Origin of the sequence: Candidatus Poriferisodalis sp. (assembly GCF_965204195.1) — a bacterium.
In the GTDB taxonomy this organism is placed as follows: domain Bacteria; phylum Actinomycetota; class Acidimicrobiia; order Acidimicrobiales; family Poriferisodalaceae; genus Poriferisodalis.
This window is the reverse complement of record NZ_OZ241975.1, coordinates 288358-401370: the sequence shown is the minus strand read 5'-3', so window position 1 is coordinate 401370 and position 113013 is coordinate 288358. Positions and strand designations below refer to the sequence as shown.

Annotated in this window: 116 protein-coding genes and 3 tRNA genes (2 of these 119 cut by a window edge); 50 read left to right on the top strand and 69 right to left on the bottom strand. The window is 67.9% G+C overall.

The features are described from left to right. From ACOGI8_RS01795 to ACOGI8_RS01775, 5 genes are all read right to left on the bottom strand, one after another. Window positions 1–328, bottom strand: partial view of a TerC family protein gene (locus tag ACOGI8_RS01795; protein ID WP_419855193.1) — the beginning only. Its footprint begins 509 nt before the window's first position; only the first 328 of its 837 coding nucleotides appear in the window; the start codon lies at window positions 326–328; the stop codon falls past the left edge of the window. A gap of 176 nt (window positions 329–504) precedes the next feature. Further along, window positions 505–1650: a Fic family protein gene (locus ACOGI8_RS01790; RefSeq protein WP_419855192.1), complete on the bottom strand. Its 1146-nt coding sequence runs from the start codon at window positions 1648–1650 to the stop codon at window positions 505–507. Window positions 1651–1992: 342 nt separating this feature from the next. Next, window positions 1993–2361 (bottom strand): type II toxin-antitoxin system VapC family toxin, encoded by a 369-nt coding sequence (locus ACOGI8_RS01785; RefSeq protein ID WP_419855191.1) that lies wholly within the window; start codon window positions 2359–2361, stop codon window positions 1993–1995. Beyond that, window positions 2358–2579, bottom strand: coding sequence for an AbrB/MazE/SpoVT family DNA-binding domain-containing protein (locus ACOGI8_RS01780; RefSeq protein WP_419855190.1), 222 nt, complete (start codon window positions 2577–2579; stop codon window positions 2358–2360). Before ACOGI8_RS01780 ends, ACOGI8_RS01785 begins: the two co-directional genes overlap by 4 nt. Window positions 2580–2656: 77 nt before the next feature. After that, window positions 2657–3487 carry an HDIG domain-containing metalloprotein gene (locus ACOGI8_RS01775; RefSeq protein WP_419855189.1) on the bottom strand — a complete coding sequence of 277 codons (831 nt, stop codon included), beginning with the start codon at window positions 3485–3487 and terminating at the stop codon, window positions 2657–2659. A gap of 155 nt (window positions 3488–3642) precedes the next feature. Between ACOGI8_RS01775 and dnaE the strand changes: the two genes are divergently transcribed. From dnaE to ACOGI8_RS01750, 5 genes are all read left to right on the top strand, one after another. Beyond that, window positions 3643–7203, top strand: coding sequence for a DNA polymerase III subunit alpha (gene dnaE / locus ACOGI8_RS01770; protein WP_419855188.1), 3561 nt, complete (start codon window positions 3643–3645; stop codon window positions 7201–7203). A gap of 168 nt (window positions 7204–7371) precedes the next feature. Then, on the top strand, window positions 7372–7551 hold the full coding sequence (locus tag ACOGI8_RS01765; protein ID WP_323671611.1) for a hypothetical protein: 180 nt from the start codon (window positions 7372–7374) through the stop codon (window positions 7549–7551). Between the two features lie 171 nt (window positions 7552–7722). Continuing rightward, window positions 7723–9759 carry a threonine--tRNA ligase gene (gene thrS, locus ACOGI8_RS01760; RefSeq protein WP_419855187.1) on the top strand — a complete coding sequence of 679 codons (2037 nt, stop codon included), beginning with the start codon at window positions 7723–7725 and terminating at the stop codon, window positions 9757–9759. Further along, on the top strand, window positions 9756–10931 hold the full coding sequence (locus ACOGI8_RS01755) for a zinc-dependent alcohol dehydrogenase (protein WP_419855186.1): 1176 nt from the start codon (window positions 9756–9758) through the stop codon (window positions 10929–10931). The genes thrS and ACOGI8_RS01755 overlap by 4 nt, the downstream gene beginning before the upstream one ends. A 110-nt stretch (window positions 10932–11041) precedes the next feature. Continuing rightward, window positions 11042–11716, top strand: coding sequence for an aquaporin (locus ACOGI8_RS01750; protein ID WP_419855185.1), 675 nt, complete (start codon window positions 11042–11044; stop codon window positions 11714–11716). 95 nt (window positions 11717–11811) lie between these two features. Here ACOGI8_RS01750 and hemB read toward each other — a convergent pair whose 3' ends face one another. Continuing rightward, the gene (gene hemB, locus ACOGI8_RS01745) at window positions 11812–12792 is read right to left on the bottom strand and encodes a porphobilinogen synthase (protein WP_419855184.1); all 981 of its coding nucleotides are present in this window, start codon (window positions 12790–12792) and stop codon (window positions 11812–11814) included. A gap of 9 nt (window positions 12793–12801) precedes the next feature. Continuing rightward, window positions 12802–13284: a hypothetical protein gene (locus tag ACOGI8_RS01740; protein WP_419855183.1), complete on the bottom strand. Its 483-nt coding sequence runs from the start codon at window positions 13282–13284 to the stop codon at window positions 12802–12804. 93 nt (window positions 13285–13377) lie between these two features. On the opposite strand from ACOGI8_RS01740, the gene ACOGI8_RS01735 reads away from it, so the two are divergent. The 4 genes from ACOGI8_RS01735 (at window position 13378) to ACOGI8_RS01720 (ending at window position 16247) form a co-directional block, all read left to right on the top strand. After that, window positions 13378–13836 carry a hypothetical protein gene (locus ACOGI8_RS01735; RefSeq protein ID WP_419855182.1) on the top strand — a complete coding sequence of 153 codons (459 nt, stop codon included), beginning with the start codon at window positions 13378–13380 and terminating at the stop codon, window positions 13834–13836. 6 nt (window positions 13837–13842) lie between these two features. After that, on the top strand, window positions 13843–14703 hold the full coding sequence (locus tag ACOGI8_RS01730) for a DNA-formamidopyrimidine glycosylase family protein (protein ID WP_419855181.1): 861 nt from the start codon (window positions 13843–13845) through the stop codon (window positions 14701–14703). Between the two features lie 91 nt (window positions 14704–14794). Continuing rightward, window positions 14795–15463 carry a nitroreductase family protein gene (locus ACOGI8_RS01725; RefSeq protein WP_419855180.1) on the top strand — a complete coding sequence of 223 codons (669 nt, stop codon included), beginning with the start codon at window positions 14795–14797 and terminating at the stop codon, window positions 15461–15463. A 1-nt stretch (window position 15464) separates the two neighbouring features. Then, a complete protein-coding gene (locus tag ACOGI8_RS01720; RefSeq protein WP_419855179.1) occupies window positions 15465–16247 on the top strand; it encodes an SDR family NAD(P)-dependent oxidoreductase in 783 nt (260 codons plus the stop codon). Window positions 16248–16261: 14 nt separating this feature from the next. Here the strand turns inward: ACOGI8_RS01720 and ACOGI8_RS01715 are convergent, their stop codons facing one another. Continuing rightward, a complete protein-coding gene (locus tag ACOGI8_RS01715; protein WP_419855178.1) occupies window positions 16262–16603 on the bottom strand; it encodes a helix-turn-helix transcriptional regulator in 342 nt (113 codons plus the stop codon). Window positions 16604–16873: 270 nt separating this feature from the next. Here ACOGI8_RS01715 and ACOGI8_RS01710 point away from each other — a divergent pair, with 270 nt between their 5' ends. Continuing rightward, window positions 16874–17635, top strand: a complete 762-nt coding sequence (locus ACOGI8_RS01710) for an SDR family NAD(P)-dependent oxidoreductase (RefSeq protein WP_419855177.1) — start codon at window positions 16874–16876, stop codon at window positions 17633–17635. A gap of 20 nt (window positions 17636–17655) precedes the next feature. Here ACOGI8_RS01710 and ACOGI8_RS01705 read toward each other — a convergent pair whose 3' ends face one another. After that, a complete protein-coding gene (locus ACOGI8_RS01705) occupies window positions 17656–17784 on the bottom strand; it encodes a hypothetical protein (protein ID WP_419855176.1) in 129 nt (42 codons plus the stop codon). A 105-nt stretch (window positions 17785–17889) separates the two neighbouring features. On the opposite strand from ACOGI8_RS01705, the gene ACOGI8_RS01700 reads away from it, so the two are divergent. After that, window positions 17890–19002 (top strand): AAA family ATPase, encoded by a 1113-nt coding sequence (locus ACOGI8_RS01700; RefSeq protein ID WP_419855175.1) that lies wholly within the window; start codon window positions 17890–17892, stop codon window positions 19000–19002. Next, the gene (locus tag ACOGI8_RS01695; RefSeq protein ID WP_419855174.1) at window positions 19003–19674 is read left to right on the top strand and encodes a DUF3226 domain-containing protein; all 672 of its coding nucleotides are present in this window, start codon (window positions 19003–19005) and stop codon (window positions 19672–19674) included. Window positions 19675–19697: 23 nt separating this feature from the next. On the opposite strand, the gene ACOGI8_RS01690 is transcribed toward ACOGI8_RS01695, so the two are convergent. Continuing rightward, entirely contained in the window at window positions 19698–21341 is a 1644-nt protein-coding gene (locus tag ACOGI8_RS01690) for an RNA polymerase sigma factor (protein ID WP_419855173.1), read from the bottom strand. 147 nt (window positions 21342–21488) lie between these two features. After that, window positions 21489–24737 carry a cell wall-binding repeat-containing protein gene (locus ACOGI8_RS01685; RefSeq protein WP_419855172.1) on the bottom strand — a complete coding sequence of 1083 codons (3249 nt, stop codon included), beginning with the start codon at window positions 24735–24737 and terminating at the stop codon, window positions 21489–21491. Between the two features lie 108 nt (window positions 24738–24845). On the opposite strand from ACOGI8_RS01685, the gene ACOGI8_RS01680 reads away from it, so the two are divergent. Continuing rightward, window positions 24846–25085, top strand: coding sequence for a hypothetical protein (locus ACOGI8_RS01680; RefSeq protein ID WP_419855171.1), 240 nt, complete (start codon window positions 24846–24848; stop codon window positions 25083–25085). After that, window positions 25082–25468 carry a type II toxin-antitoxin system VapC family toxin gene (locus tag ACOGI8_RS01675; protein ID WP_419855170.1) on the top strand — a complete coding sequence of 129 codons (387 nt, stop codon included), beginning with the start codon at window positions 25082–25084 and terminating at the stop codon, window positions 25466–25468. Before ACOGI8_RS01680 ends, ACOGI8_RS01675 begins: the two co-directional genes overlap by 4 nt. A gap of 142 nt (window positions 25469–25610) precedes the next feature. Here the strand turns inward: ACOGI8_RS01675 and ACOGI8_RS01670 are convergent, their stop codons facing one another. The 5 genes from ACOGI8_RS01670 to ACOGI8_RS01650 all read right to left on the bottom strand — a co-directional run bounded on the left by ACOGI8_RS01670 (window position 25611) and on the right by ACOGI8_RS01650 (window position 33335). Next, window positions 25611–27284 carry a cell wall-binding repeat-containing protein gene (locus tag ACOGI8_RS01670; protein WP_419855169.1) on the bottom strand — a complete coding sequence of 558 codons (1674 nt, stop codon included), beginning with the start codon at window positions 27282–27284 and terminating at the stop codon, window positions 25611–25613. Between the two features lie 111 nt (window positions 27285–27395). Beyond that, window positions 27396–30065: a cell wall-binding repeat-containing protein gene (locus ACOGI8_RS01665; protein WP_419855168.1), complete on the bottom strand. Its 2670-nt coding sequence runs from the start codon at window positions 30063–30065 to the stop codon at window positions 27396–27398. A gap of 210 nt (window positions 30066–30275) precedes the next feature. Beyond that, on the bottom strand, window positions 30276–32222 hold the full coding sequence (locus ACOGI8_RS01660) for a cell wall-binding repeat-containing protein (RefSeq protein ID WP_419855167.1): 1947 nt from the start codon (window positions 32220–32222) through the stop codon (window positions 30276–30278). A gap of 279 nt (window positions 32223–32501) precedes the next feature. Then, window positions 32502–33065, bottom strand: a complete 564-nt coding sequence (locus tag ACOGI8_RS01655; RefSeq protein WP_419855166.1) for an orotate phosphoribosyltransferase — start codon at window positions 33063–33065, stop codon at window positions 32502–32504. 66 nt (window positions 33066–33131) lie between these two features. After that, a complete protein-coding gene (locus tag ACOGI8_RS01650; RefSeq protein ID WP_419855165.1) occupies window positions 33132–33335 on the bottom strand; it encodes a type II toxin-antitoxin system HicB family antitoxin in 204 nt (67 codons plus the stop codon). A 490-nt stretch (window positions 33336–33825) separates the two neighbouring features. Here ACOGI8_RS01650 and ACOGI8_RS01645 point away from each other — a divergent pair, with 490 nt between their 5' ends. Beyond that, window positions 33826–33963 (top strand): hypothetical protein, encoded by a 138-nt coding sequence (locus ACOGI8_RS01645; protein WP_419855164.1) that lies wholly within the window; start codon window positions 33826–33828, stop codon window positions 33961–33963. A gap of 350 nt (window positions 33964–34313) precedes the next feature. On the opposite strand, the gene ACOGI8_RS01640 is transcribed toward ACOGI8_RS01645, so the two are convergent. Continuing rightward, on the bottom strand, window positions 34314–34538 hold the full coding sequence (locus tag ACOGI8_RS01640) for a hypothetical protein (protein ID WP_419855163.1): 225 nt from the start codon (window positions 34536–34538) through the stop codon (window positions 34314–34316). 37 nt (window positions 34539–34575) lie between these two features. On the opposite strand from ACOGI8_RS01640, the gene ACOGI8_RS01635 reads away from it, so the two are divergent. Both ACOGI8_RS01635 and ACOGI8_RS01630 read left to right on the top strand, forming a co-directional pair. Beyond that, window positions 34576–35217 carry a hypothetical protein gene (locus tag ACOGI8_RS01635; RefSeq protein WP_419855162.1) on the top strand — a complete coding sequence of 214 codons (642 nt, stop codon included), beginning with the start codon at window positions 34576–34578 and terminating at the stop codon, window positions 35215–35217. After that, entirely contained in the window at window positions 35157–35387 is a 231-nt protein-coding gene (locus ACOGI8_RS01630; protein WP_419855161.1) for a nucleotidyl transferase AbiEii/AbiGii toxin family protein, read from the top strand. Before ACOGI8_RS01635 ends, ACOGI8_RS01630 begins: the two co-directional genes overlap by 61 nt. Window positions 35388–35618: 231 nt before the next feature. On the opposite strand, the gene ACOGI8_RS01625 is transcribed toward ACOGI8_RS01630, so the two are convergent. Together ACOGI8_RS01625 and ACOGI8_RS01620 are read right to left on the bottom strand one after the other, a co-directional pair. Continuing rightward, window positions 35619–36050 carry a hypothetical protein gene (locus ACOGI8_RS01625; RefSeq protein WP_419855160.1) on the bottom strand — a complete coding sequence of 144 codons (432 nt, stop codon included), beginning with the start codon at window positions 36048–36050 and terminating at the stop codon, window positions 35619–35621. A gap of 11 nt (window positions 36051–36061) precedes the next feature. Further along, window positions 36062–36244 carry a hypothetical protein gene (locus ACOGI8_RS01620; RefSeq protein ID WP_419855159.1) on the bottom strand — a complete coding sequence of 61 codons (183 nt, stop codon included), beginning with the start codon at window positions 36242–36244 and terminating at the stop codon, window positions 36062–36064. A gap of 59 nt (window positions 36245–36303) precedes the next feature. Between ACOGI8_RS01620 and ACOGI8_RS01615 the strand changes: the two genes are divergently transcribed. Further along, window positions 36304–36468, top strand: coding sequence for a hypothetical protein (locus ACOGI8_RS01615; RefSeq protein WP_419855158.1), 165 nt, complete (start codon window positions 36304–36306; stop codon window positions 36466–36468). Window positions 36469–36581: 113 nt separating this feature from the next. Here the strand turns inward: ACOGI8_RS01615 and ACOGI8_RS01610 are convergent, their stop codons facing one another. From ACOGI8_RS01610 to ACOGI8_RS01590, 5 genes are all read right to left on the bottom strand, one after another. After that, the gene (locus tag ACOGI8_RS01610; RefSeq protein WP_419855157.1) at window positions 36582–37466 is read right to left on the bottom strand and encodes a hypothetical protein; all 885 of its coding nucleotides are present in this window, start codon (window positions 37464–37466) and stop codon (window positions 36582–36584) included. 429 nt (window positions 37467–37895) lie between these two features. After that, window positions 37896–38177 (bottom strand): hypothetical protein, encoded by a 282-nt coding sequence (locus tag ACOGI8_RS01605; RefSeq protein WP_419855156.1) that lies wholly within the window; start codon window positions 38175–38177, stop codon window positions 37896–37898. Then, window positions 38152–38334: a hypothetical protein gene (locus ACOGI8_RS01600; protein ID WP_419855155.1), complete on the bottom strand. Its 183-nt coding sequence runs from the start codon at window positions 38332–38334 to the stop codon at window positions 38152–38154. Before ACOGI8_RS01600 ends, ACOGI8_RS01605 begins: the two co-directional genes overlap by 26 nt. Window positions 38335–38787: 453 nt before the next feature. After that, entirely contained in the window at window positions 38788–41661 is a 2874-nt protein-coding gene (locus ACOGI8_RS01595; RefSeq protein ID WP_419855154.1) for a cell wall-binding repeat-containing protein, read from the bottom strand. Window positions 41662–41961: 300 nt separating this feature from the next. Then, complete coding sequence (locus ACOGI8_RS01590) at window positions 41962–42423, bottom strand: hypothetical protein (RefSeq protein WP_419855153.1); 462 nt, start codon at window positions 42421–42423, stop codon at window positions 41962–41964. Between the two features lie 434 nt (window positions 42424–42857). On the opposite strand from ACOGI8_RS01590, the gene ACOGI8_RS01585 reads away from it, so the two are divergent. From ACOGI8_RS01585 to ACOGI8_RS01575, 3 genes are all read left to right on the top strand, one after another. Continuing rightward, entirely contained in the window at window positions 42858–44411 is a 1554-nt protein-coding gene (locus ACOGI8_RS01585; RefSeq protein WP_419855152.1) for an ImmA/IrrE family metallo-endopeptidase, read from the top strand. Between the two features lie 131 nt (window positions 44412–44542). After that, entirely contained in the window at window positions 44543–44890 is a 348-nt protein-coding gene (locus tag ACOGI8_RS01580) for a TA system antitoxin ParD family protein (protein WP_419855151.1), read from the top strand. A 32-nt stretch (window positions 44891–44922) separates the two neighbouring features. Beyond that, window positions 44923–45495 (top strand): AAA family ATPase, encoded by a 573-nt coding sequence (locus tag ACOGI8_RS01575; RefSeq protein WP_419855150.1) that lies wholly within the window; start codon window positions 44923–44925, stop codon window positions 45493–45495. A 233-nt stretch (window positions 45496–45728) separates the two neighbouring features. Here ACOGI8_RS01575 and ACOGI8_RS01570 read toward each other — a convergent pair whose 3' ends face one another. From ACOGI8_RS01570 to ACOGI8_RS01560, 3 genes are all read right to left on the bottom strand, one after another. After that, window positions 45729–46073, bottom strand: coding sequence for a hypothetical protein (locus tag ACOGI8_RS01570; protein WP_419855149.1), 345 nt, complete (start codon window positions 46071–46073; stop codon window positions 45729–45731). Window positions 46074–46409: 336 nt separating this feature from the next. Then, window positions 46410–46745, bottom strand: a complete 336-nt coding sequence (locus ACOGI8_RS01565) for a hypothetical protein (RefSeq protein ID WP_419855148.1) — start codon at window positions 46743–46745, stop codon at window positions 46410–46412. A 742-nt stretch (window positions 46746–47487) separates the two neighbouring features. Then, window positions 47488–47811 carry a hypothetical protein gene (locus tag ACOGI8_RS01560; RefSeq protein ID WP_419855147.1) on the bottom strand — a complete coding sequence of 108 codons (324 nt, stop codon included), beginning with the start codon at window positions 47809–47811 and terminating at the stop codon, window positions 47488–47490. A gap of 214 nt (window positions 47812–48025) precedes the next feature. Between ACOGI8_RS01560 and ACOGI8_RS01555 the strand changes: the two genes are divergently transcribed. The 6 genes from ACOGI8_RS01555 (at window position 48026) to ACOGI8_RS01530 (ending at window position 54688) form a co-directional block, all read left to right on the top strand. Next, the gene (locus tag ACOGI8_RS01555) at window positions 48026–48385 is read left to right on the top strand and encodes a hypothetical protein (protein ID WP_419855146.1); all 360 of its coding nucleotides are present in this window, start codon (window positions 48026–48028) and stop codon (window positions 48383–48385) included. Beyond that, window positions 48382–49314, top strand: coding sequence for a Swt1 family HEPN domain-containing protein (locus tag ACOGI8_RS01550; protein WP_419855145.1), 933 nt, complete (start codon window positions 48382–48384; stop codon window positions 49312–49314). The genes ACOGI8_RS01555 and ACOGI8_RS01550 overlap by 4 nt, the downstream gene beginning before the upstream one ends. A 143-nt stretch (window positions 49315–49457) precedes the next feature. After that, window positions 49458–50171 (top strand): DUF3800 domain-containing protein, encoded by a 714-nt coding sequence (locus tag ACOGI8_RS01545; RefSeq protein WP_419855144.1) that lies wholly within the window; start codon window positions 49458–49460, stop codon window positions 50169–50171. A 652-nt stretch (window positions 50172–50823) separates the two neighbouring features. After that, complete coding sequence (locus tag ACOGI8_RS01540) at window positions 50824–53733, top strand: cell wall-binding repeat-containing protein (RefSeq protein WP_419855143.1); 2910 nt, start codon at window positions 50824–50826, stop codon at window positions 53731–53733. A gap of 218 nt (window positions 53734–53951) precedes the next feature. Next, complete coding sequence (locus ACOGI8_RS01535; RefSeq protein ID WP_419855142.1) at window positions 53952–54281, top strand: hypothetical protein; 330 nt, start codon at window positions 53952–53954, stop codon at window positions 54279–54281. After that, window positions 54278–54688, top strand: a complete 411-nt coding sequence (locus ACOGI8_RS01530) for a type II toxin-antitoxin system VapC family toxin (RefSeq protein ID WP_419855141.1) — start codon at window positions 54278–54280, stop codon at window positions 54686–54688. Before ACOGI8_RS01535 ends, ACOGI8_RS01530 begins: the two co-directional genes overlap by 4 nt. A 160-nt stretch (window positions 54689–54848) precedes the next feature. On the opposite strand, the gene ACOGI8_RS01525 is transcribed toward ACOGI8_RS01530, so the two are convergent. Further along, the gene (locus ACOGI8_RS01525) at window positions 54849–56102 is read right to left on the bottom strand and encodes a S16 family serine protease (protein ID WP_419855140.1); all 1254 of its coding nucleotides are present in this window, start codon (window positions 56100–56102) and stop codon (window positions 54849–54851) included. A gap of 71 nt (window positions 56103–56173) precedes the next feature. Here ACOGI8_RS01525 and ACOGI8_RS01520 point away from each other — a divergent pair, with 71 nt between their 5' ends. Further along, window positions 56174–56383 (top strand): hypothetical protein, encoded by a 210-nt coding sequence (locus ACOGI8_RS01520; RefSeq protein WP_419855139.1) that lies wholly within the window; start codon window positions 56174–56176, stop codon window positions 56381–56383. Further along, window positions 56380–57072: a hypothetical protein gene (locus ACOGI8_RS01515; protein WP_419855138.1), complete on the top strand. Its 693-nt coding sequence runs from the start codon at window positions 56380–56382 to the stop codon at window positions 57070–57072. Before ACOGI8_RS01520 ends, ACOGI8_RS01515 begins: the two co-directional genes overlap by 4 nt. 1 nt (window position 57073) lies before the next feature. Here ACOGI8_RS01515 and ACOGI8_RS01510 read toward each other — a convergent pair whose 3' ends face one another. The 5 genes from ACOGI8_RS01510 to ACOGI8_RS01490 form a co-directional block, all read right to left on the bottom strand. Next, complete coding sequence (locus ACOGI8_RS01510) at window positions 57074–58267, bottom strand: hypothetical protein (RefSeq protein WP_419855137.1); 1194 nt, start codon at window positions 58265–58267, stop codon at window positions 57074–57076. 147 nt (window positions 58268–58414) lie between these two features. After that, window positions 58415–59374, bottom strand: coding sequence for a rod shape-determining protein (locus tag ACOGI8_RS01505; RefSeq protein WP_419855136.1), 960 nt, complete (start codon window positions 59372–59374; stop codon window positions 58415–58417). A gap of 34 nt (window positions 59375–59408) precedes the next feature. After that, on the bottom strand, window positions 59409–59915 hold the full coding sequence (locus tag ACOGI8_RS01500) for a hypothetical protein (RefSeq protein WP_419855135.1): 507 nt from the start codon (window positions 59913–59915) through the stop codon (window positions 59409–59411). Then, window positions 59912–60385, bottom strand: coding sequence for a molybdenum cofactor biosynthesis protein MoaE (locus tag ACOGI8_RS01495; protein WP_419855134.1), 474 nt, complete (start codon window positions 60383–60385; stop codon window positions 59912–59914). The genes ACOGI8_RS01500 and ACOGI8_RS01495 overlap by 4 nt, the downstream gene beginning before the upstream one ends. Beyond that, the gene (locus ACOGI8_RS01490) at window positions 60385–61332 is read right to left on the bottom strand and encodes an NAD-dependent epimerase/dehydratase family protein (RefSeq protein ID WP_419855133.1); all 948 of its coding nucleotides are present in this window, start codon (window positions 61330–61332) and stop codon (window positions 60385–60387) included. The genes ACOGI8_RS01495 and ACOGI8_RS01490 overlap by 1 nt, the downstream gene beginning before the upstream one ends. A 64-nt stretch (window positions 61333–61396) precedes the next feature. Here ACOGI8_RS01490 and ACOGI8_RS01485 point away from each other — a divergent pair, with 64 nt between their 5' ends. Beyond that, window positions 61397–62542 (top strand): zinc-dependent metalloprotease, encoded by a 1146-nt coding sequence (locus tag ACOGI8_RS01485; RefSeq protein ID WP_419855132.1) that lies wholly within the window; start codon window positions 61397–61399, stop codon window positions 62540–62542. Between the two features lie 52 nt (window positions 62543–62594). Here ACOGI8_RS01485 and ACOGI8_RS01480 read toward each other — a convergent pair whose 3' ends face one another. The 9 genes from ACOGI8_RS01480 to ACOGI8_RS01440 all read right to left on the bottom strand — a co-directional run bounded on the left by ACOGI8_RS01480 (window position 62595) and on the right by ACOGI8_RS01440 (window position 70985). After that, window positions 62595–63872, bottom strand: coding sequence for an MFS transporter (locus ACOGI8_RS01480; RefSeq protein WP_419855131.1), 1278 nt, complete (start codon window positions 63870–63872; stop codon window positions 62595–62597). Continuing rightward, entirely contained in the window at window positions 63872–64576 is a 705-nt protein-coding gene (locus ACOGI8_RS01475; RefSeq protein WP_419855130.1) for a response regulator, read from the bottom strand. Before ACOGI8_RS01475 ends, ACOGI8_RS01480 begins: the two co-directional genes overlap by 1 nt. After that, window positions 64573–65874 carry a sensor histidine kinase gene (locus ACOGI8_RS01470; protein WP_419855129.1) on the bottom strand — a complete coding sequence of 434 codons (1302 nt, stop codon included), beginning with the start codon at window positions 65872–65874 and terminating at the stop codon, window positions 64573–64575. Before ACOGI8_RS01470 ends, ACOGI8_RS01475 begins: the two co-directional genes overlap by 4 nt. Beyond that, window positions 65871–66578, bottom strand: a complete 708-nt coding sequence (phoU, locus tag ACOGI8_RS01465) for a phosphate signaling complex protein PhoU (RefSeq protein ID WP_419855128.1) — start codon at window positions 66576–66578, stop codon at window positions 65871–65873. The genes ACOGI8_RS01470 and phoU overlap by 4 nt, the downstream gene beginning before the upstream one ends. 45 nt (window positions 66579–66623) lie before the next feature. Then, complete coding sequence (pstB, locus tag ACOGI8_RS01460; protein WP_419856348.1) at window positions 66624–67481, bottom strand: phosphate ABC transporter ATP-binding protein PstB; 858 nt, start codon at window positions 67479–67481, stop codon at window positions 66624–66626. Between the two features lie 87 nt (window positions 67482–67568). Then, window positions 67569–68507: a phosphate ABC transporter permease PstA gene (pstA, locus tag ACOGI8_RS01455; protein ID WP_419855127.1), complete on the bottom strand. Its 939-nt coding sequence runs from the start codon at window positions 68505–68507 to the stop codon at window positions 67569–67571. Beyond that, window positions 68507–69439 carry a phosphate ABC transporter permease subunit PstC gene (gene pstC, locus ACOGI8_RS01450; protein ID WP_419855126.1) on the bottom strand — a complete coding sequence of 311 codons (933 nt, stop codon included), beginning with the start codon at window positions 69437–69439 and terminating at the stop codon, window positions 68507–68509. Before pstC ends, pstA begins: the two co-directional genes overlap by 1 nt. A gap of 59 nt (window positions 69440–69498) precedes the next feature. Further along, on the bottom strand, window positions 69499–70617 hold the full coding sequence (locus tag ACOGI8_RS01445) for a substrate-binding domain-containing protein (protein ID WP_419855125.1): 1119 nt from the start codon (window positions 70615–70617) through the stop codon (window positions 69499–69501). Window positions 70618–70706: 89 nt separating this feature from the next. Further along, on the bottom strand, window positions 70707–70985 hold the full coding sequence (locus tag ACOGI8_RS01440; protein ID WP_419855124.1) for a hypothetical protein: 279 nt from the start codon (window positions 70983–70985) through the stop codon (window positions 70707–70709). Between the two features lie 106 nt (window positions 70986–71091). Here ACOGI8_RS01440 and ACOGI8_RS01435 point away from each other — a divergent pair, with 106 nt between their 5' ends. Further along, the gene (locus ACOGI8_RS01435) at window positions 71092–71397 is read left to right on the top strand and encodes a WhiB family transcriptional regulator (protein ID WP_419855123.1); all 306 of its coding nucleotides are present in this window, start codon (window positions 71092–71094) and stop codon (window positions 71395–71397) included. 54 nt (window positions 71398–71451) lie between these two features. On the opposite strand, the gene ACOGI8_RS01430 is transcribed toward ACOGI8_RS01435, so the two are convergent. The 8 genes from ACOGI8_RS01430 to ACOGI8_RS01395 all read right to left on the bottom strand — a co-directional run bounded on the left by ACOGI8_RS01430 (window position 71452) and on the right by ACOGI8_RS01395 (window position 76007). Continuing rightward, on the bottom strand, window positions 71452–71646 hold the full coding sequence (locus ACOGI8_RS01430) for a Sec-independent protein translocase subunit TatA/TatB (protein ID WP_419856347.1): 195 nt from the start codon (window positions 71644–71646) through the stop codon (window positions 71452–71454). Between the two features lie 116 nt (window positions 71647–71762). Further along, window positions 71763–72041 carry a WhiB family transcriptional regulator gene (locus tag ACOGI8_RS01425; protein ID WP_419855122.1) on the bottom strand — a complete coding sequence of 93 codons (279 nt, stop codon included), beginning with the start codon at window positions 72039–72041 and terminating at the stop codon, window positions 71763–71765. 144 nt (window positions 72042–72185) lie between these two features. Beyond that, on the bottom strand, window positions 72186–72605 hold the full coding sequence (locus tag ACOGI8_RS01420) for a TadE/TadG family type IV pilus assembly protein (RefSeq protein WP_419855121.1): 420 nt from the start codon (window positions 72603–72605) through the stop codon (window positions 72186–72188). 2 nt (window positions 72606–72607) lie between these two features. Next, window positions 72608–72868 carry a Flp family type IVb pilin gene (locus ACOGI8_RS01415; RefSeq protein WP_419855120.1) on the bottom strand — a complete coding sequence of 87 codons (261 nt, stop codon included), beginning with the start codon at window positions 72866–72868 and terminating at the stop codon, window positions 72608–72610. Window positions 72869–72911: 43 nt separating this feature from the next. Next, complete coding sequence (locus ACOGI8_RS01410) at window positions 72912–73580, bottom strand: type II secretion system F family protein (RefSeq protein ID WP_419855119.1); 669 nt, start codon at window positions 73578–73580, stop codon at window positions 72912–72914. Then, window positions 73577–74116, bottom strand: coding sequence for a type II secretion system F family protein (locus tag ACOGI8_RS01405; protein ID WP_419855118.1), 540 nt, complete (start codon window positions 74114–74116; stop codon window positions 73577–73579). The genes ACOGI8_RS01410 and ACOGI8_RS01405 overlap by 4 nt, the downstream gene beginning before the upstream one ends. A gap of 140 nt (window positions 74117–74256) precedes the next feature. Further along, window positions 74257–75369 carry a CpaF family protein gene (locus tag ACOGI8_RS01400; RefSeq protein ID WP_419855117.1) on the bottom strand — a complete coding sequence of 371 codons (1113 nt, stop codon included), beginning with the start codon at window positions 75367–75369 and terminating at the stop codon, window positions 74257–74259. Between the two features lie 5 nt (window positions 75370–75374). Further along, window positions 75375–76007: a hypothetical protein gene (locus ACOGI8_RS01395; RefSeq protein ID WP_419855116.1), complete on the bottom strand. Its 633-nt coding sequence runs from the start codon at window positions 76005–76007 to the stop codon at window positions 75375–75377. A 169-nt stretch (window positions 76008–76176) separates the two neighbouring features. Between ACOGI8_RS01395 and ACOGI8_RS01390 the strand changes: the two genes are divergently transcribed. After that, window positions 76177–76272: transfer RNA gene (locus tag ACOGI8_RS01390), tRNA-Sec, on the top strand. A 314-nt stretch (window positions 76273–76586) separates the two neighbouring features. Here the strand turns inward: ACOGI8_RS01390 and ACOGI8_RS01385 are convergent. Then, entirely contained in the window at window positions 76587–77522 is a 936-nt protein-coding gene (locus tag ACOGI8_RS01385) for a sigma-70 family RNA polymerase sigma factor (RefSeq protein ID WP_323672107.1), read from the bottom strand. 134 nt (window positions 77523–77656) lie between these two features. Here ACOGI8_RS01385 and ACOGI8_RS01380 point away from each other — a divergent pair, with 134 nt between their 5' ends. After that, window positions 77657–79393 carry an NAD+ synthase gene (locus tag ACOGI8_RS01380; RefSeq protein ID WP_419855115.1) on the top strand — a complete coding sequence of 579 codons (1737 nt, stop codon included), beginning with the start codon at window positions 77657–77659 and terminating at the stop codon, window positions 79391–79393. Between the two features lie 41 nt (window positions 79394–79434). Here the strand turns inward: ACOGI8_RS01380 and glnII are convergent, their stop codons facing one another. Continuing rightward, the gene (gene glnII, locus ACOGI8_RS01375) at window positions 79435–80448 is read right to left on the bottom strand and encodes a glutamine synthetase GlnII (RefSeq protein WP_419855114.1); all 1014 of its coding nucleotides are present in this window, start codon (window positions 80446–80448) and stop codon (window positions 79435–79437) included. 340 nt (window positions 80449–80788) lie between these two features. Here glnII and ACOGI8_RS01370 point away from each other — a divergent pair, with 340 nt between their 5' ends. Both ACOGI8_RS01370 and ACOGI8_RS01365 read left to right on the top strand, forming a co-directional pair. Next, a complete protein-coding gene (locus tag ACOGI8_RS01370; RefSeq protein ID WP_419855113.1) occupies window positions 80789–82159 on the top strand; it encodes a glutamine synthetase family protein in 1371 nt (456 codons plus the stop codon). Window positions 82160–82169: 10 nt separating this feature from the next. Then, entirely contained in the window at window positions 82170–82865 is a 696-nt protein-coding gene (locus ACOGI8_RS01365; RefSeq protein ID WP_419855112.1) for a winged helix-turn-helix domain-containing protein, read from the top strand. Window positions 82866–83015: 150 nt separating this feature from the next. Here the strand turns inward: ACOGI8_RS01365 and ACOGI8_RS01360 are convergent, their stop codons facing one another. The 5 genes from ACOGI8_RS01360 to erpA form a co-directional block, all read right to left on the bottom strand. Continuing rightward, entirely contained in the window at window positions 83016–83171 is a 156-nt protein-coding gene (locus ACOGI8_RS01360; RefSeq protein ID WP_419855111.1) for a hypothetical protein, read from the bottom strand. Between the two features lie 36 nt (window positions 83172–83207). Then, window positions 83208–83555, bottom strand: coding sequence for a RidA family protein (locus ACOGI8_RS01355; RefSeq protein WP_419855110.1), 348 nt, complete (start codon window positions 83553–83555; stop codon window positions 83208–83210). 33 nt (window positions 83556–83588) lie between these two features. Further along, the gene (locus ACOGI8_RS01350; protein WP_419855109.1) at window positions 83589–84044 is read right to left on the bottom strand and encodes a pyridoxamine 5'-phosphate oxidase family protein; all 456 of its coding nucleotides are present in this window, start codon (window positions 84042–84044) and stop codon (window positions 83589–83591) included. 228 nt (window positions 84045–84272) lie between these two features. Continuing rightward, window positions 84273–85784 (bottom strand): 2Fe-2S iron-sulfur cluster-binding protein, encoded by a 1512-nt coding sequence (locus tag ACOGI8_RS01345; protein WP_419855108.1) that lies wholly within the window; start codon window positions 85782–85784, stop codon window positions 84273–84275. A 134-nt stretch (window positions 85785–85918) separates the two neighbouring features. Beyond that, a complete protein-coding gene (gene erpA, locus ACOGI8_RS01340) occupies window positions 85919–86254 on the bottom strand; it encodes an iron-sulfur cluster insertion protein ErpA (protein WP_419855107.1) in 336 nt (111 codons plus the stop codon). A 174-nt stretch (window positions 86255–86428) separates the two neighbouring features. On the opposite strand from erpA, the gene ACOGI8_RS01335 reads away from it, so the two are divergent. From ACOGI8_RS01335 to selB, 4 genes are all read left to right on the top strand, one after another. Continuing rightward, window positions 86429–87622, top strand: coding sequence for an Mrp/NBP35 family ATP-binding protein (locus tag ACOGI8_RS01335; RefSeq protein ID WP_419855106.1), 1194 nt, complete (start codon window positions 86429–86431; stop codon window positions 87620–87622). Between the two features lie 14 nt (window positions 87623–87636). Then, on the top strand, window positions 87637–88920 hold the full coding sequence (gene selA, locus ACOGI8_RS01330) for an L-seryl-tRNA(Sec) selenium transferase (protein ID WP_419855105.1): 1284 nt from the start codon (window positions 87637–87639) through the stop codon (window positions 88918–88920). Window positions 88921–89048: 128 nt separating this feature from the next. Beyond that, a tRNA-OTHER gene (locus ACOGI8_RS01325) sits at window positions 89049–89120 on the top strand. A gap of 103 nt (window positions 89121–89223) precedes the next feature. Continuing rightward, complete coding sequence (gene selB, locus ACOGI8_RS01320) at window positions 89224–90948, top strand: selenocysteine-specific translation elongation factor (protein ID WP_419855104.1); 1725 nt, start codon at window positions 89224–89226, stop codon at window positions 90946–90948. Between the two features lie 128 nt (window positions 90949–91076). Here selB and ACOGI8_RS01315 read toward each other — a convergent pair whose 3' ends face one another. Both ACOGI8_RS01315 and ACOGI8_RS01310 read right to left on the bottom strand, forming a co-directional pair. Beyond that, window positions 91077–91343: a WhiB family transcriptional regulator gene (locus tag ACOGI8_RS01315; RefSeq protein WP_419855103.1), complete on the bottom strand. Its 267-nt coding sequence runs from the start codon at window positions 91341–91343 to the stop codon at window positions 91077–91079. A 65-nt stretch (window positions 91344–91408) separates the two neighbouring features. Further along, window positions 91409–92914 carry an NfeD family protein gene (locus ACOGI8_RS01310; RefSeq protein ID WP_419855102.1) on the bottom strand — a complete coding sequence of 502 codons (1506 nt, stop codon included), beginning with the start codon at window positions 92912–92914 and terminating at the stop codon, window positions 91409–91411. Between the two features lie 170 nt (window positions 92915–93084). Between ACOGI8_RS01310 and ACOGI8_RS01305 the strand changes: the two genes are divergently transcribed. From ACOGI8_RS01305 to ACOGI8_RS01295, 3 genes are all read left to right on the top strand, one after another. Then, a complete protein-coding gene (locus ACOGI8_RS01305) occupies window positions 93085–93471 on the top strand; it encodes a response regulator (protein ID WP_419855101.1) in 387 nt (128 codons plus the stop codon). Between the two features lie 80 nt (window positions 93472–93551). Beyond that, window positions 93552–93625 (top strand) — tRNA-Pro (locus ACOGI8_RS01300). Window positions 93626–93764: 139 nt separating this feature from the next. Next, window positions 93765–94784 carry an NAD(P)-dependent oxidoreductase gene (locus ACOGI8_RS01295; protein WP_419855100.1) on the top strand — a complete coding sequence of 340 codons (1020 nt, stop codon included), beginning with the start codon at window positions 93765–93767 and terminating at the stop codon, window positions 94782–94784. A gap of 57 nt (window positions 94785–94841) precedes the next feature. Here ACOGI8_RS01295 and ACOGI8_RS01290 read toward each other — a convergent pair whose 3' ends face one another. Together ACOGI8_RS01290 and ACOGI8_RS01285 are read right to left on the bottom strand one after the other, a co-directional pair. Beyond that, a complete protein-coding gene (locus ACOGI8_RS01290; RefSeq protein ID WP_419855099.1) occupies window positions 94842–95861 on the bottom strand; it encodes an aspartate-semialdehyde dehydrogenase in 1020 nt (339 codons plus the stop codon). A gap of 209 nt (window positions 95862–96070) precedes the next feature. Next, window positions 96071–97297 carry an aspartate kinase gene (locus ACOGI8_RS01285; RefSeq protein ID WP_419855098.1) on the bottom strand — a complete coding sequence of 409 codons (1227 nt, stop codon included), beginning with the start codon at window positions 97295–97297 and terminating at the stop codon, window positions 96071–96073. 264 nt (window positions 97298–97561) lie between these two features. Between ACOGI8_RS01285 and ACOGI8_RS01280 the strand changes: the two genes are divergently transcribed. From ACOGI8_RS01280 to ACOGI8_RS01255, 6 genes are all read left to right on the top strand, one after another. Further along, window positions 97562–98482 (top strand): peptidylprolyl isomerase, encoded by a 921-nt coding sequence (locus tag ACOGI8_RS01280; protein WP_419855097.1) that lies wholly within the window; start codon window positions 97562–97564, stop codon window positions 98480–98482. Between the two features lie 56 nt (window positions 98483–98538). After that, window positions 98539–99246, top strand: a complete 708-nt coding sequence (gene aat, locus ACOGI8_RS01275; RefSeq protein ID WP_419855096.1) for a leucyl/phenylalanyl-tRNA--protein transferase — start codon at window positions 98539–98541, stop codon at window positions 99244–99246. Window positions 99247–99259: 13 nt separating this feature from the next. Then, window positions 99260–101227 (top strand): methylmalonyl-CoA mutase family protein, encoded by a 1968-nt coding sequence (locus ACOGI8_RS01270; RefSeq protein WP_419855095.1) that lies wholly within the window; start codon window positions 99260–99262, stop codon window positions 101225–101227. Between the two features lie 68 nt (window positions 101228–101295). Beyond that, window positions 101296–101841 carry a hypothetical protein gene (locus ACOGI8_RS01265; RefSeq protein WP_419855094.1) on the top strand — a complete coding sequence of 182 codons (546 nt, stop codon included), beginning with the start codon at window positions 101296–101298 and terminating at the stop codon, window positions 101839–101841. 6 nt (window positions 101842–101847) lie between these two features. Next, on the top strand, window positions 101848–102819 hold the full coding sequence (locus ACOGI8_RS01260; RefSeq protein WP_419855093.1) for a hypothetical protein: 972 nt from the start codon (window positions 101848–101850) through the stop codon (window positions 102817–102819). Window positions 102820–102845: 26 nt separating this feature from the next. Beyond that, window positions 102846–104258: a DCC1-like thiol-disulfide oxidoreductase family protein gene (locus ACOGI8_RS01255; RefSeq protein ID WP_419855092.1), complete on the top strand. Its 1413-nt coding sequence runs from the start codon at window positions 102846–102848 to the stop codon at window positions 104256–104258. Between the two features lie 150 nt (window positions 104259–104408). Here the strand turns inward: ACOGI8_RS01255 and ACOGI8_RS01250 are convergent, their stop codons facing one another. The 5 genes from ACOGI8_RS01250 to ACOGI8_RS01230 are packed head-to-tail and all read right to left on the bottom strand — an operon-like array spanning window position 104409 to window position 107994. After that, the gene (locus tag ACOGI8_RS01250; protein WP_419855091.1) at window positions 104409–105563 is read right to left on the bottom strand and encodes a CaiB/BaiF CoA transferase family protein; all 1155 of its coding nucleotides are present in this window, start codon (window positions 105561–105563) and stop codon (window positions 104409–104411) included. Window positions 105564–105565: 2 nt separating this feature from the next. Then, window positions 105566–105772 carry a hypothetical protein gene (locus ACOGI8_RS01245; RefSeq protein WP_323670899.1) on the bottom strand — a complete coding sequence of 69 codons (207 nt, stop codon included), beginning with the start codon at window positions 105770–105772 and terminating at the stop codon, window positions 105566–105568. A gap of 14 nt (window positions 105773–105786) precedes the next feature. Then, the gene (locus ACOGI8_RS01240) at window positions 105787–107343 is read right to left on the bottom strand and encodes an acyl-CoA carboxylase subunit beta (protein ID WP_419855090.1); all 1557 of its coding nucleotides are present in this window, start codon (window positions 107341–107343) and stop codon (window positions 105787–105789) included. A gap of 49 nt (window positions 107344–107392) precedes the next feature. Further along, window positions 107393–107722: a type II toxin-antitoxin system PemK/MazF family toxin gene (locus ACOGI8_RS01235; RefSeq protein ID WP_419855089.1), complete on the bottom strand. Its 330-nt coding sequence runs from the start codon at window positions 107720–107722 to the stop codon at window positions 107393–107395. Next, complete coding sequence (locus tag ACOGI8_RS01230) at window positions 107719–107994, bottom strand: DUF2191 domain-containing protein (protein ID WP_419855088.1); 276 nt, start codon at window positions 107992–107994, stop codon at window positions 107719–107721. The genes ACOGI8_RS01235 and ACOGI8_RS01230 overlap by 4 nt, the downstream gene beginning before the upstream one ends. Window positions 107995–108133: 139 nt before the next feature. Between ACOGI8_RS01230 and ACOGI8_RS01225 the strand changes: the two genes are divergently transcribed. Continuing rightward, entirely contained in the window at window positions 108134–108493 is a 360-nt protein-coding gene (locus tag ACOGI8_RS01225; protein WP_419855087.1) for a VOC family protein, read from the top strand. A 33-nt stretch (window positions 108494–108526) separates the two neighbouring features. On the opposite strand, the gene ACOGI8_RS01220 is transcribed toward ACOGI8_RS01225, so the two are convergent. Further along, entirely contained in the window at window positions 108527–109447 is a 921-nt protein-coding gene (locus ACOGI8_RS01220) for a 5'-3' exonuclease (RefSeq protein ID WP_419855086.1), read from the bottom strand. A gap of 158 nt (window positions 109448–109605) precedes the next feature. On the opposite strand from ACOGI8_RS01220, the gene ACOGI8_RS01215 reads away from it, so the two are divergent. Next, the gene (locus tag ACOGI8_RS01215) at window positions 109606–111144 is read left to right on the top strand and encodes an AMP-binding protein (RefSeq protein ID WP_419855085.1); all 1539 of its coding nucleotides are present in this window, start codon (window positions 109606–109608) and stop codon (window positions 111142–111144) included. A 19-nt stretch (window positions 111145–111163) separates the two neighbouring features. Here the strand turns inward: ACOGI8_RS01215 and ACOGI8_RS01210 are convergent, their stop codons facing one another. Beyond that, complete coding sequence (locus ACOGI8_RS01210; RefSeq protein WP_419855084.1) at window positions 111164–112678, bottom strand: trimethylamine methyltransferase family protein; 1515 nt, start codon at window positions 112676–112678, stop codon at window positions 111164–111166. Window positions 112679–112795: 117 nt separating this feature from the next. Next, window positions 112796–113013, bottom strand: the 3' end of a protein-coding gene (locus ACOGI8_RS01205; protein WP_419855083.1) for a TetR/AcrR family transcriptional regulator. 385 nt of this gene lie beyond the right edge of the window; the window shows 218 of its 603 coding nt (coding positions 386–603); its start codon lies off the right edge, out of view; it ends in the stop codon at window positions 112796–112798.

Sequence of the window (113013 nt, the reverse complement as noted above, 5' to 3'; positions counted from 1 at the left end):
CGAGCTTGTGGTGGATCTCGAACGTGGCCTTGCCCAGCAGGAACAGCCCGCCGCCCAGCAGGATCAGGTCGCGCCCCGATAGCTCATGGCCGAACACCGAGAACAGCGGCGTCGTGAGCCGCACGATCCATGAGATGCCCAGCAGCAACAGCACCCGCATCCCCATGGCCAGCGACAGGCCGACCACCCGGGCGCGCTCGGCTTCCTTCCCGCCCAGCCGTCCGGCAAGTATCGAGATGAAGATCACGTTGTCGATGCCGAGCACGATCTCGAGCACCGTCAGCGTGACCAGAGAGATCCAGACCTCAGGATTCGCGACCCATTCCACGAGCGCACACGCTAGAGCGAGCGCCCGACGCGCCCGCAGCTACTCAGGGATCCCGACTCGATGCACCGGTCGACTCTTATCAAGCCATGAACTACTAATTTGACATCAATTGTAAATCAATTGGTATTTCACACATGTGATTCGCCGCAGTCAACTCGACCGGAATCGCGTTGCCGTCAGTCTTCAGACTTGCCAAGGCCACGAATGCGATCGACTAAGTCAGGCACGGGCAGGAATCGGTACGACTTGCCGTCGCGCCGCATGGCCAGGAGGCCGAGCTCGGCGAGTCCGAGCAGATCGGTTCGGGCCGTCTGGTACGTGACGGACTGTTTCCGTTGATGTCCTGCGATCAGAAAATCGGCGTTGGCATCGCGCAGCGCCGTCGCCAGCACGGAACGCTGTCGGTGGTTGACTTCGGCTCTCCCGGCGAGCATCTCTTCGACCTCACGGACTTCTTCTCGCTTGGCTTGCAGATACGTGCGGAGCTCCTTGATTGCACGTTCAATGACGTCGAGTTGGTACAGCACGAAGTGCGTGAGGTCGTTGCTGTCAGTCTCCGTGTACAGGAATGACCGTGCGTATTTGGCTGGCGCTAGGCGCAGGATCGAGGAGACCGTGAGAAATTCGGCGAGCCAGTACTTCGAGCGCAACATCGACCAGTAGAAGAGCGAACGAGCTAGTCGACCGTTTCCATCGACGAAGGGATGGTCGTAGGCGAGCCAGAAGTGCAGAACGATGGCGCGCACGACTGGATGCACAAATCCGTCATCCGACTCGCCGTTGGCGAATGCACACATTGCCTCCATTCGCCCAGGCAATTCGCTTGCGCGAGGCGGAGTATGCAGTCGCTGCTCATCGTGCGAGCCGTCCGGCCATGACACCCAGACGCGAGTCTCGTCCTCTCTCTGGATACGACCTGCGTCTGCGGGATCGTCTATGGCGTCCACGACAAGAACCCGGTGTAATTCGCAGATCGTCTCGGTCGTCAGGGGCAGCTCGTCCCGGGCCAGATCACGCACTCGCGAAATCGCTCGGTAGTTGTTGAGGATCATCTGCTCGCTGCGATCACGGGGCGGACGGTCGGTGAGCAGCATTCGCTTCGCCTCAGAGCGAGTCGAACTGGCTCCCTCGAGTTGACTCGAAGCGATCGCTTCCTCGATGAGCGAGCTGACGATGTACCGGTCTCGATTCCCAGCGGCTACAGAAGGCTCATCTGCCAGTACATCTCCTGCCGCGGCCTGATCTATGCGGTGCAACGACTCCCAGACGGCGTCGACCATGCAGATGCCAAACTCAGTTCCATCGATGCCCGTGAGAGGCATGGGCCGCCAGAGGGCACGTCGGCTCAACCACATACTCAGCCACCAGTCTTCGTGCGTGAGTCCGTCAGGCGGCTTCCTGCGGCGCATCTCGTCCCAGTGGAGGTAACGGCCTTTGGCGTCTGTGGGCCTGCCTTGCTCCACGATCCGGTGAAATCCGTCTGCTCTGCCATCTGCCAGAACCTCTTCCAGCAGTGCGCCTGCAGCGGGAGGTGTCTGTGGGATCTTCACGGCGCGCCTTTCGTCGGGACAAGAAGGGCAGCATCGGCGCAACGCGGATGAGCCAACTACTAATTTGACATCAATTGTAACTCAATTGGTATGTCAGGCGTGTAGTTCGGCGGGCTAGCGGATCTGCACGATGCTCCCAGCGGACCCCCACGCCTTGTCTGCGGTGAGCACCGTCAGACCCAAGCGCTCGCCGAGGGCCAAGCAAAGACGATCCGCGAGCGACAGGCCCTCGCCCCGACGATGCCGATACGCAGCCCACTCGGCATCGGATGCAGTCACCGGCTCGACGCGCAGGTCGTAGCTCAGCAGCAGTGCTCTCGTCAGATCCCAGTCGCCGCCGGCGGAGACGACGCGCTGGGCCACTTCCGACCAGTTGGCGGCGCCGCAGCAGGGTGCGTCGTCCAGCGCCGCCTCCACGGCATCTGCCCCGGGCTCGTCCTGCACGAATGCCAAGAGCGCAGATGCGTCCAGCACAGCGCTCACGCCGCATCTTCCTGTGCAGCTTCGCGTCGGCGCTCCGAGAGCAACCCCTCAACCAGATCCAGCCCGGCCAGATTCCGCCGCACACGTTCCTTCAGCTGACTTCGCGTCAGCAGCACCAGACCGTCGGAGGACTCCACCAGCACCATCGGCGTCCCCTCCGCAAGACCGGCACGTGCACGTACTTCCGACGGCACCACAATGCGTCCGCGGTTGCCCATAACGATAGTGTATGTCCCACTCATAGGGCAATTGTACCAATGAGTTGATTAGTGTGGGAACAAGATTTTCGCGACTCTCACTGCTGGGCGGCCCACCAGGCGTCGAGGCGACGGCGCACCTCGGCGTCGCCGAGTTCGCCCTCGGTTCGGCGCAGCTCCAACAGGAACTTCATGGCGCGGCCCACGTCGGGTCCGGGTGCCAGTCCCAGGTGGGTCATCACCTCGTCGCCGTTCAGCTCGGGGCGCAGTTCCTTTTGGGCCTGCTCGCGGGCTAGCCGGGCGATGCGCACCTCGAAGCGGTCGAGCGCGTCGTGCAGGGCTTCGATCCGCTGCACGTTGCGCGACGTGCAGTCGCTGCGGACCAGGTCGTTCAGGTCGCCCAGCAGCGGGCCGGCGTCGCGGGCGTAGCGGCGCACTGCTGCGTCGGTCCAGCCGGTGTCGTACCCCTTGAAACGGCCCGACAGGTGCACCAGGCGAGCGACCTCCTCGGTGATGTCAGCGCTGTAGCCCATCTCGGGCATGCGACGGCGGGTCATCTTCGCCCCGACGGCCTCGTGGTTGCGGAACGTCACCCCGCTGGGGGTGATCTCACGAGTCAGCGGCTTGCCGATGTCGTGGAACAGGGCGCCGAGGCGCACCCGCAGGCGGGGCGGGCTCTGGGCCACCACAGCGATCGTGTGGGCGAGCACGTCCTTGTGGCGGTGGATCGGGTCCTGCTCCAGCGCCAGCGCGGGCAGCTCGGGAAGGTGCTCGTCGGCCCAGCCGCTGTCGACCAGCTCCCACAGGCCCGGGCGCGGATCGTCGACCACGAGCACGGCATTCAGCTCGTCGCAGGGCAGCACAGCGCCGGCGTCGAGCTCCAGCTCGTCGGCGACGTGTGCTGGCAGCGCGCGCGACGGGTGGGCCATGGCCTCCATGATGCAGCCCCGCGAGCGTCCGTCCAACCCGATTTTCTGGGAGTTTCGCTGCGCGGCCGGGCGAGTCTCGCGGGCATTCATGGCGCAGCCGGCCGACCGATCTATGTTCGACAGACGGGCCGATTCAGACGAAAGCGAGAGGCAGCGTGGCAGCGTCGTTCGTGCACCTGCACACCCACACCGAGTACTCCCTGCTCGACGGCGCGGCGCGCGTCAACGAGGTGGTCGCGGCGGCCGCGGCCGACGGCCAGCCGGCGCTGGGCATCACCGACCACGGCAACATGTACGGCGTCCTCGACTTCTACCGGGCCTGCAAGACGTTCGGCATCAAGCCGATCATCGGCACCGAGGCCTACATGGCGCTCGAGAGCCGCCACGAGCGCCCGAAGCAGAACCGGGCGAAGAACGCCAAGCTCGACGACACCGGCGACGACGGCAAGGGCAGCGGCAAGCTCTACTACCACCTGACGCTGCTCGCCCACAGCGACGCCGGCTACCGCAACCTCCTCAAGCTGGCCAGCCGGGCCTTCCTCGAGGGCTACTACTACAAGCCCCGGATGGACTGGGAGCTGTTCGCCGAGCACTCCGAGGGGCTCACGGCCACCACCGGGTGCCTCGCCAGCGTCGTGCAGCAGGCGCTGCTCAACGACGACTACGAAGAGGCCCGCCGCCGGGCCGGACGCCTGCAGGACATCTTCGGCCGCGACTCGCTGTACATCGAGCTGCAGGACCACGGCATCGGCGCCCAGCGAGACAACAACCCGCATCTGCTGCAGCTCGCCCACGACCTCAACGCGCCGCTGCTCGCCACCAACGACCTGCACTACACGCACCAGCACGATGCCCTCGCGCACGACGCGCTGCTGTGCGTGCAGACCGGGTCATTGCGCAGCGATGCCGACCGCTTCAAGTTCCACGGCGATCATCACTATCTCAAGACGGCCTCCGAGATGCGGGAGCTGTTCAGCGAGTTCCCCGAGGCGTGCGACAACACGCTGGCGATCGCCGATCGGGCCGAGACCAACATCGAATTCGGGCAGGTGCTGCTGCCGCACTTCGAGGTGCCCGCTCCCCACGCCGATGCCGACGCCTACCTGGGGCACCTGGCATTCGAGGGAGCGAAACGGCGCTGGGGCTCGAACGTGTCCGAAGACACTGCTGCTCGCATCGCGTACGAGCTGCGGGTCATCTCCGACATGGGCTTCAGCAGCTACTTCCTGATCACGTGGGACCTCATCCGCCATGCCCGCGAGAGCGGCATCCGGGTGGGGCCGGGCCGGGGCTCGGCGGCGGGGTGCGTGGTGGCCTACTGCCTGGGCATCACCGACCTCGACCCGATCAAGTACGGCCTGCTGTTCGAGCGGTTCTTGAACCCGGCACGCATCTCGATGCCCGACATCGACATCGACTTCGACGACCGCTACCGCGACGAGATGATCCGCTACGCGGCCCGCAAATACGGCCACGACCACGTCGCGCAGATCATCACCTTCTCCACCATCAAGGCACGGGCGGCGGTGCGCGACGCGGCACGTGTGCTGGGCAAGCCGTACGCGCTGGGAGACCGCATCTCCAAAGCCATGCCGCCGCTGATCATGGGCCGCGACACCCCGCTGGTTGCCTGTCTCGAACCCGACGAGAAGCACGCCGACGGGTACGCAGCGGCTGCCGAGCTGCGCACCATGTACGCCACCGACGACGACGTGCGCGAGGTGGTGGACGTGGCCCGCGGCCTCGAGGGCCTCATCCGGCAGGACTCGGTGCATGCCGCCGCGGTGGTGATCAGCCCCGAGCCGCTCACCGAATACCTGCCCATCCAGCGCAAGCCCGAGTCGGGCACCGATCCCGAAGAGGCACCGATCGTCACCCAGTTCGACATGGGCGGCGTGGAAGACCTGGGCCTGCTGAAGATGGACTTCCTGGGGCTGCGGACGCTGTCGATCATCGACGACGCGGTGCGGCTCGTGGAGCGCACCACTGGCGCGGCGCTCGACATCGACGCGGTGCCGCTCGACGACGCCGCCACGTTCAAGCTGCTGTGCGCCGGCGACACGATGGGCGTGTTCCAGCTCGAGTCGACGCCGGTGCGGTCGCTGCTGCAGTCGATGCGCCCCACACAGTTCGAGGACATCTGCGCGCTGGTGGCGCTGTACCGGCCCGGCCCGATGGCCGCCGACATGCACAACAGCTACGCGCACCGCAAGAACGGCCGCCAGCCCGCCACGCCGCCGCATCCCGACCTCGCCGAGCTGCTCGAAGAGACCTACGGGCTGATGATCTACCAGGAGTCGATGATGCGGGTGGCCCAGGAGATCGCCGGCTACTCGATGGCCGAGGCCGACGACCTGCGCAAGGCCTGCGGCAAGAAGAACCGCGAGCAGATCGCCGAGCACCGCACCAAGTTCATCGCCGGCACTGCGGCGAAGGGATACGGCGAGAACCTCGGGGAGCAGCTGTTCGACATCATCGAGCCGTTCGCCGACTACGCGTTCAACAAGAGCCACGCCTTCGCCTACGGGCTGATCGCCTACCAGACGGCCTACCTGAAGGCCAATCACCGCACCGAGTTCCTGGCGGCCGTGCTGACCGGCTCGAAGCGCAACATCGACAAGGCGGGCGTGTACCTAGCCGACTGCCGCCAGTCGGGGATCGACGTGCTGGTGCCCGACATCAACCGCTCCGAGCTCGACTTCACCGCCGACGGGAGCACCATCCCCTTCGGGCTGTCGGCGGTGCGCAACGTGGGCATGAAGGTGGCCGAGCCGATCCTCGCTGAGCGCGACGCCAACGGGCCCTTCGCCGACTTCGAGGACTACTGCATGCGCGTGCCGCGCGAGGTGCTCAACAAGCGGTTCACCGAGTCGCTCATCAAGGCAGGCGCCTTCGAGACGTGCGGGCACAGCCGGGGCGGGCTGCTCCGGGTGTTCGAGCAGATCGTCGAGTTCGCGCTGCGACGGCGTGAGGAGGCAGCCGCCGGGGTGCAGTCGCTGTTCGGCGGCGGCAACGGCAATGGCAGCGGCGGCAGCGACGCCGGCGAGCCGGGGTTCGACGAGCGCATCGAGGTGCCCGACGTCGAGGCCTCCGAGCGCGACACGCTGGCGTGGGAGAAGGAGCTGCTCGGGCTGTACGTGTCCGACCATCCGCTGCGCGGGGGCGAGGCGCAGCTTCGGCGCGCGACCGACTGCCAGATCAGCGGCCTGGGCGACCTGCCGCCCAACCCCGACGGCGGCCAGCAGTGGGTGACGCTGGGCGGCGTGGTGCAGAGCCTGCAGCGCCGCTACACGCGCGGCGGCGACCCGATGGCCCGGTTCATGCTCGAAGACCTGTCCGGCTCGATCGAGGTCACCCTGTTCCCCAAGGGCTTCGCCGCCGCCGGCGCCACGCTGGCGGAAGACGCCGTGGTGCTGGTGCGGGGCCGGCCCGATCGTCGCGGCGAGGGCGAGACGGCGTTCCTGGCCAACGAGGTGGAGGCGCTGGAGCTGCGCAAGGGACCCGTGCCGGTGTCGCTCGACGTGGAGCGGGTCGACATCGACGATCACTGGCTGGAGGCGTTCGAGCGGATGCTGTCGGACTACCCCGGCGATGCGCCGGTGCACATCCGGGTAGGCGACTCGGTGGTGCAGCTTCCGGAGTCGCGCTGGGTGGATGCCCGCACCCTGGCGGGTCCGATGCGGGAGCTGTTGGGCGCGGATGCCGTGCGCACCTAGCCGGCGGCGTGGAGCGGTCTCGCTCAACCGGTGCACAAGCGTCAGGATTCCGTCGGCAATCCCTCAGCCATGACCGAGTCAGACCACTAGTCTTGCCCGTTGGTTGCGCGAGCAGCCGGTCCCCCGAGCCGCGGCATCGGCCGCTGAACAGCTTCTTCAGGAGAACGCATGAGCGACGCCGATACCCGCAAGGTCGACGGAAAGACGCTCGAGGACCCGCACAAGATGATGGTGCCGTTCGCGAAGTTCAAGAGCTTCGAGTTCGCAGACAAGCTCTGGGTGCTCGGCGGGTTGCTCTTCCTGATCATCCTGATCAACATCGTCTTCTCCGGCGGCACCGGGGGCTAGTCGCCAGCTGCATGTCACCCGCTCCACGGACGTCGCCTGCGCTGTTGCCTCGAGCTCAGCCGGCTGCGACCGATGGCCATCGTTGTCGGTGAGCACGAATCACGCCCGCGCAGAACGCCGCATGCTGAAATTCCTTGGACGACGCGGCACCGAGACAGGGAAACTGTCCATATGAGCGGCAACAACGGCGCAAACCCAGGTGACGCGAGCGGCGGGCGTGCCGCGGTCACCGTGGTGCTGCCCGACGGGCAGACCCGGGAGCTGGCTGCAGGTGCGACCGGCGCCGACCTTGCTGCGTCGTTGGGACGGCGGGCGGCCAAGGACGCCTTGATCGCCGTTGCCGACGGCGAGCAGCTCGACCTGAACCGGCCCTTGCCCGACGGCGCTTCGGTGTCGCTGGTGTTCGGGTCGTCGGACGAGGGGCTCGAGGTGCTGCGCCACTCCACCGCCCACGTGCTGGCCCAGGCGGTGCTGCGGCTGTACCCGGGCGCCACGTTCTCGATCGGGCCGCCGATCACCGACGGCTTCTACTACGACTTCGACCTGGGCCTCGACGACATCGGGCGGGCGCGCACCTTCTCCGACGAGGATCTCGAGACCATCGAGGACGAGATGCGCGCCATCGTGGCCGCTCGTCAGCCGTTCATCCGCGCCGAGGTCAGCCGGGCAGCGGCCGATGAGCTGTTCGCCGCGCACCCCTACAAGATCGAAATCCTCGACGGCGAGGCCGACGACCCCGCGTCAGGCCCCGAAGGCGGGGTGATCACCACCTACCGCAACACCGACGAGTTCGTCGACCTGTGCCGCGGCCCCCACGTGCCCGACACCGGGCGGCTGGCTCACTTCAAGCTGATGCGGGTGGCGGGCGCGTACTGGCGGGGCGACGAGAACCGCCAGATGCTCCAGCGCATCTACGGCACCGCGTGGGGCTCGAAGGCCGAGCTGGCTGCGCACCTCGAGCGGCTGGAAGAGGCCGCCAAACGTGACCACCGGCGGCTCGTGACCGAGCTGGACTTGCTGAGCTTCCCTGCGGAGCTGGGCGGCGGGCTGGCCGTGTGGCACCCCAAGGGCGCAGTGATCCGCAAGCTCATGGAGGACTACAGCCGCGATCGCCACGAGGCGGGCGGCTACGAGTTCGTCTACACACCGCACTTGGCCAACGCCAAGCTGTTCGAGACCTCAGGGCACCTCGACTTCTACGCCGAGGGCATGTACCCGCCGATGGAGATGGACAACGGCGTCTACTACCCCAAGCCGATGAACTGCCCGATGCACTGCCTGATCTTCGGCCAGCGCCAGCGCTCGTACCGGGAGCTGCCGCTGCGGCTGTTCGAGCTGGGCACCGTGTACCGCTACGAGCGCTCGGGCACGCTGCACGGGCTGATGCGGATCCGGGGGTTCACCCAAGACGACAGTCACATATATGTGCCGCCTGAGCAGCTCGCCGATGAGATCGAACGACTTCTCGACTTCGTGCTGTCGGTGCTGAACGCATTCGGCTTCGACGACTTCGAGTTCAAGCTGTCCACGCAGGATCCCGACAAGTACGTGGGCGACGACGAGGGCTGGGAACAGGCGACGGCTGCGCTGCGGGATGCCTTGGATCGGCGCGGCCATCACTACCTGGAGGCGGCGGGAGAGGCCGCGTTCTACGGGCCGAAGATCGACATCGACGTGACCGATGCGATCGGGCGCTCGTGGCAGCTGTCCACCATCCAGGTCGACTTCAACCTGCCCGAGCGATTCAACCTGCGCTACACCGGCGCCGACGGCGAGGTGCACCGGCCGATCATGATCCACCGGGCGCTGTTCGGCTCGATCGAGCGGTTCTTCGGGGTGCTGGTGGAGCACTACGCGGGTGCGTTCCCGCCGTGGCTGGCGCCGACGCAGGCGGTGGTGATGGGCGTGCGGGCCGACCATGACTCGTTTGCCGAGTCGGTGGCGGCCCAGCTCGGCGAGGCGGGCTTCCGGGCCGAGACCGTGCCGGCAGACGACCCGCTGGGCGCGCGCATCCGGCGGGCCAAGCTCGACAAGGTGCCCTACGTGCTTGTGGTGGGCGACGACGACGTGGCGGCGGGAACGGTGGGTGTGAACCCCCGCGGCCAGAAGGTACGGCGCGACGTGCCGCTGGCTGAGTTCATCGCCCGACTGGCCGACGAAGTAGACAACAAGACCACTGATGTGGGTTTCGCAAGCGACGTGACGTGAAGGCGCTGGTTTTCGAGCGCAAGGAGCTGCGGTTTGCCGCGGCGATGGCTGCGGGGAAGCTGAAGCCGGGATCGGGTGCGGGTGTCGGCCCGCTGCGGCTGACCGAGATGGATCCGCCGGAGCTGCCCGGCGACGGCTGGCAGTACGTGCGACCCACCCTGTCGGGCATCTGCGGGTCTGACCTGGCGACGGTGGATGGGAAGGTCTCGCGCTACTTCGAGCCGCTGGTGTCGTTCCCGTTCGTGCCGGGCCATGAGGTGGTGGGCCACTCCGACGACGGCACACGGGTGGTTCTCGAGGCGGTGCTCGGTCACGAGGCCCACGGCTATGCCCCGCCGTGGCCCGACGCTGCTCCCGCCGACGGCGACGACTACAGCCACCTGATCGGGGGCCAGATCGAGGCGGGTCTGCAGACCGGTTCGTGTGTGTCCACCGGGGGCGGCTGGTCGGAGATGTTCGCTGCGCACGAGTCCCAGCTGCATTCGCTGGGTTCGCTCGGGCCCGACGACCTGTCCGACGAGGCCGCGGTGATGATCGAACCGACGGCGGCGGGCGTTCACGCTGCGCTGCGGTCGGGCGTGACCGACGGCGGCACCGCGGCCGTGATCGGCGCCGGCACGATGGGCCTGGTGGCGGTGGCTGCGCTGCGCCAGTGCACCGGTGTCGCGGCGATCGTGGTGGGCGCCCGCTACAGCCACCAGCGTCGCCTGGCCCGCGAGCTCGGTGCCGACCTGGCAGTGTCGCCCGACGAGCTGGGCCGGGCCGTGCGCCGGGCCGCAGGCACCCGGGTGATCGGCGAGACGCTCGGCTCGGGCACACACGTAACGATCGACGCCGTGGCCTCGTCGGAATCGCTGACCGACGCCATCGCCCTCACCCGCCCCCGAGGCCGCGTGGTGGTGCTGGGCATGCCCGCCAACGTCGAGCTCAACCTGTCCGCCCTGTGGCACCGCGAGACCGAGCTGGTTGGCGCCTATTGCTATGGCACCGAGCCGAGGCTCGACGGGGGCCACACCTTCGAAGCCGCGATCAAGCTGGTACGCGACTGCAACCTGGAGCGCTTGGTGTCCGAGCTGTACCCGCTGGGGGAGTACCGCAACGCCCTCGAACACGCCGCCAACGCCGGCTCCCGAGGCTCGGTCAAGATCGCCTTCGACCTCCGCGAGAACTGAGCTGCCCGGGCCTCGCACAGGCGCTGCGATGCTCCTCGCATTCGGCCCGCAGTGTCATGAATTCACGGCGTCGTTGACGCTCGTTTACCCATGGGTGGCAGGCTGTCGCGGTGACAGCCCTGCGTGAGACCACGGCGAGCCGTCTGACCTCGGAGTTCGTGGGGACGGGGTTCCTGCTGCTCAGCGTGGTGGGCTCGGGGATCATGGCCGAGCGGCTGAGCCCCGACGATGTGGGGCTGCAGCTGTTGGAAAACTCGATCGCGACGGCTGGTGCGCTGACGTGCCTGATCCTGCTGTTCGGGTCGACGTCGGGGGCGCACTTCAACCCGGCAGTGACGCTGTGGGCGCGCCTCGCCGGCGATCTCGACAACCGCATGGCCGGGCTGTATGTGGTGGTGCAGGTTGCCGGCGGGATTCTGGGTGTCATCGCCGCCAACGTGATCTTCGAGCTCGATGCGGTGTTCTGGTCGACCAAGGACCGCATCAGCGGCGCCGCCTTCCTGTCGGAGATCATTGCCACGTTCGGGCTGGTGATCGTGATCATCGGCGTGGTGCGCGCGGGCAAGACCCAGTTCGTGGCCTTCGCCGTGGCCGCCTACATCGGCGGGGCGTACTTCTTCACGTCGTCCACGAGCTTCGCCAACCCGGCCGTGACCGTCGCCCGCATGTTCTCCGACACGTTCGCCGGCATCGCCCCCGCCAGCGCGCCGCTGTTCATCGTGGCGCAGTTCATCGGGGCGCTCTGCGCCGTCGCCGTCGCGCGAGTCACGCATCCGTCCCGCTGACCCGCTGGCATCTGCGGGCCGGAAAGGCTGCTGCACGCGAGCTTGGGCTCAGTGTCGCGGGTTCAGGGGCCGAAGGCGAGGGCCGGCGAACGCGGCTACTGCAGGGTTTCGGCGAACTCGCGGGCGAGGTACGTGAGCGTCATGTCGGCACCGGCCCGCTTGATGGCCGTGAGGTGCTCGACTGCCGTGGCAGCCCCGTCGATCCAGCCATTCGCAGCCGCTGCCTTGAGCATCGCGTACTCGCCCGACACGTGATAGGCCGCCAGCGGCAGGTCGAAGCGGGCCCGGGCCGCGGCGATGATGTCGAGATACGCCAGCGCCGGCTTCACCATGATGATGTCGGCGCCCTCGGCGATGTCGAGCTCGATCTCGGCCATGGACTCACGAGCGTTGGCGGGATCCTGCTGGTAGCCCTTGCGGTCGCCCCCGCCGGCGATGGTCACGTCGACAGCGTCGCGGAACGGCCCGTACTCAGCCGATGCGTACTTCGCCGAGTAGGCCATGATCGGCACGTGCTCGTAACCGTTGTGGTCGAGCACCTGGCGGATCGCCCCGACCTGGCCGTCCATCATCCCCGAGGGGCCCACCATGTCGACGCCGGCTTCGGCCTGGGCCAGCGCCACCCGCTGGTACAGCTCGAGCGTGGCGTCGTTGTCGACGTAACCGTCGTCGGTCACCACGCCGCAGTGGCCGTGGTCGGTGTACTCGTCGACGCACAGGTCGGCGATGATCGCCATCTCCGAGCCGTGGTCGTCACGCAGGTTGCGCAACGCCACCTGCACGACGCCGTCGGGGTTCCAGGCCTCGGAGCCCACCGCGTCCTTGCGGGCCGGCAGGCCGAACAGGATCACCCCGCTGATGCCGAGGTTGGCCAGCTCGTTGACTTCCTTGCGCAGCGATTCCTGGCTGTGTTGCACGATGCCGGGCAGCGAGACGATCGGCTGCGGCTCGGCGACGTCCTCACGCACGAACAGAGGTGCGATGAGGTCGCTGGGCGTGACGGTTGTCTCCGCAACGAGCCGACGCAGCGCCGGGGTGCGACGCAACCGACGAAGGCGGCGAGCCGGAAAGGTCACCTCGCCATGCTATTGCGCTGCTGCGCCGGAAGAACCGCCCGAGGGAGGTGCGATTGCCGGCTGCTGCGCGACGGCGGGCGAGGCCGTCTCCATGCCCAGCTTCATCTTGACCAGCGCCATATCCGCCTTGACCAGCGCGACATCCGTCTTGACCAGCGCCATGTCCACCACCAGCTGCATGAGCACCTGCTCGAAGCGATCCATGCGATCTTCAAGTCGGTCAAGGCGGTGTTCGAGTCGGTCGACTCGCCGGCCCAGTGAGCGGCAGCACATCAGGCTGGCCGTGAGGTTGAAGCTGAACAGCGTCACGACTGCAGCAAGAATGACGAATGAGTTCGCGTCCATAGGACTTCCTTTCGGAACGGTAACAGGCGGGATTTCCGCCCAGAGACCGGCGAACTGCCAGCGATACGGGTACGCATTGATGCGTTGCGGTGCACCGTAGCGAGCGCCCGCGGGCCGTCGCCACTGAATTTCAGGCCCATCGTGCATCGCCGAGTCGGACGTGTCCCCGGATCGCTCGCAGTGGCTTGTTGGCAGACCGCTGGCGTGACATGCGGTGGCGGGCGGCATAGGTTCGCTGGCGTGGAGATCGGGTCCGAGGGTTGGTGCGCTGCGATGTCCGAGGTGCTGGCGGATGTGAATCTGCCCGAGGTGCGGGCCACGGTGGAGCAGCGGATCGGCGACGGCAACGGGGGGCCTGTCGTGGCCTACCGGCTGGTGATCGACGGCGGTCGGGCGCATCTCGAACCGGTGCTACCCGATGCTGCTGACGCGGCGGGCGGCAAAAGCGAGAGTCTCGACGTCAGTGATGACGGCGTGGTTGTAATGAGCCAGTCCCGGGAGACGGCAGAGGCCGTGCGGCGGGGAGACATGGGTGCACTGGCCGCCTTGCAGGCCGGGCTCATCAAGGTGAGCGGTGATGTGCGGGTGCTGATCGCGGCTTCCGAGGCGTTGGCGCTGGTGAACACGGCGCTGGGGCGAGCGCTCGCCGAGGAGGAAGACAGTGCCTCCGGCGGCGGGCCGGACGACTGCGGGGGCTGACGCTTCGTGCCGGAGATTCCTGAGATCCGGGCGCACGCTGAACGGCTCGAGGCGCTGGCTGCGGGCGAGGTGCTGAAGCGGGTGGAGCCGCTGTCGTTCACTGCGCTCAAGACTGCAAGCCCGTCACCGAATGACGCCGTCGGCTGGCCGCTGCGCAGCGTCAGCCAGCGGGCCAAGTTCCTGCTGCTGCGCTTCGCGCCCGATGCCGGGGATGGGCTGACGTTTGTGGTGCATCTCATGCAGGGCGGGCGGCTGCGGGTGCTTGAACCGGGTGCCAAGCGGCCGCGCCGGCCCCGTGACGGGCTGGCCCGCTTCGAGTTCGAGAGCGGGCTGGGGCTGCTGCTGACCGAACCGGGCACGCAGAAGCGGGCCGGCGTGTGGGTGATCGCCAGCGATCCCGCCGAGGCCGAACCGCTCGCCCGCCTGGGGCCCGAAGCCACCGAGGTGGATGCCGCAGCGATGGCCGAGCTCATGGCGGCGCACTCAGCCCGCCTGCACAACTTCCTGCGCGATCAGCGCGTGATGTCTGGCCTCGGGCGGCGGCTGGCCAACGAGATCTGCCACCGGGCCAAGCTGTCGCCGTTCGCACCCACCGGCCGGATGGACGGCGAAGGCGTCGAGGCCGTGGTGGCCGCCATCGGCGCTGTCGTCGACGAGTCGCTGGCCGCCGAGCGGGAACTCCCCCAGATGAGCCGGTCGGCCGAGCGTCCCTCGGCGGTGCACAGCCGCACCGGCGAGCAGTGCCCGGTCTGCGGCGACGTGGTGCGGGCCGTCGAGTACCGCGACTACTCCGTCAACTACTGCGCCGGCTGCCAGACCAGCGGGCGGGTGCTGGCCGACAACACGACGAGCAAGTTCCTGCGCTGAACGGCCTGGGTGCGTCCCGCGGGCGCCGGTTACTCTGCTGCGGGACATCGGCGCTGACAACCCCGCCGAGCACGACCGAACGGAGCACACGATGAGCGATAACGGGATCAAGCTGGGCCTGTCGGCCGACGAGGTGCTGCAGTCCACCCGGGCGGTGCGCAAGCGGCTCGACTTCGACCGGCCGGTGCCCGAATCGGTGCTGCGCGAGTGCGTCGAGATCGCCGTGCAGGCGCCGACGGGCTCCAACATGCAGGGCTGGCACTTCGTGTTCGTGACCGAGCGCGACAAGATCGAGGCCATCTCGGCGCTCTACAAGCAGGGCTTCGACGCGTACCGCAACAGCCCCATGTACGCGGGCCGGGTGGGTTCGGGCCTGGGCGCCCAGCGAGAGGCGCAGCAGGCCCGGGTGACCTCCTCGGCCGAGTTCCTGTCGGAGAACATGCATCGCAGCCCGGTGCTGTTCCTGCCCTGCATCACCGGCCGCACCGACGATGCCCGCATGATGGTGGGCCAGGCCGGCTCGATCATCCCCGCAGCGTGGAGCTTCATGCTGGCCGCCCGCGAGCGGGGCCTGGGCACCTGCTGGACCACCCTGCACCTCGGCTACGAGCGCGAGGCCGCCGAGATCCTGGGCATCCCCTATGACACGGTGCGCCAGTACGCGCTCAGCCCGGTTGCCTACACCGTGGGCACCGACTTCAAGCTGGCCACCCGCACCGATCTCGACTCGGTGATGAGCTGGAACTCCTGGAGCCGCTGAGATGGCTGGCACCTCGAACGCAGCGCTGTTCGACCTGTCGGGCCGGGTGGCCGTGGTCACCGGCGGGTCGCGTGGGCTGGGCCGCGAGATGGTGCTGGCGTTCGCCCGTGCCGGCGCCGATGTGGTGATCGCCTCGCGCAAGCTCGACAACTGCGAGGCGCTGGCCGCCGAGGTGCGAGACACCACCGGCCAGCAGGCGCTGGCGGTGGAGTGCCACGTGGGCTACTGGGACCAGAACGACGCCCTGTGCGAGCGGGTCTACGACGAGTTCGGCCACTGCGAGGTGCTGGTGAACAACGCCGGGCTGTCGCCGCTGTACCCGTCGCTGTACGAGGTGTCGGAGGGGCTGTTCGACAAGGTGATCGACGTGAACCTCAAGGGGCCGTTCCGGGCCTCGGCGGTGTTCGGCAAGCGCATGTACGGAGCGGGCGGCGGCTCGATCATCAACGTCAGCTCGGTGGCGGCCGTAGCGCCCTCGCCGAATGAGACGGCATATGGGGCGGCCAAGGCGGGCATCCACGCCATCACCCAGTCGTTCGCCCGCGAGTACGCCCCCCGCGTGCGGGTGAACTGCATCATGCCCGGCCCGTTCCTCACCGACATCTCCAAGGCGTGGGACATGGAAGCGTTCAACGAACGGGCCACCAACGAGATCGCACTGGGCCGCGGCGGCGAGGCTGACGAGGTGGTGGGCGCAGCGCTCTACTTCGCCTCAGAAGCGTCGAGCTACACCACCGGCTCGGTGCTCAAGATCGACGGCGGCACCGCCTGGCAAACCGGCTGACCACAGCCGCAGTTTCAGGCTGACGGCTCGAGTTCGGAGCCTCCGGTACTCCAGTTGTCGATATACCGGTTGAGATCGAATCCGCCGCTCTCGCTGCCGACGCCAGCACTGATGTCCATATCGGCATCGGCCGGAACGATGCCGATACCTAGACCCAATGCGATCATCACGCGCAACACCCCGTCCAAAGACACCGTGGGCTTGCCGTTCTCGAAGGTCGACAGCCACGGGCGGCCCACGCCGGCCTGTTCAGCCAAGGTTGTTTGAGACCAGCCACGCTCCTTGCGCGCCGCCGCGATGGCTGCTCCGAGTTGCCGGCTAGTCAGCAACGGGCGAACTGCGTTCGTGGTTTCCACGCAGGAAAGCTCCTTGTTCGTCTTTGTGCGATGACAGGTTAGGAATGTCCTCGTACGAAGACAGATTCGTTCTGCCTTAGGTCAGAGACGCTCGCATTTTGCTTTCCTGCGCTGACCGTTGCCTCATGTCTCGGATCGTCTCAACACGCATGATGCCGGCGAGTGGGTCGGCTGAAGTTGTTGCGGCTACGTTGAGCGCCGCCGCGGCCGTGCGCAGTGCCCGGCGAGCATTGGAGGACTGCTGTGGGGACGACGAAGCGACTGTCGACATTGAGCCGGTCGATCGAGGGCCGGGTGGCGCTGATCACCGGCGCCGGCATGGGCCAGGGACGGGCGACGGCGCACCTGTTCGCCGACGAGGGGGCACACGTTGCGGTCACCGACCTGCGCCAAGCCGATGTGGACGCCGTGGTGGCCGAGATCAACGACGCCGGCGGCTCAGCAGCGGGCTGGACGATGGACGTGGCCAACCGCGACCGGGTCAACCAGGTCACCGACGAGGTGGCCGAGCGCTTCGGCGGCATCGACCACCTCATCAACAACGCCGGCATCTCGCGCTTCTCGCCGATCGACGCCGAGAACTACGAGGACAACTGGGCCATCTCGCTCGAGGTGCTGCTGACGGCGCACACCTACACGGTGCGGGCGGCGCTGCCCTACCTGCGCCAGTCCGACGCGGCCCGCATCGTCAACATCGCCTCCACCGAGGGCTGGGGCGCCACCAAGTTCGGCTCGCCCTACACCGCCGCCAAGCACGGCGTGATCGGGCTCACCAAGTCACTGGCGGTGGAGCTGGGCCGTGAGGGCATCACGGTCAACTGCATCTGCCCCGGGCCAATCCGCACCGCCATGACCGCCGACATCCCCGACGAGCACAAGACGATCTTCGCCAAGCGCCGCACCGCCCTCGGCCGCTACGCCGAGCCCGAGGAAGTGGCCCACGGCACGCTCAACTTCTGCCTGCCCGCCAGCCAGTACATGACCGGCGCCGTGCTCCCCGTAGACGGCGGCCTCCTCATCAAGAACGCCTGAGCCGGCGCCCGGGCAGCGGGCTACTGGGTGAGGGTGATCGACAGCGAGGCGGGCATGCCGTCGGCGTCGAGGGTGAGCGTGCCTGAGAGGTCGCCGCGCTCGGCCAGCGGCAGCGACTCGGTGCCGGTGGCGGTGAAGTAGCCCGTCATCTGGAGGTCATCGGCGATAGGCCGCCATTGCCGGTGCCAGCGGGCGTCACAGGTAGGGTGATGGAGGCGCCAGTACGAACCTTGGAGCCACTTGGAGCAGCCGTCTTGTACACGTCGATGGAGATCAAGGGCTATCGAGGGCTGTCCAGCCTGAGGCTTGACGGCTTGACCCGGATCAATCTGCTGGTCGGTACGAACAACTCGGGCAAAACCTCCATTCTGGAATGCATCGGCCTGCTGCATGCCGCAGGGGACCACCGGATGCTGCGATCAGTTCTTGATGCACGCGGTGAGTGGCTGGTGGATGAAGATCGTGGCCGCATGTACGACGTCCGCCACTTGTTCGCTGGCCATGACACCACTGGCCACGTTTCGTTGTGGGGAGAGCGCGCAGGGTATCGCTTGCGTGGCGCGCAGACAGCGACGGCGGAGCTATTGATCGAGGCCGACAGCACCGACCCCTTAGAACCACCGGAATTCTCGTTCGACGAGTCCGAAGCTCTGTCCGAAGATCACGGCGGTGCTCTTGTGTGGCGTGCAAGCGATACGGACGGAGAGTTCCGGGCTGGCCTGTTCGCGGAAGGACTGCTGCCTCCGCAATCGCTGATGCGAGGGGGACGGCCAATCAACGGCGACGTACCCCCAGTTCAATTCATCGGTACGGGCGGGCTGACGTCCGAGCAAGTAAGCAGGACTTTCGGCGCCGCGGTAATGACCGAAACCGAAGATCGAGCCGTAGAAGCGCTCCAGATCATCGAGCCGCGGGTGGAGCGCATCGCCACGGTTCCATTCGGCCGCTGGATGCCGAGAAGCGACTCACACGGTGGCATTTTTGTGAGGCTTCGCGGTCTCGACGCTCGGGTGCCTCTTGGCAGTCTCGGCGAAGGTATGCGGCGGATGCTGGGACTCGCATTGTCACTGGCCCGGGCGCGCGGCGGCGTCCTCCTCGTCGACGAGATCGACACGGGCCTTCACTACTCGGTCATGCAGAAGATGTGGAAGATGATCGTTGAGCGCTCTCAGGCACTTGACGTGCAGGTGTTTGCCACCACCCACAGCCGTGACTGCTACGAGAGCCTCGGGTCCATCGCCGAGGCCGACGCTCCTGCGCCCGGACGGGTGTCGATTCATCGCATCGAGACGGACCGGGCCCACACCGTGGGCTTCAGCGAGCACCAAGTTGCCATCGTCGGCGAACGCGAGCTTGAGGTCCGATAGTTGAGCATCCGCCGCCGCGATCCGGCGAAGCTGTTGTTGGTCGAGGGACCGACCGAGAAACGGCTTGTCCCGGAACTCATGAGAGCCAACGGCGCAGCATGGGACGATGACGCGGTCGGCGTAGACGTGCCGCTGATCAAGGATCTCGGGGGCGTGCGCAACATCCTCAAGCGCGGTGCCATCTCATCAGAGGCAAGAGCGAGCGGCCTGCAAAGCTTGGGCATCATCGTTGACGCCAACGGAGACGTGTTTCAACGGTGGACTGCGATCAAGAATCGCTGTTCAGACGAGTTGCCAGACCTGCCGCCCATGCCGGACCAGATCCCGAGCAACGGATTGGTGTGCCCCCGGCCCGACGGTTCGAAGTTCGGCGTGTGGATCATGCCCGACAATCAGCATCAAGGCGCATTGGAGCACTTCTTGCTGAACCTCGTGCCAAGCGACGCCGCCGGTCTCCTTGAGTTGGCACGGGAGTCTGTCCAAGCAGCGCGCGCAATCGGCGCTCCCGTCAGAGATCACGATGTCACCAAGTCGACCGCGCACACGTGGCTCGCATGGCAGGAAAACCCAGGGCTGCAGTTGCACATCGCTGTCAAGAATCGGGTTCTCGACGCAAATCACCCCGAGTCCGCGCCGTTCGTCTCGTGGTTTCAACGCCTGTTCAGCAACTGAGCGCTGCGACGGTTGGCAGCGGGCTACTGGGTGAGGGTGATCGACAGCGAGGCGGGCATGCCGTCGGCGTCGAGGAACAGTGTGCCTGAGAGGTTGCCGCGTTCGGCCAGCGGCAGCGACTCGGTTCCCGTGGCGGTGAAGTAGCCCGTCATCTGAAGTGAGCCGTCGTCGTTCGCTGTGCCGCGGGCGGCCAGGCGCATCTCCGCAGATACGCCGTCGTCGCCGGGGGCGAACACCAGCAGGGCACTGAAGCGGCGCTCGTCGACCGCCGGATCGGCAGCTTCGAGCGAGGCCGAGCTGGGCGAGATCACCGCAAGCGACTCGCTCGTGGTGACCGTCTCGGTGGTCTCCTCACCGCCGTCGGCAATGGTCGTCGTGGTCGTGACTGTCAGCGACATCGAACCGGCCACGTCGTAGCGGTCGGCACCCGACGGCGTGAACGTCAGCTGGGCGCCCTGCACGCTGCTGCTGTCGCTCACGGTGGTCTCGGGATCGGGATTGATCACCACCTCGGTCGCGACTCGCGTCTCGACGATCTCGGGCGTGTCCTCGGCCACTGTTTCGGCAACTTGGGCGTCGTCGACCGCGGGCGCGACAACCACGGCAGCAGCGGCCGGCGTCTCGGCCTCGACCGCCTGCGGAGCCGCTTCGGGCTCAGGAGCGGCTGCCACCGCAGCATCCGGCGTCGACACCGCGGACCCTTCTGCGCCAGCCGGATCGGTCACGTCGGCAATACCGGTCACCGGCGCCGCGGTGCTCACCACCACGGGCGCATCAGGTGCGGGCACCTCGACGGCGAACGGCGTCAGCACCTCCATCACCGAGTCGGGCAGCACCCGCTCGGCCGCCTTGTGCACTGGCGAGTCGACGGTCGGCGTGATCACCGCGGTCGCGAGCCCAAACCCGACCGCAGCCTTGGCCATCACCGGCACGCCGACTGTCGCTGCGTTCGCCGTAGCGGCGGCGGCCCGGCTGGCCATCGGCGCAGCCTCAGTCAGCACCGGCATGGCCGAGTTCAGTGCAGCACGGCCGACCCCGGGCGACGACTGGCTCGTCACCGCTGCGGCGGCACGCTCGCCGCGGCGCAGCAGCCCGATCAGGGCCACCGGCGCAGCGGCTGCCAGCTTCAGCGCGGCCCGCACAGCGTTGCGGGCCCGCGACACCCGTGCCCGGGCGTTCTCTTCGGAAACACCGGCCCTGGCAGCAACCTCTTCGTAGCTCAGCTCGTCGACGAAGCGCAGCATGAGCGCTTCGCGGTACTGCTCGGACAGGTTGTCGACGGCGTCGGCCAATTCGGAATCGTCGAGGTCGAGCCCCAGCTCGTCCTCAATAGACGACGGCGGGTTCAGCGCCCGGTCATTCGACGCGTACCGCTCGGTCTTCTCGCCCTCACGCCGCTGCCGGTTGCCCTCGTCGCTGCAGACGTTCGACAGGATGCGGTGCAGCCACGGCCCCACCAGGTAGTTGCCGTTGAAGCGCGGCATGGCACGCAGCGCACGCACCAGCGCCTCCTGCACGGCGTCCTCCGCGGCCTCGGGGCAACCGAGCTTGCGGCGCGCGTGACCGAGCAGCTGCGGCCGGTACTCACGCACCAACTCGGCGAACGCTTCGTCGTCGCCGGCTTGGTACGCAAGAACCAGATCTCGGTCTTCAAGACGCAAGGCCATTGCAGTTACGCATCCAAACAGCGGGAACGCCATCGCTCCCGTCAACGACGATGCTACCGCGACCCCCAAGAGCTATTGCCGTCACATTTTGGCAGTTAGAAAAGTTGCGCTGCCGACCGCATCGACGGCCTCTCTGGCCCGCGACACTCAGTTGTCGCGGGTGATCGACACCGTGTGGGTATCGCCGTCGTCGGCGGTGACCGTGATGGTGTAGCCGTGCAGCGTCACCGACTCGCCGGGCCCCAGCACCGGGAAGCCGTCGACTTGGCCGTTGCCGCTGTCGCCGGCGACCCGCATCGGCAGCTCGCCTGATGGCACCAGCGTGTCGACGGTGTACACAAGCACGCCCTCTTCGATCAGGTTCGGGGACGTGGTTCGAGCGCCGTTCGAAGCGGTGTAGTCGGTTGCCTGGTCGTAGCCGAGCTTGCGGCGGCTTTCGATCACGATCACGTCGCGGGAACTGAGCTGCAAGGCGACCATCGCGATCCCATCGCCTGGTTGTTCGATCGGCGACAGCGTCACCTCGGCCTCAGCGTCGCTGAGGCAGCGAATCTGGGTGTCGTCGAGCCAACCCAGCTGCCATCTGCTCCACGAGAGCATCTCCTGGGGACTCAAATGCGTCTTTGGAAAGGACGACGTGCCGCCGCCGGGGAAGCGCGTCAGCACTTGGCGTCGGGGGTCGTTCTGGGGAGAGAGATACCAAGCCCACATGTTCATCCGGCCCCACTCGACGGCGACCCACTCATGGCCACTCCTGGCAGCGGGACGTTCGTGCACGCTGTCGTCATAGGGGTACAAGTCGAGCAAGCCGAGGTTGTGCACGAGCTCGTGCGCGGCGACGGAGCCCCAGTGTCTGGGTTCACCGGGTTCGTCGTGTCGCCAGAAATTGTTGATGTGCCTGGGCAGCGACACGCCGTCGGCCTCGACGTTCCCGCCTGCTATGCCGCCGCCGAAGTGGGTGCTGGGCAGAATCACAGCCAGGCTGTGGAAGCCGCTGAAGTCGATCTCGTCATCAACGAGTTCCACTACATCGCTCCCGATGTTTTCTCCTGCGAGAAGTCGGCCGTCTGCTCCGTTCTCCCCGAAGTAGTCCGAGTAGCTGTGGGGTGCTCGCAGCCATTCGTGATGGGACACGAACTGCACGTCGACTTTGCCGTAGCTGACTGCCTCCAGGTACTCCTCGGCCCACGGCAGCCCCAGCGCAGCTTCTTCCTCGACGGTGTGAGTGGCCTGGGCGCCGGGGAAGTCCACGAACAGCACCGCAACACGCAGCGTCCCCGTGGCCGACGGTGCCCAGTCGGGCAGCGGAAATCCTGCAGTGACGCCCGATACGCCACGGGGACGGCAGTCGTCCGCGATGCCAGCAGGCTCGCCGCTGGCTCCGGCCACATAGGTGCGGTGCTTGCCGTCGGTGTCGATGGTGTGGAAGGCGATGCGCTGACCGTCGGGCGACCACCGCGGGGCGAGCGTGAGAATGCCCTCGTCGAAGATCACCGCTTCGTCGATGCCGTCGATGTCGGCGATGACGATGGACGTCTGGGCTCCGCCGCCGCGTGTGAAGGCAATGCGTGTGCCGTCCGGCGACCACGACATCCCGCCGTCGAAGTACACCCCGGCGTGCAAGCGCCGTGCATTGCTTCCGTCGGTGTCGGACACCACCAGCAAGCTGTTGGTCTGGTAGGCGAGCTGGCTGCCGTCGGGCGACCACGCGGGGCTGCCCTCCCAGGCGCCTCCCTCGTTGAGCGCCCTGGGCTTGTTGCCGTACGACGTCATCACGACGATGTGCCGGTCAGCGCCGAGCAGGTGGCCATGCTCATCGCGGCCGCTGCCGGTCTCGCGTTCGAACGCCAGCCATTTGCCGTCGGGCGACCAGGTTGGCCACCGATCGATCACGTCGCCTTCGGTGCGCTGGTTGTTGTGGCTGCCGTCGACGTTGACGGTCCAGATGTGCGCCACCCAGTTGCCGTTCTCGTCGTTCTGGCCACGGGAGTAAGCGACGCGGCTTCCGTCGGGCGACCACACGGCGGCGTACGAGTAGAGCCCGTCGTAGTCCACCAGCTTGCGGGCATCGGTGCCGTCGTTGTTGACTGTCCACAGCGAGCCGTCCTGGGTGTAGACGAGGCGGCTGCAGTCGGGCGACCATGCGGGGTCTTCGGCGTTGGTGGAGGGCACGAGCTGTGTCGGCTCGTCGTCGATGGCGCCGCCGCAGATGCCGGCGGGCAGAACACCGGGTGCGGCGCTGGCCTGGTCGTCTTCGGCCTCGTTGTCGTCGTCGCCGGTGTCGGGTTCGGTGCCGGTGAGGTAGGCGTCGATGGCCGCTTGGGACACGGCTGCGTCGCCGCCGAACACCCGCAGGCCCACGGCGTCGTGTGCTTCGCGGGCCACATCGAGATATGCGGCGGTGTCGTCGGGAATCTTATCCGGGTCAGCGAGCACCAGCGGGGCGCACAAGCGGCCCAGCAACGGCGCGGCGCTGAACGAATCGAACGGCACCCGCGCCCGTGCGACGCCGATCGTGTCCTTCGCGAAACACGGCTTGCCGGCCGCGGCGTTGTACCGACCCTCGGCGAGCTCGGCAGCCTGTACTGCGGTGTCATAACGAGTGCTGCCCGCAACCCGCGACACTTCAATGCCGAGATCCTCGACGGATTGCTCGACAGCGTCGCTGAGCGCGGAGGTGCCGCCCATCAGCACGACGTGGGTGATACCAGCGTCGCCCAGGTAGGCGGCCACCTCCGCGTGCAGCTCGCCGGGCGGGCTCAGCAGTACCGGATGGATGCCCCGCGCAGCGAACGGGCCCGCCACCAGCGCATCGGCGAACACCTCACCGCTGGCAATCACCGCCGTGCGGCCCCGATCACCCATGACACCCGGCGTCACCCGTCCCGCAGCCGCCACACCGGTGCCATACAGATCATCGCCCGCCACCCGCTCCGCTGTGATGCCGGCCTCGCCGAGCGCCTCGAGCACCCCCGCTTCGACCCCACGACCGGAACCGTGCGCGCCGCCGCTCGCATCTGGCCCCACCACCAGCGCCTTCGAGATACCCACGCGCTGCAGGAACCCGAGCGCGTCGGCGCGCAGCTCCCCGGGCGGGGTCATCAGCACCGGCGCCCCCAACGCGCCCGCCACCGGCGCGGCCACCACCGCGTCGGTCCACCGCCGGCCCGACACCAGCACCACCCACTCCAGCGAGCCGTCAGCATCAGCAGCCACCGCCTCGGCAACCTGCAGCGAGGTCTCATAGCGGTCCGCGCCGCCATAACGCGTCACCGACACATCCGAACCGTCGCCTGAGCCGTTGTGCTCGGCAGCGCCAGCCGCAGTCGCCGGAAGCACCAGCACAGCGCCGAAGCCCACCAGCACCGACAGCACCACCAACATCAAACGTCGCACCCGCCGCAAGGTAGTAGCTGCCTGTACGCAGCAACCCCAGAGCGGCAAAGCGGACGCGGCTAGAGCCCGCGGAAGTGAGGTGTGACACTTAGTGTTACACTTCTTGAGGTGCCCACCACCCGGCCTCGTCATCCAGTAACTGAGACAGATGAGATCGCCGACGTGCTCGATGCGGCGGCGCAGCGCTGGTCGGGCGTCTCTCGAGCGAAGCTCGTTCAACTCGTGCTGCTGGATTGGGCCAGCGGCGGACGATCGCCGGCTGCTCGCGCCGTTGCCCGAGCGGAGCTGGCTGGGTCGCTGCCCGGCTCGGCAGACCTGTACGACCGCAGCGAGGACTGGCCTGCGTGATCGTCGCCGATGCGAGCTGGGTCGTGGCGCTACGCGATCCGAACGACGATCACCATCTTCCGGCGGCTGCCATCAACCGAGGCATCGACGACGAAGACGTGTGGTTGCACCCCGTCACGCTCGCCGAATGCCTCGTCGCGCCGGCCCGCCTGGGCGTGCTGCAGGATGCGGTGCTCAGGCTGCGCGCTGCATTCGAAGTGCCCGACATCGAACGCGATGCGCCCGTGCGTTGGGCGGCCCTGCGAGCCGAGACCGGACTGCGGCTTCCCGATGCCGTCGTGCTCGACACTGCGCTCACCCACGGAGCACGAGCGATCGTGACCTTCGACGCCAAGCTCGCCGCAGCGGCCAGCGAACACAGCCTCGGGGTCGTGAGCTCCTGACGGCGCCAGAGATGTCCCTGGCAATACCGCCATCAGGCGGTGGCGGTTGCGGTGCCTCTGGCGGGGATGCCTATGTCGTCGTAGGTGGCCATCGGCAAGCAGGGCACGCTTCGCTGACGCATCAACGCCTATGGGTGCGGAGTCACTCGCCGATGTCGCCGGCGAGCAGGGCCTGCACGTTCTCGGCAGTTGCCAACAGGCTCAGCGTTCCCAGCGTGGCTCCCCCTTCGCCCTGCAGGGCCACGCGCAGCAGCGTGCTGACGCCGATGACCTCACGACGATCGTTGAAGACCGGCCCGCCGCTGCTGCCCGGAGCGACCGGCGTGTCAGTCTTGATCCACGTCACGCCGTTGCGTTGTTGGGTGCCCGAGTAGCGGCCGGTCGTGAGCGTCATGGTGTCGCCGCCGATGCGGGGATACCCGAGCGCAGTGAGTATCTCGCCCGCCTGCAGCGGCTCGGTCGCGATGGTCACCGTGGGCAGCGGGTCGATGCCGGGATCAGTGGTGAGCAACGCAAGGTCGTGCGTCTCCGACGACCGCACGATCGACACTGGCAGGTACTTCTCAGGCGCCTGCTCGAAGGTGCCGCCCACATAGGCCCGGATGCGGATGCACGGGATTCCGTCGTCGTGGACTGCGTGCTCGTTCGTCACGATGTGGCGGCCATCGCCCACGACGAACCCGGATCCGGACCGGGCGGTTCCGCCGGCGACGCTCACGCAGCGGATCTGCACGACTGACGGGGCCACCAGATTCCAGCCCAACCCGTCAGACACGCCTGCATCGGCCGAGCCGGAGCCACGCACGATGCCCGTCGCCACAGCCGACAGCGCCGCCGTCGGCACGGACGACCCCGGGCCGACGCCGGTCACGGTTGCCTGGGTGTCGCTGTCGATGGCGAGCCGCCAGTCCTGACCGAACCGGCCCAGCGTCTCGGGCACGGGCTCGTCGGGGGCGGGAGCGAGCAGCAGCGGCTCGCAGGGGCCGCGGACCGCTCCCGCCGCCAGGCCGCCGAACGGCACCGTGCCGCTGGCTACGGCCACGTCGGTGACCGGGTGACAGCCCGACGTGCTGAACGCACGGCGGGCAATCAAGGCGGCCGTCTCGTAGCGGTCGGCGCCGGCAATGCGATCGGTGTCGATGCCGAGCTCGGCGATCTCCTCTTCCACCGCGGCCGAGATGGCCGCCGTGCCGCCGAGGATCGTGACCCTCGAAACCTGCCGGTCTTCGTCGGTCAGGAAGCGGCGGGCCTCGTCACCGAGCTCGTCGGGCGTGGTGAGGATGAGCGGGTTGTCGCTAGTGACGCTCGGGGCGGCCGCCACCGCATCGGCGAAGTTGACGCCGGAGGCCAGATAGACGGTGTCGATCTCGTCGGGGGCGAAGGTGCGTGCGACCCGGCGGGCGGTTGCGTAGCGGTCGTCGCCGGCGAACCGGTCCACCCGGAACCCCATGCCGCGCAGCGTCTCAGCCACGCTCTCGGACACCGCCGCAGGACCGCCCAGGATGATCACCTTGGCCTTGGCGTGCGATGCGCACGGCTCCAAGTACTTCCGGGTGGCTGCCGGCAGGAAGGCCTGCTTGGTCAGCAGCAACGGCCGGTCGAGCGCTGCGCCGGCCAGGGCGTCGGGCCAGTTCTCGCCCGATGCCAGCGCCACGCTGTGCGAGCCGATGTCGCTGTCGCAGCTGCCGCCGGCCACGTTGGCCGCCAGCGCGTACACGCTGGCGCCGCTCACCCGCTGCACCGTGATGCTCGCCGACTGGGCGCCTGCGGGCTGCGGCGCGAACAGCACCGAGCCCGCCAGTGCAACGCTGAACATGGCAACAAACAGCCGCCGCGGGCCGTGGCGGGGCCGCCTTCTCGCAGGGCTCATGCCGACCTCACACTCCACGGCTTGCAGTCGTCGAAACGATACGGGACGCGCTGGCCGCTAGGGGCGAGCGTTGATGTAGGCGTCGACTCTCCACACGATGGTGTCGTCGTCGCTGCCGAAGTCGTTCACGGTGATGGTGGCCATGAACCCGCCGGCTCCGTAGCCGTCGTCGGCCAGGCCTGCCACGGCTGCCCCCGCCAGGATCTCGGAGGGCTCGTCGGGGTGCGTCCCGTACACCGAGCGCATCCACGACCCCGACCGCACCACGCTCATGCCGCGCAGCTCCCACCGGTCCGAGGTGAACTTCGCCTCGCCCTCGGCGATGCCCGACACCGTGCCTGCCGCGGTCTCCACCGACCACCGGGCGTTGAACGTGTGCGGGCGGCCCGCGCCGAACCCCCGGTCGATCTCCAAGGAGACGAACGCCTCGTTGACCTGCCGACGGTGCGGCGACAGGTGTGCGAACACGCTGATGAGATCGCGGTTGCGGAAGGCCAGCCGGGTGTTCTCGCCGGTGAACGGGCTCTCGTCGCTGGGCACGCCGCCCGACACCGGCTCGGCCGCCTCCACCACATCGGTCAGCCAGAATCGCCGGTTGGCGTTGGCCACCAAAGCCACCGACCGTGACGTCCGTCCGTAGGGCCCCACCGCCCGCACGTAGGTCGAATGAGACTCCGACAGCTCCATTGCGAGGCAGCCCGGGCTGGCCGGCTCCGGCTTGCGGCGCTCGCCGTCGACATCGCCCCGGTACCAGCCCAGCGCCGTCAGATCGGCCTCGAGATATGGCGCACGATCTGGTGATGTCTCAGCCACCAGCCATCGTGCATCGGCATAGGTTCCCCGCGGCAGGCACACCCAGTCTCGATCGGCCAACGACGAGGCGCCGCTGATCGCCCCGTCGGCATCGGCCCGGTGGAACACGGTGCCGTCGAAGGGAAGGCGGGTGGCGAACGCTCCCAGGCCCCGCTTGGCGTCGGGTGCCTTCTCGATCCGGTCGGGATCCTCATGATGGGGCGCATACGCCCCCACCAGCGTCGGCACGTCGGGTTCGGCACGAGGCGCCAGGCGCCCGCTCACCAGCGACGAGGCTTGGCCGAGCACCTCGGCGGTGATCACCGCTTCCCCGCCGAACGCCAGCACCATGCCGGGGGCGAAGCACCGCCCCTCGTTGACCGCTGCGGCGTACGCCGCGGCATCGTCGGCTCCCGACCCGTCCGACTCGATGCCGTCCACGGCCTGCGAGCACAGCCGTCCTGGCACGAAGACGTCGCGCAGGAACTCCTCGACCACCTCGGGCAGCTCGGTGGCTCCTGCGGGCACCAGCAGCATGGGCACTGCGGCACGCTTCGGACGGGGCAGCGCAGCCGACAGCGCCGCTGCCGCCGGGCGCCGCGCCACCGTGAACAGGCCCGGCTCGGTCGCGTCGACCGGCCCGGCAAGCCGCTCGACCGCATAGGGAATCTCGTGGGGCGACGGCGCCGAGGCAGCGCCGCAGAACGCACCCGCGCCGAGCGCGTCGGGCCAGCCCAGGGTGCCGCGCTCCCCGTCGCTCAAGGCCGCCAGGCACACCGATGAGCGGGCGAAGTGGTCGCCCGAACGAGTCGGCCACCAGCCGCCGAAGATCTTGGCCATCTCCACGCTGGTCTCGTACCGGTCGGCGCCCGCCACCCGGCGCAGCTCGGCCCTGGCGATCTGTGCGGCCAGCTCGGCCACGTCTGCGGGCACCTGCGACGTGTCGCCTAGCACGATCAGGTTCTCCACGTCGAGCAGGCTGAGCGCCACAGCGGTTTCTTCGGGCAGCTCCTCGCTGCCGTCGTGCAGCACCACTGGCACCTGCCAGAAGCTCGTCCACCAGCCCGCAGCCAGGGCGTCGAGACCCACGGCCAGCACCACCGTGCGGCCCAGCAGCTCGCACCGGCTCGCCCGCGAGCGCCACTCCACCACCGAGTTCGCATAGAACGCCGGCACGGCATTGCCGTCGGCGGCGGAAGAGTCCTTGCACCCGGTGGCGCTGCGAGGTATCGAGCGGGTCCCCAGCGACTGAGCCACCACCGCCGCGGTGCTGTAGCGGGTCTCGCCGCTCACCCGGAAGACCTCGTCGTAGCCGATCGAGACGAGCTCCCGTTCGATCTCGACGGGCACCGCGGCGGCGCCGCCCACGATGATGGCCTGCCGCGCCGCATTGCAGCCGCCCCTGCGCAGGTCTTGCGCTGCCAGCCGGGCGGCGTGGTTCAGCGAATCGGCCCCGTCGCGCACCGAATCGGTCAGCAGGATGGGTGCGGCGTAGGTGTCGACCCGGGCGAAGCCGCCGATGGGGTCGAACAGGGGGTCGCTGGCGGCCACACGGCGCAGGTAGGGCTCGCTCGAGCGGCCGGTGGAGTCCGACAGCGAGGCGGCCGTCACCGCGTCAGCCGGCACGTCCGACGCCACCACGATGATCGAGCGCGGGCAGATGCCCAGCCCCCACCATCCCTCCGCAGAGCCCAGGCTGCGCCCGGCACCCGAGGTGGCATCGGGAGAGTCGAAGGGGTAGCCGCCGGCGCCTCGCAGGGTCAGCGACACGGCCAGCGCGGTCTGGTGCCGGTCGGGCCCCCACATGCGCACGGCGTTGGGCCACGCCTCGAGCTCAGGTATTGCCAGGAACGAGCGCGGCCACTGGCGAGGCGAGATCGGGCCGTCCTCGGGGGCGCTCTGGCCGCCCACGCTCGGCACTGCAAGGACGAGCACGCACAGCACGGCAGCGGCTGCCGCTGCCAACCGTGGCTGTCGCCGCTGCGCTGTGCCACTGTCAGGATGGCTGTGAGTCATGAACGCGTCACGATTGGGTTGCCGTCCGGCTCGCACGCCGATCACCGACCCCCGCTTGCCGACGGGTCGGGCCGCGAAGTCGGCACAGGCAGCAAGGGTAGTGCTGCTTACGGCATTCGGAGCGGCGTCCTACGGCGTCGGTGGCGCTCCGGTCGCGTGACCTCTCAGGCGTTCGAGGAGGCGATCGGCAAGAACCGCGGGGTCGCCGACGGCGATCACTTCGAGCGAATCGCGGTTGAGCGCAGACCCTTCGAGAAAGGCAACCACGGAGGGGGGCACGGAGCCGGGCTGCACGAGCAGGGTCGGGCCTCGCACATACGCAAGAAGCGGCCCGGCAACCAGCGCGTCGGCAAAGCTCGTGCCGACCGCCACGCCGACGCGGCGGTTGCCGAGGCAACGGTTCACAGGCGATGATGCGAACGACACCGCATGCTCGGCAAGCAGCGCCGCCGTGTGGTAGCGATCGGCGCCGCCCACTCGGACGACGCGCAGTTCCATGTCGGCAATGTCCTGGGCGACATCGGCCGAGACGGCGTTCTCGCCGCCGATGACGAGCACGTTGTGGATCCAGTCGTAATGCTTGCCGTTGCGCAGGTAGCTGCGGACCTTCGGCGGCAGAGCATCGGGCTCGGTCAGCAGCAGCGGATGCGTGCCGACCGCCGCCACCGGCGCCGCAGCCAGGGCGTCGGGAAACACCGCGCCCGTTGCCAGCAGCACGGTGCGCTTGTTCCGATTGCAGAACGCCTGCGGGGTGCCAACCTCGCGCGCAATCAACACAGAGGTCTCGTAGCGGTCGGCGCCGCCGAGACGGGTGAGTGTCTGCACCGGCTCGAGCGCCGCCAGCGACCGCTCGACGTCGAGCGACACGGCTTCAACACCGCCCATGATGTACACACGCGATATCGCGTGGCGCCCGATGAAGCCCGCCACCTCCTCTGAGAGCCGGTCGGGATCGGTGAGCAGGATCGGCGCCTGCGCTTTGCCGGCCAGCGACGACGCTGCGAGCCCGTCAGGGAACCGGCTGCTGGTTGCCACGATCACCGTGTCCACATCGCCGCCGGCCGCTCGAACTCGCCTGCCGTGCTCTTCGGCCACCTCGACGGAGGTCGTCGTGGGGTCGGTGCCCGAAACACGCGTGGTGGTCACTCCGCGCACACCGGTCGGGCCGTCGCCTGTCGGCGTTCTCGGCAGATTGTCGCATCCTGGGCACGGGCTGGGCACGGGCGCGTCGAGCGTCAGGCGCGTCTCGATTGGCTGCCAGCGGGGGGTCGCCAGGTTGCCTGCGGCGTCACGGACATTCGCGCCCGCGGGGAGTGTCAAGGATGACCCGAGGACGCCCAGCGCGCCAGTGCCGTCCTCGGCCCGCACGGTGTAGCGGAAGCGCCAGATGTCGGTGCCGTTGCCGGCCGACAGCGCGGCAGAACGCTCGCTGGCCGACCCGCCGGCAGGAAGGATGCCGACGCGCACAGACGTACCGCTCATGTGCTGCTGCGGAACCGAGACCGGCTCGCTCCAGCGCAGTTCCACTTCGACGACATCGCCCGGCCGGTGGATGCCAACCGATGACGCCGCCACCGCACGGACCTCGTCCAGGGTCGGAATCACGCCGTCGATGAGATAGTTCACATGATCGGGCCCGAACGGGCGCAGCGTGACACGGTTGGTTGCGGCGCCGCCCGACGTCGGCGTGAACGTGCCACCCGACAGCTCAAGCGTGCCGGTGCTGAGCGAGACGCCATCGCTGTCGAAGTCGCCCTCGGCGACCCGGTAGCTGAACAGCGCCTGGCGAGAAGCGAACACGTACGGCTGATGCTTGAACGAGACGGTCCGGCTGCCGATGGTGGCGGGCAGGCGCGGTGATCCCTGGACGGTCACGTCGACATCGAAGTGCAGCAAGACGTAGACGACCTCGCCGAGCCTGAACGCGGTGGGCGATCGCGTCGGACCCTGAACAGCGGGCCGCGCCGCGAGGGCATCGGCTTCCTGGGCGCCGACGGGCACCACGAACGCCGCTGAGAGCGCGGCGATTGCCAAGGCAACGGCCGCAGCAGCGGCCGCCAAGCGAACGCGGGTCACCGGCGAGCGAACGCCGGGTCACGTCGGCATGAGCGATCACGGTGAAGTGACGCGTCGACTGCCGGACTGAAGGACAATTGCTCCGCGCATGAGTGCATGGACGCAAGGTAGATCTGAGATCTCGCTTCCAGGCCGCAGAACGCCGCCCAGATTGCACGATTTATCGAATGATTTTGGGGACGACTACCACAGCCGTTCGCGGCATTCGGCAGCAGCCCAACGATCCACGCCGGAACGCTCGTCAGTTCGCTTCATGCCGCGGATCGTCCGACACGCGGATCAAACCGGCTTGATGTCGAGATCGTTGTAAGTGACGACCGCGAAGTACGGCACGCCGTGCTCGGCGAACTGGGGTGCTGCGTGCTCGCCGCGGTCCACCAGCGCCACCGCTGCAGCTACTGTCGCTTCAACTCCACGCACAGCGTCGAACGCTTGCATGATCGATCCGCCCTTGGTCACTACATCGTCCACCAGCAGCACTCGGCTGCGCTTGTCGATACGGGCGCCCTCGATGAGACGCTTCGCTCCGTGCGTCTTGGGCTGCTTGCGGACAGCAAACCAGCCCACGCTGGCACGTATCGCTATCGCGGCTGCGATGTGGTCTGCGCCGAGTGTCAGTCCGCCGACAGCATCGAAGTCGATGCCGTCGATTGCGTCGAGCACCGCTTCGGCGGCGTTGTCAAGCTCGGGACCGGACGCCAAGGCTTGCTTCACGTCGATGTAGTCGTTCGACTCGGCTCCGGATGTGAGCACGACCGGCTCCGGCAGTCGGTCCAGCCCGTCGCGCTCAATCGTGTCTCGAAGGCGGGCAGCCGAAGCGGTGAGCGGTGCGTGCGCCGACATAGTCGCGGCCGAAGGCTACCGCCCATTGGTCGGCTTGTTGGCGATAGTGGGCAAGGTCAGCGCCGTTCACGCACCGTTGTGGCTAGTGCGCTTGTTCGAATGGTCGATCTCGCTCGCGGACGCCGTCTCGAAGAACAGGGTCAGGGCTTCGGCCAGGTTCTCTCTGGCCTCTGCGATGGCGAGCCCTTGGCTCGCGACATCGACTTGCGGGCACAGAGCCACATAGCCGTCGCCTTGCCGCTCCATGATCGCAGTCAAGTGCCTGGTCATCGCACGCCTCCTGTGGCTCATCGGGCAGGACCTCAGCCTAGGAACGCGAACGCAGCGGCCGGGCCGTGCTCCGGCCCCGGCCTTCACATGGGGGCGAAGCTCGCTACGCAGTGCATCGTCGGCCGCCAAATCGGCACGGGCGCCGGGCCAGTCCTCAAAGCAGAAGTGCGCGGCGAATTGCCGTCCCAAGTCAGGCCGCGCGAGTTACCGGGATGCGATGACCAACGGCGTGCGGCTTGAGCTCGACAGCCACTGGTGACAGTGCTCGCATATCCACCCCGTAATGCTCAGGAGGTTGTCGTGGTCTGCGGCCAGGTCGCGCCGGTGGATCGGTTCGTGGTGGGCGATTCGGTTGCGAAGGAAGTTCAGGCCTTGAACCAGGGGAGCGACATCGCGTCGCACTCGGAACGGATCCGACGGCGAAGGGTGCAGTTGTCCGCTTGCCGGGAAACAGGCTGGGCTGCAGATACCAGGGTTGCTTCCATCCCTGTTGAGAGCCGTAGCGGACGAGTTGCTCGTCAAGGGCGTTGCGGAAGACGACTTCGAAGCGCGCCAGATCCTCGTGCAGCGCTGCGCCAACGGCGACATTCCAGTCGTACAGTCTGATCGCGGCCTCAAGGTCTCCTGAGGTTGCCCTCAGGTAGGAGCTGAGGCGTGCGGGTGTGATCATTGCAGCGATGCGTTGCAGTTCTAGCGTTGACATGTGACTCGCCAGGGGTAAGCTCTCGATCGAAGACCCCGGAACCGTCAATGCTTCGGCAAACGGCCGGGGTTACGCCTTTGCGGACAGCAAACACGAGGCCCCTGCCGGAGTCCAACGATTTACGTCCGCCCGGCCCGAAGCCGCTGGCCAATTGGCGGCGCACACGCCAGACGCGAGGAGCCCCGGGACGGGTGCCCCGGGGCTCCTCTCAGTCTGCTTGGCCGGTCAGGCGGGCAGGCCGCCCGAGCGGTTCAAGCCGACTGTGCAGCTAGCTCCTAGGAGGGAGCCTTCACGCTGCTGGACACGGCGATCCGCACCTGCGATTTGCCGTTGAAGTTCTCGTCGACCTTGTCAAACGCATTGTCGGCCCCGGACACCGTGTCAGTGGCCCCGGTGTCGGTATCGGCGGCGATGCCGGTCGCGACCGCAGCCACGGCAGGGATCACCGGGTTGGCGACGCCTTGATGGCCTGCGGCGGTCTCGACGAGATCGCGTGCCATTCGCTTTCTTGGCAGAAATTCGTTATGATTTATTGTCATGAGCGATTCGGTCTCAGCGCAAGTCGCCCGCCGTGTCGAACATCTCCCGGAACGGGCATTCCTGCGCACGAGCGAGTTCGGCGGGCCGCGGGGACCGGTGGACTCGGCGCTGTCACGGCTGACGCGCAACGACGCTCTCGTTCGCATCAGACCGGGCCTGTACTGGAAGGGGACCCCGACGCCGATCGGCATGTCACTGCCTCGCACCAGAGAAATCGGGATTGCGCTCGGCGGCCCCGGTTCGGGCCCGGCGGATGTCGCGGCGGCCAACATGCTCGGGCTCACGACGCAAGTGCCTGCGACGGTCTCGATAGCGGTGCCCGGACGGACGCCCACGGCCTATGCGGGGCTGAGGTTCACTCAGCGCCCGGTTGGGCGGCTCGTGAACTCGCTGACCCCTTGGGAGGTTGCCGTGCTCGAGGTGCTGCGCGCAGGGCCGATGGTGACCGAGTCGGGCATGGACGACCTCGCCTACACGACCGTCCGGCTGGTACGCGACGGCAGGGCGCGAATGAAGGAGATAGCCGCCGCCGCCGCCGGCGAGCCGCACAGGCTGGCGAGGAAGCGCTGGATGGACCTTTGCGCGAGCCACCCCGAACTGGCAAGGGCGGCACCAGCCTGTCCAAGGCGTTCCGGCTGATCGAGCGATTCTCTGAGGACATCGACATCTTCTTCACCTCGTCGGGCCTCACAGACGCCGACATCGACGCGGTGATGGCCGGCATGCCCGCCACTACTACGACATCTGGTGCCTGCTGGGCGACCTTGACACACGCCGCGCGCTCCATGACGACACCGCCGCGTCGGTAGCGCACTCAGTCGCGGCCTTCACCACGATGGCCAACGGGCAGACGACGCCGCGTCCCCAAGACGGGTTCGCGTCATCGAAGGCGTTCGATCCTTCGGCGGTGCCCGAGGCACGCAGAGCCGCTGCCTCTGCGCTCAGGAGGCTTCGGATTCTGGCTTGAGGCCGTCTAGGCCAAACAGCGCGGCTCCCTGATGCTCTTGGCGCTGCAGGGCTACTCAGGCGGAGAGCATGGGTCAGGTGACGATGCGATATGGCACCAGTCCCGTGCCTCTGCCGGTCGTGATCGCCGGCGGCACGCGACGGGCGCTGGAGAACACGAGCTCGGCTTCGTGGAATGCCGCTGCGCCGACATGGTCGGCCACGAACCAGTTCAAGCCGTGCTCGTTCGCGAATGACGCCGCGACGCTGCTGTGCAAACGCGGATCCATCACTTGGAGCACCTCGGGGGCAGGCGCGTGTATCGCGACCCGTTGCGGCCTGCTCATCGGTGCCAAGAGACGCTGTATCTGGCCGACCGGCCCCGGTGCGGCGAACTGCATCGCCAGCACCGCCCGCAGCAGCCGCCAGTGGGCAGACGTGCAAATTGCCAACGGCGCCTCAGTCAAGCTGACAGGCAGTTGGCCCGCAACGGCGCGGGCAGCCAGCACTTCGTCGATGATGTACACGAGAAATGGAATCAGCCAGTTGCCAAGTCAGCGTCTTCAGTGCCTATGCGGTCGAGCGCCGCGTCCAGTTCGCCGGTCTCCACCCACTCCATGAGCATCGCGCTTGCAGGGTCGAGACGGGTCGCCGCAGTGTCGATGCACATGGTCGGCTCGATCGCAGCGGCTGACTGACTGCTGGGCTCCGGGGTGTCCATCGGGCTCGCCTTTCGCTGCCGTCAGCGTACTGCCGACACATGATGCACCGATACAGGCCATGTCCCGTGAAGCGCGAGTTGAGCGTCCTCAGCCATGGGCCGAGGTCCTGCCCAGGCTTCCCGGCGACATCTCAAACCTGCTGCGAACGCTCGGCCCTGCCCTGGACCCCGATGCCGACGGCCTGCGCCCAGGCAGCGGGTACCTGCGCTTGAACACGTCTTGAGGGCGAAGACGCGAGGAGCCCCGGGGCGGGTGCCCCGGGGCTCCTCTCAGTTTGCTTGGCCGGTCAGGCGGGCAGGCCGCCTGAGCGGTTCAGGCCGACTGTGCTGCTAGCTCCTAGGAGGGAGCCTTCACGCTGCTGGACACGGCGATCCGCACCTGCGATTTGCCGTTGAAGTTCTCGTCGACCTTGTCAAACGCATTGTCGGAGCCGGACACCGTGTCAGTGGCCCCGGTGTCGGTATCGGCTGCGTAGCCGGTCGCGACCGCAGTCACGGCAGGGATCACCGGGTTGGCGGCGCCCTGGGCAGTGGCGGCGCCTTGATGGCCTGCGGCGGTCTCGACGAGATCGCGGACCATCGGCAGGTTCTTCACCAGCGCTGTCTCCATCTCGTAGCGCACCTTGCGCACCGGAGCCGTGTCAGTCCCCGCCGTGATGTCGGGCAGCGCCTGGGTGTCGGCGGAGAGGTCGGCGAAAATGCTCAGACCGCCGTCGGCAGCACCGGCGGTCGGCGCCGTGCGGATCCGGGTGATGCCAGCAGTCAGCGTCTCGGACGCATTGGGCCGGGTGCGCACCGCGGCCGCCGTCAAGATGTCGGTCAGCAGCTCGTCGTTGCTGACGGCGTCGACGAAGGCGTTGAAGTTCACCTCGATGGCGAACTGGGTGCGGCCCGTGCCGCTGGCGGTAACCGACTGGTTCCGAACCGACAGCAGGCCCAGCGGGGTCGTGGCGACCCCGGCGGCGCAGTTGGAGAACCCTGCCGAGAATCGCTCGTCGAAGGCGGCGTTCGCCTTCAGCGCGGCGAGCAGATCGCCCAGCGTGGCCGTGGCGGGGCCGTTGTTGAACCGCACCGTGACCCGCTGGCCCTTGGTGTCGACGCGCACGTCGATGTCCAGCGGCTTGGCAGCGCTGTGGGTGCTGGCCCGGTCGAACACCATCGTCCAGCCGTTGCCCGCAGCGCCAGCAGCGTCACCGCCGGGCTTCGCATTGATCGCGATCACATGATCGCGATCAGCGCCGCACGCGGGCTGCTGGCCAGACCATGAACGGCCGCAAGATCATCGACCGGGAGCCCGTCGCACTTCGCGTCCTGTCTGGCATTGATGACCAGCTGTGCCCGGCACTCAACGAACTGGCCGAAGCCCGGCCGGCCATCTGGACGGCGCAGGACAACCGCGCACGCGCTTCGGAGACCTGCGGACGGCTTCTGCCGAGCCTGTCTGCGAGCTCGGACGGGCGCGCCGCCCCATCCGACAGCGCCGTGAGGATCAGGGATCGGCAGGACGGCCCTGAGGCGGCCGCATCAGCCTGCTCCATCCAGCCAGTGATCACATACACGAGCCCCGAGACGGTTTCGGCCGTGCGTCCCGGTGAAACGGTGAGCGCGGCGTCCATCGTGGCCTGGCTGACAGCAGCAGTGCCGCATTCGACTACACGTGTCGGATGTTCACCAAACGCAGGCCGTATTCCTCTACAGGATGCACCACCACGTACGCAATCTCGAGGCCGTAACCGGTACTGGTGCGCACTCGTGATTCAGCAGGCCCCATCGGCTCACCGGGCAGCTCGTCGAGCGGCGAGTCTGAGACCTCCAGCAGCAACCGAAACAGGTCGGTCGTCTCGACATCGGGAAGCAACGGCTCCCACGCGTCGAGCACCTGTCTCAGCGACAGCCAGCGCCAGCTCTCACCTGCTATCGACAGCCCAGCCACGTTCCTCGAAGATCTCTCGCAGTTCGTCCGGGCCGGCGCCCATGTCACCGACGGCTCTGCTTCGGTCGGCACAGCGTTGCGCTTGGCGGGCGACGAACTCCAATGCCTCGGAGTCGTCAGTGTCGATGGGCAGGAGCATGTGAACGGTCTCGGCCACGGGGGTCCTCTTGCTGCGGGGCGCAACCTCATCGCAGGCTGCGCCGATCAACACCACCACTGTAAGCCGGGTTGGCCATGAGCGACTGCGATATGGAGCAGCTTGCCCGTCTCACTTCCGCTTTTGCACGGCTGGCACGCGACACACCGCGCGAGCGTCAGCTCGAGCGGGGCGGAGGGCGACGCAATCGGAGACGGACTCGCAGCGGGTCGACTGGTGGTGGACGAACGTCGCACCTTGGCGCCGCGGCCAGGAACGTCACGGGGCAGGGCGACCAGTGGGCCAGCGTCGCCGGAGTTGAGACCACGGCTCGGGCGGGACGAGACGCATTCGCGGAGCCGGACACAGACGCGAGGAGCCCCGGGGCCGAAACCCCGGGGCTCTTCTCAGTTTGCTTGGCCGGTCAGGCGGGCGGGCCGCCCGAACGGTTCAGGCCGACTGTGCGTCTGACTCCTAGGGAGTCTTGACGCTGCTGGACACGGCGATCCGCACCTGCGATGCGCCGTTGAAGTTCTCGTCGACCTTGTCCTGTGCGCCGGTGTTGTCGGCCCCGGTCGGAGCGTCAGCGGCGTAGCCAGTAGCAACCGCCGCGACGGCATCGAACGCTGCGATCGCCGGAGGACCGACGACCGCGAGGCCGCCGCCGGTGCCTGCTTCGGTCTCGACGAGATCACGTGCCATCGGCAGGTTCTTCACCAGCGCTGTCTCCATCTCGTAGCGCACCTTGCGCGTCGGAGGCGTGGCGGCTACCACCGTCTCGGACAGCGACGGGGAGTCGGCCGAGAGGTCGTCGACGATGCGCAGGCCGTTGTCAGCCTGATCTGTAGTCGGCTCCGTGCGGATCCGGGTGATGCCCGCTGCGAGCGTCTCGGACGCATTGGGCCGGGTGCGCACCGCAGCCGCCGTCAGGACGTCGGTCAGCAGCTCAGCGTTGCTGACGACGTCGACGAAGGCGTTGAAGTTCACCTCGATCGCGAACTGGGTGCGCCCCGTACCGCTAGCGGCAACCGACTGGTTCCGAACCGAAAGCAGGCCCAGCGGGGTCGTGGCGACCCCGTCTTCGCAGTTGGAGAACCCTGCCGAGAATCGCTCGTCGAAGGCGGCGTTCGCCTTCAGCGCGGCGAGCAGATCGCCCAAGGTGGCCGTGGTGGGGCCGTTGTTGAACCGCACCGTGACCCGCTGGCCCTTGGTGTCGACGCGCACGTCGATGTCCAACGGCTTGGCAGGGCTGTAGGTGCTGGCCCGGTCGAACACCATCGTCCAGCCGTTGCCCGCAGCGCCAGCAGCGTCACCGCCGGGCTTCGCACCGATCGCGATCACATGATCGCCAGCAGCGCCGCCCACGAGCGCGGCCGGAACCGTCCAGCTGGCGTGCGCGGAGTGCTTCAGGTTGCTCATCAGCACCGAGCTGATGCGCGGGCTCGCCTGCGCCTTGATCGCCGATCCCGACGTCCCGGCGCTCACGTTCCCCGACGTGTCAGCAACAGCGCCCGGGCTGATCACCAGCCGGTCACCCGGCACCAAGCTTCGCCCGATGCTGACCGTCGCCGTAGCTTCGCCCGCAGCGTGGTCGGAGTCCGCCTCCGCCGCAGCGCCGCCAGGCCCCGGAACGAGCCTCACCTCATTGTCGGCGAGCACAGCGGTGCCGGCAAGGGCCACGTTGTCGGAGAAGCTGAGGTTGAACGAGGTCCTTTGCGTGGACGCCTCCGCGATGCCGACAATCGAGATCGTCGGACGTGAACGGTCCGGCGCCGCAGCCGTCACCGTCGTCGACGTCGGCGCAACGGTGCGCTTGTCGGTCCCGGTGCCGAACGTGGCGCTCGACGCGACGATCGAGATCACGTCGCCGGCGTTGAGCGGCTGGCCGAGCGTGATGTCGACCCGGCGCTTGTCGCACGCGCCTCCCTCTATGCTCGACGCCGCATTGCCGATCACCGCGGGCACGCCGTTGATCTCGATGATGTCCTGCATCTGTGCCAGGTCAGGGGCGACGTCGTCACTGAAGTACAGCGTGAACTTCGGCCCCGTCGAGGAACTCGGCGTCGTGGCATCGACGGCGATCGTCGTGGTCGTGTCGGGCCGCACCGGGTCGTCCTGGTTGATGGTCTTGTCGAGGTTGGTGTCGCTGTTGGCGCCGATCTGCACGGTGAGCGCGCCCGACGAAGCCGCCGCCGTGAGAGCGGCGTCCATCGTGGCCTGGCTGACCGCAGCCATGCCGCCGATGGCGACGATGCCCAGGTTCAGCTTGTTGGCGCCGATGGTCTTGGGCGTGGCGGCGAGGTAGTCGCGCACCGACGCCGGCAGGCTGTCACCGACCACCAGCGGCGGCACCAACAGCCCGCTCTCGAGGCTGGACGACAGCACCGGGGCAGCCACAACGCCGTCAGGGTTGCCGCGCACCAAAGCCACGTGTTCCCTGGACACGAGGCCCAAGTCGTCGTTGCAGCCGTTGTTGGCCATCTTGGCCAGCTCCACCGACACCGCCGAAGCAGAGTCGCCGGTGACCCGGGCCACGGTGTCGACACCGAGCGTGGTCAGCGCCGCCTCGACATCAGCAGACACCGCGCCGGTGCCGCCGATGATCTCGACATGCTCCACATCGTTCTCGGTGATGTACTCCGCCGTCGCGTCAGGCAGCTCGTCAGCAGCCGTCATCAGCACCGGAAGCTGCAGGCGGTACGCAATGGTCTGCACCGCCACGCCGTAGGACAGCATGTCGGAGGAGCCGTTGATGAGCACTGCTGACACCGCGTCGGTGCCGCACCACGACGAATTCGCGTCGATCATCGACGCAGTCGCCGTGGCAGTCGCGTAGCGGTCATCGCCCGCGACGCGCATCACCTTCGGCTTCCCGTCGAGCCCTTCGATGGCGGTCACCACCGAGTCGGCCACAGCAGCAGAGCCGCCCAGCACGTACACCGTGCTCACGCCGTAGTCCTCGATGAAATCAGCGACGCCGCCGTGCAGGCTGCCCGAGGGGGTCAGCAGGATCGGGGCGTCCACATAGCCGGCCAGGCCGGCAACCGAGATGGAGTCGATCAACGTCTCGCCCGACGACACGAACGCATTCGGAACAGCACCAAGGCCGCCCTTGGACTGAGCGAAGTTCTTCGCCAGCCGCAGCGCCGTGTCGTAGCGATCCTGACCAGCGAACTCACGGACCATGTCGGTGGCCGCGTTGTTGTCGTGATCGGTCTTCACCTCGAAAGAAGTGTTAGCGGCTTGGGCCGGGGACCCCGCTACGACCGCGAGCACCGATGCCATCAGCATCGCCGCCAAGATCGCTGCGAGCGAGCGCCTGCCACGCCGCTTCGTTCGAATAGTCAAGGTTCCTTTTCTCCTTGTTCTGTACGACGGGAGATGCTCCCGCTCTGCATTGTCAAACCCCGCGTCGCCGCGGTTTGTGACAGCGCCGACCGGTTGAAGGGCTCACCGCAGCGCATTCGCACCCAGTGGGCCCCACCTGGTGATCCGCATACGCGAGATACGCGGAACAGGACCAGTGTAACGGCCTTCGCCGCCGCGTCATAGGGGAATTTTCGGCCGGCCCAGATCGCGCACTGACGTCGCCCCCAGGGCGCCTGCTCGAACGGAGCAGGGTGCGCGAGCCGCGAACCGCTCAGCGGATCAGGACGCCGCGGTGAGCAGGTCGGTGAGCGGCTGCAACCAGCCCGCCTCGGCCGCCACGATCTCCAACGCCAACACAACAGCGATCCCCACCAGCCACCTGTGACGCTTGCGGGCCTCCTGACGGTCGGCCTCGCGCTCGTCGGCGATCTCCCTGCGCTCGGCCTCGCGCTCCTTGCGGTCGGCCTCGCGCTGGTCGGCGATTTGCTTGCGGTCGGCCTCGCGCTGGTTGCGGTCGGCTTCGCGCTGGTCGGCCATCTCCTTGCGGTCGGCTTCGCGCTGGTCGGACAGATTCAGCGCGAACTCCGAGAACGCCGACGACAGCACCCTCTCAAGATGCTCCTTGGTCACCAGGTCCGACAGCGGCGCGGGCGCGAGGCACGACATCATGTACTCCGCGCGGCGCTCGTCGAGCTGCTCACGGAACCAAGCGTAGAGGCGAGAACGATCTTCTTCTGACACGGCAGGCTTCCTTCGGTAGCGATCCGCAGCGCACCGTAGATCGCTTCAGCACCGCATTAAAATGAATTTCATATCCTTTAGTTGGTTGCGGCAATCGACGTCAGCAGGGCTGGTCGGCGTCGAGGCTGGCAACCTCAGGAAGATCTTCGGCGGGGCGAGGGGCGACGAAGTCGGCCCGGGCGCTACCAGACAGGGATGCGGAGCCAAGAGCGCTACGGTGACGCCCTGCCTGAAGGAGAGCGGTGCAGTACGAATCGAACCCCAAGCACCGCCCAGCTTCGCCAGGTCGCAGGGGAACACGGTGCCCCAAGCACCTAGACGCTCAAGCCGCCCAGCAGCTGCTGAACAACAGTGTGCCCGATGGTCAGCAGCGATACGCAACTGATGGTGAATTGGTCTACGGCGCGCATTGCCACGACCCGAGGCGGGATCTCATGAGCATTCGTTGGGAGCGATTCGCCGGCGACACATCGTCATTTGCAGCTCGGCTTGCGTTTCATCGCGATCCGGACGATGGCGAAGCCGCGACACCGGAAATGGCCGAGAGCTGGGGTGCGTTCCAGCTTTGGGTCCGGGGCAGGAACTTGTGCGCCCACATCGACCAAGGTGTGGAGTTGAACTCTTGCTACTGGTACCTGTTGCCGCTTCTCGAGTGGCTCAGCGCCAACTGGGATCCGCTGTTCCATGAAGAGCGCCCACCAGAGGGCAAACAGGCCATGCAGACAGCATCAGATGTCTCAGGAATCGCCTTGGCGATGACCTACGCAATCGAAGCCGACGAGAGCCAACCCGATGAATTCACACAGCAGTACGACTGGAGGGAGCGACACACTCTGCGGGCCGCTCGCCAAGGAGGGATCTTTCCCGACGTGCGGCTTCGGCGGTTCCGAGATCACGTCGAGGTTGCGTGGGCCGCGCACCCCATGCCTGGAGCAGAAGATGTGCATTTCATGTCACCCCAGGGCGCCCACTACCTGCGGCCGCTGGCAGTTGCGCAGCCTCTCTATGAGGTCCTTGCCTCGGCAGCAGCGTGGCTCCACCAACAGCTGCCTGATTCGAGTCGGTGCTCCGCGCTTGTCGCGGCCGTCGAGGCTTTGACGTCGGACCAGCGGACTGAAGAACGCATTGCGTGGCTAGCACGGCTGGGCACCGACAGAGATCAGATGAAGTCTCGATGGCGTCGTGTCAGGTCGATCGGCGAATCGATGGCCGGTGAGAGGGCCAGGAGTGCAATAGATGCTGCATTTCGTGTGGATCAGTCCTCCGAAACCGTCATTGAAGGGAGCTGCACCGCATCCCTGCTGTTCGGATCTACGAGTCCGACAATCGACGACTCCGATGTCAGGTCGCTCACAGAGCTTCTCTTGAACGAATACGAGCGGTCGCCTGTGGATGGAATGGCCGACGTGGTGGTCGACGAATCGATTGACCGCGCACGGCACCCCTGGGAACACGGGTACGAGCTCGCTGCGGAGCTGCTCGAGGAATTCGAGGGTGACGGGCTGGCACCGGCCGACCGATTAGAGATGATGCTTCGCCGCTGGAACGTCAGAGTCCGTGATGTTGTCTTGCACGACCGGAGCGTTCGGGCGGTCTCGTTCGTCAGCGCCAACCACGCGCCCACAATCGCGCTGAACCGGAGTCACGCGACCGCCCAGACCTCCCGGGCACAGCGGTTCACACTGGCCCATGAATTGTGCCATCTGCTTCACGACCGTTCGTATGGTGTCGGCTTGGCCATCGCCAGCGGCCCTTGGGCACCGAGTGCCATCGAGCAACGTGCGAACGCGTTCGCAGCGTGGTTGCTGATGCCGCCTGAGCGCTTGAGGGAGGTGATCGCCTGGGCGCCGGGTGCATTTGACACACACCGGGGCATCAAGCACCTTTCATACAAGCTCGATGTCAGCCGGGCTGCTCTGGTCTGGCACCTGCACAATCTGGGTTTTCTCAGCGAAGAAAAGCGGATGGAGCTGATGCTGCATTCCTGACTCAGGGCCAGCATTCGGCCCTCGTTTTGTTTCTACATGCGAGATTCACGGGAGCGGCGCCGGAGGAAGGCACGTGGCACGGCGGGCTTCTTTCGGTAGCAATCTGCTACAGTTGCTTGGGAGGTGGTCGTATGGCGACAAGCACACCGATTCGGGTCGATGAGGACATCCATGCCCTCGCCACTGCGGTGGCGCCGCTGATGAGCCGCAGCGCCGCCCAGCAAGTGAGCCACTGGGCGCGGATCGGCAAGGAGTTCGAGTCTGCGCCGAACGTCTCGACCCAGGCGATCGAGCAGGTGCTCGGATGCAGGGCTTCCTACGACGACCTGAACGAACGAGAGCAGGCTGTTGTGCGGGCGGAATGGGTCGAACGCACCGAACAGCGCCGCCGAGACCTCAACTTGGCCGACGAGTTCGCTGCCGAAGGCCGCTCGTATGTCGAACTCGACGACGGGAACATCGTCACTCGCCAGCCGTAGCCGCGGCCCCAGGATTGATCGCGGAGCTCGTGATGACCTCACCGGTGCTGCATGTCATTGCGGGCCCCAACGGTGCCGGCAAGACGACCTTTGTTGAACGCGTGCTCGCACCCTCGTCATTGGAGTTCGTCAACGCCGACCGGATCGCAGCCCAGCGATGGCCCGATGATCCAGGTGAGCACGCCTACCAAGCGGCGCAGATGGCGGAACAGCGCCGAGAGCAGTTGATCCAAGCGCATCGATCATTTGTGGCCGAGACGGTGTTCTCGCACGAGTCCAAGGTCGGCCTTGTGCGCAACGCGTCCCGATCCGGCTACATCGTTGTCCTGCATGTCGTCATCGTCCCAGAGGATCTTGCGGTCGCCAGAGTCGAAGATCGCGTCTCCAACGGCGGCCACGCAGTTCCTGAGGACAAGATCCGTTCACGCCACCGTCGACTGTGGGGCCATGTCGCTGCTGCCGTCCGGATAGCCGACCAATCGCATGTCTATGACAACACTTCGGCATCGACGCCGTTCCGCCTTGTCGCTCAATACCGAAACGGCCTGCTCGTGCGGCAATCAGGCTGGCCTGCTTGGGCGCCGCCGCAAGTCGTGAATCTCTGATCAGCCCCATCAACGAGGACCGGCCTCTGGCTCGACACGCGGTTCTGCATCACGGGCGCTGTCGGCGGGGGCGGGGGGCGACGAAGTCGGCCCAGGCGGCCATGAGCTTGCGACATTGCTCGAGCGGAGCAGGGGTGCGCAAGCTGTGGGGCGCTCAGCCGATCACGCCGGCGGCGACGAGCGTCGAGGGGCCGTGTGGCTGCGCGCTGGAGTCGGGGCTGTGCCGACGAGCGCTACGAGAAAATGCCGAGCCCTACCACGACGCCGAGGATCGACACGCCGATGCCGGCCAGCCAGCGGAACTGATGCCGCGCTTCCTTGCGGTCGGCCTCGCGGGCATCGACGAGCCGCTCGAACTTGGACTCAAGTCGCTCGAACGCGGTATCGAGACGCGCGATGTCGTCTCTGGTGGCGGTTTCGAGACGGGCGAACGCGGTTTCGAGACGTTCGATGTCGCTCGTGGTGGCGAGATCGGGCAGCGGCACAGGGCTCAGACAGGACATGACGTATTCGGCGAGCGACTCGTCGGCCTGCTCGCACCACCAAGCGTAGAGGCGGGAACGATCTTGTTCAGACACAGCGGATTCCTTTCTGCAGCGATCCGCTGTGGACAGTAGGAAGTCTGTCTCGACTCGCAAAATGAATTTCAGTGATTTTCAGAGTATCGCTGATCTGCCGTTCAGCGTTGGCAGCCGGGGCCGATGGAGAACGGGTTGAGCACCTGCACTCTCATTACCAGTGGGGGGCAGATCTGCATTGCTAGAGCATCTGGGCAACCTGGGCTTCCTCAACGAGGATGACCGACACCGCTTGCGCCTCGATATCTGAAACACCCTGAATGCAGGCTTCCTGAATGCAGGCTTGCGGTCATCGCTGCTTTGGCGGGTGACCGCCAAGAGAGAACTGCGGAGCGCTCAGCCGATTACGCCGGCAGCGTCGAGCCAGATCGACACCACGGTGGTCAGACCGATGCCGGCAAGCCAATAGTGACGAACTCGGCTCACGTCGCGATCCTCGGCGCGCTGGGCCACCAGGGCATCGACCTTCTCGTCGAGGCGAGCGACCTTCTCGTCGACGGCGGCGAGGTCCTTCTTGGTGGCGAACCGTGCCAGCTCGCCGGTCAGGAATTCCTTGGTCGCCAGGTCCGACAGCGGCGCAGGCGCGAGGCACGACATCATGTACTCCGCGCGGCGCTCGTCGAGCTGCTCACGGAACCAAGCGTAGAGGCGAGAGCGGTCTTCTTCTGACACGGCGAGCTTCCTTCGGTAGCGATCTGCGGTGCACCGTAGGCGGCATCACGCCGGTGTTGAAATGAATTTCAGTATTTTTCCATGGTTCACTGGTCTGCCGCTCTGCGTTGGCAGCCGGGGCCGATGGGGAACGCGTGAAGCACCTGCGCTCTCATTGGATCCGGATTCGGTGGCGGGGCCGGTTATGGTGGCCGTGCCTCGCTGCCCGGCATATGCGGCGGTCGAACGAGAACCACACGTGCGCTATCCAGCGCCGCGAGACCCAGCGAGGCCCGACGTTCGCATCGAGCGCAGCACAGAGTCGCCCAGCGTGGTGATCGGCATGCCGGCAGGGCTGATCGCTGCATTGCTGGGAGGCAGGTTCACGCTGCTGGTCGGATCGCCGATTCGACTCCGACAGCGTGATCCACTCAGACAGAGGAGAAGAGTGAAGGAGCGAAATCAAGTTCACGGCCGAGTTCGAAGGCAAGACCTACGACCTCGGCACCGTCGAAGTGCCCGACAGCGTTCTGCGCGACACGCTGGTGGCTTCGGGCATTGCGCGGGGCGTAGAGAAGGACACCCGAAAACCATGGACCGGGATCGATAGTGGCAGCCACGCGGTGCCGGTCGGCTGACCGCCAAGAGTGACAACTGCCCCTCGTTTTGTTTCTACGTGCGAGATTCACGGGGGCGGGGGGAGGCGAAGTCGGCCCTAGCGGGCGTGACGCTCGTTGCGCCGTCGGGGTTGTGCCGACGAGCGCTACGAGAAGACGCCGGACCCCAATATGACGCCGAGGGCCGACATGCTGACGCCGTGGATCGCCACGACGATGCCCACCAGCCAGTGGAACTGATGCCGCGCTTCCTTGCGGTCAGCCTCGCGGGCATCGACGAGCCGCTCGAACTTGGTATCGAGACGCTCGAAGTCTTTCCTGGTGGCGGTCTCGAGACGCGCGATGTCGTCCTTGGTGGCGAGCTCGGACACGGGCACCGGGCTCAAGCACGACATGGCGTACTCGGCAGTGGGCTCGTCGATGTGCTCACAGAACCAATCGTAGAGACGTGAGCGCAGTGCTTCAGACATGACGGCCTCCTGGGCGATGCAAAGAACGGGGTCGGCCGCGAACCGTAGAGCCATCGATTGCTGAACAAAAATGAATTTCAGTATTTTTCCGGTTGCGACACGCTCGGCAGGCGAGCTTCCTCCTGTCGGCAGCAATCTGTTGCAGTTGTCGGGGAGGTGGCCGTATGGCGACGAGCACGCCGATTCGAGTCGATGGGGCGTAGACGCTGGCGCGTTGCGCGAGAACAGCACGCCTCACAAGCAGAAGCGGTACGCCACGGACGGCCTCGGGGATCTCGACGAGACCGCGGCGGAGTCGGTCGTCGCCTCAGCGGCTTGGTCGGCCGCCGTCGGGGAGCGCTATGACACCGCCCGGGTGTGCGCGATGCTCGGGGTCTCCCGCCAGGCGCTGTCCAAGCGGCAGCGCAGCGGAACGCTGATCGGGCTGCGGGCCAGTAGCACCACTTGCCTCGACCTCGTTGCACGATTCGTTCGGCGGATTCAGCCGAGGGTGCCCGGCGCTTCTCGATCTCGTCTCGCGACGCCGCTGGTTACTCTCGGCGAGTTCACGTGTGCGAATCAGGAGATTCCGTGACCGACGCTGATGTAGAGCCCAATGTGCCGAACGACGCACCGCCGGCGATCCTGTTCCGTCTCAGCTACCGGGCGGATGCGGATCATCGCAGTGGGTACCGCCCGGGCGACGGCAGGGAACGCATTGTCGCGTCGATGCGGGGCTGGTGGGAGCTGGATCCCGACGAGGTCAGGAGCCTCAACATCAAGTACGCCGTGGCATTTCACCGTGGCGTGACACGGGCCGTTGTGGAGATCGACAGTTGGAAGTGGCAGCACGTTCCAGGCAGTGATCACAACGTGCTCGATGCAGGCGACGTGGGCTTTCCCTACGACGACGACGGCTGGCGTGGTCGGGACGATGTTCGCTGGTGCTTCAACGCACGAATGAGGAAGGCTCAGCGCACCGCTGAAGTGCCGAAGTACGTGGAGGAGGCCTGGATCGGCCAGGACGGCAAGCGAGTGCCCGCTTCGATGCGGGACACGATCGTCGCATTCTGGCCGGTGTCGCCCGTCGACAGCCCCCGAGACCTCGTGGGCAAGGCACTCGAGCTCCTCGGCCACGGGATGCTGCCGCGCATGCACGACGTATTCGAGCTGCGCTACGGCGACAACCGGCACTACGAGATGCGCAAGGAACACGGCATCTTCAGGTCGGACGACCGTGTCCCGCTGCACGACCCTTACGTGTACATCCAAGTGCTCATGAAGGAGGCCGAGGCGGCGACCCTCGAGAAGGTCTTCACGGTGACGACCCGCTCGACGCTCGAGCACCTGCGTGATGCGCGCAACCGCTGGGCCCACTTCGACGAGATCGATGCCATGCAGGCCAGTCAGGACGTTCGCGAAATGCAGATGCTGCTGGCCGACCTCAGTGCCACAGACGAGGCACGCCGAATGGCCCAGATCCAGCGCACACTCGACCTCATGGTCCGCCCCGCCCCTCGCTAGCCGCCCACCACGCCAAATCGAACCCGCCGCGACTGCTGCCTAGAAGCGTGTGCGAGAGGCGAAATTGCTGCGGCCACCGGCGCCTCTCGTCAGTAGCTTCACGTATTCATGAACTGCACTTGGCGCCGAGGTGAGCGCCGCCAATGACGACTCGCCTTCTCTTCCTCGACGACTCGGGCAAGCCCGAGTTGAGTCATCCTTCGCGGGCGGTCGTCTTGGGAGGGCTCTCGATTCCGTCCGTTCACGTTCCTGTGCTCGCCCGGCGGCTGTTGGGCGCCAAGGCGAAGTTCTTTCCGAACCGGGGTCAACCGGCGGAGTGGGAACTCAAGTCCATCGACTCTGTGAGACCCAACCCATGGAAGCGCCGCAAGAATCGTGACTTCGTCCAGGAGATGCTGCGCATCGTCGGTGGTCTCGGTTGCACGCTTTACTCCGTGGGCTTCGAGAAGTCGCAGCTGAAGCACCCTCTGAAGCTCGAGACCGTTCTGCCATTGCAGGTGCAGGTGGCCGTAGAGCACTTCTCGGTCGAGTGCCGACTTGAGCAGTCGGTCGGGGTAGTCGTCATCGACCGGTCAAGCCATCATCTCGACGCCCTGACGAGCACCTCAGTGGCATCGTTCGTGGCAGCGCATCGTTTGCCATTGCATCGCGGTGTCTACTTCGCGGCCTCGCACACGTCAGAGGCCCTGCAGGTGGCCGATCTCGTATCTGGCGTAAGTCGCCGACACATCGAGGGCGACGCAAGCATGGCCGCCGTAGCGCACGAGATGGACGCCGTGTGCAATGTCTCGCCTGCCAATGGCGCAAGCACGCATACCGGTCGCGAGTTCCGCAATCGGATTCTGCTGTTCCGATAGCAAGAGCGCTGGGTTATGCTCGGGTCGTCGAACGGTTCGGTTAGTAGGCGCAAGCCGAATGCAACCGAAGCACCGCGGCAACGGGACCCCGGACCGCACGGGGTCCCTTTTTCTTGCCCGCTGGTTCGATCGAACAGCCAGGATCCTGTTTCTCCTTGTTCGGCTCCTTTCCGTACGTAGTGATCCCAACGACGCGGCCGGGGATCAGACATCGACGGCCTCGGCCTCCACATAGGGGCGAAGCTCACTGCGAAGCGCCTTGTCGGTCACCAGATCGACACGGGCGCCCAGCAGGTCCTCGAGATAGAACTGCACACCGAAATAGCGCCTCGAGTCCGCCGGGACCGGGGCCCCTGCGATTGCGGCTGCTCCGGCAGGCCCGGTCTTGGCTGACCGTCGGAGCGCCGAACGCCTCGGCGTCCCAGCGCTCGCACAGCGCCAGCGGTCTCATCCGCAGCGTCACGATCCGGCCCGCTCACGTCCACCGGCTACCTTGCCGCAATTGGACCATACAATTTGCCCACTCATTGCCATACAAAACGACCAAACAATGCAATGCAGGATGCCCACTGCATGCAATGCCGGCCGGTCGGTGGTGAGGGCGACTGCGACGGCTCTGGCTTGGGTGGCTAAGGTCCGGCGGGTGCGGGGCATGAAGGCGGTGATGTTGTCGCTGCTTGCCGCGGTCGTCGGGTTCGGCGGCGTGGTGGTCCCGTCGGGGCCGGTCGCTGCGGCCACTGCAGACGTCGACGTCGCTCGATACGGCGGTGCAGACCGCTACGCCACCTCGCTGCTGGTCGCCGAGGCCGTCGCAGACGAGGCCGGCGGGTCGCTGGGCTGGGCGGTGGTGGTGTCGGGCGAACGCTGGACCGACGCCGTGGTCGCCGCCCCGCTCGCCGGGAACCTCGGGGCGCCGGTGCTGATGACCCCGCCGGGCGAGTTGCGAGCCGATGCGCTGGCGTTCCTGCAGCGCGTCGGGGTGTCGAAGGCGTTGGTGGTGGGCCCCGAGAACGCCGGTGCAGGTCACGGGCCCGGTCGCGGCGTGAGCGCAACTGTTCTCGACGCCTTGAAGGGCGCCGGCATCGCGGCCGAGCGCGTCGCTGGCTCAGACCGCTACGGCACCGCGGTGGCAGCAGCGCGCCGGGTGACCCCAGGGGCGATGCCGGGGCTGGGCCGCACGGCAATCGTGGCCAGCGGCGACGTCTTCGCCGACGCGCTCGTGGCCGGACCGTTCGCGGCCTACGGCAGCCACCCGGTGCTGCTCACCGCACCTGACAGCTTGAACAAGGGCGTCGCGGGCTACCTGTCCGAGGCGAACATCGAGCACGTGGTGCTGATGGGCGGCACCGCAGCGCTTGCCTCCGGCGTCGAAACCTCGATCCGCGGTCTCGGGGTGCGGGTGACCCGGCTGGCGGGCACCACCCGCTACGACACCGCCGTGAAGGCAGCTGATCTCGTCGACGACCGCTACAGCGACACAGCGGGGAAGGACTGCTTCGCCACCGGCACGATCGGGCTGGCTCGGGCGCGGGTGCCGTTCGACTCGTTCAGCGCTGCGCCGCTGCTGGGCCGGCTGTGCGCCCCGCTGGTGCTGGCCGACCCGAAGTCGGTCCCTGCCGACACCGCCGCCTACCTCGACCGTGCCCGCGCAGCAAACGACACGGTCGACCTGCATGTGTTCGGGGGCGACGCGGCGGTGTCGCAGAAGGCGCTCGATGCGTATCTCAGCGGCGACGGCGCAGCATCAGACGACGAGTCAGACGACACCGACGATGACGCACCCAGCGAGTACCCGGCGATCGAAGGGCCCCGCAGCAACGATCATCTCCTGGCTGCCTCCGCCGGCCGCACCTGCATGGTGCGCCCCGACCGCACCGTGACCTGCTGGGGCCGCAACGGCCTGCGCGAGCAGCTCAGCACTTCGAGCCTCACCGACGTCGTTGCGATCAGCAGCGGCGAGGAGCTCGGCAACCCCGACCGGCATCTGCCCGCGTGCGCCCTGCACGCCGACGGCACCGTCTCCTGCTGGGGCTCGGGATACTGGGGCCAGCTCGGCCAAGGCGACACCGTGGACCACTACATGTCGGTGAAAGTGCAGGGCCTCACCGACGCAGTGTCACTGGCCGTCGGCCAAGAGTCTGTCTGCGCGGTGCATCGCGACGGCGGCGTGTCGTGCTGGGGCGACAACGCCACCGGCGAACTCGGCGACGGCGGCGATGTGCCGCACTTCTACTTTCCTCGGCGGGTTCCAGGCGTGACCGATGTGGTCGCCATCTCCATAGGTCTCAACGCTACGTGCGCGGTACACAGCGGCGGCCAGCTGACGTGCTGGGGACACCCGTTCCGCGGGCCGCCGCAGCGAGTCGAGGGGCTCAAGGGCGTGACCGCCATCTCCATCGGCCGCAACCAGTCTTGTGCCGTCGTCACGGACGGCGAGGTGACGTGCTGGAACACCTACTTCACGCCCCGCACACTGCGGAAGATGCCAGGCCTGCGAGACGTCGTGGACGTGGCGATGGCAGACGGCAACGGCTGCGCGTTGCACCGCGACGGCGGCGTGTCGTGCTGGGGGCTGGACAACAGGTGGGGGCAGGTGGGCGACGGCACCACCGTTCCTCGAACGACGCCGAAACGGCTGGCGGGCATCTCTGACGTGATCGACCTGAGCGTGGGCCGGTACTCGACCCGGTTCAGCGACGGCTCGCCCAAGACCGTGGCCACCGCCCATACGTGCGCGTTGCACCGCGACGGGCGCGTGTCGTGCTGGGGAGGCAACAATTTCGGGCAGGTCGGCGACGGCACGACCACGGACCGGCTGTCGCCGACGCGTGCCAAGACGCCCAAGCTGATCCCCGCCGACGAGGTGCCACGCAACAACCGCGACCTGCTGCTGGCGTGGGTCGACCAGGAAGTCGCCGGCCGGGAAGCGAAGTTTCCTTGGCTGCGTGCTGCCTGGGATCACTCCCGTGACCGGGTCTGGGTGTCGCCGTCGGGCGCCGCCGGCTCGGTGCTCATCTCCTGTGAGGGATCGGGCGACGACTACCGCTGCTATGCCGAGAGCATGATCATCTCCGACATGAGCCTGCGCGTCATCGTGCACGAGCTCGCCCATGTCTACGACTCGCAGACCGGCCTGGCGCCGCGCAAGGCATGGGGTGCCGCGCAGCTCTACTTTGCTACGGCCTACTCCGAGTGCGGCCCCGACACGTACCTGCCGTTCGAGATCCTGGCCGACACGTTGACCCATGTCGTGCTCCCCGAGGCCCGGCTGCACTACTACGAGACTTCCTACTGCGATGCGCTTCCCGATCTGCCGTCGGACGAAGCCGAGCAGGTCATCCGCGACGCGCTCGCCGGGCGGGTGAACGACTGGTACGCCAAGAACATCACCGACGGGCGGAAGCTGTGGGCCGCTTGGCTGCAGCGCCAGTCGCCGGAGGCGCTGGCGAATCTTGCCGGGGAGTTCGGCGGGTTCTGCGACACCGACTGGATCATGACGAATCTCGACCCCAACCTGTTTCCCGCTGCCGGCACCAACCCATTCAAGGACGGCGGCTGCTAGAGGCAGTCCTCGGCCGCGATCGAGTGGTGCGAGACGGCCGCCGAAGTGCCGGGCGAGCGCGGCAAGGTAAGCATCGGTCACTTGGCGATGCCCGATGACGCCGTGGCAATATCTGCACTGCCTGCAGTAACTCCGCGGGCACCATTAGTTCAGTTCAGGTGATTACTGGTCCAATATGGACTAGTTTGGGTTGGGCACTGGTTCTGGCGGAGGGCTTGATGTCGGCGGATGTGACGGGAACGGACCGGGTCTGGACGGTGGCCGAGGCGAAGGCGCGCCTGTCGCACATTCTCCGTTGCGCCGAAGAGGACGGGCCCCAGCGCATCGGCACACGCAGAACGTTTGTGATCGTTCCTGAGCATGTCTGGCGGGAACGGGCCGAGCCTGAGATGCACGTGGGGCGCTGGCTCGTCGAGAACATGCCCCGCGGTTACGAGCTGGAACTGCCGGATCGCCGCTCGAGTCGGCCCATTCCGTTTATCGACGATGACATCGGCGGTACTGGGGCAGGCGGCGCGGGCGCGGGCGGCGCAAAGCACGTTTCGTGAACGGCATCGTGCTCGACACCAACGTCGTCTCCGAGACTGTCCGGCCAGAACCCGACGCGAACGTCATGGCGTTCCTGTCGAGCGAGCCGAACCTGTGGCTGTCGGCGATCGTGGTGCACGAGCTTGAGTACGGAATCGAGCTATTGGCGCCGGGCCGGCGTCGCGACGCCATCGCCAGTGCCGTCAGGCAGCTCGTCTCTGAGGTGCGGCGGATCGTGCCTGTCGGCGCGGCCGAAGCAGAGCACGCTGCCGAACTGCGAGCGCAGGCGCGGCGCGCCGGTCGCACCCTCGAATTGAGCGATGCGCTCATAGCAGCCACGGCCGGCGTTCGACGGTTGGCCCTAGCCACTCGCAATGTCTCGGACTTCGAAGGACTCGACCTAAGACTGATCAACCCCTGGGAGTAGCGAAGGCTCGGTCGGCGACGGTGATCTGTTGGTTGATCAGCCGCAGTCTCGCTGGCTGGCGGGTCGCCGAGATGGGTGGAGGGTGGCGATTACGGTCGCTGCTGCGAGCGCTGGGGGTGTGTCGGGCGCGGCTGTCGCGGAGTGGGAGGCGGCGGGGCGGTCAGGAGCGGTGGGCGGCTATGGCGGCGAGGGCTTCTTCGAGGGTTTCGACGCCCACCACGGCGACGGAGGGCTCGGCCACAGCGACTGCTTCTTCCACCTGCGATGCGGGCACGAGGAAGAGGTCGGTGCCGGCTCGCACGACGGCGTGAGACTTCTGCGGCACGCCGCCGATGGGGCCCACCGAGCCGTCGTGGTGGATGGTGCCGGTGGCGGCGACGTCGAGGTTGCCGGTGAGCGGTTCGGGCGTGAGGGCGTCGATGACCGACAGCGTGAAGGCCAGGCCGGCCGAGGGGCCGCCGATGTTCTCGATGTGAAGCGTCACGTCGATGGGCGGCTCGGCGAATTCGACGTGGGTGGTGACGATGACGCCGAGCAGGGCGACGCCGTCGCGGTCGGCCAGGGTGACGGTGACGGTGCGGGTCTGGCCGTCGGGGGCGAGGGCGGTGAACGTGGCAGTGGCGCCCGGTTCGTGGGCCTTGACCGTGTCGGACAGCTGCTGTGCCGTGGTGATGGCCGTGTCGCCGACCGCTTGCACGATGTCGCCTTCGCGCAGGGCGTCGTCGGCCGGGGCGTCGGGCATGACCCGCTCGATGCGGGCGCCGATGGGGGTCATGATCTCGTGGCCCAAGTGCTCAAGTGCGACGGCCACGGCCACCTGGGTGGACTGGTCCATCTGGAGGCGGCCGGCGTCGCGGTTCTCGGCGACGGTGCGCTCGCCGAGGATGTCTTCGATGTCGACCACTTCGAGGGCGCCGTCGAGCCAGCCGCCGATCACTTCGAACAGCGACGGGGCGAAGCTGGTGCGGACGCTGACGAGGGAGATGGTGGCGTCGGAGGCGTAGGAGGGGTGGTCGCGGACGTCGACGAATTCCTCGATGTCGGCGGTGTGGCCGGGGGCGATGACGGCCTTGTCGATGAGCGTGGTGGTGAAGCCGGCGACGATCACGAGTGCCAGGAGCAGTGGGCCGAGAATGAGGGCGGTGGCGCCGCGGGAGTATTGGCGGGGGCGTGGGTGGCCCGATGCGGTGGGGGTGTCGTCGGTGTCGGTGAGGTCGGCGGCCGTGACCGCAGTGGCGGTGGGCTCAGAGGCGGAGCGTGCTTCGTCTGCGGGGTTGTCGCGGTCGGGTCGCTCGGTGTCGGCGGCGGGCGGCGGGGCGAATCCGAGATCGTCGAGTGATCCCGCGAGAGCACGCCAGCCGAGATCCGCGTCGTCGGGATCCTCTTCCGGCGGGCCGGCGGTCGTGTCGGTCACAGGCGCACAGCGTGCCATGCGCCCTGTTGCGGGCACGCGCAGTGGGGTCGCGGATCGGGCATATTGGGCGAATGGAACCAAGGCGCATCGAGCCGAGGCACCTGGAATCTGAGCGCGCCGAGCCGGGGCGGTGGCCGTACAAGCCCACAGCGATCTGGCGCAAGCTGGTTGCAGTGCTCGGGTTGGGAGCGTTCACGGCTATCTGCGTGATTGCCTTGGTGGCGCTCGTGGTGGTCGGCGCGGTGGTAGGGGCGTTGGTGCTCGAAGCGCTGATCGGGTGAGCGACGGCGCGCCGGAGGGCGAGGCATACGCACGCCGGCTGGAAGCGATTGTGGCGGGTCATCGGGGCGAGGCCGCGGTGGCGGAACGGCTGCTGCACGACGATGACGCGGGCGTGCGGGCGGCGGCGCTCGGAGCGCTGGCTCGGTGCGGCGCGCTGCGGGCGGAGCAGGTTGAGCGGGCGTTGGGGGACGAGGCGGCGACGGTGCGGTGCCGGGCTGCGGAGCTGGCGCCGCCTGAGGTCGAGCTCGTGGGGCTGCTGAGCGATCCGGATGCGTCGGTGGTTGAGGTTGTGGCGGCTGCGCTCGGCGAGCGCGACCGCGATCCCGAGCCGGTCGCAGAGTTGTGCCGGGTAGCGCGCAGTCACGATGATCCGCTGTGCCGGGAGAGCGCTGCGGCGGCGCTGGGTGCCATCGCCGCCGGCCTGGACGCCGAGGCGGGTGCGCCGCACGCCGCTGCCGCAGATCCAGACGCCGAGGCGGGTGCGCCGCACGCCGCTGCCCGGGGGATGGCGCTCGAGACATTGTTGGCTGCCATGGATGACCGGCCGCAGATCCGACGCCGTGCGCTGCTGGGGCTGTACCAGTTCGACGACGACCGGGCCGCCGATGCAGTGCGGGCAGCGCTCGAGGATCGAGACCGCCAGGTGCGGGCCGTGGCCGGCGAACTGCTCGGCGTGCCGGTGCGCTGAGCTAACCGCCGAGACGTTCTCGCAGCCCTTCCATCAGGTGCGTCACGTCGACGACGAGCACTTGGCGCAGCCCGAGCCCATCGGCGGCCACATCGCTGCGTCCGTAGAGACGGAGCGTGCGAAGCGGTCCGCCGCCGACCGGCTCGGAGATGTCCATGCCGATGCGGGGCACGCCGGGCAGCGTGTTGCGGTCGGGGTCGACCGGCTCGACATGCGGCACCAGGGCAACGAGCCGTTCCCGGCTTACATCGCCGGCAACGACCGCCTGCTCCAGCAACAGGTGCAGGCGCAGCTGTGACAGCCACCCGGCCCGTGCCCGGGGGTCTGCCGGCGGCTTGGTTGCCGTTTCGGCATGGAACCTCGTCCAGTCGGCTGCGAAGGCATCCATGACGGCGGAGTGGCCGGTCTGCCAGGGCGGGGCGGGGTCGATGATCAGCTCCACCTGTCTGGGCAGTTCATGGCCGGCGGCCAGGGTGGAGCGCCGCACGACGGTCAGGTTCGGCGGAAGCTGTTCGAGCACGCCGATCGCTCTGGCTTCGGCCGCCTCCACGAGCACGTACAGGCACCGGCGGTCGCTGACCGCGTCGGTGACATCGAACACGGACGCATCCAGGTCGAGCACCTCGATCTCGCCCACGTCGAGGTCAAGCATTGCCGGCACCGTCTCGCGGGCAGCGCCCGCGGCATAGGCCGCCGCGGCGACCTGGCGGCCCAGGGGTGAACCGTCAACGATGACGCACCAGGTTGCGCCCGGTCCGCTGGCACGGAAGCGGTCGAGCAGGGCCACGGTGGTCAGCTCGACTGGCGCCGCCGATGTGAGCACCCAGTCCAAGTCGTCACCGGCCAGCGTGGCGACGGCCGGCACCACAGGCAACGGCAGCTCGGCCGTCGCGCCGGCCAGTCCAGCCACGCTGGCCGCGTCGATCCCGCTGCTCACGTAGGCCAGCGCTGCGACATCCCACTCCCCGAGCCCAGTCGCGTCTCCCTCCGGGGCGGCGGCAGTGTCGCGGTACTTCACTGACAGCTCGACAGGGTAGATCTGGGCGAGGCCACCACGGGCATTGACTCCGGCCCAGTAGGCCTGCACGCCGGCGAACGCGGCACGGTCGGCCTCGGCTTGACCCATGTCCACCAGCACGCCCAACGTGAACACGCCGGCGTCGTAGCCGTCGGCAGGAGCAAGCTGTGGCAGCACCGGCGGGCTGCCTTCAGGGGGCGGTTCCGTGCAGCCTGCTGCAAGCAGCACCGCTGCAAGAAACGCCGCCAGGCGCACTGGTGCAATCCGCCGCACACGCCCGAGGCCTGGAGCGTTCAACACACGCCGGAGCCCGGCAGCCCGGGGCTAGCGGCCGGGGATCGTGTGCGAGGCGTGGAGCGACTCGAAGTTCTCGAGCGCCCGGCCAGCGCCGAGCACGACGGTCTCGAGCGGCGACTCCGAGCGCAGCACGGGCACACGTGCCTCAGACGCGATGCGATGGTCGAGGCCCTGCAGCAGCGAGCCGCCGCCGACCATGAGGGCGCCAGTGTGGATGAGGTCTTGCGCCAGCTCGGGTGGAGCCTCGCCCAAGCACTCCAGGACGGCCTCCACAATGAGCTCGACTGTGTCGGCCAGTGCGGACCGCACCTCGGTGGGGGTGATGAGGAACGTGCGAGGCAGACCTGTCGACAGGTCACGGCCCTTCACCTCGGCGTCGAACTTGTCGTCGACCGGCCATGCCGAGCCGATGCTGATCTTCAGCTCCTCCGCAGTGCGCTCGCCGATCGCGATGCCGTGCACACGGCGGGCGTGGTTCATCAACGCAGTGTCGAAGTCGAACGACCCGATGCGGACGGCACGCAGCGACACCAGGCCACCGAGCGACACCATGGCGATCTCGGCGGTGCCGCCGCCGATGTCGATCACCAGCGAGCCGGTGGGCTCGTGGATCGGCAGGCCCGAGCCGATGGCAGCAGCGATCGGCTGCTCGATGAGCCGCACGTCCGACGACCCGGCCCGCCGCGCAGCCTCGATCACCGCCCGCCGTTCGACCGGAGTGATCAGCGACGGCACGCAGACGGCCACGCGGGTGCGGCCGAAACGACCGACGCCCACGCCCTGCAGGATGAGCCGGATCATCCGTTGGGTGATGTCGAAGTCGGTGATGGCACCGTTGCGCAGCGGCCGCGCAGCGATGATGTAGCTCGGCGTGCGCCCGATCATCTGCCAGGCCTCGCGCCCCACGGACAGCACGTCGCCAGAACGCTCGTTGAGCGCTATGACCGAAGGCTCGTTGAAGACGATGCCGCGCCCCCGCTCGTACACCAGCGTATTCGCGGTGCCGAGATCGATCGCCAGGTCACGAGCCAGGACGGCGCCTCTTGTCGGCGGAGATCACCCGGTCGTGCCGCCGTTCGGCTTCGGGCGGGCGGGGTATCGCCCGGCGGCTGCTCCGCTCGCCCTCGGGCAGCGGAAGCTCTTCGAGATCGGCGCTCAGCGGCGGCAGCAGCGGCACCGAGTAGTCACGCTCGACGAGCCGGATGCTCGCCGGTGCCGGCTGCTTCTGGACAGCCTGACGCGGCCCGGGTTGAGCGGCCTCGGCATCGCCCGACTCGGGGGCAGCATTGCCGGCTGCTGGCCTGCGGGAGTTGCCGCCTCTCCGTCGGCGCATCGCCCGCACGAGTCCCGGCGTGCCAGATGGCAGGTCATCGGTGTCAGGGGGGGCGATCGACTCGAGCTTGCGCCGGAACGGCTCCGTCTCGTCGTCGGTCGCCTTCTGGTGCTTGATGCGAGCACCCACGCCCAGCACGATCATCCCCAGCAGCGGCACCACGATCGCGATCGCCAGGAACAGCAGCGGGCTCATGACCGGGGCACCTGCGCGATCGGCTGCGACTGCAGGCCCCAGTCGGTGCCGGCGTCGTGATGCTCTTGCTTCCAGATCGGCACCGTGGCCTTCAACGTATCGATGCCGAAGCGGGCAGCTTCGAATGCTTCACCCCGGTGCGGTGCCGAGACCGCCACCACGACCGAGCTTTCCTTCAGGTTGAGCGAGCCCACCCGGTGCAGCAGCGCCACCTTGCGCACGCTCGGCCACCGCTGGCGCAACTCGGCGGCGATCTCGGCGAAACGAGGCGCCACCTCCGACTCGTACGCCTCGTACACCAGCCGGGTCACGCCCGTGCGGTGCTCGGCATGATCTCGGACCGTGCCGGAGAACAGCACGACCGCTCCCGCCGCCGGGTCGAGCGCCCATTCATAGACCGCGGCGATCGGCAGCTCGTCGTGCGTCAGCTCCACCCAGGTATCGGCCGGGCTCGCATCTGGCGACATCATCACCGCAAAGCGTAGGAGCGCCGGAGCCAAGCCGCGGCAGCCCAGCCGCCTGCCGCCACCGCAGCCCCCGCGCCGAGCAGCGTGGCGTACTGGCGCTGGCGGGCGTTGAGGTCGTCCCAGGGCATCCCGACGTCGGCGACCACGAACGCCTGGGCGCTGCTGTAGCGCGGTTCCCAGCCCTCGGCCCGGAGCCGGTCGTTGGCCACCACCCAGCTATAGCGGGTGTACGGGAGCAGTCCTTCGGGCGCAGCGTGGCCCACCCGGCGGGCCACATAGCGGTCGAGCCGCTTGGGCAGCGGCATCGGCAGGCGGATCTTGGGGCGGGCCCCCAGCAGCGCCCGCAGCTCGCCCGGCGACAGCCAGCCGTCGGGCGCCACGTTGAACACGCCCGACAGCCGGCGCTGCGTGGCCAACACCACGGCGGAGGCCAGATCGTCGAGGTGCAGGAACTGCACTGGCGGGTCGTCGCTGCCCGTGCGGATCGGGGCCGCGGCCAGCATCGCCTCGCCGATCGGGCCGCCCAAGCCGCTCGACACCACCGGCGCCGGCCGCAGGATCGCCACGGAGCGATCGCCCTGATCGCACCACTCCAGCACCATCCGCTCGGCGTCGGCATGATGCACAGCCCACGACGCTTCCAGGTTGGGGCGCACGGGCAGATCCTCCGAGATCGGCGTGGGGTGGTTGGGCCAGGCCCCGTACACGCTGGCGCTCGACACCATGGTCAGATGCCGCACGCCGTCGGCCGCCGCCAGCACCCGCCGCACGCGGTCGGAGGTCACCTCCCGGGTCAGCCGCAGATGCACGAGCGTCTCCGCGCCGCCCAGGTCGTGCTGGCTGTCGGCATCGGCGGCGTCGACGTCGAGCACATCGAACGTCTGGGCCAGCCACTGCAGCACCCGGGCGCCGATCACACCGCCCGCACCCGACACGGCAATCCGGCTCATATCCCTACCATGCCTCACTCAGGGCGATGCCCCCGGTCACTGCAGCCCGTCGTACGATGCCGTTGTGGCCGACGATGACGACAACCCGTTCTCGGGCATCCCGTTCCTCGGCGACATCGCATCCATCTTCGGGGGCAACGAAGAGCAGCTCTGGGAAGGTGCCCGCCAGGCCGCCAACCAGCTCGCCACCGGCGGCAAGCTCGAGCACAACGTCGACCCGGTCGAGCGGCATCGCCTCAGCGAGATCAGCCGGGTGGCAGAGCTGCACGTGGCACATGTCACCGGCCTGCAGGTCGCACCGCAGCTCGAGCCGGTCACCCGCTCGGGCTGGGCCACCAGCGCGCTGGAGACCATCCGCCCGCTCATGGACCGGCTGTCGGAACGCCTGAAGCAACCCGATCCAGCGAGCAGCACGGCTCACGACCCCTTCGCCGGCCTGCTCGCCATGATGAGCCCCATGACCGTGGCGATGACCGCCGGCATGATGGCCGGCCACCTCGCCACCAGCGCGTTCGGCAACTCCGACCTCATGATCCCCATGCCCCGCGTGCTCATCGTGACCGCCAACATCGCGGACTTCGCCAACGAATGGAGCCTCGACGTCGACGACGTGATGCTGTGGGTGGCCATCCGGGAGCACACCATGCACGCGGTGCTGGCCGAGCCCGGCATTCGCGAACATCTCGACCGGCTGCTGGTCGAACATGTCGACGGCTTCCGCCGCGGCGATCCCATGGACTTCGGCGACTTGGAGCTGCCCACTTCGCTCGGCGACGCCAGCGACCCGCAGCAGCTCCAAGCGCAATTCGGTGAACAGCTCCAGCGCATCTTCGGCAACCCCGAAATGCTGCTCGGCGTGACCCGCGACGAGCACCAGAGCATCAGCCAGCTTGAAACGCTGATCTGCGTGCTCACCGCTTACGTCGACGACGTGGTCGCACAGGCGGGCCCCCGCCTCATCGGCGGATTCGGTGCGCTCAGCGAGGCCGTGCGCCGCCGCGCCCTCACAGGCGCCGACTATGCCGACCGGCTGCTGGGCGTGCGGCTGACTGCCGAGGCACGCGACCGGGGCGACAGCTTCGTCGCCGGTGTGATCGAGCGAGCCGGACGGGAAGGGCTGGCACGTCTCTTCGAGCCTGGCGGGCTCCCCACGCCGAACGAGCTCGTCGCACCCGGCCTCTGGCTCGCCCGCCTCGACCTGCCGCTCTAGCGCTCCCCCGAGCGTCAGCGGACAGGCACAGATACCAGAGCTGAGGACGCACCTATCCAGGCGGCTGCGGTCTGTTGCGGCGGACGCGGGCGCGAACCCGGGTGCGGACCCGGGTGACGATGATCTCTGACGGCGGCCGCCGGCCCCGCGCCAGCGCCCACAGCCCGCCCGCATACAGCACTACCGCAACCAGGCCGGCAATGCCCAGCAGCATCACCCCGGCCCGCAGCGGCAGGATGCCGCTGGGCGCTGCCACCGGCACCAGCCCGCCGATCACCCACATGAGCTGGAAGCGGGTCTCGAAGCGGGCGAACGTGCGCCCCCGGTCGGCGGGCACCTCGTCGCGCTGCACGATCGCGTCGAAGCACAGCTTCCCCAGCGCCGACATGAGGCCCATCACCATGGCCAGCACCAGCACTGAGAAGCGGTCGGGCGCCGTCACCACATAGAACGACACGACGGCCGCCAGCAGCAGCGTGCTGGCCAGCAGCACTTCCTCGCGGATGCGGCGGCGCAGCCACGGCGCGGACACTGCACCGATCAGCTGGCCCACAGCGCTGGCGGTGAACATGAAGCCGAACCACCACGGGGCCGCGTCGTCGGTGCGCAGCCAGAACGCGATCAGGAACAGCGTGAAGCCCGTCATGGCCCGCACGACGCCCATGGCCGAACCCGCCAGCAGCATCCCGCCCCGCCGCCTCGAGACCTGTCGGGTCTCACCAGCATGAGCAGGCTGCTGAAGCTCAGCGCCCTGGGGGGGCCGACCGGGCCGCACGGCAAAGCGGGGCAGCCGCCGTGCCGGGAACGTCATCAGCACGAACACCACCGCCGCCAGCACCAGCACCCACCGCGACGACGCCAGGCTCAGCAGCACGCCGGGCCCCACGGCCAGCGCGCCCCCCAGCCCGCTCAACAGCATCAGCTTCGAATTGGCCTCGACCAGGTCGCGCTCCTCGCGCACCAGCCCCGGCACCACCGCGCTCTTGGCCACGTGATACGTCTTGCCCGCCACCAGCGCGCCGAGCGCCTCGGGGAACAGCAACAGCGAATCGAGATGGCGCACCATCAGCAGCGCCAGCACCGCCCGGGCAATGCCGGCGCCGATGATCATCCCCCGCCGCCCGCCACGGCTGCGATCCACCAGCGGCCCGATCAGCGGCCCCACCACCGCAAACGGCGCCATCGTCAGCACCAAGTACCACAACAATTGGGACCGAGCCGCCGCAGGATCCAGGTTGAAGAACAGCGACCCGGCCAGCGCGATCGCAATCAGCGCATCGCCGGCAGCAGATAGCAGATGCGTGCGGGCAAGCCACGTGAACGGCTGCATCAGCCAGCAGGCGGCACGGCTCGTTCGTAGCGATAGCCCAGACCACGAATGGTTGTGATGCGCTGCGGGCTCGACGGATCGTCCTCGATCTTGGCCCGCAGCCGCTTGACGTGAACATCGATCGTCTTGGTGTCGCCCACGTAGTTGTAGCCCCACACGTTCTGCATGAGGCTGTCACGGGTGACCACCCGGCCGGCATGGGCCAGCAGGTACGCCAGCAGCTCGAACTCCTTCAGCGCCAGAGTGACCAGCTCGCCCCGCACCCGCAGCTCGTGCCGGTCGATGTCGAGCTCCACATCGCCCTCGGCGAGACATGCCGCATCGATGTTCTCAGGCGGCTGGCCCGAAGCACGTCGCAGCACCGCCCGCATGCGGGCCACCAGCTCGCGCATCCGGTACGGCTTGGCCACGTAGTCGTCGGCCCCCACCTCCAGGCCCACCACGGCGTCGATCTCCTCGGCCCGGGCGGTCACCATGATGAGCGGCACGCGTGACTGCTTGCGAATCTCCCGGCACACGTCGAGGCCCGACATGCCGGGCAGCATCACGTCGAGCAGCACCAGATCGGGCTCGGCCTCGCTGATCTCAGCCAGCGCCGCCCGGCCGTCTGCCGCCGTGCGCACCTCGAAACCCTCGCGCCGCAGGCCCACCGTGAGGGCCTCGGTGAACGACGGCTCGTCGTCAACCACCAGTACCGATGTCATGTGCTCGCCCTGTCCTGTTCTGCGGGGAACCTGAGCGTGAACGTGGTGCCCACGCCTTCACGGGTGTGCAGCATTACCTCGCCGCCGTGGTTCATCACCACGTGACGCACGATGCTCAGGCCCAGCCCGGTGCCGCCGGTGGCCCGGGCTCGGGCCTTGTCGACCCGGTAAAAGCGCTCAAAGACCCGCTCGGTCTCGTCGGCGGGAATGCCGATGCCCTCGTCGGCCACCACGACGTCCACCCACGCCTGCTCATCGAAATCGGCCGGCACCTCCGAGGGGGGCCGATCATCGAGAGCGCGTGGCGCAGCAGACAGCCGAACCTCTGAGCCCGGGTCGCTGTACTTGATGGCGTTGTCGACCAGGTTCCCCACCGCCCGCAGCAGCTGACCCCGGTCGGCATGAAGAACAAGCTGTTCGGCAACGTCCGGGCCCACCAGCGACACATTGTGCTTGCGGGCGTGCTCGGAATACTGGTGCGCCACCTCGCACAGCAGCGGCACCACCGGCACCGGTTCCTGCCGCATGGAACCCTCCAGCTCCACCCGGCTCAACTCCAGCAGGTCGTCGATGATGTGGCTCACCCGATCGGCCTCCGCACCGATCCGGTCGACCAGCCGGGTGCGCACCGCGGCGTCATCCTCCCCGGCCAGCGTCTCCGACAGCAGCGCAATGGCGCCCACGGGCGTGCGCAGCTCATGGCTCAGGTTGGCCACGAAGTCCCGGCGCACCTCATCGGTTCGCACGCCATCGGTGCGGTCGGCCATCACCGCCACAGCACCGAGCCCATGGTTGTCGCTCGCAACCGGATGCGCGCTGATCTCGATCACCCGCGGCGGCGGCCCCGTCAGCTTCACCGTGCGGGAACGAGCCTGCCCCTCCTGGGCCGACTCCAGCAGCTGCGTCACACCCGCACCCACCAGCGCCATGGCATCTCGCGCCGACATCATCTCGTCGGCCAGCGCATTGCTGGCGCACACATTGCCGTCCTCGTCCACCAGCACCACGCCCACCGCCAACTCATTCATCGCCAGCTGCCAGCGGGTCCGGTCGCGCTCGGCCAGGTTGGCCGTCATGGCAGCCGTGGTGGCAACCGACTCCAGGTAGGTGATCCAGTCGTCCAGGCTGTTGTCGTCGAGCCTCGCTTCGCCGGGACGGGGCTCATCGCCTTCCCCGGCGAACCGGTGCACCACACGTCCCAGCCGCTCCGCGGCCGAACTGCGCCCCCGCACCAGCAGCACCACAGCGACCAGCGCAACTGCCAGTGCGGTCGCCACCGCCACCAGCGCCGCAATCACATCTCGTCCTGCTCCCGCCGGGCACGAGCCCGGTTGGCGCCCAGATGCTCAGGCAGCTCGCCGGTCACCAGGAACTCGACACGCTCGGCGACGTTCACCGCATGATCGCCGATGCGCTCGTAGAAGCGGCCCACCACCGCGAGCTGCACCGCATGCTGGATGCTGATCTTGCCGAGCTCGTGCGAGGCGAACACCGCCACGATGTACTCGTTGTGCAGGTCGTCGAGCACGTCGTCCATGTCGTTGAGCACCGACGCCAAGCCGGCGTCGCGCTCGGCGTAGGCGTCCATGGCCCTGGCGGTCAGCTTCACCGCCTGCTCACGCATCCGGTCGATCAGCCCTCGCACCCGCGGCTCCAGCTCCACGCCGTGCAGCCGGGCCACCGCCTTGGCGATGTTGGTGACCAGGTCACCGCTGCGCTCGATCTCGGAGATCATCCGCAGGTCGGTCAGGATCGTGCGCAGGTCGACCGCCACCGGCTGCTGCAGGGCCAGCAGCTGCACGCACTTCTCCTCGGCTTCAAGGCTCAGCAGGTCGAGCTCGTCGTCGGCGGCGATGATCTGGTCGGCGCCGCCGATGTCGCCGGCCAGCAGCGCAGCGCTCACCGCCGAGATCCCCTCGGCCACCATGCCGCCCATCTGCACGAGATCGGCACGAACCTCGTCCATCAGCTGATGGAACTCGGTCCGTACTTCTTCGGTCATGTCAGCAGTGTGGCGTATTCGCGCTGCCCAGTCGCTGTTTCAGGGCTAACCGACCCGCCCGGTGATGTAAGCCTCGGTGCGGGGGTCGTCGGGGTTGGTGAAGATCAAGCTGGTCGGCGCGTACTCCACGAGCAGGCCGGTGCGCTGGCCCATCTCGTTGGCCTGCACCGAGAAGAAGGCCGTCATGTCGCTGATGCGAGCGGCCTGCTGCATGTTGTGCGTCACGATGATGATCGTGTAGTCGGTCTTCAGCTCGGCGATGAGTTCTTCGATGCGGCCCGTGGCGATCGGGTCCAAGGCCGAGCACGGCTCGTCCATCAGCACCACGTCGGGCTGCACCGCGATGGCCCGGGCAATGCACAGCCGCTGCTGCTGACCGCCCGACAGGCCGTAGGCCGACATCTTCAGGCGGTCTTTGACCTCGTCCCACAGCGCCGCCCGGGTGAGCGAGCCCTCCACCACGTCGTCGAGCTCGGACCGCTTGGTGCCCGCCAGCCGCGGCCCGTACGCAATGTTGTCGTAGATCGACTTGGGGAACGGGTTCGGCTTCTGGAACACCATGCCCACCCGCCGCCGCACCTCCACCGGGTCGACCTCGTCTTGATACAGGTTGACGCCGTGGTAGTGGAGGGTGCCGTCGACCCGGGCGCCCTCGATGAGGTCGTTCATGCGGTTGAAGCAGCGCAGGAAGGTGGTCTTGCCGCAGCCTGACGGGCCGATGAACGCCGTCACCTCATGCGCTGCGATGTTGAGCGTGACATCGCGCAGGGCCAGAAAGTCGCCGTAGTACACGTTGATGTCGCCGCATTCGAACACCGTCTCGGTGTCGGCGCGCTGGCCGGCCACGGCCGCAACCGCGCTCACGTCGATGCGGTTCTGTGTGTGGGGTTCCGATGGCGCCAGCATCTCTGGTGCGTCGGACTCGTCGGTCATCAGTGCCTTCTCGGGATTCACGATTCACCTGTTCCGGATGATCTCATGGCGGGGCGGTCACCACTGCTTCTCGAAGCGATTGCGCAGGTAGATAGCCAGACCGTTCACGGCAAGCACCAGCACCAGGATGATGACGCTGGCCGCAGCCGCGTTCACCCCCCAGTCCGCTCCGGGCTGGCGGGCGAAGTTGAAGATGAGCACCGGCAGCGCCGTGTAGGGGCCGGTGAAGGTCTCGAACACGTTGGCATCGCCGAAGCTCATGAAGCCGGTGGCCGCCCCCACCAGGATCAGCGGGGCAGCCTCGCCCAGGGCGCGCGCCAGCGCCAGCACCGTGCCGGTGAGAATCGTCGACAGTGCCGCAGGCAGAACCTGGCGTGAGAGCACCTCCCACTTGGTGGCCCCTACACCGTAGGCAGCTTCGCGCAGCGAGTCTGGCACGGCCTTGAGCGCTTCCACCGAGGTGATCACCACGATCGGCAGCACCATGGCGGCCAGCGTCATGCCGCCCGCGATGACCGTCTTGCCCTTGGTGAAGCCGTCGATCGTCTGCACGAACACCGCCAAGCCGAGCAGCCCGTACACGATCGAGGGCACGCCGGCCAGGTTGCGGATGTTCAGCTCGACGATGCGGGCGAACCGGCTGCCCTGGGCGTACTCGACGAGGTAGATGGCCGTGGCCACGCCGGTCGGCACGGCGAACGCACCGGTCACCAGCGCCACCTGCAGGCTGCCGAGGATGCCCTGCCACACGCCGGCCTCGCCGGCAGAGCGCTGGGAGAAGCCGTGGGTGAGGAAGTGCCAGAGGTTGCCCGACAGCACGTCCCAGCCGTCCACGATCATCACGGCGAGCAGCACGGCCAGGAAGCCGGTGGCGAACACGGTGGCGCCGATGAGCAGCCACTTGAAGGCCGAGCCGGCCACGTCGGCGCCGGGGCGGCGGCGCAGGGCATCGGCGGCACCGGTGGCGATGCCTGAGGGAGTGGTGAGAACAGCCATCAGTACTTGTTTCGCAGCCGCCGGACGATGACGTCGCCCAGCATGTTGAGCACGAGGGTGATGACGAACAGCAGGGCGCCCAGGAAGTAGAGGCTCTGGAACGCCAAGGTGCTGCCGGCCACCTGGTCGGTGCCGAGACCCAGCGCCGCCATGGCGGAGGTGAATGTGCCGCCCGGCTCGAACAGCGACAGGTTGAACAGCGATGTGTCGCCGCCGCCCGACGCGATCGTGACCACCATGGTCTCGCCGATGGCACGGCTGAACCCGACGATGATGGCGGCCATCAGGCCCGACATCGCGGCGGGCAGCACCACCCGGATCGAGGTGGTGACCTTGCGTGCGCCGAGACCCGAGGACGCCTCCCGCAGTGCCACCGGCACGGCTCGCAGGGCGTCTTCGGCGATCGAGGCAATGAGGGGGATGACCAGCAGTCCCACAGCGATGCCCGCCGCCAGTTTGTTGAAGAAGTTGATCTCGCTGAAGAAGTTGCTGAGGATCGACGGGGTGATGAAGCTGATGGCGAACACGCCGAGCACCACGCTGGGCACGCTCGCCAGCAGCTCGAGGGTGGGCTTCATCACCTTGCGCACCTTGGGATGCGCGTACTCGGAGAGGTAGATCGCGGCGCCGAAGCCCGACGGCACCGCCACGAGCATGGCAATGACGGAGATCTGCACCGAGTTGACCAGCAGCGTGCTGAGGTCGAACAGGCCCCGGCGGGGGAACCAGCCGATCTCGGTCAGGCTGCCCCAGACAACCTGGCTGATGAAGGTCCACGCTCCCGACGCCACCGTCCAGATGATGAGCGCGCTCACCAGCACCGTGGCGAGCGCCGCCAGCGCAAAGACCCAGCGTGCCCCGGCCGACCACGCCCGCCGGCTCGCCGACGTGCGCAAGTCGGCGACGCTCAGGTTGGAGGAGTCCTGTGACATGGGCGGCGTCATCTTATGAAGTGGTTCGGGTCAGGAACTGTTTCTTCACCAGCCGGCGGCTAGAACGTCTTGCCGGTGGTCAGGTTGGCCCAGTTGCTGCGCGATTGCTCAAGGTCGGCAGGGTCGAGGTTCACGTAGCCGGCGTCGACCACGTAGGTCTGCCCCTCGTCGCTCAGCATGAAGTCGACGAATGCCTTGATGGCGGGGTCAGAGGCCTGCGCAGCGTCGATGTAGGTGTAGAGGAAGCGAGCGATCGGGAACTCGGCCGATGCGATGGTCTCGGGCGTGGGCGACACGCAGCCGTCGCCGCCGTCGACCTCCACCAGCTTCACCTTGTCGCGGTTCTCATCGGCGAAGGCGAAGCCCACCCAGCCGAGGCTGTACTGGTTGCCGGCGATGCCGTCGATGATCACGTTGTCGTTGGCCGAGGCGTTGTAGTCGGGACGCACGGCGAAGTTCTCGTCGGCGTGGCCCTCTTCGACACGGTGCTCCCACACGCCCTCGAGTGCGATCTCGATGAAGCTGTCGAAGGTGCCCGACTCCTCGCCCGGAGCGAAGATCTCCAGCGCGCCGTCACCGAACGGACCGTTACCGCCCAGCTCGGCGTTCAAGCTGTTGGCGTCTGCCCACGAGTCGAATCCGGTGGACTCGATGCCGACCAGGCTGTAGAGGTCTTCGAAGTTCAGGCAGTCGATCGAGTCGTTGCCGGCGGCGGTGATCACCGAGATACCGTCGATGCCGACGCGCAGCTCGATGAATTCGATGCCGGCGGCGTTGATGTCTTCGGCCTCTGAATCCTTGATCTGGCGAGAGCTGTTCCAGATGGGCACTTCGCCGGCCGCCGCGGCCTTGTGACCGTCGCCCGAGCCGGGTCCTGCGACCGAGAACGCCACGTCTGGGTGCTTCTCGGAGAAGGCCTCGGCCAACAGGTTGGTGACGGGCTCGACGGTCGAGGAGCCGGTGACGTCGATGGAACCGCTGATCGACATTTCGTCGGCCATGTCGTCAGACATGTCGTCGGCCGGCGCAGCCGTTGTCGCAGCAGCGGTGGCGGTGCCGCCGTCGCCGTCAGACGAGTCGTCGTCGCTGCCGCACGCAGCGGCAATCAGCGCGAAGGCGATGAGCAGTGCCACGAGCAACTTCGTGCCGCGGCGGGATGACAAGGGGGTCTTTCGCATGAACGCGCACGCTACGAACGGCCGGTGACAGCCTCGCGGGTTCGTGGTGAACGGCGGGGACGGATGCCGTGAACAATCCGTGAACGCGTTTACTCGTCTTCTTCTTCGGGCATGCCGAGGTCCCAGTGGAGCTCGTAGTTCTCGCGCTCGGCGTCACGCACGACCCGCTCGCGGTTGCGGCGGAACTGCGGGTCGTGGGGCGGCAGGAGCTGCAGGCGTGCATTGGTCCGGCGGCGGAACTCGTCGACGGCTGCTTCGTCGCCGTAGATGCCCTCGATCTCCCAGTGCGGTGCGACGGGGCCCAAGTAGATGATGCGGATGCCGACCTCTGGCGGGAGCTGCTCGGCTTCGGTGGCGATGTCGGTCACGGCTGTCCTTGTTTGCGGTGGCGCAAGGGTACCGACGCGCTACATGAACGTTTGATGAGAGTGGCCGAATCAGGGAACCGGTTGGCTGGTTGGGGCGTTGGTTCTCATGATGTTGCAGATCAATCCGGTGTACGAGCCGCAGATGTCTCAGGGCTCCGAGAGCCTGGCTGCGGAGTGGGTCGCGTTCCGCAGGTGTGCCGACATGGACCCGAACGTGTTCTTTCCCAATGACGGTGCCGGCGTGATCGTGGCTCAGAAGGTGTGCGCCCAGTGCCCGGTGGCCGACGCCTGCCGCGAATACGCGCTGGCCAACAACATCACGCACGGCGTGTGGGGCGGCACCTCGGAGCGGCAGCGTCGGCGGATCCTGCGGGACCGTCGACGGGCCAGCAAGGCCGCCCGCGCCGCCTGAGGGTTGGGTACGCCGAGGCCGGGCTCAGGATCTGGTCGAGGAACTGCAGTTAGTTCAGGAGTCTTTCGACGAGCTGTCGCCAGACGCCTTGTCGCCGGCCGCCTTGTCCTCGTCGTTCACGCCCTCACGGAACTCGCGCTGAGCCTGGCCCAGCGAGCGCGCCAGCTTGGGCAGCTTGGCTCCTCCGAACAGCACGAGCACGATGATGAGCAGGATGAGCAGTTCGGGCGGTCCGAGCGCGATGGCCATCACGCTCGCGAGCGTACCAGTGCCCGATCAGACCGGTAGCCGGGCCGGGTCAGCCGGCAGCTGCACTTGCTCTGCCGTCGGCCAACGGCCAGCCGACGGCGCGGCGGCCCGCGGCGTTATCCGGCGGCGGCGCGCCTGGTGAGGGCTCGCTGGCGGCGCACCCGGCGGCGTTCACGCTCGCTCATGCCGCCCCAGATGCCGAACTTCTCGCTGTTCTGCAGTGCGTATTCGAGGCATTCGTCGCTGACGATGCAGCCGCGGCAGACCGCCTTGGCCTCGCGCGTGCTCGCCCCGCGCTCGGGAAAGAACAGGTCGGGATCGACCCCGAGGCAATTGGCCTCGTCCCACCAATTCCCTGCTGGTAGTTCGACTGCTACGTCAGTTGCGAATGCCATCGGCCCTCCCCGAATCCAACTCGGCGGCCGTGTCCGCTGCGCTCATCGGCGACCGAGATTGCTCATCTGTAATTACAGGTGTGTGACTTGCCATTGAACCCCATGGGTGTGACATGCGCAAGCGGCAATTTCGGTTGCTCAGCCTCAGGGCTGCAGGCGCTCGTCGGGCATCGCCGCCGACTCGCTCAGATGCACGTCGCCGACCAGTGCACCGGCCAGCGGAACCTCTGTTGCAGAGCGGTAGCGCACGGTGACGCGCACCAGTTGCGCTTCGACATGTCGCTCCACTTCCAGCCGGTCCGGATCGAGCGCCGCAGCCTGCTCCACGGCCGTGCGGATGGCGTCCATCGACGGCTCCACGGCGGCAATACGCGCGCCCACGCGGGCCGCATGCGACACCAGCACCGCGTCGCGCGCGACCAACGCCGTCTGGACGATGCCCATGAGCAGCAGCACCAGGAAGGGCAGCAGCAGGGCCAGCTCGACGGTGGCCTGCCCGCGTTCCTGCCGGGGATGCGAGTTCGAAGGCCGAGCCGACCGCAGGGTTCGCCTCGCTGGGCTCAAGTTCAGGAGATGGCCTTGGTCAGGTAGTTGAAGACCGCGTCGAGCAGGCGGCCGATCTTGCCGGTGCTGGTTGCCCAGGCGGTGACTGCCGCAACCAGCAGTGCAATGGCGCCGGTGAGCAACGCGTACTCGGCGGTGGTCTGCCCAGCCTCGTCGGCTGCGGCGGTCGGTTTGGTCGCTGCAGCCTGATCAGCGTCAAGGCGGTGCGTGCGGCGTGCCTGAGCATGAGGGCCGCTGTGGCGGGTGGTCGAGCGTTCGGGCATGGGAACTCCTTCTGGTTCTGATGGTTGGGACAGGCGAGGCATGTCAGCCGCCGAAAGCCGCTACGAGGACCGGCACGATGGCGACCAGCCCGAGCGCTGGGAGCACGCACAGCACGAGCGGGAACAGCAGCAGCACCGGCAGGCGGCGCACCTTGCCCTCGAGCCGGCGGCGACGGTCTTCGCGCAGCTCCCGGCCGAGGCGTTCCATCTCGGGCGCGAGCGGGATGCCGGTGCGCATGGATCCCGTGACGGCGGCAGCGAAGACGCGGGCGCGCGGGCCGCAGGTGCGGCCGAACTCCTCCAGGGTCTCGTCGAGATGTTCGAAGGCGGCCTGTCCCGCGAGGCGGCGTCTGAGGGCGCTCGCCCCGTCGAGATGACTGAGGGCGAGCTGCAGCGAGGCGATGATCGACAGCCCCGACGTCAGGGCCACGTTCATCACGTCGACCATGGCGCTGAGCTCGGCGGCCACGCGATCCGGATGCGGGACATCGCCGCGGCGCAGCCACCGCGTCTGCAGGCCGGCGGGGCTCGGTGCGCCGCGTGCCGAGGCAGCGGCAGGCCTGTCAGGCGGCGCGAGCTGCAGCACGCGACGGCGGCCGGGATCAGGGCGGGTCACGTAACCGCCCCAGCACACCGCCGCGGCTGCCAATCCGCCGATGACAACCGGATTCGACAGCACGACGCTGTTGACAGCCAGCACCCCGGCGGTCATCGCAGCGCCCGCGCGACCGTGGCGCGCATCCACGACACGCCCGCCAGCTCGAGCAGGAGCGCGCCGCCGGCGCAGAACCAACCCAGCGGTGTGGAGGTGAGCACCCGAGCAGCAGCACCACCCTCGGCGAGCAGCGCCAGCGCGACCGCCCACGGCAGCGCCGCCACCACCCACACCGATGCGCGAGCCTGCGCCGCGTGAACCCGAGCCTCAGCGGCCATGTCGGCGTGGGTCCGGACGGTCGCAGCGACGTGATCGAAGAGCTGCGGCTGCGCGCCCACCCGATCGGAGGCCAGCGTGACCGCCGTGGAGAGCAGCGCCGCCTCCGAGGTCTGCTCGCGCGCCGCCCAACGCTGCACGGCACGGCTCAGCGTGACCCCGCGCTCGTGCTCGGCGGCTATCTGCTCCACCGGTGACCGCATGGGTCCATCGGCGGCGGCCCGCAGCGCCTGCAGCATCGTGTCGCCGCCCCCCAGCCCGCGTGACACCCCAGCGCAGAAGTCGCCGATGCCCGCCGAGCGAGCCGCGACTGCCATCGCGCTGCGACGCCGGTTCCGACGCCGGCGAAACCAATCGCGCGCCGCCGGCGACGTGATGCCCCCCACACAGGCCAGCAACACGACGAGCCTCAGCATCCGATCTCCGCCCAGCGCATCAGCACCTTCATCTGCTTGCCTCAGACCGCCTCAGCCATGCGTGCGGGCGGCGGTGCTGCGGCTCGGCCGAAGGAGCCGTCGTGGCGCACTTCGTAGATGGCGGCGACCGTCCTGCGGCCGCCTGTGCCGCGGCTCATGTGAACGAGGCCATCGAGCACCGACGCGATGTGTGCGGCCACATCGCCGACCGCGCCGCCAGCGCGGGCGAGCTGCTCGAACCGCCACAGCGCATGCGCGGGATCGTCGGCATGCAGCGTCGACAGCGAGCCGCGATGGCCCGTCGTCAGCGCCTGCAGCAGCGCCGCCGCCTCGGGGCCGCGCACCTCGCCGATCACCAGGCGATCGGGCCGCATCCGCAGCGCCGCCGCCACCAGCTCGGCCATCGTCACCGCGCCGACGCCGTCGACGTTGGGCGGCTGGCCCTCCAAGCGCACGGTGCCGGCACCGAGCCGGGGCAGCTCCGCTGCTTCCTCCACCACCACAAGCCGCTCCCGCTCGGCCACCGTGGCCAGCAGGCTCGCCAGCAGCGACGTCTTGCCGGTGCTGGTGGGGCCGAAGACGATCAGGTTTTTGTACTCGGCGACAAGACGGTCGAGGCAGGCAGCGAAGCCGGGACCAGCGAGCTCGTCGAGGCGGCGGGCGCCGCCGGGGAAGCGGCGCAGCGTGATGTACGGGCCGTCGACCGCCACCGGCGGCACGGCGATGTGGCAGCGCGTGCGGTCGTCGAGCCGCACGTCCACCATGGGCAGACGCCGGTCGACACGCCGCCCCGTCGGCCCCAGCAAATACTCGACCAGGCGATGCACCTCGGCGGCGCTGATCCGACCTGCTGTGGTCAACATGCCGCGCCGCTCGATGACGATCGGCCCGGGGCCGTTGATCATCACCTCGGTCACCTCATCGTCGGCCCAGATCTCCGCCAGCGGCCCGACGCCTGCGAGGCGGGCCAGCACCTCGGACACGAGATCGGCTGCGTGATGGCGATCGAGCAGCGGGGCAGCTCCCTCGACGGCGGCAGCGACATCGCGGGCCGCCGGCGCGGGCGCCGGAAGGAACCGTTCGTGGATCTCTTCCACGAAGGCCGGATCGGTCGGCACCTGGCTGGCTGGATGGCGGGCGACAGCACGCGCCATGCGACTCACAGGAACGCATCCAGCGACCGCGCCGACTTGGCGCAGCGGTCCAGCAGCAGGCCGGCGTCGGCCCAGCGCGAGATCGAGCGATCCACGGCCACGACCGCATCGGCATGCCTCCCCAGCGCAGCTTCGATGTCGGCGAGCCCGAGCGCGCGCTGCGTATCGGTCAGCACGATCACGTCGTCGACATCGACCACGAGCTCACGGGCGCGGTGCAGTGCCTGGTAGCAGCAGGTCATGGTGAGCAAGCGCCTCACCCGCGGGCCCGCCGCCCGCTCGAGGGCTGCGGGGCCGCGCCCCGCATCGATGATGTTGACCCGCGGCTTGCCGGCGAGCAGCGACCACAGCGTGCCCAGCCGGGCATCGTCGATGTCGCCGCTGCCACGCGGCAGCAGGCTGACGCCCGGCGCGACATCCACCGCGAGCGCCGAGGCTGCACCCAGCGACAGTTCCTCCGCCGCCGTCCACTCGGCGATTCCCGGCAGATCGGGCGCAGTGCCCAGCACCACGCCGAAATCGCCGGTCAAGTCGACGAGAACCACATCACGGCCGGCGCGCTTGGCACTGCTGGCGGCGAGCAGGGCGGTCACCGTGTTGCCGACGCCGCCCTTGGCGCCCACATAGGCATAGATCATTGATACTCCTGAGTACATGACAACAAATGAAATTCATCGTTAGCACTGACATTGGCCGATACATGGGGGTGCGATCAACTGGTTTTCCGGCGGGCCTGCTGTACCCGACGGCTGGCGCGCTGTGTTCCACCGCTGGCGCGGACTGCGACCGTGGGCCAAGATGACGAGCGGAGGTGTCTGAGCGCCTGGTGGGCTCCCCCGCCTTCAAAGCGGGCGGGACGGGCGATCCCCGTCCGGCGGGTTCGATTCCCGTCCACCTCCGCCATTTCGTGCGCGCGTTGTTCGGGAGATGTGCGCCTAGCATTCGCTGTGCCGGTGACCCCAGTCATCCCGCACAGTCATCTCGCACAGAGGACGCTGCACCATGAAAAAGCTGTTGCTCGCCGTGATCGTCGGCGCTCTGATCGTCATCGTGGTTCGACGCCTGACCGACGCCTGAGCCACGACAGGCTGACTTAGAGCTGCGGGACCGCCGCGGCCGCGGGCGCTGCCGGTCGCACCTGCAGCGTCACCGGATCGAGCACCGCCAAGCTGCCCGGCTCGCCATTCGCTGCCAAGCCCACCACTTCGGCGGGGCGCTCAGACAGACAGCAGGTCGCGTGCGCCGGTGTCGGTGCTGGGATGGCGCAGCTTGGACATCGCCCGGGCTTCGATCTGGCGGATGCGCTCGCGGGTGAGCTGGAAGTGCTCGCCCACTTCTTCGAGCGTGCGGGGCTCGCCCCGGTCGAGGCCGTAGCGGAGCTTGAGGATCTCGCGCTCGCGCTCATCGAGCGGCGACAGCAGCCGGGTGATCTCGCTGGGCAGCAGCGTGGTGGCGGCCACCTCGAACGGCGACTCGGCGGCCCGGTCCTCGACCACGTCACCCAGCTCGGCGTCGCTGTCCTCGCGCAGCGGCTCCGACAGCGACAGCGGCTCCGCGGCGAACCGCAGCGCCTCGGTGACCTTCTGCTCAGGCATGTCGACTTCGATCGCCAGCTCGCCCAGCGTGGCCGGACGGCCGTACTTCAGCTCGAGCCGGGAGCGGGCCTTCTGCAGGCGCGCCAGCGTGTCGCCCGCATGCACGGGCAGCCGGATCGTGCGGCCCGTGTTGGCGATGCCGCGGGTGATCGCCTGGCGGATCCACCACGTCGCATACGTGGAGAACTTGAAGCCCTTGCGCCAGTCGAACTTCTCGACCGCGTGCATCAGGCCCAAGTTGCCCTCCTGGATGAGATCCAGCAGCGGCAGCCCCGAGGCCTGGTACTTCTTCGCGATCGACACCACGAGCCGCAGGTTCGACTGCACGAACGTGCGCTCTGCGCGGGCGCCCTCGCGCTGGGTGCGCATGAGCCGGCGGCGCTGCGCGCCCGATATCTCCCGCGGAGACTCGAGCTGTTCCTTGGCGGCGATGCCCTTTTCGATCTGCTGGGCTAGGCGGACTTCGTCGTCCTTGTTCAGCAGGGGGTACTGGCCGATGTCGGTCAGGTACAGGCGGACGAGATCTTCCTCGTCACGTTCGACCCTCTCTTTGGCCACCGCGCCACCTCGACTGGTCGTCCCCCGCTTGCTGATGCGACCGGCTTCTGCAACTGCTTCCCCCGGTGAGGGGTGAGCGTACCTATGACTTGCTCCGATGCCTCCGCGCGCCCGTGCTTGCGTAGGGTGAGCTGATGTCAGTGCGTGTGGGGCTGGCTCAGCTCAATCTTCGTCTTGGCGATCTGGCGGGCAACGCCGAGATGATCGTGGACGCGTACGACGAGGCCGTGGGTGCGGGCGCGCAGGTGGTGGTGTTCAGTGAGCTGACCGTTACTGGGTACCCGCCTGAGGATCTGTTGCTGAAGCCTGCGTTTGTGGAGGGGGCTGCGCTGGCGCTGGAGCGGATTGCTGGGCACACGGGTGACGTGCCTGCGGTGGTTGGTTTTCCTGAGGACAGCGGTGCTGGTGGGCCTGTGCGGTTGTGGAACTCGGCTGCTCTTTGTTGGGGCGGGACGGTCCGTGGGGTGTTTCGCAAGCACCTGTTGCCCAACTACGCCGTGTTCGATGAGCAGCGTTACTTCGTGCCGGGGACTGAGGCTGGGCCGTTGCTGACTGTCGACGGCGTGGCGGTGGGTGTGTCGGTGTGCGAGGACTTGTGGGGGCCGCCTCGCACTGCTGACGCCGCCGCTGAGGACGGCGGGCTGCCGTCGATCGTGGGGGGCGAGGCCGACACGAGTCCGGCGCTGGCGCAGGTTGCGATGGGGGCGCAGCTGCTGGTGAACCTGAATGGGTCGCCCTATCGGCGGGGAAAGCAGGCTGATCGAGAGGCTGTTGCGCGGACGCGGGCGGCGGCGCTGGGGGTTCCCGTTGTCTATGTGAACCAAGTGGGCGGGCAGGACGAGCTGGTCTTCGACGGCAGCTCGTTCGTGACCGATGCCGGCGGGCAGGTGATCTGCCGGCTGCCGGCGTTCGCCGAGCAGGTTGCCGTCTGCGACGTCCCCCTGACGGGCGAAGCCGCTGTGGCCGGCGGCGTGCTCGCAGCATCGCCCGATCCGTTGGAGGAGGTGTGGCAGGCGTTGGTGGTGGCGACGCGTGATTACGTGCGCAAGAACGGGTTCGCCGATGTGGCGGTGGGGCTGTCTGGTGGCATCGACTCGAGTGCGGTGGCGGCCATCGCCGCTGATGCGCTCGGGCCGGAACATGTGCATGGCGTGTCGATGCCGTCGCGCTATTCGAGTGAGGGGTCGCAAACCGACGCCGCCCAGCTCGCCGCCAACCTCGGCATCGACTTTCGCACGGTGCCCATCGAGCCAGCGCACATGGCCCTCGGCGGCATGCTCGAAGGGGCTGCCGACGCTGGCCCGGTTGACGCTGGCTCGGCCCGCGACAGTGCGGCGGCCGACCTCACCGATCAGAACTTGCAGAGTCGCATCCGGGGCGTGCTGCTGATGGCGCTGTCGAACCGGTTCGGCTGGCTGGTGCTCACCACCGGCAACAAGACCGAGACATCCGTGGGTTACACGACGCTGTACGGCGATACCGCCGGGGCGTACGCCGTCATCCGCGACGTGCCCAAGCTGCTGGTGTACGAGCTGTGCCGCTGGCGCAACCGCCAGGGCGACGGCGAACGCATCCCGCAGGCCTGCATCGACAAGCCGCCCTCAGCGGAGCTGCGGCCCGATCAGCGCGACGACCAGAGCCTGCCGCCGTACGAGCTGCTGGACCCACTGGTGGAGGCCTACGTGGAAGGCGACCTGAGCGCCGCCGAGATGCTCGATCAGTACGGGGCTGACCCCGATGTCGTGCACCGCATCACGGGGCTGGTCGACATCGCCGAGTACAAGCGGCGTCAGTCGCCGCCCGGTCCTCGCATCACTGCCAAGAGCTTCGGCAAGGACCGACGCATGCCGATCACGAACTTCTATCGCTGAGCGCGCGTGTCGCTGGCGAGCGCTGCGCGTCTGCGGGTTGGCTAGGCCAGGGCCTCGCCAATCGTCTGGCTGAGCAGGGCGGTCACCACGTAGGGATCGGCGTTGGCGTTCGGCCGGCGATCCTCGATGTAGCCCTTGCCGTCCTGGTGGACCTGCCACGGGATGCGCACCGAGGCGCCGCGGTCGGACACGCCGTAGCTGAACGTGTCGTAGCGCTCGGTCTCGTGCTCGCCGGTGAGGCGCAGCTCGATGCCGTGGCCGTAGCCGGCGATGTGCTGTTCGGGCTTGCCCGGCGCACCCAGCGACTGGGCAGCCTTCACCACTGCGTCGTAGTTCTCACGCATGGCCTTGGTGGACACGTTGGTGTGCATGCCCGCACCGTTCCAATCGCCCTGCATGGGCTTGGCGGCCAGGCTCACCTCGATCTCGTGATCCTCACCGGCGCGATACAGCAGGTAGCGGGCCAGCCAGATCTCATCGCCCACGGTCAGCGCGTCGCACGGGCCGATCTGGAACTCCCACTGGCCGGGCATCACCTCGGCGTTGGTGCCCGAGATGTTCAGGCCCGCATCGATGCACCAGGTGGTGTGCTGCTCCACGACGTCACGGCCGTGGATGCGCAGCGCGCCCACGCCGCAGTAGTAGGGCCCCTGCGGGCCGGGGAAACCGTTGGGCGGGAAGCCCGAGGGCCACTTCGTGACCGGGTCGAGCATGGTGTACTCCTGCTCGAGACCGAACCAGAAGTCCTGATCGCCGTACTTGTCGAGGATCGCCCGGGTCTTGGCCCGCATGTTGGTGGGGTGCGGCTCCATCGTCTCGGGCAGGAAGGTCTCGCACATCACCATGATGTCGTTGCCGCCCCGCAGCGGATCGGGACATTGGTAGACCGGCTGCAGCACGACGTCGGAGTCGCTGCCTTCGGCCTGGTTGGTGCTCGAACCGTCGAAGCCCCAGATGCCCGGCTCGTCGCCGTCGGCCAAGACTCTCGTCTTGGAACGAACCTCGGCCGTGGGCTCGGTGCCGTCAGTCCAGATGTACTCGGCCCGGTAGGTCACTGCATGCTCCTTCGCTGATTCGCATGTACGTCAACTGCGGATCGGGTCAGCCGCATTGCCCAGCCGGGCGGCCTGCGGGCCCGCGCTCGGCTGGCCCGGTTGGCGGCTGACACCAACATCCGTGCGCACGATACAAACCACCCAGGGTTTCCGGGCCATTGCCCAATTGTGAACAGCGCGTGAAGCTCGCTCCTGGCCCTAGATCGGGCACCGTTGCACCGCCGACAATGGGGGTTCAGCCAATGGGCCCATTCAATGTGGTCCCGACACGCCCTGCTGCGGGCCCAGCCAGCCCCCAGTGCACAGCCAGCAGAGTCCCGACCGGAAGGGGAAGGCCACTGTGACGATCCCGAGCCCGACCATCTCAGAACGGGAGCGACCCCAGGACTACGTGCTGCGCCGCGTCACCGAACGGCGTGTGCGCCTGATCCGCCTGTGGTTCACCGACGTGGCGGGGCAGCTCAAGTCGTTCGCCATCTCGCCGGCGGAGCTGGAGGCGGCCTTCGAGCAGGGCATGGTGTTCGACGGATCGTCCATCGAGGGCTTCAGCCGCATCGCCGAGGCCGACATGGTGGCTCTGCCCGACCCCGAGACGTTCGAGCTCATGCCGGCTCGCAACGGCAACGGCAGCGACGACGTCTCCGCTCGCATGTTCTGCGACATCACCGGCGCCGACGGCACACCCTTCGACGGCGACCCCCGGGGTGTGCTGCGGCGGGTCATGGACCGGGCGCGCGCCGCCGGCTACACGTTCTACGTCGCGCCCGAGATGGAGTACTTCCTGTTCGAGCCCGACCGGGTGGACGGGCGGCCGGTGCCGCTCGACGCCGGCAGCTACTTCGACCTGACCACCGCCGACATCGCGTCCGACATCCGGCACCGCACGCTGAGCGCGCTCGAGACCATGGGCATCCCGGTGGAGTACTCGTTCCACGAGGACGCGCCGTCGCAGCATGAGATCGACCTGCGCTACGCCGACGCGCTCACCATGGCCGACAGCGTGATGACCTTCCGGCTGCTGGTGCGCGAGATCGCCTTCGAGCACGGCGTGCACGCCACGTTCATGCCCAAGCCGCTGGCCGGGGTTCAGGGATCGGGGATGCACACCCACATGTCGCTGTTCGCCGACGGGCGCAACGCGTTCAGCGACCCCGGCTCGGCCGACGGGCTGTCCGACGTGGCGCGGGGGTTCGTGGCCGGGCTGCTCAGCCACGCCCGGGAGATCACCGCCGTCACCAACCAGCTCGTCAACAGCTACAAGCGGCTGATCGCCGGGTACGAGGCACCGGTGGCGATCTCGTGGGCCCGCAGCAACCGTGCGGCGCTCATCCGGGTGCCGCCGACACGCAACGAGGGCGAGGAGGCGACGCGGGTGGAGTACCGGGCGCCCGACCCCGCCTGCAACCCGTACCTGGCGTTCGCCGTGATCCTGGCCGCGGGGCTGAAAGGCATCGAGGAGGGCTACGAGCTGCCGCCCGAGACTCCCCCGTCGATCACCGGCTACAGCGACCACGGCGGGCCGGCCTACGGGCATCATCTGCCGGCCTCGCTCGACGAGGCGCTCGACGAGATGGAGGGCAGCGCGCTCGTGGCGGAAACGCTTGGGCAGCACCTGTTCCGATGGTTCCTGCGCAACAAACGGCGAGAATGGTCGTCGTACCAGACGCAAGTGACCCAATTCGAACTGGACAACTATTTCGCCGCTGTGTGAAGTTGCACTCATGTACGCCGTTCACCCCGCCGCTGTCAGCACCGAGCTGGCGCAGTTCCTGGACCTCGGCGGCTACGTCTGGAAGCCGGTGGCCACCACGGCCGACGTGACGGCGGGTGCGCCGCCCGAGGGCTGGGCGGGAGCGATCATCCGGCTCGACGGCGGTGACCCGAACAGCGCGGGCGCGGGCGGCACCGACGTGGCCTGGGCGGTGGCACGGGCGCTGCGTGAGCACGCTGCAGCCACGCTGGGTGTGCTGGTGCTGGTACGCGGCAATGCGCTCGACGAGCTGACCATGCGCGACGAGCTGTTCGACGACTTCTGCCTCGACCCGTTCCACCCGCGCGAGCTCGAAGCTCGCCTGGCGCACCTGGCCGCAGCGTCGAACGGCGGGTCGACCGAGATCATCGAGTACGGGCCGCTGCGCATCAACCTCGACACGTACGAGGCAGTGGTGGACGAGCGCCCGCTCGACCTCACCTACATGGAGTACGAGCTGCTGCGCTTCCTGGCGTCGCAGCCGGGGCGGGTGTTCACGCGTGAGGCGCTGCTGAACCAGGTGTGGGGGTACGAGTACTACGGGGGCGCGCGGACCGTGGACGTTCATGTGCGGCGTTTGCGGGCGAAGCTGGGCGAGGAGAACGCTGATCTGATCCAGACCGTTCGGTCTGTCGGCTACCGGCTGGGGACGTATCGCTGGCGCTAGTTCGTTTGGCGCGCGCCCGGGGTGGGCGAGGGCCATGGCACCCGTGCTTCAAACATGCGCAGCGCCGCCCGCGACGAGGTGGATGGGCTGTGGCGCCGCGAACTGCGCGCGGGCACCATGGCCCTCGCCCACACCTCGTTCGTCTGCGCGTTAGACGTTGGTTTCTAGGAGGGAGCTGCCTTCGTGGCGCTGCTCGGCGTCGTCGGTGAGGAGCTTGCCGAGGGCAGCTGCTATTGCTGCCAGTGAGATGGTGATGATGAAGGGGCTCAGCAGGAGCACTACCACTATGACTATGGCGCCGGCCATGGATCGCAGCGTACTGATGCGCGGTGTGCGGCGTGACTATTCGGGGAGGTGGGCGATGGCTTCTATCTCTACTTCGGCGCCGAGGGGGAGGGCAGCTACGCCGATGGCGCTTCTTGCCGGGCGGTGGTCGCCGAAGGCTTCGGCGTAGATCGAGTTGATGAGCGAGAAGTTGCCGATGTCGGTCATGAACACGAGGCACTTGACCACGTCGTTGAGAGTGCCGCCGGCTTCTTCCAGCGCCTCGACGACGTTGGCGAGCACGACACGGGCCTGAGACTCCACGCCTTCGACGAGGGCGCCATCGGCGAGGCCGATCTGGCCCGAGACGAACACGAAGTCGCCGGCTCGGTACCACTTCGAATAGTGAGCGACGGGTGCGGCCATGGGCGTTGCCCCTGTTCTGTCAGCCTGTGTTGTTCAGGAAATGGTGCCGGTGTTGGAGGTGATGTGGTCGAGGGTGACGAAGATGGCCAGGCGGCGCTCCTTGGCCATCACCCGGTCGTACTCGTCCCAGTCCTCGTGGGTGCCGCCGGCCGAGCGGAACACGTCGCGCAGCAGCTCGGGGATGTCGGTGACGCCCTCGGCCGGGTCGTCGAGGCCGATGAGCTGCGCTGTGCCGTGCACGGCCACCCAGTCCCACCGGTGGCGGAAGGCCACTGCGGCGCGGGGGTCGCTGCGCAGCAGGCGGGCCTTGCGGGCGTTGGCGCGCACCACGCAGGCCACGCTGGTCTCGCCCGTTACGGGGTCGTCCATCACGCCGGCGTTGATGATGGATACGTGTGGGCTTCCGCTGCTGTCGAGGCAGACGAAGCTGCACAGGCCGTTTTCGGCGGCTACTAGGCGGCGGAGTTTGTCTTCTGCTGGTTCAGCCATCGGTGGGTGACGCTAGCGCAGTGCGCGGTGTTGGCCCCGGGGCGCGCGGTGTTGGCCCGGGGGGCGCACGGCATGTGTCGGCTCGGGGGGCGCAGGGGCAGGCTCACCCGTGCTTCAAACAGATGAAGCGCTTCGTGCGCTTGTTGGGTGTGCTTGGGGCGCTTCATAACTGCGCGCGGGCGAACCTGCCCCAGCGCCCCCCTCTTGCGCTCTGCGTCTTACGGACCGTCAGCTGGTGGGGAGTTGGGCGGGTGCTCCGCGGCTGAGCCAGGTGGCTGCTGCTACTGCTGCGAAGACTGCGTTGCCTGCTTGGACAGGGGGTTGTTGCGAGGGTTTGATCGTGACGTCTATGTGAGGGGTGTCGGCTGAGCGGGCTATTCCGAAGCTGCGGATCGTTAGGTCTTGGATTTCGCCGTTGGCGTCGACTGACAGGGCTTCTGATGTGACCCAGCTCCAGGCCATGTGGCTCGCGCCGATGACATAGCTGCGCAGGGTGACTTCGTCGAGGGGGTCGCCGGCGTCGATATGTAGCTCGATGCCGTCTGGGCTGACTGTGGCGCTTGCTGTGGCGCCTTCGGGCGACCTCACCTCGACAGCGGCGGTGGTTGCTTCGAGTAATTCACCAGCTTGCAGGCGGCTCAGGGCTGCGGCGAGCATTTGGGCTTCGGCCCAGACTGCGGCGCGCAGGTTCATTGACGTTGGTGGACCGGGAGTGTCGACTTCCACGACCTCGGCGTGCGGGAGCACTGAGCGGAGCACATCGGCTGCGCCTGGCGTGCGGGCTATTCGGACTATGCCGGTGCCGTTGGTGCTGAGGCCCGCTGCTAGGGGTGGGCGTTTTGGGCCGCGCCGGACGGTGTCTTCTCTTGACCAGAGGACACGGACTGGTTGGTCGAGGTCGGCGGCGAGCTGCCGTGCCTCGTCGCGGACTGGTGATGTGGTTTTGCCGCCGAAGGCTCCGCCGTTTGCCAAGGGATCGGACGGGTTGCCGCCGGGTTCGCACCAAGCGGCGTCGGTCTCCAGGTAGGCGGGTTCGGTCCAGCAGGTGGCGAGCTGGACGGCCCACTGGGTGCCGGGCGGAGGTTCGGGGATCTCGATGGGTGGGCTGGGTTCGAGGGTGGTTCGGCGGCCTTGCACTTTGCCGGCTCGCCGGCGGGCTTCGGTCAGGCTCTCGGCTGTGTGCCAGTTGCCGTCTGGCCCGGCGATGGCGGTGAGCGTGCTTGGCGGTGCGGCGTCGGCACCGAAGTCGAACCCGCCGAGGACGCTGGCCGCTACTGATCGTTGGGGGCCGCCGGTTTCGATCGACGCGCGGCGGGCTGCTGCGTCGGGATCGCGTTCGGTCGCATCCGGAGACGGCGGGGCGGCGGCGTGTGCTGCGGCTTCTCGGATGGTTTGCCAGCCGGTGCAGCGGCACAGGTGCGCCGCCAGGGCTTTGTCGACCGTGGTGCGATCGGAGAGGTCGGCGCCGCGGCGTTCGTGGCCTACGAACCGGCAGACGATGCCTGGGGTGCAGAAGCCGCATTGGGTTGCGCCGCAGGCGAGGAATGCGTCAGACCATCGCTGTTGCTCTGCGGCACTCAGGCCGGCGGCAGTGGTGACGTGTCGCCCGGCCACCCGGCGTGCCGGGGTGACGCATGCCACGCGGGGCGCGTCGTCGACCAGCACGGTGCAGCAGCCGCATTGGCCCTGCGGGCTGCAGCCGTCGAGCACCGTTTCGATGCCGAGGTGGTCGCGCAGCACGCCGAGCAGCGTGTCGCCGTTGTCGGGAACCTCGACGGCGCGGCCGTCGACGGTGAACTGGAGTGTGTCGCCGGTGAGCGCCGATGCCCGGGCCGGTTCAGGCTCGGGCAGTTCTGGCTTGGACTCGGGGCGGCTCAGCTGAACGAGTTGCCGCAGCCGCAGGTGCGCTGCGCGTTGGGATTGTCGATCGCGAAGCCCGATCCCATCAAGCCGTCGGTGAAGTCGAGCGTGGCGCCTTCGAGCAGCTGCGCGCTCATCGGATCGGACACCACCTTGATGTCGCCGTAGGCCTGGGACATGTCGTCGTTGGCGACCTCGGAATCGAAGAACATCTCGTAGCTGAAGCCCGAGCAGCCGCCCGGCCGCACGGCGACGCGCAGCGCCAACTGGGTCTCGCCGCCCGCCTCGGACAACTCCTGAGTGATGAGCTCGTGGACCTTCTCAGCGGCGGTATCGGTCAGGGTGATCACAACAGCGACTCCCGAATCAGCCCCACATGGGCAAACGTTCTGCGACCGATGCTAGTGCCATCTGGCCCTTTTGCACCGGCGAGCGCCGTGCGCAGATGCTGCCCGACGAGCCCGGCGGCGGGGCCACAGCAGGCGCCGTCGTGGGCCCGCGCACAGCGCCATTACCCTGCACCCGTGAGCGCGTCTACCGATGCTCCCGTGAATGACGAGGCGATGATCGCCATCCTGCGGGGCGTCATGGATCCCGAACTGGGCGACAACATCGTCGACCTGGGCATGGTGCGCAACGCCTACCGCGAGGGCACCACCGGGCACGTGACCGTGGCATTGACCACCGCAGGCTGCCCGCTGCGCGCCACCATCAAGCGAGACTGCGAGACGCGCGTCGCCGGGCTGGCCGGCATCGAGCACGTGCGGCTGCACTGGGATGAGCTGAACGCTGCCGAGAAAGCTCGGGTGATGGAACGTGCCCGGCGCACCGCGCGCGACAACGCCGCGCCGACGCAGGTGCACGCCAGTACCCGGGTGCTGGCTGTGGCGTCGGGCAAGGGCGGCGTGGGCAAGTCGTCGGTGACGGTGAACCTGGCGGCCGCGCTCGCCGCGCGCGGCTTCGTCGTGGGCGTGCTCGACGCGGACATCTGGGGGTTCAGCATTCCCCGCATGCTCGGCATGGAAGGCCGCCTCGGCGCCCGCCCCCCGGCCGACGGCGAGGAGCGGGGCAAGATCGTGCCCGACGAGCGCCCCGCCGGCGAGGGCCTGCTGAAGGTCGTGTCCACCGGGCTGCTGGTGGAGACCGAGGAAACCGCCCTGATGTGGCGGGGCCTCATGCTCGCCAAGGCCGTGGAGCAGTTCCTGCACGACGTGGACTGGGGCGAGCTCGACTACCTGCTCATCGACATGCCGCCCGGCACCGGCGACGTGCAGATGGCGCTCGCCCGCCTGCTGCCCCAGGCCGAGATGCTGGTGGTGACCACCCCGGCACTGAGCGCGCAAAAGGTGGCAGTGCGCGTGGCCGACATGGCGCGCCGCAGCCACATGCCGATCGTGGGCGTGGTGGAGAACATGGGTGCGTTCACCGCACCTGACGGGCAGCGGTGGTCGTTCTTCGGCGAAGGCGGCGGGGAACGCCTGGCTGCCGATCTGAACGTGCCACTGCTGGGCTCGATCCCGCTGGAACCTGCGGTGTCTGCCGGCGGCGATGCCGGCGAGCCGGTGACCGGCGATGGGCCCGGCGGGCCGGCAGCTGGGGTGTTCGAGGCGATCACCGAACTGCTGGTCACCGAGATCTGCCCGCCGGTGGACATGGGCACCTGCACCGCCCGCATGGACGGGCCCATCCCCGTCACGCTCAGCGCACGCCGCGGCTGAAGCGAGTCCGGGCGATGAGGCCGCCGTCGGTGAACGACCTGGCGCTGCGGATCGCGGACGTGGGCTTGCCGCACCCGCTGCTGGTCATCGCGGCCCGGGCAGCCATCGCCGCCGGCGACCCGGACTCGGCGGCCGACGAAGCGCACCGGCTGCGGCGCAGCCTGCTGGGACCTGCGGTGAACGCCACCGGTGTCTTGCTGCACACGAATCTGGGCCGAGCCCCGCTCGGCTATCAGCACAGTCGAGCTCCGCTCGACGTGGAGTCTGACGACAGCCCGGTGCGGTTCAGCAACCTGGAGTTCGACCTGGTGTCGGGCCGGCGCGGTTCGCGCACCACGCACGCTTCGCTGCTGCTGGCAACGCTGACCGGCGCCGAAGCGGCGCTCGTCGTCAACAACTGCGCTGCCGCGGTGACGCTTGTGCTGGCGGCCTTGGCCCGCGACCGCGGCGTGGCCGTGTCGCGCGGCGAGCTCGTGGAGATCGGCGGCGGCTTCCGGGTGCCCGAAGTGATGGAGCAGTCGGGCGCACGGCTCGTGGAGGTGGGCACCACCAACCGCACCCGTGCCGCCGACTACCGGGCGGCCACCGAGCGGGACGATGTCGCACTGCTGCTGAAGGTGCACCCGTCCAACTACCGCATCACCGGCTTCACCGAGGAAGCCGGCGTGACGGAGCTCGCGAAGATCGGGCCGCCTGTGGTGTCGGACCTGGGCTCGGGCCTGCTGGACGAGCGCTGCCCGTGGCTGGGGCAGCGCCCCGACTGGCTGGCCGGCGAGCCCGGTGCCCGCCAGACACTGGCAGCCGGCGCGGCGCTGGTCACGTTCTCGGGCGACAAGCTCATGGGCGGCCCCCAGGCCGGGATCATCTGCGGCCGCGCCGACCTGATCGCCGCCTGCGCGGCGCACCCACTGATGCGGGCCTTCCGGCCCGGATCGCTGGTGCTGGACGCGCTGCAATCGGTGGCGCTGGCGTACCTGCGCCGCGACGCCGACGCGATCCCGTTCTGGCGCATGGCCAAGGTGCCGGTCGAGGAGCTAGCCCAGCGCGCCGAGGCGCTCGGCGTGGGCCGGCCGTCCCAAACGACGGCGCTGGCGGGTGCAGGGTCGCTGCCCGGCCAGGAGATCCCCTCCGCGGGAATCGAACTCGACGGCGACTACACGGGTGCACTGCGAGCGTTCGACCCGCCGGTGATCGCTCGTGTCAACGAGCAGACCACCGTGCTCGACCTGCGCACGGTCGATCCCGCCGACGACACCGTCATGTCGGCCGCCGTCCGCCACGCGCTCAGCCAGCAGTAGAGCCCTACGGCTTCTGACCCTCAGGCCGCCTCGGCGCGTGCCAGCGTCAGATCAAAAATTCATGAGAGTCACTGACGTTCTGTCTGCCAGCATGACAAGAGCCGCACCCCGAAGAGTGCGGCTCTCGTGGGGCTACCGCTGGTGCGGCGAGCCAACTTGATACCCGGCCTCGGACGGTTCGATTCCGTCTAGCTCCACCAGCGACCTTACGGCCGCACCGGCAGGATACACAAGTCGATTTCGCGGCCGAGACGACGACCGGACGGTTCGACACTGACAGTCAGGGCGGGGCAAGCTGGCAGCGTGCATATCGTCGGCACTGCGGGGCATGTGGACCACGGCAAGTCGACGCTGGTGCGCGCCCTCACCGGCACCGATCCGGACCGGCTGGCCGAGGAGAAGGAGCGCGGGCTCACCATCGACCTCGGGTTCGCGTTCTGCACGCTGCCGTCGGGGCGGCAGGTCAGCTTCGTGGACGTGCCCGGGCACATCCGCTTCGTGAAGAACATGCTGGCCGGCGTGGGGGCCGTGGATGCCTCGCTGTTCGTGGTGGCGGCACCCGAAGGCTGGAAGCCGCAATCGGCCGAGCACCTGGCGATCCTGGAACTGCTCGGCATCTCCCACGGCGTCGTGGTGCTCAGCCAGATCGGCCTCGTCGACGATGAGCTCGCCGAGCTGGCCCGTCTCGACATCGCCGACCACGTCGAGGGCACGTTTTTGGCTGACGCACCGGTGGTGGCCACCGACGCCATCGACGGCACCGGTCTCGACGAGCTGCGCGGCGCGCTCGACGATCTGTGCGCTGCCACGCCCACCGCGGCCGACCGGGACCGGCCGCGCCTGTGGATCGACCGGTCCTTCGCCGCGACCGGGGCGGGGCGCATCGTGACCGGCACGCTCGCGGGCGGCAGCATCGCAGCCGGCGACGAGCTGCGGACGGCGCCAGGCGGCCGCGCTGCGCGGGTGCGAGCAATCCAGACCCAGAGCACCGCGGTCGAGCGCATCGGCCCGGGGCACCGTGTCGCGCTCAATCTCACGGGTGTCGACGCCGACGACCTGGGCCGCGGCATCGCTCTGGTGCGATCCGACCAGTGGCACCACACCCGCAGCGTCGACGTGGAGCTGACCGTGCTTGGCAGCCTTGGCAGCGATGTGACCCGGCGAGGCGCCTACGCCCTGTACCTGGGCTCGGGCGAGTGGCCGGTGCGGCTGCGCGTGCTCGGGCCCGAGCGCATCTCCCCCGGCGAGACCGGCTACGCCCGGCTGCACCTGCCGGTCGCGCTGCCGCTCGTGTTGGGAGATCGCTTCGTGCTGCGCGACTTCGGCCGGGGGCAGACCGTGGGCGGCGGCACCGTGCTCGATCCCGATCCGCAACTCCGGGCTGCGGTCGCGAAACCCGACGCCCGTATCGAGCGCCTAGTGGCCGAACGCGGGTGGATCGAGGCGACGCAGCTCGAGCGGCTCACCGGCGAGCGGGTGGAGCCGGTGCTGGGCGGCTGGGTGGCGCCGTCCGAACTGGTCGAGGCGCTGGTGGACGATCTCCGGGAACGGATCGAGCGCGCCGGCCCCCTCGGTTTGGACTTGGCCGGGCTCGACGAACGCCAGCGGCTCGCGATCGACATGCTCGACGGCGTCGCCATCGAAGCGGGGCGTGCCCGGCCGGCCGACGCGGCTGATGTCCTTGCCGACCACCCGGTCATCGCCGAACTCGCCGCAGCGCCCTTCTCCCCGCCTGAACCGAGCGGCGTCGGCCAGCGGGAGCTTCTTGCACTGGCCGCGCGCGGCGATCTCGTGCACGCGGACGGGGTCTGGTTTGCGGCGTCCGCCATCGAGGCCGCAGCTGAGCGAATCGCCGACCTGCTCAGCGCTCAGCCCGACGGCGTCACCGTGGCTGAGATCCGCGAAGCACTCGGCACCACGCGGAAGTACGCGCTGCCGCTGGTGGGCTACCTGGACAGGACAGGGGTGACGCGGCGGCGCGGGGACCTGCGCATCGCCGGGCCGCGGCTGCCCGAAGTATCTGGCTAGAGGCTGAGCCCAGGGCCCGAGCGGCCCGCGAGCGAAGCGAGCAGGAGCGGGAAGTACGGTGCGAAGCCGTGGCCCGAGCGGCCCGTGAGCGCAGCGAACAAGAGCGGACGACGACAGGCGGGAGAGCGCTAGCTGGCGTCGGTGCGCAGCATCAGCATGTTGCGGCGCTCGATTTCGTTGCGCCCGCCCCAGATGCCGTGCGCCTCGCCCACGTCGAGCGCATGGTCGAGACAGTCGTCGATCACCGAGCACTGGCCGCAGATGGCCTTGGCTCGGGCTTCACGCTCAGCTTTCTCGTCGCGCCGCTCGGTGCGGGGCGGCGGGAAGAAAACCGCCGCCTGAGGTCCTCTGCAGGCTGCCTTGTCCTGCCACTCGTCGACCAGCAGAGCGCTCATATGTCCCCCTTGTCGGAGGGGACACTAGATCACGAAAAATCGCTTGACAAGAGGTAAACGAAACCTCATTCGGTTTCGGAAACCGTCGAATCAGCCCGTTTTTTTCTCATCTCCCGGTAGTCCCTCGCCGCTCCTTCGAGCGGCTCCACCTCCAGCACCACCCCGCTCAGGCCGCTGACGCGCAGCGGCTCGCCCGCCTGCAGCGGCGTGAGACGGTTGACGCGGGCCCGCCAGCGCGCGCCATGGACCTCGACGGTCCCGTCGGGATCGACATCGGTGACCGCAGCGCCCTCCACCCCGATCAGCCACTCCCGCCCCACGGTGGCGGTGCCGTAGCGGGTGCGGACCAGCGCAGGCAGGCCCGACAGCACGAAGGTGCCGACGCCAACCAAGCCCACCAGCAGCGGGATCCAGCTCATCGAGTGCTGACCGAACAGCGTCAGCGAGCCGGCAAGCACTGCTGCGCCGCCGGCCACAGTCCAAAAGCGCGGCACACCTGTCTGAATGTCCACCGCGAACGACACGAAGCCGGCGATGATCAGCACCAGCGCCCACGGCCGGATGTCGAGCGTCCCCAGGCCGAACGCGGCGAGCAGCCCGCACACGGCTGCGACCATGGCGGCGATGCCGATGCCGCCGGTGTAGAAGTCAAGCAACAGCAACGACAGCCCAGCCACCAGCAGCAAGTAGGCAACGGCCGGGCTGGCAGCGGTGTGGAAGAGCCCGTCGAGCAGCGGCAGCTTGACGAATGACACGACCACGTCGTCGGCCGGGGCCCGCCGGACCACGCCGTCGTGGCCGGTCACGTTCTGGCCGATCGGCGGCAGCAGGCCCTCATCGGACATGGCGAAGATGAACTCGCCGATCACCGGTGCCGTGCTGTGGGTGAGGCCGGCACCCTTCGCGGTGTCGGCGTCGTAGTAGCGGACGCTCGTGCCCGAGTGAAGCCCGTCGCCCTCGTGGCTGTGGACATCGCCCCTGTCAACTCCGCTAGCGCCCGCGCCGAGTTGGCTGTCGTGCCGCGAGGCGGCACCTTGCTGACTTTCGCGCCGCGAGGCGGCGCCGTGGGCATGGACGAGGCCCGCCACGGCGGTGAACTCACCAATGCGCCCGCCGGGTGCAATCGCGGCGAAGTCGGCTGTGGTGGCCAAATGGGCGGCGCCGCCGAGCGCTTGCGCCCCGCTGGGGCCCACCCACACCCCTACCGGCAGGTGCGCGAGGCGAACGCTGTCGAGCAAGTCGACCAGCTCACCGTCGTCGAGCGTGGTGCCGGCGCTGTCGATCTGCAGCACCACGCCGATCGCGTGCAGCCCGGTCGCGGTGACGAGCTGACGCTTGATGTACGACGCCATGATCGGGTCGATCAGCCCGTTCACCTCCACCACGACGATCTGGCGAGGGCGCGCCTCCCCGGTGATATGAGGCGTGGTGGGATCATCGGGGATCACGTGCGGTATTTCGGGGTCGTCGTGCGCTGACGCCGGCATGGCGACCAGGCCCAACACCGCCGACAGCAGCAGCGCGGCAACCACGAGACGCGCGAACCCGCGACGGCGCAGACGTACCTTCACCACGGCTCCTTGCATCGGCGGCGGCCCGAACTCTAGAGGCTGACCCCGCAAGCGGAGCCGGGCCCGAACTGCTCGTCAGCGCAGCCAGCACGCAGCGGAAGCGAGCGGACCGCCAGCGCGGCCCCGAGGCACGGCACAGGGGCTTGTGGGTCCCATTACGCTGCGCCACCGTGACCGACGTGCTGCTGGCCACTGACGCCGACTGGGTCGTCGAAGAGGTGGCCGCGGCGCTTTCCGCCCCCGAGGTGACCTTCCGGGTCGTGCGGTCCGGACACGACGTCCGGCCTGCCGTGGAGGCGAGCACACCGGACTTGGTGATCCTCGACTTCCAGATCGGGAACATGGGCGGCATGGCCACCTGCCTGGACCTGCGGCTGGAGTCGGGCATGGGGCGGCTGCCGCGGGTGCCGGTGCTGATGCTGGCCGACCGCGAAGCCGACGTCTTCCTGGCACGGCGCTCCGATGCCGATGCGTGGCTGGTCAAGCCGCTCAACCCGCTGCTGCTGCGGCGCACCGCGCAGGAACTGCTGCAGCGGGACGCCGCGAGCACGGGCTGAGCCGGCTCGTCTTCCTGTAGCGCTCCTGCGTGCCGGACCGGTAGCTTCGGCCGGAGCGATCGGCTCGCGGCGGTCGCATACGGGCAGTGGCGCAGGTTGGTAGCGCGCTTCGTTCGGGACGAAGAGGTCGTGGGTTCAAATCCCGCCTGCCCGACTGGTTAGTGCGAGCGTGAAGGGCTTCGCCCCACGCTCGCAACAACAGAAAGCGCAGGCTTTGCCTGCGCTTTCGACAATTGGTGGCGCAAGTCTCGCTGCGTTCTCGACCTGGGTCGCGGGCGGCGGATACTTGCGTTATGGCAGAGGTACTTTCCGGATCCGCCCGCGCCCGGTGTGTGGGGTTTGTTGGGCTGGGAAATGTTGGGGGGAAGCTGGCTGGGTCTTTGTTGCGCAATGGGTTTGAGCTGGTGGTGCGCGACTTGGATCCGGGGGCTATGGCGCCGTTTCTTGAGGCTGGTGCCTCGACGGCTGGCTCTGGGGCTGAACTCGCGGAACGCTGTGATGTGGTGATTACCTGCTTGCCTTCGCCTGCTGCGGTTGCGGCGGTGCTGGAGGCGCCTGATGGAGTGCTGGCTGGGTTTGGCTCGGCGGCCTCGTCGGGCTCGGCTGGGTCGGGGGTGAAGATCTGGGCTGAGATGAGCACTACTGATCATCATGAGGTGCGCCGGTTGGGTGCGCTGGTGGAGGCGGCGGGCGGCGCCGCGATCGACTGCCCGGTGTCGGGCGGCTGCCACCGGGCTGCCACCGGCAACATCTCGATCTTCGCCGGCGGCGAGCGCGGCACCTTCGAAGCAATGCTGCCGCTGCTCGTGACCATGGGTCGGCGCATCCTGCACACCGGTCCGCTGGGTTCGGCATCGATTCTGAAAGTGGTGACGAACTATCTCGCCACCGCCAACCTGGTCTCGCTGTGCGAAGCCCTGGCCACCTCCCAGGCGGCGGGCATGGACCTGGCCACCACCTACGAAGCTATCCGCATCAGCTCCGGCAACTCCTTCGTCCACGAGACCGAGAGCCAGGTGATCCTGAACGGCTCGCGTGACATCAACTTCACCATGGACCTGGTGTGCAAGGACATTGGCCTGTTCGCCGACATCGCAGCCGAGCAGGGCCTGCCGCTGGAGCTGTCGCCGGTGCTGGTGGAGGTGTTCGCCGACGGGGCCGCTCGCTATGGCGACCGGGAGTGGTCGCCGAACATCATCCGGCGGCTCGAGGACGCCACCGGGCAGACCGTCACCGCTCCCGGCTTCCCGGCCGAGATCGTCGACGACGAACCCGAAGTGCCGGGCGCCGAAGTCGTGGTGCGCCGCGGCTAGGCGGCGAGGGCCTCGGCACTGTGTCTCAAGTCGCCGAGAGAACCTCGGCACTGTGTCTCAGGTCGCCGAGAGAACCTCGGCGATTTGGACGGCGTTGAGGGCGGCGCCTTTGCGGAGGTTGTCTCCTACTACGAACAGCGCCAGGCCGTGCTCGACCGTGGGGTCGCGGCGGATGCGGCCTACATAGGAGGGGTCGCGACCTGCCGCCTGTAATGGCGTGGGCACCTCGGCCAGCTCCACGCCTGGCGCTTCTGCCAGCAGCTCGGTGGCCCGCTCGGGCGAGATCGGTCTCTCGAAGCGCAGGTTCAGCGCCAGCGAATGGCCGGTGAACACCGGCACCCGCACGCAGGTGCCCGACACCGCCAGATCGGGAATGCCCAGGATCTTGCGGCTCTCGAAGCGGAGCTTCTGCTCCTCGTCGGTCTCGCCGAGGCCGTCGTCGACGAAGCTGCCAGCCTGCGCCAGCACGTTGTGCGCGATCGGCCCGGGGAACTTGTCGGGCTCGGGATGGCCGACAGCGTCGCCGTCGTAGGTGAGGGCGGCGGCACCGTCCCTCGTTGCGGACAGCGCCTGGTCGAGCTCGTCGACACCGGCCAGACCGGCACCGGACACGGCCTGGTAGGTGGCAGCCACCATCGAGGTCAAACCGGCCTCGGCATGCAGCGGTGCCAGCACCGGCATCGCCGCCATCGTGGTGCAGTTGGGATTGGCGATGATCCCCTTGGGAGCGTTGAACACCTCCTTGGCGTTCACCTCGGGCACCACCAGCGGCACATCGGGGTCCATGCGCCACGCAGACGAGTTGTCGATGACCGTCGGGCCTTGCGAAGCGACGCGCTCGGAGATGGCTCGCGAGGTGGTCTTGCCTGCGGAGAACAGGGCTATGTCGAGACCGGTGAAGTCGGCTTCGGCGGCATCCTCGACGGTGACTTCGGATCCGTTCCAACCGATCTTGCGGCCGGCTGAGCGGGCCGACGCGAAGAGCCGCAGCTCGTCGATCGGGAATGCTCGCTCGGCCAGGATGGCCCGCATCACACCGCCTACCTGGCCGGTGGCTCCGACGATTCCTACTCGCATGGGGTCAAGGCTACCGAGGCTCCTTCGGCGGTCTTTTGTGAATTACCGGGGTGGGCGGGGGCAGGCGCACCCGTGCTTCAAACAAGCGCAGCGCCGCCCGCTACGAGGTGGACGGGCTTTGGCGCTGCGAACTGCGCGCGGGCACACCTGCCCCCGCCCACCCCTCGTTCCGCGTGGATTTCAATCCAGGCCGTCTTTTCTTCGCCTGGTCAATCCAGGCCGAAGGCTGTGTGCAGGGCGACTGTGGCTCGGTCTACGTCTGCTTCGGCTACTACGCAGGAGATGCGGATCGGCGAGGTGGAGATCATCTCGATGTTGATGTTCTGGGATGCCAGCGTCTCGAACATGGTGGCGGCCACGCCGGGGTGACTGGCCATGCCGGCACCCACGAGCGAGACCCGGGCGATGTCGGCATCGGTGTTGGTCGACGAGAAGCCCACCGTGTCCACCATTCCCTCGCAGATGCCGCGCACCTCATCGGCGCTCTCTGCGGGCACCGTGAACGAGATGTCGGTGCGATCGTGGTCGCCCACGTTCTGCACGATCATGTCGACCACGACCGCTGCATCGGCGAGCGTGCGGAACACCTTGGCGGCGATGCCTGGCTCGTCGCGGACGCCGACCAGCGTCACCTTGGCCTGCGATGTGTCCGGCACGATGCCGGTCACGATCGGCTTTTCCATTTCTCTCACGTCCATGCCTGACTCCGTGTCAACGACCCATGTTCCCGGTTCCCACGTGAACGCCGAGCGCACGTGCAGGGGAACGCCGTACGTGCGGGCAACCTCGACCGAGCGGGCGGCCGGCTTGGGGCAGCCCATCGCGGTCATTTCGAGCAGCTCATCGAACCCGATGCGCGCGATCTTGCGAGCGGCGGGGCACACCCGTGGATCGGTGGTGAACACTCCCGACACATCGGTGTAGAGCTCGCAGGCGTCGGCGCCGAGGCCGTGCGCCAGGGCAACGGCCGTGGTGTCTGACCCGCCGCGTCCCAGGAACGTCACGTCGTTGTCGGTCGACACGCCCTGCGCGCCGGCGACGACAGCGACGCGACCGGCTTCGAGCGATTCTGTGACCCGCTTGGGTGTCACCGACAGGATCTTGGCGTTGCGGTGGTTCGTGTCGGTGAGAAAGCCCGCTTGGCTGCCGGTGAACGAGTCGGCCGCAACGCCCACATCGTGCAGCGCCATGCACATGAGCGCGATGGCCTTGCGCTCGCCTGCGGTGATGAGCATGTCGACCTCGCGGCCCGACGGTTCGTCGGTGATCTGGGCGGCCAGCGCGAGGAGGTCGTCGGTCTCCGAGCCCATGGCGCTGACGACCAGCACGATCTCGTCGCCGCGGCTGCGGCAGTGCTTTACGTGGTCGGCTACCTCGCGCATGCGCGGCGCGCTGGCGATTGACGTTCCGCCGAACTTCTGCACGACTAGGGGCACGTTGGGCGAGGGTATCGGGGGGGCTTGCGGGCGCTTTCTGATCAAGTGCGTCCAGGGCGGTACATGCTTCCGGGGTGGGCGGGGGCAGGCGCACCCGTGCTTCAAACAAGCGCAGCGCCGCCCGCTGCAGGGTGGATGGGCTTTGGCGCTGCGAACTGCGCGCGGGCACACCTGCCCCCGCCCACCCCTTGCTGCGTTGTGTCTTTGCCCAGGGTGTCGACTGGGCGTCGGTAGTGTGACCGCCGGCACATCTCAGGGGCACTTATGAGCAGCGAGAAACGACAGCGGCAGCGGGAGAACCGCATGCGGGCGGTTGCCGAAGCGGAACGCGCCAAGAAGCGTTCGAGCACTACTCGCAAGGTGTTGCGGGTGGTGCTGGCTGTGGCGGCGGTGCTCTTGGCTCTGCTGCTTTGGAGCATCTTCAGCGGCGACGGTTCTGACGATGGCGATGCTGCGATCGCTGCCGAGGTGACTGAGGTCACTGCGTTCGAAACTGATGAGCCGGGCGACGAAGCTCCGCCGGTTACTGAGGCTGCGGCCGAGGCTGAGGCCGACAGCGGCTCCGATGAGGCGGCGGCGCCAGACCCCACGGCCTGTCCTGCGGAGGACGGCAGCGATGGGCCGCTCAACCAGTTCGACGCCCCGCCGCCGCTCTGCATCGATCCCGACACCATGTACGCCGCGGCCTTCGAGACGAACATGGGCAGCTTCACGATGCTGCTCGACCCTGCGCTCGACATCGACAGCGTCAACAACTTCGTGGTGCTGGGCCGCTGGGGCGCATTCGACGGCACGCTGTTCCACCGGATCATCTCCGACTTCGTGATCCAGGGCGGCGATGTGCAGCTCGACTTCGGCCGCGGCGGTCCCGGCTACCAATTCACCGGTGACTTCCCGCCCGCGGACGACTGGTACCGGATCGGCTCGGTGGCCATGGCCAACCGGGGCAATCCGGCCACCAATGGCTCGCAGTTCTTCGTGATCACCGGCCCCAACGGCGCCGGGCTGCCGCCGCTCTACTCGCCGCTGGGCCATGTCGTCGAGGGCATGGACGTCGTCATGGAGATCGAAGGTGTCGCGACCGCGGCAGGCGACGTGCCGGTCCAGGATGTTGTGGTGAACAGCGTGACCATCAGCGAGGCCAGCCAAGCTCAGATCGATGCATACACCGATGCGCGCAGCTAGCGAGAACGGGGCTGCGGGCCCAACGCGTCGAACCGATCAGGCGTAGAGTCGCCCTCATGCAGCGCCAGTCTGAAGACGGCCCCACGGAGCCACCCGCGTCGGGATGGTCATTCCCTCCCGCGTCGACCGCAGACGAGAACGGCCTCGTCGGTGCAGGCGCCGACCTCGAGGCAGGCACGCTGCTCGGCGCCTACCGGGCCGGACTGTTCCCCATGCCGCTGGGCGACACCGTCGGCTGGTGGTCGCCCGACCCGCGCGGCATCCTGCCGCTCAGCTACCTGCGGGTGAGCCGTTCGCTGCGGCGAGCCTGCCGACGCTTCGACATCCGCATCGACACCGCCTTCGAGCAGGTGCTGGAGTCGTGCGCCGATCCCGCCCGGCCGCACGGCTGGATCAGCGACGACATGCACAAGGCCTATCTGCAGCTCCATGAACTCGGATGGGCCCACAGCGTGGAGACCTGGCTCGACGACGAGCTGGTGGGCGGCCTGTATGGCGTGGCTGTGGGCGCCTTCTTCGCCGGCGAGTCGATGTTCCACACCGAGACCGACGCCTCCAAGGTGGCGCTGGTGGCGCTGGTGGACGCGCTCAAGGTGACCGGGGGGGCGCTGCTGGACGTGCAATGGACCACACCGCACCTGGCCGGGCTGGGTGCCGTGGAGGTCGAGCGTGCGGCGTACCTGGAGCTGCTGGCCGAAGCCATCACCCGGCCGCTGCCGGAGATCTGGCTGCGCCCGATGGTCTTCCGCATGCTCGACGGCTGAGAGGCTGAGCCGCATGGCGACGCCGGAGCGTTCGCGTCCGTGGCTGATGCGCACGTACTCGGGGCACTCCACCGCCCGGGCTTCCAACGAGCTGTACCGGTCGATGCTGGCCAAGGGCCAGACGGGGCTGTCGGTGGCCTTCGACCTGCCGACACAGACCGGTTACGACCCCGACCACTCGATGGCGCGCGGCGAGGTGGGCAAGGTGGGCGTGCCGGTCACCCACCTGGGTCACATGGCCCAGCTCATGGACGGCATCCCGCCCGATGCCATGAACACCTCCATGACCATCAACGCCACGGCGCCCTGGCTGCTGAGCCTCTACATCGCCAACGCGCAGAACGCCGGGGTGGCGGCCGAGGCGCTGCGGGGCACCACCCAGAACGACATCGTGAAGGAGTACCTGAGCCGGGGCACGTTCATCTTCCCGCCCGAGGCGAGCCGTCGGCTCACCGTCGACGTGGTGGCGTACTGCTCGGCCCATGTGCCGCAGTGGAACCCGATCAACGTGTGCAGCTACCACCTGCAGGAAGCCGGCGCCACGCCCACCCAGGAGATCGCCTACGCGCTGGCCACCGCGATCGACGTGCTCGACGCCGTGCGCGACAGCGGCAAGGTGCCCCCCGAACGCTTCGACGCCGCGGTGGGCAGCATCTCGTTCTTCGTGAACGGGGGCATCCGATTCATCGAAGAGGTCTGCAAGGTGCGGGCCTTCACCCAGATGTGGGACCAGATCTGCGCTGAGCGCTACGGCGTGGCCGACCCGAAGCTGCGGCGGTTCCGCTACGGCGTGCAGGTGAACTCGCTCGGGCTCACCGAGGCGCAGCCCGAGAACAACGTGGCCAGAATCACGCTCGAAGCCCTGGGCGTGACGCTGTCGCAGCGGGCGCGGACCCGCTCGCTGCAGCTGCCTGCGTGGAACGAGGCGCTGGGGCTGCCGCGGCCCTGGGACCAGCAGTGGTCGCTGCGCATCCAGCAGGTGCTGGCACACGAGACCGACCTGCTGGAGTACGGCGACATCTTCGACGGCTCCGTTGTGGTCGAGGGTCGCACCGCCGAACTGGTCGAGGCGGCGCAGGCTGAGCTGGACGACGTGCTCGCCATGGGGGGCGCGTTCGCCGCGATCACCGAGCTGAAGCGGCGCTTGGTGGCGAGCCACACCGAGCGGGTGCGCCAGATCGAGGCCAGCGAACTGACCGTGGTGGGGGTGAATGAGTTCACCGAGACGGCGCCTTCGCCGCTGGAGGGCGACGAGTCGATCTTGCGGGTGGATCCCGAGACCGAAGCCGAGCTGGTTGCCGACCTCGAACGCTGGCGGGGCGCACGCGACTCGAACCGGGTCGTCGCTGCCCTCGACGACCTGCGGGTGGCCGCATCGGGCGATGTGAACATCATGGGGCCGAGCATCGAGGCCGCCCATGCAGGGGTGACGACCGGCGAGTGGGCGCAAGCCCTGCGCGAGGTGTTCGGCGAGTTCCGTGCACCGACCGGCTTGGGTGGCGCGCGTGCCGTCCAGGCGTCGAGAGGAACGGCGCTGGCGAACGTGGCCCAGCGGTGCGCGGCGATGGAGGGCGGGCCGCCCCGCGTGCTGGTTGCCAAGCCGGGCCTCGACGGCCATTCCAATGGCGCCGAGCAGGTGGCTGTTGCGGCTCGCGATGCCGGCATGGAAGTGGTGTACGAGGGCATCCGGCTGACCCCGAGCCACATCGCCGCTACCGCACGTGACGAGGACGTGGACGTGGTGGGCCTGTCGATCCTGTCGGGGTCGCACCTGGAGCTGGTGCCCGAGGTGCTGGCATGCCTCGACGCTGAGGGCGTGAACGCCCCGGTGATCGTCGGCGGCATCATCCCGCCTGCGGACCATCAGGCGCTGCGAGACGCCGGCGTCGCCGCCGTCTACACCCCGAAGGACTTCGAACTCGCCGCGATCATGGCCGACATTGCCGGCCTGGCCGAGCAGTCACGCGCCGGCACTGGCTGAACCGCGCGCCACGCTCATGTCTTGCACCCAACGCCGACGACAACACCCGCCGGAGACCTGAGGATCCCGTGACCGGCACCGCCTCACGCATCAGGCGCCGCCGTCGGTGGAAGCTGCTCGTTCCGATGTTCTTCGTCCTCTATCTCGCCATGATCCCGCTCAACGGGGTCATCGAGGATGACCACTCTGAGGTCTTCCCCTTTTTCAGGTGGAAGCTGTTCGCGAACATCCCCGACTGGCAGACAACCGAGTTCGGACTGTTCATCGACGCGATCGACGGTGAGCCAGCCGAAGGCGGCTTCTACCTGATCCCGAGCACCGACATCAGGGACTGGAAGGTGCTGAGCAGCACTGCTTGGGCGTGCCGCCGGGGCGATCCCTGCGACGACACGGTCTCCGACGTGCTGGTACCGATCGTGCGGCGAGCGCTCGGAGACCGCAGCATCGACTTCAGCATCATCGAAGCCGAAGTCGACCTGGGTGATGTTCGGGACGGTGTAGACGATCTCGCGGACGGAACCGCTCTCAGGACCGACTTCTACCGGCCTGTCAGCGTCATCGGCCGGTGGAACACCGAGACCGGCCGGATCGAGCCGTCCGCGGAAACGGAGTAGACGGCCGTGCGCGCCACGGCGCCGATGCGTCGGATCCGCAAGTCAGCACTGCAGGTCGATGAAGCCGAGCGACGCTCGGAGGCTGAGTTGAGGGGGGCAGCCGCCGATGTGATCATGCTCGGCCGCTTCTACTACCTCTTCCTCGCCTTCAACATCGGCACCTCAGGACTGCAGTTCGCCCATGCCTACATGGGGCAGCCGCCCACGGCGCCGCTGTGGCCCATCGACGCCGTGGGTTGGCTGACCGGATCGGGGTGGTTCGAACACGACCGCGTCGTCACGGTGGTTGGGCTGCTGTTTGCCATCGGGGCTGCGGGCTTCCCCCGGCTGTTGGTGTGGCGTCTTGGCAGCTTCGCCTACCTGCTGGTGCACGTGGCGCTCGCCAATTCCTACGGTGCCATCAATCACGGCTCGCACATCATGCTCTTCGTCGGCTTCGCGCTGCTGTTCCTGCCGGGCCGCGACGAGGGCCGCCTCATGGCACGCAAGAGCGTGCTCCGCTGTCTCGCGGTCTTGTGGTTTGCGCAGGGCCTGATTCTGCTGTCGTACACGCTGTCGGGCTTCTGGAAGCTCTGGCACAGCCGCCTCGAAGTGTTCTCGACTGACGCGATGTCGAGAATCCTGCTGGACCGGGCGCTGCTCGAGGCAGACAACATCCCGATCCTGCTGCCGTTCGTGGCGCAGCACAACTGGTTGGCGCAGTCGATGTGGTGGCTCACGCTCTACATCGAAGTCTTCGCGCTGCTGGTGGTGTTCCGGCCCCACCTGCACCGGCCGTTCGGCGCGGTGCTGATGCTGTTCCACATCACCAGCGATTGGCTCATGAACATCTCGTTCTCGCTCAACATCGTCATGCTGGGCCTGTTCCTGCTGCTGTCGCCGCTTGCACCAGCTCGGTTCTCGCTGCCGGCAACCGTGCGTTCGCTGCCGCTCGCGGGCATACCGTTCCGTCTGGTGCAGCGGCGGAATGCTCTTTGACATCTACTGACGACTCGACTGCTGCGATGAAGGAAACGGACAGTGGACGCTTGCGTTCCGGCAAGTATCTGCACCGAGCGACAAGGGCGCGGCTGCGCAGATTTCGCAGGTCTGTGTTGAACCTGCGCACGACCGAGCGACGGTCGCCGTCAGACCTGATATCAGCCACGACCAGAGTCATGTGGCTCGCAAGAGTCTTCTATCTCTATGTTGCATGGCTCATTGCCGTTTCCTCGCTGAGATTTGCTCAGGCATATACCGGCACAGCGCCGCATGCTCCGCTCTGGCCGATTCGCATATTTGAGTGGTTGCTGAGCCCGGAGTGGTTCAAGCATGCGACCGCGTTTACGGCCGCAGGAGTCGTGTTTGCGCTGTGGTCCGCCGTATCTCAGAGAACTGCCCTGCCCAGATGGGGGACATTTCTCTATGTCCTGCTGCAGGTGGCACTCAGCAACTCATACGGAGCCATCAATCACGGCTTGCATGTTCTGTTGTTCGCCAGTTTCGCTCTCATCTTCTTGCCCACAGCCAGCGAGCGGCGACAGTCGAGGTATCGCAGGGCGACTCGAATTCTGGCCGTATTCTGGTTTGCGCAGGCTCTCGTCCTGATGCCATACACGCTGGCCGGGATTCAGAAGCTCTACTTCAGCGGTCTCGACGCACTGTCTCCCAGCGCCCTGACGCGCACCGCGCTCAATCGGGCACTCGATCAGCTTGGCGACATACCTCCGGCCCTGCCGATTGTCGTGCGATGGGAACTCTTGAGCTATGCGATGTGGCTGGGGCTGCTCTACGTTCAAGTAACGGCGTTGCTGGTTGTATTCCGCCCCCGGTTGCATCGCCTGTATGGGTTCTCGTTGATCCTCTTCCATCTATTGAGCGGTTGGACACTCAGGATCTTCAACGAATACAGCATTTTCCTGTTGGGTCTCTTCTTGTTGCTGTCTCCGCTTGCTCCTGACCGGTTCTCGTTGTCGGGGACCGTGCGGTCGCTGCCGCTCGTTGGCATACCGTTCCGTCTCATGCAGCGGCGCCAGCGATCGCAACGGCCTCAGGAGACGGATCGGGTCTGGCTGGTGTACGACGGCGAGTGCCCGATGTGCAGCAACTACGCCCAGTACCTGAGGCTGCGGCAATCTGTGGGGGAATTCGTGCTGGTCGACGCGCGCCAAGGCGGGCCGATCGTCGACGAAGTGCGGCGGCTGCCGCACGACCTGAATGACGGGATGGTGGTGAAGATCGGCGACCGGCACTATGTCGGTCATGAAGCGCTGCACGTGCTCGCGCTGCTGTCGACCGATCATGGTGCTTTCAACAAGTTCAACCGGCTGGCGTTCAGCTCGCCGCTGATCTCGCGCTTCACGTACCCGCTGATGAAGGCCGGGCGGTGGGTGTTGTTGAAGCTGAAGGGCGTGGCGCCGATCCCATCCGACGACTGATGTTGGCTCCGGGGCGGCTACGGGCAGCTACACCCATGCTCAGACATGCGCAGCGCCGCCCGTAGCGAGGTGGATGGGCTTTGGCGCTGCGAACTGCGCGTGGGCGCATCTGCCCGCACCCGCCCCTCGTTTCTGCGGGTCCTCAAGCTCTCAGGGTTGGGGCCAGGGGTCGGTCTTGTCTGTGATGTTGGCTAGGGAGTGGTTGTCGGCGCCTTCATTGCGGCCGGTCCAGCGGACTTGGCCGGGTGTGGCGCTCAGGCGGGCGATCACGTTCTGCTGCATGAGGCCGTCGACTTCCACGAACACTTCGCGGGATTTGGCGTGAGGGTCGTCTGCGAGCTGGCTCATGTCGAGCACCGGGGCTGCGGCGGCTTGGGCGTTGTCGAATGCCTCAACTGCTTCGGCGAGCGTGCGCTGTGACACCCACTGGGCCATTGCCTCGTCCAACTCGGCACGGTGGGCCATGCGTCCTTCGAAGGTGGTGAAGCGCTCGTCGTCGCCGATGCCGATCATCTCCATGACCCGTGCAGCGACCGAGTCGGTGGAGCTGCTGACAGCCAGCCATCCGCCGTCGGACGCCTGGTAGGTACCGCGGGGGACGCTGTAGGGGATGCCTGATCCGAGGCGGGGCTGCAGGTAGCCCTCGGTATGCCATGCGGTCATGAGCGGGCCCATCGCCTGCGACATGGACTCGAGGAGATTGACGTCGACGACCTGGCCGATGCCGCTGCGCAGGGCCACCAATGCCGCGAACGCTCCGGCCAGGCCGGCCATCTCGTCGGTGAGCGCCACCGGCGGCAGCAGCGGCGCGCCGTCGGCCTCGCCGTTCATCGAGGCGAAGCCGCTCATCGCCTCGGCGAGCGTCGCGAAGCCCGGCCGGTCGCGGTACGGGCCGTCCTGGCCGAAGCCGGTCAGCCGCACGACGACCAGCTTCGGGTTGGCTGCGATCAGTTCGTCGGGCACCAGGCCGAGCGCTTCGAGCTTGCCGGGCCGGAAGTTCTCCACCAGCACATCGGCGACGGCGAGCAGCCGGCGCAGCAGCGCGAGGTCGGCGGCGGCCTTGAGATCGAGCGTGACACAGCGCTTGTTGCGGTTGACCAGACGCCACCACAGGGTCTCGCCCTGTGCATCCCGCCATCCCATGTTGCGGACGGTGTCGCCGCCGGGGCGCTCCACCTTGATGACATCGGCGCCGAAATCGGCTAGGTAGCGGGCGCAGTGCGGCCCGGCGAACACCGATGAGAGGTCCAGTACTCGTAGGCCGTCGAGCGGCATGACCGCAGCGCGGTTGGGGCCTTCGGGCACGGCTAGCGGTAGCGGACCGCGGGCCAGGACGTGGGGGCTTGCCAGGGGCGGCCGCTGAAACGCCACTTGCTGGATGTCGCCGCGTGCGGAGCGGCCGGGACGGGACGGGGCCACAGCAGCTCCAGCGCCGTGACGATGGCGGCGGCCTCTTCGGCAGTCGCTGCAGGAGTGATGGCCACGTGCGAAGCGTCGATCACGGGTGCGGTCACCGGTCGTTCGCCCGTTACAGCGGCACGTTGCCGTGCTTGCGGCGCGGCAACTCCTCGCGCTTGGCGCCGATCATGTCGAACGCGGCGATGACCTTCTGGCGGGTCTCGGCGGGGTCGATGACCGCATCCACGATGCCCCGCTCGGCCGCGATGTAGGGGTTGGCGTACTTACGGCTGTACTCGTCGACCAGCGCCGCCTTGCGGGCCTCGGGATCGGCGGCCTGCTGCAGCTCGCGCCGGTTCAGGATCTCCACCGCGCCCTGCGGGCCCATCACGGCCAGCTCGGCGGTAGGCCACGCGAAGCTGACGTCGCAGCCGACCGATTTGGAGTCCATCACGACGTAGGCGCCGCCGTAGGCCTTGCGGGTGATGACCTGCACCCGCGGCACGGTCGCCTCGCAGTAGGCGTACAGCAGCTTGGCGCCGTGGCGGATGATGCCGCCGTGTTCCTGATCGACGCCGGGCAGGAAGCCGGGCACGTCCACGAAGGTCAGCAGCGGGATGTTGAAGGCGTCGCAGAAGCGCACGAACCGGGCCGCCTTCTCTGACGACTCGATGTCGAGCACGCCGGCCATCACCATCGGCTGGTTGCCCACAACGCCCACCGAGCGGCCGCCGACGCGTGCGAAACCGCACACGATCGAACCGGCCCACGCGGCGTGGTACTCGAAGAACTCGCCGTCGTCGACGACCTCGGTGATCACCTGCTTCATGTCGTAGGGCACGTTGGGGCTCTGCGGCATGAGATCACGCAGCGTCGGGCACCAGCGATCGGGCTCGTCGGCGGTTTCGACGACCGGCGGCGCGTCGAGGTTGTTCGACGGCAGGAACGACAGCAGGTAGCGCACGTCGTCGAGCACGGCCTTCTCGTCGGCAGCGACGAACGTGGCCACGCCCGACTTGGTGCTGTGCGAGCCGGCGCCGCCGAGCTCTTCGAGCGTCACGTCCTCGCCGGTGACGGTCTTCACCACGTCGGGGCCGGTGATGAACATGTGGCTGGAGTCGCGCACCATGAAGATGAAGTCGGTCATGGCGGGCGAATAGACGGCGCCGCCGGCGCACGGGCCCATGATCACGCTGATCTGCGGGATGACGCCCGAGGCCAGCACGTTGCGGCGGAAGATGCCGCCGTAGCCCGCCAGCGAGACCACGCCCTCCTGGATGCGGGCGCCGGCGCCGTCGTTGAGGCCGATGATCGGCGCACCCACCGACTCGGCGAGATCCATGACCTTGTGGGTCTTCTCGGCGAACACCTCGCCGAGGGCGCCTCCGAACACGGTGAAGTCCTGGCTGGCCACGAACACCTTGCGGCCGTCGATGTTGCCCCAGCCGGTGATGATGCCGTCGGTGTAGGGGCGCTCGTCGAGGCCGACGTCGTGCGCCCGGTGGCGGGCGAGCATGTCGAGCTCGTGGAAGGTGCCCTCGTCGAAGAGGTACTCGATGCGCTCGCGAGCGAGCATCTTGCCCTTGTCGTGCTGCCGCTGGACGGCCCGCTCCGGACCGGCGTTCAGCGCCTCGTCCCGGCGCCGGGCCAGCTCCTCCAGCCGCTCGTCCATCGTCGGCTCAGACATTCAGCAGAGCCTACGAGAAAGGCTTTCGCCAATCTCAGAGAAGCCCGGTTCAGTCGCAGGCGACCGCCGTTTCGAGAGCAGCGCATATCTGGCGCATCCGCTGATCACTCAGCCAACCGAATCTGGTCACCAGCCATGCTTGGCTGACCAAGTGGACCGAATCAAGGTTGACCGCAGACGGGAACGTCACCGGGTCATCGCCCGGTTCAAGCACGACCTCGCTAGCCAATCCCCGGATGGTCTTCGTACACGGGGCGACAATGGCAGTTGTCAGGCGATCCAATGCGGAATCCCGCGAGAGGACCACCACCGGGCGCTGGCCGATGTCTGGAGACTCGCACCACCAAACCTCGCCCCAGCGCGGACGCGAGCCTGTCACGACTCTGCCGACGCTTCGTGGCTGGGCTCGGGTTCGAGCGAGCGAGCACTGTTCCTCAAAGCCCAGGACTCCAAGTCGCCCCACTCGTCGGGCGTGTTCATGGGAATGCGGTCATACACCTCGTACTGCGCGTCGATCTCCGCCTTGCGGTGACGCTTGGCGAGGGCCTCGAGCGCAGCGTCCATCATCGCCGCGTCGCTCTCCCACGCTTGCAGCCCACGAGCCTGTTCCAGAAGATCGCCATCGACCGTTGTGCTTACTCGCCGCCTCATGCCATAACCATAGTATTTCTATGCCACACCAGAGACCTGCGAAGGCACTCGACGTACCCGGTGCCGTGCCGGCAACTGCTCGGGACGTGCCTCGCGCTCTCAGCGGAAGTAGACGTGAGGGCGGGCCTAAGCTGCGGGCATGGAACTGGGGCCCGTGCATCACGTATCGATCAACTGCGCCGATGTGGATGCAGCGGCGCCGTTCTACACCGAGATCTTGGGCATGAAGCAGCTCGACCGGCCCGACCTCGGCTTCAACGGACGCTGGCTGCAGACACCTGGCGGCGGTGAGGTGCACCTCATCGAAGTGGCCGACTGGGTGCCGCCGAAGGGCCAGCACTGGGCGTTCAAGGTGGACGACATCGATGCCACGGTGGCTGAGCTGCGCGACGCCGGCGTGAAGGTCAAGGACCCAGTGGCGCTGCCGGGTATGACCGCCCGCCAGACGTTCTTCTTCGACCCGGCCGGCAACATGATCGAGCTGAACCAGCCCGCCTGAGCCCAGCCTCGCTTCAACTCCGGTGAGCCTCGACTACATGTCCGCGCGGTAGGCCGCGAGGTTCATCACCCGGTCGAACAGGTTCTCGGCGCCGATCCGTTCGCAGAGTTCTTCGAAACCCCGATGCGGGCCGCGCCAGGCCATCTCGTCGACGCTGTCTGACACTGGCGCATCGGTACGCACCGTGGCGATGCGGCGGAACAGCAGGGCGAGATCACGCTCGCCGGCGAGCGTTGCAGCGAGACCGGCCGCGCCCCGGACCTTCGGCGCCCAGTCGTCGTGCGAGTCGGGGATGTTCTCGATGTGGCCGTAGTGCGACAGCATCACCGATGTGGACTTGGCGCCCCAGCCCCGGAGGCCCGGAAATCCGTCCGCGTTGTCGCCGACCAAGCCCAGGTAGTCGGGTATCGACTCAGGCCTGACGCCGAACTTCGCCTCGACGCCCGCCACGTCGATCACCTCGTCGGCCCGGCGGTCCCACTGGACGACCTTGCCGCCGACGCACTGGCCCAAGTCCTTGTCGGGCGTGCAGATGAGCACCTGCCGGACACGCTCGTCGTCGGCAGCCATCGCGGCGCCCGCCGCCATGGCGTCGTCGGCTTCGAACTCGATCATCGGCCACACGGCTACGCCCAGCAGCCGCAGCGCTTCCTCAGTGGGATGGAACTGCGACAGCAGGTCGGGCTCGATCCCCGAGCCGTCCTTGTACCCGGTCCACAGGTCGTTGCGGAACGACTCCACGACATGGTCGGTCGCGACAGCTACGTGCGTAGCGCCTCCCTCGAGCAACATCACGATGTTGCCGAGCACACCCCGCAGCGCCCCGACCTCGCTGCCGTCGGCCGCCTTGCGGCTGGGCACCGCGAAGAAGTGGCGGAACAGCTCGTAGGTGCCGTCGATCAGGTGAACATCGACCTGGCCGGCGGCGGACGGCGCTCCCGCTGATCCTTCCATGGCCGCGACCCTAGGAGGCCGCTCAGCCTCCGCAGGGCACTGCCGCGGCAGCCCGCTCTAGAGTTGGCGCGGCCGATCCGCCGGGAGACACCTCCGGCGGGGCACCGCACACCACGGCGACCGCCGCGTACGACAACCCATGATCCCGAGGGGACGACATGAAGGTTCCGTTTACTGTTTCCGACTTCCTGTACCGGGCCGAGAACGTGTACCCGGACCGGGTGGCGCTGGCCGACGAACCCGAAGCGCCTGGCGGCGGGCTCGGGGAGATCACCTACGCCCAGTTCGGCGACCTCGTACGGGCCCAGGCAGCCAAGCTGGACCAGCTCGGCATCTCCCACGGCGAGCGGGTGGCGATGGTGTCGCAGAACGCCGGCCGGCTGATGACGTCGTTCTATGGCGTGTCGGGCTACGGCCGCATCTTCGTGCCGATCAACTTCCGGCTCAGCCACGACGAGATCAGCTACATCATCGATCACTGCGGCGCCACGATGCTGCTGGTGGACCCCTCCATGGAGGACACCTGCAAGGACATCGACGTGGAGCACTTCGTGGTAATGGGCACCGACGCCGACGACCAGATGTATGCGCCGGGCACCGAGCCGGCGCCGTGGACGCCCGACGAGGACGTCACCGCCACCATCAACTACACCTCGGGCACCACCGCCCGCCCCAAGGGCGTGCAGCAGACCCACCGGGCGCTGTGGCTGAACGCCACCACCTTCGGCTGGCACTCGGGCGTGAGCGACCGTGACGTGTACCTGCACACGCTGCCGATGTTCCACTGCAACGGCTGGGGCATGCCCTATGCCGTCACCGGCATGGGCGGCAAGCACGTGGTGCAGCGCGAGGTGCGCGGCCCCGAGATCCTGAAGCGCATCGACCAGCACGGCGTGACGCTGATGTGCGGCGCGCCTGCGGTGGTGGCCGCCGTGCTGGATGCAGCGGCCGAGTGGGAAGGACCCATTCCTGGCAGCGGACGGGTGCGGATGGTGGTGGCGGGCGCCCCGCCGCCCACGCGCACCATCGCCCGGATGGAGACCGAGCTGGGCTGGGAGTTCATCCAGATCTACGGCCTCACCGAGACGGCGCCGCTGCTGACCATGAACCGCTGCCGGCCCGAATGGGACGACTTCGAGCCCGACGAGAAGGCTCGCAAGCTGAGCCGGGCCGGCGCACCGGCCATCGGCGTGAAGATCGACGTGGACAACCAGGGCGAGATCCTGGCCCGGGCGAACGTGGTGCTCGAGGGCTACTGGTGCCAGCCCGAGGCGACCTCGGAGGCGATCGTGGACGGCTGGTTCCACACCGGCGACGGCGGCTCGATGGACGACGAGCACCACGTGACCATCTCGGACCGCAAGAAGGACGTGATCATCTCCGGCGGCGAGAACGTGTCGTCCATCGAGGTGGAAGACGTGCTGTTCAGCCATCCCGCGGTGACCGAGGTGGCAGTGATCGGCGTGCCCGACGAGAAGTGGGGCGAGACCATCAAGGCCCTCGTGGTCGTCGACACCGCAGCCGATGCCGTGACCGATCGTGATCTCATCGACTTCTGCCGGGACCGGATGGCGCACTTCAAGTGCCCCACCAGCGTCGAGTTCCGCGAGGAGCTGGCCCGCACGGCCACGGGCAAGCTGCAGAAGTTCAAGCTCCGTGCCCCGTACTGGGAGGGCATGGAGAAGCAGATCAACTAGCGCGCCACCGCTGCGACAGCTAGAGAGGTTCGACGCCGCCTTCTGAGCGGCGGCGCTCTACGAAGTCAGTGAGCTCGGCGCGGATGGCGTCGTCCATCGGCGGTTCTTCGTAGTCGGCGAGCAGCTGCTTCCAGATGCGGTTGGCCCGCTGGGTGGCGTCGAGCGCGCCGTCCTCGTACCACGTCTCGAAGTTGCGCCAGTCCGACAGCATCGGCTCGTAGAACGCCGTGTTGTAGCGCTCGAGCGTGTGGGCGGCACCGAAGAAGTGGTTCGCCGGGCCCACCTCGGCGATGGCATCGACCGCCAGGGAGGCATCGTCGATGACGGCGGGCTGCAGCATCGCCCGGATCATCTGGATCATCTCGGCGTCGATGATCACCTTCTCATACGAGGCGCACAGCCCGCCCTCGATCCAGCCGAGGCCGTGCAGCACGTAGTTGATGCCCCCGACGATGCACGCCCACAGCGACATCTGCGACTCGTAGGCGGCTTGGACGTCGGGGGCGTTGGAGGCGTTCGCGTTCGAGGCCCGCAGCGGCAAGCCATAACGGCGCGCCAGCTGGCCGCTGATGATGGTGGCCTTCGCATACTCGGGCGTGCCGAACGCCGGCGCTCCCGATCGCATGTCGACGTTGGACGTGAAGCTGCCGTAGACGACCGGGACGCCGGGGTTCACGAGCTGCGACAGGGTGATGCCCGCGAGCGCCTCGGCGTTCTGCAGGGTGAGCGCGCCGGCGATCGTGACGGGCGCCATCGCTCCCGCCAGCGTGAACGGCGTGTACACCACCGGCTGGCCGTGGCGGGCGAGCTCGATGGCGCCCTCGAGCATCGGCTTGTCGTACACGAGCGGCGAATTTGCATTCACCACGGTGTGGATGGACGGCTCGCGCAGCAATGTCTGATGGTCGATGCCGCGGGCGATGCGGGCGATCTCGATGGCGTCGCTGACACGTGCGCGTCCCAGCGAGTAGCAGAACCCGGGCTTGGTCGACAGGGTGTACATCGCCGACACCGCGTCCAGGTGGCGGGTGCGCACCTCGAGGTCGATCGGCTCGACGGAGTGACCGGTGCACGCGTCTGCGGCGTCGAGCGACTGCTGCAGGCGCAGCATGTTGCAGTAGTCCACGTAGTTGCCGGTGACCCGGCCACGATCGAGATCGGACACGTTCGGTGGGCTGCCCACCATGCCGAAGACCACCCAGTCGGCCCCGAACTTGACACTGTTGGCGGGGTCGCGCGCGTGCAGGGTGAACTGCGACGGTGCGAGCGCCACCTGCTCGACGACCATCTCGGGATCAAACCGCACCCGCACGCCGTCGTCGGATGTCGCACCTGCCGCGCACAGGATCTGCACTGCTTCGGGCAGCAGGAAGTTCATGCCCGTCTCGGACAGCACCCGCAGGGACGCCTCGTGGATGCGCTCCACCTCGTCGGCGCTGATGAGCTCGAGCGGCGTGAACGTGTTGCGTGCCTGCTGCTGAGGCGCCGCTGCAGCGGGGGCTGCGGCCTGGCGTCTACGACCTCGACGCGTCATCGTCGCTACGTCGCTGTCGAACCGTACCTGTCACGATTGGGATCACCAATCGAACCGTACGGACCTGTACGGATCACGTCAACATGAATGAAATGCCAGTTACGCAAGAACTGAATGTCAGATGCGCAAGCCGGCGAGGATGGTCGCTCGCTCGTCATCGGTCGGCGGACGACCCACGTAGATCTCGAAGTAGTACGTGCAGGATTCGATCCGGGCATCCATCGGCACGTCCACGTCGAGTTCGTACCAGCCCATCTGCAGGTAGTACATGGTGCGGGCGCGGTGCAGGGCCATCGTGGGGTCGGGAACCTCGGGGGTCAGCATCGCCACGAAGG

Bases quoted from the DNA above. Each gene is read 5' to 3' on its own strand.
- ACOGI8_RS01790 (WP_419855192.1), bottom strand. From the start codon at position 1,650: ATGCCTCTCACGGGCATCGATGGAACTGAGTTTGGCATCTGCATGGTC.
- ACOGI8_RS01780 (WP_419855190.1), bottom strand. From the start codon at position 2,579: ATGGGCAACCGCGGACGCATTGTGGTGCCGTCGGAAGTACGTGCACGT.
- ACOGI8_RS01775 (WP_419855189.1), bottom strand. From the start codon at position 3,487: ATGGCCCACCCGTCGCGCGCGCTGCCAGCACACGTCGCCGACGAGCTG.
- ACOGI8_RS01765 (WP_323671611.1), top strand. From the start codon at position 7,372: ATGAGCGACGCCGATACCCGCAAGGTCGACGGAAAGACGCTCGAGGAC.
- thrS (WP_419855187.1), top strand. From the start codon at position 7,723: ATGAGCGGCAACAACGGCGCAAACCCAGGTGACGCGAGCGGCGGGCGT.
- ACOGI8_RS01740 (WP_419855183.1), bottom strand. From the start codon at position 13,284: ATGCACGATGGGCCTGAAATTCAGTGGCGACGGCCCGCGGGCGCTCGC.
- ACOGI8_RS01725 (WP_419855180.1), top strand. From the start codon at position 14,795: ATGAGCGATAACGGGATCAAGCTGGGCCTGTCGGCCGACGAGGTGCTG.
- ACOGI8_RS01720 (WP_419855179.1), top strand. From the start codon at position 15,465: ATGGCTGGCACCTCGAACGCAGCGCTGTTCGACCTGTCGGGCCGGGTG.
- ACOGI8_RS01705 (WP_419855176.1), bottom strand. From the start codon at position 17,784: ATGACGGGCTACTTCACCGCCACCGGCACCGAGTCGCTGCCGCTGGCC.
- ACOGI8_RS01690 (WP_419855173.1), bottom strand. From the start codon at position 21,341: ATGGCCTTGCGTCTTGAAGACCGAGATCTGGTTCTTGCGTACCAAGCC.
- ACOGI8_RS01670 (WP_419855169.1), bottom strand. From the start codon at position 27,284: ATGTTCAGCGTTGCACTGGCGGGCTCGGTGCTGTTCGCGCCGCAGCCC.
- ACOGI8_RS01655 (WP_419855166.1), bottom strand. From the start codon at position 33,065: ATGTCGGCGCACGCACCGCTCACCGCTTCGGCTGCCCGCCTTCGAGAC.
- ACOGI8_RS01650 (WP_419855165.1), bottom strand. From the start codon at position 33,335: ATGACCAGGCACTTGACTGCGATCATGGAGCGGCAAGGCGACGGCTAT.
- ACOGI8_RS01640 (WP_419855163.1), bottom strand. From the start codon at position 34,538: ATGGCACGCGATCTCGTCGAGACCGCCGCAGGCCATCAAGGCGTCGCC.
- ACOGI8_RS01635 (WP_419855162.1), top strand. From the start codon at position 34,576: ATGAGCGATTCGGTCTCAGCGCAAGTCGCCCGCCGTGTCGAACATCTC.
- ACOGI8_RS01620 (WP_419855159.1), bottom strand. From the start codon at position 36,244: ATGGACACCCCGGAGCCCAGCAGTCAGTCAGCCGCTGCGATCGAGCCG.
- ACOGI8_RS01615 (WP_419855158.1), top strand. From the start codon at position 36,304: ATGTCCCGTGAAGCGCGAGTTGAGCGTCCTCAGCCATGGGCCGAGGTC.
- ACOGI8_RS01585 (WP_419855152.1), top strand. From the start codon at position 42,858: ATGAGCATTCGTTGGGAGCGATTCGCCGGCGACACATCGTCATTTGCA.
- ACOGI8_RS01580 (WP_419855151.1), top strand. From the start codon at position 44,543: ATGGCGACAAGCACACCGATTCGGGTCGATGAGGACATCCATGCCCTC.
- ACOGI8_RS01575 (WP_419855150.1), top strand. From the start codon at position 44,923: ATGACCTCACCGGTGCTGCATGTCATTGCGGGCCCCAACGGTGCCGGC.
- ACOGI8_RS01560 (WP_419855147.1), bottom strand. From the start codon at position 47,811: ATGTCTGAAGCACTGCGCTCACGTCTCTACGATTGGTTCTGTGAGCAC.
- ACOGI8_RS01545 (WP_419855144.1), top strand. From the start codon at position 49,458: ATGACGACTCGCCTTCTCTTCCTCGACGACTCGGGCAAGCCCGAGTTG.
- ACOGI8_RS01540 (WP_419855143.1), top strand. From the start codon at position 50,824: ATGAAGGCGGTGATGTTGTCGCTGCTTGCCGCGGTCGTCGGGTTCGGC.
- ACOGI8_RS01535 (WP_419855142.1), top strand. From the start codon at position 53,952: ATGTCGGCGGATGTGACGGGAACGGACCGGGTCTGGACGGTGGCCGAG.
- ACOGI8_RS01520 (WP_419855139.1), top strand. From the start codon at position 56,174: ATGGAACCAAGGCGCATCGAGCCGAGGCACCTGGAATCTGAGCGCGCC.
- ACOGI8_RS01500 (WP_419855135.1), bottom strand. From the start codon at position 59,915: ATGAGCCCGCTGCTGTTCCTGGCGATCGCGATCGTGGTGCCGCTGCTG.
- ACOGI8_RS01495 (WP_419855134.1), bottom strand. From the start codon at position 60,385: ATGATGTCGCCAGATGCGAGCCCGGCCGATACCTGGGTGGAGCTGACG.
- ACOGI8_RS01490 (WP_419855133.1), bottom strand. From the start codon at position 61,332: ATGAGCCGGATTGCCGTGTCGGGTGCGGGCGGTGTGATCGGCGCCCGG.
- ACOGI8_RS01480 (WP_419855131.1), bottom strand. From the start codon at position 63,872: ATGCAGCCGTTCACGTGGCTTGCCCGCACGCATCTGCTATCTGCTGCC.
- ACOGI8_RS01475 (WP_419855130.1), bottom strand. From the start codon at position 64,576: ATGACATCGGTACTGGTGGTTGACGACGAGCCGTCGTTCACCGAGGCC.
- phoU (WP_419855128.1), bottom strand. From the start codon at position 66,578: ATGACCGAAGAAGTACGGACCGAGTTCCATCAGCTGATGGACGAGGTT.
- pstA (WP_419855127.1), bottom strand. From the start codon at position 68,507: ATGGCTGTTCTCACCACTCCCTCAGGCATCGCCACCGGTGCCGCCGAT.
- pstC (WP_419855126.1), bottom strand. From the start codon at position 69,439: ATGTCACAGGACTCCTCCAACCTGAGCGTCGCCGACTTGCGCACGTCG.
- ACOGI8_RS01445 (WP_419855125.1), bottom strand. From the start codon at position 70,617: ATGCGAAAGACCCCCTTGTCATCCCGCCGCGGCACGAAGTTGCTCGTG.
- ACOGI8_RS01435 (WP_419855123.1), top strand. From the start codon at position 71,092: ATGATGTTGCAGATCAATCCGGTGTACGAGCCGCAGATGTCTCAGGGC.
- ACOGI8_RS01430 (WP_419856347.1), bottom strand. From the start codon at position 71,646: ATGGCCATCGCGCTCGGACCGCCCGAACTGCTCATCCTGCTCATCATC.
- ACOGI8_RS01425 (WP_419855122.1), bottom strand. From the start codon at position 72,041: ATGGCATTCGCAACTGACGTAGCAGTCGAACTACCAGCAGGGAATTGG.
- ACOGI8_RS01415 (WP_419855120.1), bottom strand. From the start codon at position 72,868: ATGCCCGAACGCTCGACCACCCGCCACAGCGGCCCTCATGCTCAGGCA.
- ACOGI8_RS01410 (WP_419855119.1), bottom strand. From the start codon at position 73,580: ATGACCGCCGGGGTGCTGGCTGTCAACAGCGTCGTGCTGTCGAATCCG.
- ACOGI8_RS01405 (WP_419855118.1), bottom strand. From the start codon at position 74,116: ATGGCAGTCGCGGCTCGCTCGGCGGGCATCGGCGACTTCTGCGCTGGG.
- ACOGI8_RS01400 (WP_419855117.1), bottom strand. From the start codon at position 75,369: ATGGCGCGTGCTGTCGCCCGCCATCCAGCCAGCCAGGTGCCGACCGAT.
- ACOGI8_RS01395 (WP_419855116.1), bottom strand. From the start codon at position 76,007: ATGATCTATGCCTATGTGGGCGCCAAGGGCGGCGTCGGCAACACGGTG.
- ACOGI8_RS01380 (WP_419855115.1), top strand. From the start codon at position 77,657: ATGTCAGTGCGTGTGGGGCTGGCTCAGCTCAATCTTCGTCTTGGCGAT.
- ACOGI8_RS01365 (WP_419855112.1), top strand. From the start codon at position 82,170: ATGTACGCCGTTCACCCCGCCGCTGTCAGCACCGAGCTGGCGCAGTTC.
- ACOGI8_RS01360 (WP_419855111.1), bottom strand. From the start codon at position 83,171: ATGGCCGGCGCCATAGTCATAGTGGTAGTGCTCCTGCTGAGCCCCTTC.
- ACOGI8_RS01355 (WP_419855110.1), bottom strand. From the start codon at position 83,555: ATGGCCGCACCCGTCGCTCACTATTCGAAGTGGTACCGAGCCGGCGAC.
- ACOGI8_RS01350 (WP_419855109.1), bottom strand. From the start codon at position 84,044: ATGGCTGAACCAGCAGAAGACAAACTCCGCCGCCTAGTAGCCGCCGAA.
- selA (WP_419855105.1), top strand. From the start codon at position 87,637: ATGAGGCCGCCGTCGGTGAACGACCTGGCGCTGCGGATCGCGGACGTG.
- ACOGI8_RS01315 (WP_419855103.1), bottom strand. From the start codon at position 91,343: ATGAGCGCTCTGCTGGTCGACGAGTGGCAGGACAAGGCAGCCTGCAGA.
- ACOGI8_RS01295 (WP_419855100.1), top strand. From the start codon at position 93,765: ATGGCAGAGGTACTTTCCGGATCCGCCCGCGCCCGGTGTGTGGGGTTT.
- ACOGI8_RS01290 (WP_419855099.1), bottom strand. From the start codon at position 95,861: ATGCGAGTAGGAATCGTCGGAGCCACCGGCCAGGTAGGCGGTGTGATG.
- ACOGI8_RS01280 (WP_419855097.1), top strand. From the start codon at position 97,562: ATGAGCAGCGAGAAACGACAGCGGCAGCGGGAGAACCGCATGCGGGCG.
- aat (WP_419855096.1), top strand. From the start codon at position 98,539: ATGCAGCGCCAGTCTGAAGACGGCCCCACGGAGCCACCCGCGTCGGGA.
- ACOGI8_RS01270 (WP_419855095.1), top strand. From the start codon at position 99,260: ATGGCGACGCCGGAGCGTTCGCGTCCGTGGCTGATGCGCACGTACTCG.
- ACOGI8_RS01255 (WP_419855092.1), top strand. From the start codon at position 102,846: ATGAAGGAAACGGACAGTGGACGCTTGCGTTCCGGCAAGTATCTGCAC.
- ACOGI8_RS01240 (WP_419855090.1), bottom strand. From the start codon at position 107,343: ATGTCTGAGCCGACGATGGACGAGCGGCTGGAGGAGCTGGCCCGGCGC.
- ACOGI8_RS01230 (WP_419855088.1), bottom strand. From the start codon at position 107,994: ATGAGGCGGCGAGTAAGCACAACGGTCGATGGCGATCTTCTGGAACAG.
- ACOGI8_RS01225 (WP_419855087.1), top strand. From the start codon at position 108,134: ATGGAACTGGGGCCCGTGCATCACGTATCGATCAACTGCGCCGATGTG.
- ACOGI8_RS01220 (WP_419855086.1), bottom strand. From the start codon at position 109,447: ATGGAAGGATCAGCGGGAGCGCCGTCCGCCGCCGGCCAGGTCGATGTT.
- ACOGI8_RS01215 (WP_419855085.1), top strand. From the start codon at position 109,606: ATGAAGGTTCCGTTTACTGTTTCCGACTTCCTGTACCGGGCCGAGAAC.
- ACOGI8_RS01210 (WP_419855084.1), bottom strand. From the start codon at position 112,678: ATGACGCGTCGAGGTCGTAGACGCCAGGCCGCAGCCCCCGCTGCAGCG.